Source organism: Euzebya rosea (assembly GCF_003073135.1).
Taxonomy (GTDB): domain Bacteria; phylum Actinomycetota; class Nitriliruptoria; order Euzebyales; family Euzebyaceae; genus Euzebya; species Euzebya rosea.
Genome location: NZ_PGDQ01000009.1, coordinates 1 through 115343, shown reverse-complemented (window position 1 = coordinate 115343; position 115343 = coordinate 1). Strand labels below are relative to the sequence as shown.

Here is a 115343-nt window from a genome sequence, read left to right as displayed (position 1 = left end):
AGGACGCGCCGCTGCTGTACACCGCGACCGACGCGCTGTCGCCCGAGACGGCGGCGGAGATCGAGCGGCTCGGCGCGACCAACGCCATCGTGATGGGCGGTGACGCGGCGGTGTCCGACGACGTGCTGGCCGAGCTGCGCACGATGGGCCTGACGACCGAACGCATCGCGGGTCCCAACCGCTTCGCCACCGCCCAGATGGCGGCCAACCGCGTCGGGTCGACGACCGGCACGGTGTACGTGGCCGAAGGCGAACACGCCGACGCGCTGCGTGGGTTCCCCGACCCGATCGCCGCAGCCGCGCAGGCCGGCCGACGCGGCGACGCGATCCTGCTGGTCAACAAGGATCGGCTGCCGTCGGAGACCGTCGCGGCCCTCACCACGCTGTCGCCCAGCGAGGTCGTGATCGTCGGCGGTACCGCCGCCGTCAGCAGCGCGACCGAGCAGGCCATCGTCGACGCCGGGTTCACCACCCGACGGCTGGCCGGGGACTCGCGCTTCGGGACCTCCCTGGAGGTCGTGGAGGAGTCGCTGTCGACCGGCGCGTCGACCCAGCGGCTGTGGCTGGCCTCCGGCAGCGACTGGCACGATGCGCTGGCCGCGGCGCCGATCGCGGCCATCCGCGGGGAGATCCTGGCGCTCGTCGACGGGCAGGACGGCCCGGACACCAGCGTCGAGGTCTACGACGCGGTCGCCGCCGGCCTGTCCCAGGCTCGCGTCGTCGGCGACGTCGACTCGGTCTCCCGTGAGGCGCTGGACGTCCTGCACGAGGAGTTCATCGCCGTGGTCGACCCCGACGCCATCGCCATGCAGCAGGAACGGCGGACCGACACCGCCGGCATGTTCGGCGGCCCCGACTGGGCCGTCGCCGCCGGCGTCCTGGCGCTGCTGGGTGCATCGCTCCAGCGTCGCCGCCGCACCGTCCGGGCGGACTGACCTGCACGCCAGTCCCTCCGGATCATCACGGCCTCCGAGTACGCTCGGAGGCCGTGATTCGTCCTGCCGGCTCGGTGCTCGGGGTCCTGCTGGCCATCGTCGCCGTGCTCGGCGCGATGGCCGTCCCTGCCGTGGCCGAGAAGCAGGAGGTCGTCTCGGTCACGCGCATCGTCGGTGACAACCGGTTCGACACCGCGGTGAACACGATGCAGTACGCGTTCGCGACGGCCGATGACGTCGTCCTCGTTCCAGGAAGCCATCCGGCGACGATGATCCTCGGAACCCACCTCGCCGCAGCCAGCGGTCGACCGGTCCTCCTGACCGACAGCGAGCGCCTGCCCGAGGAGGTACAGGCCGAGCTCACCCGACTCGAGGCCTCGACGGTGACCGTCGTGGGATCACCCGAGCAAGTCGGCCACGGGGTCGTGGCCGCCGTGGAGGACCTCGGGTTGGCCGTCGAACGGCTCGACGCCGGCACGGTCCACGCGACGTCCGCCGTCATCGCCGAGTCCACCGTTGCAGACGATGTCGAGACGGTCGTGCTGGTCGGGGCGATGCCGCGCACCCCCGACATGGACTGGCAAGCGGCGCTGCTTGGTGCGGGGCTGGCAGCGGCGCTCGACGCCCCGCTGCTGCTCTCCCCTCCCGACGCGCTGGATGACCGGGTCCGGCGTGTGCTGCGCAGGATCGCCCCCGCTCGGGTGCTGGTCGTCGGCAACGTCGCGGCAATCGACGGGGAGGTCACTCGGCAGGTGCAGCAGCTGGGCATCCCGCTGGAACGTGTCTCCGCCGAGTCCACGGTCGAGCTTGCGGTCGCGGTGGCCGAACGCTACCCCCGGGGGCGCGGGCAGCAGGTCCTCGTGGCGGGTGCCGGCCTGTACGCCGACGCGATTCCCACAGCCGCGGCTGCCGAGGCAGTGGAGGGGACCCTGGTCCTGGTCGACCGGATCGATCCGAACGCCAACGCGCCGGCGCGGTCCTACCTCGCCGGTCAGGACGTCGAACAGCTCCTGCTCGTCGGTGGGTTCGGCGGCATCTCGCGCCGGACTGCCCTCGAGCTGTCACGGGCGGTCCACGGCTCGTTGCTCGTGACGAAGGCGGCGCCACCCCCGCTGCGGACGTCAGGCGGGGACGTGGTGTTCCTCGTCCTCGGCCTGGTGCTGCTCGTCGGCCGGACCGGTCGTCGCGCAGTCGGTCGTGCGCGAGGCGACGACCAGGCGCCGGAGCGTCTCGACGCCGAGGAGTCCGAGGGCGACCGCAGTCCCCTGAACGAGGATGGGCGGCCACGGCTGCCACGCCAGGAGGGCGCGGCCCCCAGCGGCAAGTGAGGGCGCCTCCGGGGTCGTCCAGAAGTAGTCGACGGCCGTCAGCCACGAAGAGGCGTGGAGCCACACCCCCGCCACGAGCACCGGCAGCCACGTCCATCGGGCCAGCGACGACCATCGCTGGAGGATCCGATGGAGGCCAATGACCATCAGCAGCAGGAGCCCGGCCAGGCTGATGAAGAAGTAGCGGCCGTGGACCGCCCGGATGGTTCCGATGGTGTCCCACGACATCCACGACTGACCGATGGTCGTGGCGATCGCGAGGACGCCCGGCAGCAGCAGCATGGTCAGCAGGCTGCCCTCGCGACGGTGGATGGCGATCAGCACCAGCACGATCGCCACGATCGACAACGTGGTGGTCGTCGCCTCCCCGAACCCGGTCTCGGCCCATCCGAACCGGCCCCAGAACGTCTGGGTCTGGGTGATCCACGCCCGCCCGAGCCATCCCACGACCGACCCGTGCTCGTCTGCCGCGGGCGGAGCCGCGACCGAGGGTTGCACGCCACCGAAGCGAAGCAGGTTCTCCCCGTACCACCACAGCGACAGGGCGGCGATGGCCGCGCTGCGCACGAGGCCGACGAACGCCTCGCGTGGCGCAACGCCCGACACCCTCGTGGACCCGACGTGGGCGGCCACGACGGCAACAGGCATGAACAGCGCGAAGCCCTTGGTCAGCATCGCCGCGAGGAGGGTCACGCCGACCCACGTCGATGTGGACCGGCTGACGTCGCCTCGGTACACGCGGGCGAGCAGCAGCAGGAGGAACGCCGTCAGGGCGAACAGCAGCCCGTCGTTGCTCGTCACCGAGCCCAGGTGGGCCAGCTGCGGGACCAGCAGCGGGGACAGCGCGGCGGCGGTCTCCAGCGACGGTCGACCGTCCAGGACCTGTGCGAGCCCTGCCATCACCAACGGCAGCGGCGCGACCACCACCACCGACAGCAGCCGCATGATCCCGACGAGGACGTCGAGGGACATCCGTTCCCACCCGGGGATGACCCCGACCGCCCATGCAGCGGTGCGGTAGTACAGGGGGGGGTGCTGGTACATCTGGTTCAGACGGCTGCTCGGCAGGCGGTCGGCTGCGGACAGCTCCGCCACGCTCGGACGCTCGTCCCTCGGGTAGGCCTCCGCTGCGGTGCGTCCTCCGAGCCGCCGGTCGTCCAGGAACAGGTCGGGGTTCTGCGGATCGCGCGTCCGGTACCCGAAGCGATCCTGTGCCTCGAGGATGGCGTTGCTCATCCGGTCACCCGAGGGGGTGACCCAGACCAGCGGCGAACGCCCCACCGAGTCGACGATCGTGTCGATGTGCTGCGGTTCGTCCGGGGCGGAGAAGATCGGCGGCAGGACCGACCACAGGCACAGCAACAGCGTCCAGGCGGCGGTGATCAGCCAGATCACGGGCCTGGTGTCCGCCAGCAGCCCCCGCAGGCTGAACCCGGTCGAATCGGTCATGGCGACAAACGGTAACCCCTCGTGAACGGCGAACGCCCCACCGGGGTGGGGCGTTCGCTCGTGTTCGGTGGCGGTGGGGCTAGCCCAGCGCCTTCACGATCTCGGGGCGCAGGCCCTCGTGCTTGGCCATGAACTCGTCGCGCTCGGCCTTGACGCGGGCGACCAGCTCGGCGTACTCCTCGCTGCGACCCTGGGCCTCGTACAGCTTGCGGGGCTGCAGGATCTCGATGTCGTCGATGCCGGGGACCGACTTGGCGATCTCGTAGCCGAAGTCCGGGTCGACCTCCCACTCGATGGTGCCCTCGGCGATGCCCTTCACGATGGCGGAGGAGTGGGGGATCTTGATCTTCTTCGAACCCTCGACGTCGTCGCCGCCGCCGACGCGACCGGTCGACATCAGGTAGACGCCGAAGTCGTAGTCCATGGACTCGATCATGTCGACCAGGCGGTTGCCCTGCATGTAGTCGAACCGCATGAAGAACGGGTTGGTGCCCGGCACGCGGAGGAACTTGCCGGCCTCGGCAGCGCCACCGGCGGACGTGCCCTTGGTCTCGCCCAGCATGAAGTAGGCCGCGGCCTGCTCCGGCGAGGTCATGCGGGCGACACCCGGGATGATCGACTCGTTGCGGTTGAGGATCAGCAGGAAGTTGGCCTTGCCCAGCTTGCGCGGGTCGAAGTGCGGGATGTCCTTGAGCGGGAAGGTGCCGCGGCCGTTGGCGGTGTAGGAGTCGTCGAAGAAGTCGACCTTGCCGTCGGTGACCGCGACGTTCTCCAGCCAGGAGTCCTTCTTGGTCAGCGCGCCGTGGATGGTCGGCTCGTACGCCGGGTCCAGGCCGATGGTCTTGGCGAAGCAGCCGTCCTCGGTGGAGTACACGTCGCCACCCTCGACCAGGGCGACGATGTCGTCCTGGACGGGCAAGGAGTTGTTCTGCTGCTGGAAGGTGGTGGTCGTCTTGCCGGTGCCCGACAGGCCGACGATCAGGGCGACCTTGTCACCGTCGTCGGTGGGGATGACCTTGGCGCCGGAGTGCATCGCGAGGGCGCCCTGCTCGTACACCCAGTCCATCCACATCCGCAGGCCGCCCATCTTCGACTCACCGAAGTAGTCGATGGCGAACACGCGGGTGACCTCGTTGGGCAGGTCGATGGTGACCAGCTTGTCGCCCGGGAACCCCTCAGCGGGGCAGTTGGGCGTGTAGATGATCGTCAGGGCGTCGTCTTCGTTCCAGTCCGCGTCCTTGTCGAAGTACAGCTGCTGCTGCATCGCGGGGATGTTGGCGTTGGACGCCTCGATGTAGACGCGGGCAGCACGGCGCATCGGGGAGTTCTCCGGCCCGATGTAGCCCTCGACCAGGACCATGTCCTGCTCGGCGATGTAGGCGTCCTGACGGGCCGCCTCCTTGGCGTAGTCCGCCGTCGACATCGTCTGGACCTGGGTGGAGTCCGGGTCGTCGGTGACGAGGAACGTGGACCCGGCGGACCGCGACGTGACACGAACGGTCACGTTGTAGTTGCCGAACTCCGTCAGCTCGGCGTTGGGCATCTTCGCCACGAGCTCGCGAAGCTCCTCCTGGCTCGGATTTCGCAGAACGGACTTGGCCGGGGGCAGCTGGATGCTCAAGGGGTTCTCCTGACGGGCGACGGTGGCCGACGGGTTCGAGCTCGTGAACCCGCTCACGAGCTCTGGTGAAACGCAACGTTACGCCGCGGTTGTGGCAGGGAATCTACCCCTTCGGACTAGCCCCTTGACAATCGACGATTTGTGGTTTAGTCCAACGTTTCCACGTACAGGAAGACCCCGTCCTCGGGGGCCCACTCGTAGACATCCGAGGGCCATGCGACGATCGGGTCGGGAGATCCGTCGCAGGTGGCGGTGATGCGACCGTCGCGGATCTCCGCCCCGACGATGCCGTAGGTGTGGGATCCGTCCCAGCAACCCCCGGCTGCCCGGAGGGGCACGACCTCGCCGTCGACGAGGGACCACAGGGTGATGCTCTCGCCCTGTCCGCCGCTGGTCTGCCGGACCACGATCTCTGCGCTGTCGGGTGTGCTGTTGACGTCGGCCACCCGAACCGACTCGATCGCCTCCGCGGACCCACCCTCACCGGAGTCGGCGAGCACGTAGGTCGTGCCGTTCCAGCGGGCCACGTCGATCCGTGACCGCCCGCCCAGCAACCCCGCCACGACGACCTCGTTGCGGCCATCTGCGTCGAGGTCGGCCAGGACCACGTCGCTGGAGTCGACCTCCCCCGCGGTGAGGGACTCCACGAAGGCCGCGGCGTCGCCGTCGGTCGGCTCGCCGTCGGTGTCCACGGGGCCGGTGGTGTCACCGTCGTCGCCTGACGGCTCGGCGGTGGCCGGGGGTGGGGTGGCGCCGGCGGTCGTCGACTCCTCGCCGGGCTCGGGCGCGGTCGGGGCCGTCTCCGTCGCTTGGGCCTCGGTGGCGTCGGTGGCGGACGTGACCGGGGTGGCGGTCAACTGCCCGTCGATGGCGATCTCGTCGCCGTCGTTGCCGGCCGTGACCAGCCCGACCACCACGAGGACGAGCAGGACGACGACCACACCGGTGATCACCCCGACCACCCGTGGGTCGGTTCCCGGTCGTTCGGTGGCCATCAGCGCTGCCCTTCGTCGTCGTCGGGACCCTCACCGGTCGGGGCATCGGTGGCGAGCGTGGAGGGTTCGACCGGGCCGGCCACCTCCTGCATCAACGCGGGGTCGACCTGGCCTCGGTCGATGAGCATGGCCAGCACCGCGCGCACGCTGCGTTCGGCTGCCGGGTGCAGGATCTCCGGCACGTCGGTGTAGACGGCGCGGACGATCGCCTGCGGGCTGTCGGCGCCGTCGTCGATGGCCGCGCGGATCTGGGCCTCGCGGTCGACGCGGTGGGCCAGGTACTCCGCGATCTTCTCGGCGGGGCGGTCCACCATCGGTCCGTGCCCGGGGTAGATGCGGGCGCCCGGCGCACCGGCGAGCCGGCGCAGCGAGGCCATGTAGGCGGTCATGTCGCCGTCGGGCCAGTTCACGATGGTCGATCCGCGGCCGAGCACGTGGTCGCCGGTCAGCACCACGTCGGTCTGGTGGATCCGCAGGCACAGGTGGTCCGAGGCATGCCCGGGCGTGTGCAGCGCGGACAGGTCGATGCCGGCCACCGACAGCGTCTCGCCGTCGACCATGGTGCGCGCACCGGGGATCAGGCCCGGGTCGAAGGCTCGCAGCGGCGCGCCCCAGCGATCGGCCCACCCGGCCGCTTCGGCGTGGTCGTGGTGGTGGTGGGTGATGATCACGGCGGCGACGTCGGCCCCGTCGATGGCGGACTCGACCCGCTCCAGGTGCGCGGCGTCGTCCGGTCCCGGATCGACCACCAGCAGGCTGCCCGACGACCGGTCGCCCAGCAGGTAGGTGTTGGTGCCCTCCAGCGTCATGGGCGAGGCGTTGGGGGCCAGCACCACCCGGGTCAGGTCGTCGAGGGTGCGGACGGAGGACGTGGGCGTCTCCTCGCTCACGCGTAGAGCTCGTGGGGGTAGTCGTCGTCATCGGGCAGGAAGATGGCGGAGTAGCTGCCGTTGCCATCGACCTGGATGTGCGGCTGGATCGGCGCGACCTCGCCCTGACCGGCGGCTGCGTCCAGCAGCGCCTCGACGGTGCCGTGCTCGGCCATCCAGACCAGCGTCTTCCACGTCGGGAAGATGACCGGCAGCTCGTCCCCCGCGGCGATGTCGGACGGGGTCACCCAGCGGCACTCGGTCGTCTCGACCCGGTCGTGGGCCGGTTCGGCGCCAGCGGGAACGGGGGCGAGGAAGAAGCAGGTGTCGTAGCGCTTGGGCTCCTGGATGGGGGTCACCCAGCGCAGCCAGTACGTCATGGCGGACAGGTCGAGCACCAGCGAGTGCCGCTGCAGGAAGCCGTGCCAGTCGGCGTCGACCGTGCGGTCGTTCAGGGCGTCGCGCATCCCGGCCAGCTCGTCGGCCGGCACGTCAGCGGGGCGACCGTCGGCGTGCATGGCCAGCAGCACGCCAGCCTCCTCGAAGGTCTCCCGGACCGCTGCGGCGTGCATCGCCAGGGTCTCCGTCGGGCTGAGCCCGAACCGGTCGGCCAGGGCGTCGGGATCGATGCCCGTCCAGGTCCCCTCCGGCAGCGTCCCGTCACCCTCGTCGACGACGCCGCCGGGGAAGACCCAGGCGCTGGCGGCGAACCCCGAGCGTGCGTGCCGACGGAGCATGAGCACCTGCATGCCGTGCCGCGGATGCTGTCGGAGCAGCAGGACGGTGGCGGCAGGCCTGGTCGGTGGCGCCTCGGCCGGGGTCGTCACGGGAGCGGGTCGAGAGGTCATCGACGCGATCCTATGACGTGACCTTTCCCTGACGTGGTCTCCCGAGCGACCCGGAAGCCGATGTTGCCCGTGGCGTCGTCCGGACGCGAGTGGTCCCGCGCGGCGATCCGGTACCGGTTGCAGTAGGAGTCGTGGCACAGGTACGAACCGCCCTTGCGGACACGCTGTGTCGGGTCGTCGACGCCGTCCGCCGACCACGGGTCGTCGGTCCACTCCCAGACGTTGCCGATGACGTCGTGCAGGCCGAACCCGTTGGGCGGGTACAGCCCGACCGGCGTCGTGCCGCGACGGTCGACGACCTGCGTCGAGTGGTGGGGGAACCGTCCCTGCCAGATGTTGCAGACCCCACGGCCGCCCGGCGGAGTCCGCTCGCCCCACGGCCACACGGTCCCGTCGCGACCCCCCCGCGCGGCGTACTCCCACTCCGCCTCGGACAGCAGGCGCACACCAGCCCAGCGACAGTACGCGACCGCATCGTTCCACGAGACGTGGACCACGGGATGGTCGGCGCGATCCACGTGGGCAGGGTCGGTCCCGGGCCCCCCGGGGTGGTCCCACGACGCCCCGTCGACGGCGCACCACCACTCCGCACCCGCGACCCGGCCACGGACCGTCGCGTCGATGCCCACGAAGTCGGTGAACACGAAGGACCAGCCGAAGCGTTCGGCGTCCGTCACGTGCCCCGTGGCTGCGACGAACCGAGCGAACTCGGCGTTCGTGACCGGGCCCGTCCCGACGGCGAACGGCGCGACGGACACGAGCCGCTCCGGTCCCTCGCCCTCCCCCGGGTTGACCAGCGGTCCCTCGTAGCCCATCGTGACGGTGCCACCGTCGAGGTCGACCATGGGGACCTCGAGGGCGTCCGCACGAACGGATGCCGAAGCCGTACCGAGCGCCGCTGGGGCCGGTGCGTCGTCGGACCGACCCGGGGCGCAGCAGCTGCCGCCCATCGTGGCAGCCCCGTCAGGAGGCCGGCGGCCAGGGCTCGCGGGCGTACGGCTGTGGGGCGTGGCTGGCCCTGGCGGTCGCGACCATCCGGGCCACGACGTCGGGGTTGAGCAGGGCGAGGTTGGTCGTCTCGCCGCGATCGGCTGCCATGTCGAACAGCTCGACGTCCCACTGCTCGTCCGGGGCGTTGGGGTCGGTGTGGCCGACGGCGTACCGGAGCATCTTCCACTTGCCCTCGCGGACGACCTGCACGTAGGTGTTGCTGGCGTTCTGCTTGCCGTCGACGTTGAGGCCGGCGTACGGCGGACGCTCGAAGTACAGCGGCCGGACCTCGCCGTCGGACTCGCCGGTGATCCAGTCCTTGATGCTGACGCCGTCGACGTCGCCGGGCATCTCGGCGCCGGCGAAGTCGGCCAGGGTCGGCAGGACGTCGGCGAACTGCCACGGCACGGCCCCAACGGTCGTGCCGTCACGGCGCACCAGCCCGGGCCCCCAGACGATCATGGGGACGCGCAGGCCGCCGTCGTACATCGAGTGCTTCTTGGCCCGCAGCCCGCCGGTCATGTCCCAGGCGATGTCGGCCACCGCGGAGTCCACCGACGGGGTGGTGTGGCGCGGGTCGTCGCCACCACCGACCGCAGCCCGTTCCTCGGTGGGCCCGTTGTCGGAGGAGACGAACACGATGGTGTTGTCGTCCAGGCCGAGCTCGACGAGCTTGTCGCGGATCATGCCGGTGTAGGTGTCGATCAGGGTGATCTGGGCGGCGTAGCGCTTCATCTCCTCGGTCCACCCGATCCGGTCGCTGTAGGGCTCGGTGGAAGGGACGTGGTTGGGCCAGTGGGCGTTCTGCAGGCCCACGTAGGCCACGAAGGGGCTGTCGGCGTTGTCCTCGATGAAGTCCAGGCACCGCTCGACGTAGGCGGTCGGGGCGTAGACCTCCTGCGCCTCTCCACCCTCGTTCTCCTCGATGATCACGCGCTGGTTGCCGTCCCAGAGGTAGCTGGGCCAGTAGCCCTCGGTGGCGTGGTGGTGGCGCACGAGGCCGTAGAACTCGTCGAAGCCCTTCTGCAGGGGGTGGCTGTCGTGCCCGACGTTCTGGTCGAGGTCGCCGACGGGGCCACCTCCGCCCTCGGATGGGACCGCCACGCCGGGAGCGACCCCGGCACCGATCGGCACGTAGCAGTCGTCGGGACCGAAGCCCCACTTGCCGAACGCGCCCGTGGCGTAGCCAGCCCGCTTGAGGACCTGGGCGAAGGTGGTGTCCTCCGGCAGCAGGGTCGGCTCGTCGCCGGTGACGGTGAAGTTGTTGTCACGGACCCGGGCGTGGCCGGTGTGCATGCCGGTCAGCAGCGAGCAGCGCGAGGGCGCGCAGATCGGGGCGCCGGCATAGGCCTCGGTGAACGCGATGCCCTCGTGGGCCATCTCGTCGAGGTTCGGGGACACGACGTGTTGCTGTCCGTAGGCACCGAAGGCCCCCCAGCCGGTGTCGTCGGCGAGGACGACGACGATGTTGGGGCGGTCCCCGGCCGGGCGGCGAGTGGCGCCGGCGGGGGACGCGGTCGACATGCCGGGGATCGGGATGCCGCCCACCGCCGCCGCGCCGGCGACACCGGCTGCGGCGGAAAGGACACGTCGGCGGGTCACCCCGGTGCGGTGATCACGTGGGTCGGCGGGCGCGTCGATGCGCGGGTGCATGGGGGCTCCTGGTCTCGGCTCTGCCATGACACTTCGCCGTTGGTTCCCCCGGTTCCTGCACGAATGTTGTGCGAACCGACGAATTGGGTTCCTCAGGCGTCGCGGAAGCGTTCGGCGGGGAAGTCCAGGGCGAGGGAGAGGGTGACCCGCTGCTCGGGATGGTCGGCCCGCACCATCCAGCGACCGTCCTCGTAGGCGGCGCGGACCGACGCCTCGGGGTAGACGGTGATGCGCGAGTCGGTGGTCTCCCGGGGCGTCAGCCACAACGCCGCGCCGACGGTGGACAGCTCGTCGCCACGGACCTGCTGGCCGCGTGGCTGGTCGGCCAGCTCGGTCAGGACCAGCAGCCGGTTGTCGTCGGTGACCACGATCCGACGGACGTGCCGTCCGATGCACGGCACGACGACGCCGTCGCCGCTGGACAGGGCGGCCTCGAGCAGGCCCCGGACCTGCGGGTCGACGGTCGTGCGGTCCCATACCGCCTCGTGGCCCCGCTGGAGTCGCGCCAGCGCGTCGCTGCCCGGTGTGGTCGGCAGCTCGGGGTCGGTCCTGGGGCCGACCCCCGACACGACGAGCACGTCGCCGTCGTCGACATCGGCAGACAACGGCCGCTCGGCCTGGGCGACACCGTCGACGGCGTCCTCGAGGCTGCCCTCGACGACGGCGGCGACCGGCCCCTCCTCCCCCACGTGGTACCGAACCCGCGGCCGGCGCCCCGGCAGCGCCCGGAACACGAGGTCGGCCCTGCCGTCCTCGAGCCACCGTTCGGCGACCAGCACCCACGTCCGCTCCGTCACCCGGCCAGTGTCGCAGGCCCTCATCCCAGTCGACGCAGGCACACCGATTCCTGCACCGATTCCTGCGGGCGCCGAACGGGACGCCGGTCGTGTGCCGAACGCACCGAGGTGCCCACGCACCGCCGCAGGGCGCCGACGCTCCGTGAGCAAGACTCGCAGCCACGAGCTTGCGAGAGGCGAGAATCGGCGGAGCGGATCGTCGGTCACGAGCCCGAGGACCCGACGAGCGAAGCGAGGACCAACCAGCAGCGCGCCCGATCGTGCCGACGGGGGCAGGTGTGCGAGGCTGGCCGGCGCCATGGCACACGCGTCAGCCAACCCCTACGCCGACCTGCCACGGATGGACGACCTGCTGACCGCCGCGGCGGCGCTGATCGAGCGGCACGGCCGCACACCCGTGGTCGAGCGGCTGCGCGCCGAGATGGACCGCAGCCGCGCCGGGATCGCCGAGGGACGACCCGCCGATGACGCCGCCACGATCCTCGGCCGCGCAGCCGACGCCCTGGACACCGCACCCCGCCCCGGGCCGCGACGGGTCGTCAACGCCGCGGGGGTGGTCGTGCACACCAACCTCGGCCGTGCACCCCTGTCCCCCACCGCGGTCGCGGCGATGGTCGACGTCGCGGGGTACTGCGACCTGGAGTACGACCTGGACACGGGCCGGCGTGGCTCCCGGGGCGCGCACGTCGACGGCCTGCTGGCCGAGCTGACCGGGGCCGCCGACGCCATGGTCGTCAACAACTGCGCCGCCGCCCTCGTCCTGGTCCTCGCCGCCCTGGCGTCGGGCCGCGAGGTCGTCGTCAGCCGAGGCCACCTCGTGGAGATCGGCGGGTCGTTCCGCCTGCCCGACGTGATGGCGTCCTCGGGGGCACGGCTGCTCGAGGTCGGCACCACCAACCGGACGCGCGCCGAGGACTACCGTGAGGGCGACGACGTGGCGGCGTTGCTGACGGTGCATCCCTCCAACTTCACCCAGGACGGCTTCGTCACCCAGCCGCGGCTGGCGGAGGTCGCCGATGTCGCACGCGACCGCGGCATCCCGCTGGTGCACGACGCCGGGTCGGGCCTGCTGGCCCCCGTCGACCATCCGGCGATGGCGGACGAACCCTCCATGCGTGCGGCCATCGACGACGGGGCCGACCTCGTCCTGGCCAGCGGTGACAAGCTGCTCGGCGGACCGCAGGCGGGGCTGATCGTCGGCCGGGCCGACCTCGTCCAGCGGTGCCGCCGCCATCCGCTGGCGCGGGCGCTGCGCCTGGACAAGCTGCGGCTCGCCGCGCTGGTCGCGACCCTCGACGCCCACCGGCGGGGAGCGGGCGGCACCGTCGATGCCCTGCTCGCCGTGGACCATGCCGAGCTCGGCGCCCGCGTGGACGCCCTCCGCGACCGGGTGGGCGGGACCGTGGTCGAGGGCACAACGATGGTGGGAGGTGGCTCGGCCCCCGGCGTCGGGGTCACCAGCCCAGTGCTGCGCGTGGCGCTCGACCATCCGCTCCGCATCGCCGAGGCGATGCGCCACGCCGACCCGCCCGTGATCGTGCGGGTTGCCGACGGTGCCGTCGTGGTCGACCTGCGCACCGTGACGCCTGCCGATGATGCCCTCGTGACCGACGCGCTCCGCGCGGCACTGCAGGGCGCCCCGGTGCCGGGCCCCGACGCCGGGCATCGCGAGTGAGGGGCGTCAGCCCCCCGGCCGCGTCAGTGGACCGCGGGCTCGGGCATCAGGTGCAGGCCGGACGGCCCCTTGGTCCGCGCCGTCGCCAGGGCGGCGTCGGCCCGGAAGACCAGCTCGTCGACGGCCATCAGCCCCGACAGGGCGGCCAGGCCGACGGTGACCTCGAGAGAGCGGACGACCTCGCCGACCGTGCAGGGTCGGGCCTGCAGGGCGTCCTGGATCCGTCGTGCCGCGTGCATGGCCGACGTGGCGTCGGTGCCGGGCATGGCGACCAGCAGCTGGTCTCCCCCGAGCCGCCCCAGCAGGTCGCTGGTTCGCAGGCAGGCGACCAGCAGGCCGGTCACGTGAATCATCACGCCGTCACCCACCCCGTCACCATGGGCCCCACGCACCCCGTCCAGGCCGTGCACCTCCAGCAGTCCCACGGTCAGCGGCCGACCGAACCTGATCGCGTCGGCCAGCACCCTGTCGGCAGCCTGCAGCAGCGGTTCACCCACCGGAAGGCCCGTCAGGGGGTCCCGCGAGGAGGCCACCGCGGCCAGCTGCTCGGCCTGACGACGTGTGCGTGCCTGCTCCAGCGTCAGGCGGTGGCGTTCGATGGCCAGCTGGACGGTGAGCGCCAGGGTCCGGGCGTCGAGGGTCCACAGGTCCAGGGTGCTCTGGATGCCGACGTCCTGGGGGTCCAGGGGCACGTCGTCGGCGACGTCCTCGCGAAGCACCACGACCGCGGCGTCGCTGCCGGCTCGACGGATCCGGGCCAGGCACCTCGCGTCGGCGATGGCCGCCGGCAGCACCACGGCGTCGAAGGACGCGGTGTCGAGCCGCCGGCTGGCGACGTCGGTGTCGTCGACGACGACGATCTCCCACGTCGGGCCGCCGGCGTCCCCGGAGAGCTCGTGGAACCGCCGCTGCGCCTCGGCGTCGGCCGCGACGAGCAGCAGACGGGCGGTGGACTCCGTCATCACGATCGCCTCCAGTGGGTGCTCGACCGTGCCCGTTCGGGGCGATGGACCGCGTCGGTCGCGGCTCCCGGCCATGGGTCTCCACCGGGTACGTTGACAGGTCCACCACCCGGACCACATGACCACAACGGGTGGTATTCGCCCTACCTTCTGCAACTAGCCCGTCATTCCACCGGACCAGCCCTGGACACCACCTGATGCGTGCGGTCACGACCCTGCGCGAACGGAACCCGCTGACCAAGGCGGGTCGTACAGCCCTGCGCACGTCGGTGCTCGACCGCAGCCGCAACGACGGGGCCATGCTCGCGATCGCGGCGGCCGTCGGCATCGGTACCGGCCTGCTGGCCGTCCTGCTGGTCACCCTGATCGTCCTGGTCAAGGGCTTCGTCTGGGGCCCCAGCCCCGTCCGCTGGCAGGTCATCGCCGTGCCGGTGCTGGGCGGATTCGTCGTCGGCGGACTGCGTGTCCTCAGCGGGTCCCAGAGCCACGACTCCGGGGTCACCGCGACCATGCGAGCCATCGCGATCCACGCCGGCCACATCCCGGTGCTGCGCACGCTGGTCAAGGGGGTCGGCACCGTGGTGTCGATCGGAACCGGTGCGGCTGGTGGGCGCGAGGGCCCCATGGTGCTGCTCGGCTCGATGGTCGGATCGGCCTGCGGTCGGTGGCTGGCGCTGGACGAGGAACGCAGCCGGTCGCTGATCGCCGCCGGCGCCGCCAGCGGCATCGCTGCATCCTTCAACGCGCCGATCGGCGGGATGCTCTTCGCGATGGAGGTGATCATCGGCGGGTTCAAGGTCCGCTCGTTGCAGGTCGTGGTCATCGCCGCCGTCCTGTCCTCCGTCATCAGCCGGCAGCTGCTCGGCGGCGAGCTGATCTACGCCGTCGAACGCGACTACGTCCTGGAGGACCCACGCGAGCTGATGCTCTACGCCGCGCTCGGTGTCCTCGCCGTCCTGGTTGCCCGGACCTCGATGGCGACCGAGGAGGCGATGAAGCGCCGGTTCACGAGCAGCCCGCTGCCCGACTGGACCCAGCCGGCCATCGGCGGGCTGATGGTCGGCGTCCTTGCACTGGGCCTGCCCGAGGTGCTGGGGACCGGCCACGACAACCCCCCGTTGCCGCTGCTGTCACCCGCGGTGGGGACCGACCCCGTCCGCTCCTTCATCGAGGGCGGGCCGGGGACGGGACTCGCGGCCGCCGGGTTCCTGCTCGTGCTGATGGTCGGCAAGATCCTCGCCGCCAACAGCTCCATCGCCAGCGGCCATCCCGTCGGGGAGCTCGCACCCACGCTGTTCATCGGCGCCAGCCTGGGCGGGGCGCTCGGACACGTCGCCACCGTCGTGCTTCCCGGCACCGGCATCGAGCCGGGCGCCTACGCGCTGGTCGGCATGGCTGCGGCGTTCGGTGCCTCGGGCAAGGCCCCGTTGACGGGGATCCTCATCGTGTTCGAGCTGACCAGCGACTACGGGCTCGTCCTGCCCCTGATGCTGGCCACGGGCCTGTCGACCTTCCTCGCCGATCGCCTGTGGGAGGGGTCGGTCTACACCCGGCAGCTGCGCCGCGACGGTGTGGTCTACGCCGAACCCGACGACATCGACGTCATGCAGACCGTCTCGGTGGGCGAGGTCATGACCGTTGATCCCGAGACGGTGACCGCCGACCTGTCGGTGGTGGACCTGGCCGAACGCTTCGTCGCCACCGGCCACCACGGCTACCCGGTCGTGGATGCCGAGGGGCGGCTGGCGGGGATCGTGACCCGCGCCGACGTCGATGCCCGGCTTGGCGACGCCGATCCGGGGAACCTGACCGTCGGCGACATCGCCACCACGACGGTGTCCACCGTGACCCCCGACGACCCGGTCTTCCGCGCCGTGCGACGCATGGCCGCGCTCAACGTCGGCCGCGTTCCCGTGGTCGCCGCCGACGACAGGGGCAAGCTCGTCGGCCTCATTCGCCGCAGCGACCTCGTGCAGGCCTACCAACGGGCGATCACCCGCAGCATGGGCGTGCAGCAGCGCAAGGACCGCTCGCGGCTGCGCGAGCTCGCCGACACGCGGTTCGCCGAGGTCGTGGTCGCCCCGGCCTCGCTGGCCGACGGTCGCCAGATCCAGCACATCGAGTGGCCCGAGCGCACCCTGGTCACCGGGATCCGGCGGGGCGGCGAGGCGCTGACCCCGTCGGGCACGACCCGCCTGCACGCCGGCGACGAGGTGGTATTCCTCACGGCGTCGGAGTCCATCGAGGACGTCCGGGCCATCCTCGCCGACCCCGCGACGGTGCCCGAGGACAGCGCGTGAGGGTCGTCTGCACCGCCGGGCACGTCGACCACGGCAAGTCGACGCTCGTGACCGCCCTGACCGGCCGCGATCCCGACCGGCTGGCGGAGGAGAAGCGCCGCGGGCTGACCATCGACCTGGGGTTCGCCTGGACGACGCTGCCGGACGTCGGCGAGGTCGCCTTCGTCGACCTGCCCGGCCACGAGCGGTTCGTGCCCACGATGCTGGCGGGCGCCGGCCCGGTCCGCACCGCGCTGTTCGTCGTGGCCGCCGACGAGGGCTGGATGCCGCAGTCCGCGGAGCACCTGGCCATCCTCGAGCTGCTCGGGACCACCGACGCGGTGGTCGCGCTCACCCGCGTCGACCTGGTCGACGAGGAGACGGCCTGGATCGCCGCCGAGCTGCTGGCCGACCAGCTCCGGAGGACCGCGCTGGCGGCCGCCCCGATCGTGCCCGTGTCCAGCACGACCGGTCTCGGCCTGGACGAGCTCCGCGCTGCCCTGGCCGCCATGCTCGAGGGCGCCCCCGCCGTACCCGACGACGGGCGGCCGCGCATGTGGCTCGACCGGGCGTTCAGCATTCGCGGCGCCGGCACCGTGGTCACCGGCACCCTCCAGGGCGGCAGCGTCGCGGTCGGCGACCGGCTGCAGGTGCTGCCCCTGGACCGCGAGGTACGGGTGCGGGGGCTGCAGGCGCTGGAGCAGGACGTCGAGGAGGTCCGGCCCGGCTGGCGGGTGGCGATGAACCTCTCCGGCGTCGACGCCGACGAGGTGGGTCGCGGCGACGCCGTGGTGGGCGGTGGCTGGCGAACCACCGAGGTGGTCGAGGCCGTGCTGACCCCGGTCGAGGGGCAGGTCGTCGGGCGACGGGGCGCATGGACGGCCCACGTCGGCACGGCGGCGGTGGGCGTGCACGTGCACCCGGTTGCCGGTCAGGACCTCGTGGACGTCGGGGCGGTCCGGCTGGAGATGGACCGGGCGCTGCCGCTCGCCGTGGGCGACCGGGTGGTCCTGCGTGAGTCGGGCCGGGGGGTGACCGCCGGCGGCGGGACGATCCTCGATCCCGCACCCGGCCCGCGGGTCAGGGGGGCGACGACCCGTCGCTCCCGTGCCGAGCGGCTGGTGGGTGCAGGGTCGGTGGCCGCCCCTGCGGAGCGGGTTCGCCTGCTGGTCGAGGCCCGTCGGGCCGCGCCGACCGCAGCGGTCCTCGCCGACGCCAACGCCGGGCCGGGCGCCATCGCCGACAGCGACGCGGTCGTGGTCGGTGACCACCTGGTGCACGAGGAGGAGTTCGCCCTGTGGGGCGGCCTGGCGGTCAGCGCCGTGGTGTCGTTCCACCAGCGACGGCCGGCCCTGCCCGCGGTCGACCCGGAGATCCCTCGCCGACGCCTGCGCGAGGCCGGATGCCCGGCCGAGGTCATCCGACCGCTCGTCGCCCTTCTGGTCGAGCGGGACCGGCTGGTCAGCGTGCCCGGCGGGGTGGCCGCACCCGGGCACGAACCCCGGCTGACGGTGGCCCAGCAGGCCGCTCGGGTGGCGCTGCTGGAGCGGCTGGACGCCGAGGGGGTCAGCCCCGCTCCGCTTGCCGAGGTCGCCGAGGACGTGGGGGCCGACGACGACCTGCTGACGGTCCTGCGGTCGACTGGTCAGCTCGTGGACCTGCCGGGGCTCGACGCCGCGGTGACGGCCGGGGCACTGGAGCGGGCGATCGCGACCCTGTCGACCCTTCAGGGCGACCACGGACCGTTCACTGCGTCGCAGGCACGGGAGGCCCTCGGGACCACCCGTCGGTTCGCCCTGCCGCTGCTTGAGCTGCTGGACACCACCGGGGTCACGACCCGCGACGGCGACCTGCGGCAGATCGCCTGAGTTCGGCTATCGCCCGTTTCAGCTGAGTTCGGCTATCGCCCGTTTCAGCTGAGTTCGGCTATCGCCCGTTTCAGCTGAGTTCGGCGATCGCCCGTTTCAGCTGAGTTCGGCTATCGCCTCAACCTCCACCGGGACGTCCAGTGGCAGCACCGCCGTGCCCACCGCCGACCGGGCGTGCCGGCCGACCTCGTCGCCGAGGATGTCGCCGAGCAGCTCGGAGGCGCCGTTGGCGACCAGGTGCTGCTGGGCGAAGTCGGGCGCGCTGGCCACGAAGACGGTGATCTTGACGATCCGCTGGATCCGGTCCAGGTCGCCGTCGGCCGCGGCCCTCAGCTGGGCCAGGACGTTGATCGCGCACTGGCGAGCGGCCGCCTGCCCCTCCTCGAGCGAGACCTCGGCACCGACCTTGCCGGTGCTGACGGGGCTGCCGTCCTTCACCGGGATCTGGCCAGCGGTGAACACGAGGTTGCCGGTCCGCGTCCACGGCACGTAGGCCGCGGCGGGAGGTGGCGCCTCGGGCAGCTCGATCCCGGCAGCCGCCAGGCGGTCGTCGACCGCGCCCACCGGTCAGTCCGCCTTCGGTCGCTTGAAGTACGCGACCTGCTGCTGCGGGCTGAACGCCACGACGGTCACGAGCTCCCAGCCCTCGTCGCCGAAGTTGTTCAGGATCTCCTGCAACGCGTGGTCCAGGAGGGGTGCGGTGAAATACTCCCACTTCGTCATGGCGCGCACGCTACCTGCCGGGCGGCCCGCTGCCCAACCCGATCAGGCGCTGATCTTGACCTTGCCCTGGAGGATCTGCTTGCGCTCGCCCTCGGCGTACCCACCCCAGACCCCGTGCGGTTCCTTCGTGGACAGCGCCCACTCCAGGCACTCCCCACGGACGGGGCACTCGTTGCAGATCGCCTTGGCGCGCTTCTCGCGGGCCTCGCGTTCTGGCTTGTGCTCGAACTGGGCTGGGGGGAAGAAAACACCGGCGTCGACACTGCGGCACAGTCCGTGGGCTTGCCACGAGGTGCTGGGGGCCGAAGTCAGCAACGGCAGGGTGGCCATGTGGGCGGACTCCATGCTGTAGCGGGTGGTTGGTCAACTGGACAGTGTCGGGAGCCTATGCGCGCTGGCCGCACAGCGGAAGGCCCAATCTCGACCTATCACGAGTGACTAGCTCCGAATGACCCGAAGTGACCGGCCCATCCCTCTCCGCAGTCGTAGCTCACGCTGTGCAGCCTGCTCACGACCGACCGTCGGCGCCCACGGCGACTCGCGGGTGATCCGCCTACGGCGCGGACCCGCCGGGACACGGAGCGACGGTCAGCATGCCGCCGTCGGCCATCGCTTCGTTGCCGCGCGTGTCCGCCGCGGTCACGGTCACGGCGGCGGTCCCGGGGGTGTCGAAGGGGCCGACGACACCCACGAACTGCCCGGGACTGGTGGGGTCGGGCCGCAGCTCGACCTGGGACTGCCGGCCTGCGCCCGGGCCGTCGACGGTCAGCACGACCCGGTCGATGCCCGACTCGTCCCGTACGGTCACCGCGACCTCGGAGGAGTCCAGCCCGCAGCCCTGCTGGATCAGCAGCCGGGTGCCGAACTGGACCTCCTGCAGCTCCGGTGGCCGGTCCACGGCCGTGGTGAGGCTGACCTCGCGGACGGTGCCCACCGCCGTCTCGATGCGAAGGACACCCTCGTGGTCGCCCTCGGGCATGTCCGCGACCCTGGTGACGACGACCTGCACCGTCGAGCCGGGTCCGATGGTGCCGCGATCGGGCACGACCTCGGCCCACTCCGGCCGGCTGGTCAGCTGCCACTCCAGCGGTGCGGCACCGCCGTTGCCGAGCTGGGCGGTGCCCCCGCCCTCGGAGACGACGACGGGGTCTGCCGGGACCAGCAGCTCGCCACGGTCGGCGGCGACGGTGGTGTCCGCGGAGGGTTCGGCGTCAGCCGCCTCCGGCACGGTCGGCACCCCGTCGGACGCCGCAGCGACGGCACCCGACGTCCCGTCGGTGATCGAGGGGGTCGGCGTCCGCGCCGAGCCGGCGGAGGCGATCGCCGGCGGGTTGGACCGGTCGGGCAGCGCGGGCACCGACTCGGTGGTCAGGGCGACGGGTTCGTCGACCTCGTCCCCGAACAGGGCGCGGGCCAGGATGCCGGCCACGACGAGGGCGATGGCCGCGCCGAGCGCGACGCTCAGGACCAACGGCACCCGGCGGTGCGGCCGCGTGTCGCCCACGGGGGTGGCGACATCCGCTGCTGGCGCGATCGGGACGGGCCCGCGGTGATCGGTGGCCCGGCCGGTCGCCTCACCGACCGGGGCGGGGGCCGGGGGCAGGGGGATGGCGTGTTCGGGTGGGATCGTGGCGTCGTCGTCCGGTGACGTCCAGGCGATCGCCCGCTCCGGGGGAATGGTGGGATCGTCGTCGCGCGTGACCAGCGGGATCGCCGCCTCGGGCGGGATGGTGTCGTCCAGGTCGTCGGGATCGGCCACGGGGGCGGGCATCGCGAGGGCGTCGACCGCCTCGAGGCGCGTCCGGACGGCGTCGCGCAGCTGTGGCGGGGCGGGAACCAACGGCACGGCCTGCAGCAGCTGCAGCGGGTCGGGGGCCCCGGGCGGCATCGGGACGGCACCGGCGCTGGCCTGCGCGTGCTGCTGCGCGGTCACGATGCGGCGCACCCACGGCGAGTAGGTGCCGTCCCATTCCTCCTGGAGCTGCGCGAGCCCGGGCCACGAGGGGCCCACGCCGAGCAGGGAGAGCAGCGCGCCCACCTCCTCGTGTGCGCGTTCCAGCGCCCGGTCGAGCAGCCGGTCCGACGCCGCTTCCGACAACCCCATCGCGCCGGCCAGGTCGGCGCCGGTCAGGCCGTGGCGGAGGTGGAGGGTCATGAGCGCCTGGTCCCGCTCGCTGCAGGCCGCGAGCGCCTCCCACACCACGGCGCCCAGGTCGCCGGTCGTGTGGTCCTCGCGGATGTGCGGCAGCTCGACGACGCGGTCCTCCGGGCTCAGCCGGCCGCGTGCCGCCAACCAGTCGAAGGCCTCGCCGCGGATCGTGGCGTACAGCCACATCCGCAGCTCCTGCGGGTCCGACGGATGCCCGGGCGCACGGGCGGCGACGACGACGTCGCGGACCAGCTCGGCGGCCGCACCGGGGTCCCGGGTGACGGCCACCACGAAGTCGTACAGCCGGTCGGCATGCCGGTCGTAGACCTGCAGGGCGCCTGCCGTCGGGGATGGTGGCGGGACCGGCGGCGGTGTCGGGTCAGTCGCATCGGGCGGTCCGGGCACCACCGGTCCGCCCTCGTGGGTCGACGCCACGACCTGCCGTCACACCTTCGTGGTCGTGGTGCCGGCGGTGCTGGAGTCGTCGACGATCTCGACGTCGAGCGTGAGGCTGTCGTTCAGCCCGAGCACCCGCACCTTGGTCCCGGTCCGGACCTTGCCGGCACCCTGCGGCGCACGGGCGCGCCACAGCGCACCACCGACGAAGATGTGGCCCTCGGGGCCCAGCGCCGAGCGGACGATGCCGACCTTGCCCTCCACGGCCTTCGCCCCGAGCAGCGCCTGGTTGCCCTGCGCCCTGAGGACCGAGGTCATCATCATGATGAAGAAGACGGCTGCGGAGATGGTGCCGACGACGATCAGCCAGGTCGGCGGTGCCAGCTGCGGGATCGCCCACATCCTGATCGATCCGGCACCCAGCGCGAGGGTGCCGACGGCGCTCGGCCACGACAGCCCGGCGATCGCCAGGTCGTAGGCGAGCAGCAGGAGTCCGACGACGGCGACCACCGCCCACAACGGGTGGATGGGCAGGACGGCGACGGAGTAGACGCCCAGCGCGAGGACACCGATCGCGGAGAACCCGGACACGCCGAAGCCCGGCTGGAACACCTCGAAGAAGAGGGTCAGCGCACCGGCCAGCAGCAGCAGGTAGGCCAGCGTGGGGCTCGACGCGGTGTGGAGGATGCGCTGCACCAGGTCGAGGTTCACGAACCGCACGTTGGCGGTCACGGGGTCGACGTCGAGCACGACGTCACCGGCGGCGGTGGTGACCTCCAGCCCACCGAGCGCCGCCAGGACCTGCTGGATGGTCGGGGCGACGATGTCGGCGATGCCGGTCTCGACCAGCGCTGACTCGTCCAGCGTGCGCACGACCGCGGGGTCGGTGCCCTCGGGCAGTTCGGTCCCGTCGGCGATCGGGGCGCCGGTCTCGCCGTCGGGGACCGCGATCACGGCGGCACCGCTCTCGGCGGCGTCCACGAGGAACCCGGCGTCGCGACCGCGCGCGTCGGCGAGGACCTCGAGGTCCGCGGCGACCTCGCCGACCGTCAGCGCCCCGGGGTCCCCCAGGTCGGCCGGGTGGGCCGCGCCGTAGATGCTGGTCGGGGCGAGCGCCAGGACGTGGGCAGCTGCGGCGACGCGCACGCCCGCACCCGTGGCACGGGCACCCGCAGTACCGACGTAGACCACGACGGGCACGTCGGAGGACTCGATGGTGTCGACCAGCCGGTCGATGTCACCGCCGAGGGCCCCGTCGGTGTCCAGGCGGACGACGACGGCCTGTGCGGCGTCGAGGTTCGCTTGCTCGATCGTGCCGATCACGAAGTCGGTCAGCGGACCGTCGAGCACGCCCACCGCCTCGACGACGTCGACGGTGGAAGAGGGTTGGGCTTGGGCGCTCGCGGGGGCGGCCAGCGCGGCGAGAAGGCCGACAAGCAGCAGCACTCCGCCCGCGATTCGGTGAAGGGCCATCCCGGAGAGTGTAGGCGGTCGACCCACGACGGCCCCAACGGGGGCCGTTCGCGGCGTCGGCGGTCGTGGAGGGGGATGTGCAGCCTCGGGTGATCGGGGTAATAGTGACCCCGTGGACGCCTCACAGCTGTTGTCGCGCCGCCTGCTGCTGGTCACCGGCAAGGGGGGCGTCGGCAAGTCGACCCTCGCTGCGTCGCTGGCCCTCGCTGGCTCGCGCCTGGGACGCCGTACCTGCTTGGTCGAGGTGGAGGGGCGCCAGGCCTTCTCCTCCATCTTCTCCACCGCACCATGGGACTTCGAGGAACGCGAGTTCCGTCCCAACCTGTACGGGCTGTCGATCGACCCCGAGGCGTCGCTGACGGAGTACCTGTCGATGTTCTACGGGGCCCAGCGCATCACCAAGCTGGTCGCGAAGACCCCCGCCGTGGAGTTCGCGACCCAAGCCGCCCCCGGGATCAAGGACGTCCTGCTGATCGGCAAGGTCAAGGAGATCGAGCGCCGGCGTCGCCCCGATGGGCAGTTCGCCTACGACCTGATCATCCTCGACGCACCTCCGACCGGCCGGATCGTGAACTTCCTGGCGGCCCCCGACGCCACCACCGAGCTGGTCAACGTCGGCCCCGTGCGCCAGCAGGCCCAGACCGTGATCGACATGCTGACCGACACGTCCCGCACCGCGGTGTTGCTGACCACGCTGCTGGAGGAGATGCCCGTCACCGAGACGGCCGAGTCGATCCGCGACCTCACCCAGCTGGGCGTCCCCCTCGGCCCGGTCCTGATCAACCGCGCGGTCCAGCCCGCCATGGACGAGGCCGCGCTCAAGCAGCTGCCCACCATGGACGCAGGCACCGTGCAGCGCGTGCTGGGCGACCTGGGCGTCGACGATGTCGAGACCTCGACCGCCGAGGAGCTGCTCGACACCGGGCGTGCCCACATCGGCCGCCTCGACCTGGCCGACCGCATGCGCCAGCGCGTGGCCGACGAGATCGACCTGCCGTCGCTGGAGCTGCCGTTCGTGGCCGACGCCACGCGCCCCGAGGAGATCGTGACCGCCATCGCCGCCACCCTGGAGGATCGGCTGTGACGACCCTGGACCGTGCCCGCGAACGCGACCTCGCCGAGGTCGTCGCCGAACGCCACATCATCGTCTGCACCGGCTCCGGCGGGGTCGGCAAGACCACGACCGCTGCCACCCTTGCCGTCGCCGCCGCCCGGCAGGGGCGTCGCACGATCGTGGTCACCATCGACCCGGCGCGCCGCCTGGCCCAGTCGATGGGCCTCGATGCCCTCGACAACACCCCGCGCGCCGTCGACGCTGTCCCCAACCTCGACGCGATGATGCTGGACATGAAGCGGACCTTCGACGAGGTCATCGACCGGCACGCCGACGATCCCTCACGGGCCGCCCGCATCAAGTCCAACCGCTTCTACCAGCAGATCTCCGGCCAGCTCGCGGGTACGCAGGAGTACATGGCGATGGAGAAGCTGTTCGACCTGCACTCCACCGGCCGCTACGACTGCATCGTGGTCGACACGCCGCCGACCCGAAACGCCCTGGACTTCCTCGATGCCCCCAAGCGGTTGACGGACTTCCTCGACGGCAAGTTCCTGAAGATGTTCCTGTCCCCCGGGCTGACCGCCACCAAGACCATCGGGCGGATGGCGGCCTTCGGGACCGGGCTGTTCATGAAGGCGGCGGGACGGATCACTGGTGCCGGTGTGCTGGACGACCTCGCGGAGTTCTTCCAGTCCTTCGAGGGCATGTACGAGGGGTTCAAGAACCGTGCGCAGCTGGTCCACGAGCTGCTGTCGTCCGGTGACGCGGCGTTCGTGGTCGTCTCCTCCGGCGAACCGACCGCCCTGCGCGAGGCGCGGTACTTCGTCCAGCGCCTGGCCAAGGAGGGAATGCCGCTGGCGGGCCTGGTCCTCAACCGCGTGACCCCGGCCCTGCCCGAGGACCTCGCGGCCCTGGCCGCCCGAGTCGGCGAGGACGACCGGACGCGGTTGCTGGCCGGTGACGACGACCAGCGGGCCGTGGCCGGCATGCTGGGCCTGCTCGACCGGTCCGCGCAGGTGCACGCGCGCCAGCAGCGCAACATCGAGTCAGGCCTGCACGGCCTGGATCCGCGCACGCTGGTCGAGGTGCCGGAGATGCCGTCGGACGTGCACGACCTCGAGGGCCTCGACGCGATCGGTGCGCACCTGGTCCGGGGCTAGGCCGGCCACGGCCTTCCGGGGGACGCCTTCCGGGGGACATCGTCCCGCCGGGCGAGCCGGGGGCGCGACGGGCAGGTGAGCGGCGCTCGGGACCACCGTATCCTCGCGTACGGACGGACACGGTCGACCGGTCGACCCCGGTGCGCCCCTCACCCCGTGTCCCCAGTCGCCCCACTCCCATGGCCACCACCACTCCCGCCGCGGAACCCCGCGACCCCCACATCCTCCTCCGCCTGCTGCTGGCGATCGTCCTGGTCCCGCTGCTGATCATCGGCGCGGGGACCGCGATGGGCGCAGGCATCGCGCCGCTGGTCCAGCCCGTCGCGGACTTCACCCACCGCGTCGACTCCGAGGTGCTGGACTTCCCGCCCCTCGGCGACATCATCGACGGCTACGTCGCCGACGAACGATCGGTCGTGCTGGACGCCAACGGCAACGAGCTGGCGATCCTGCGGTCGGTGAACCGCGTCAACGTGAGCATCGAGGAGATCCCGGCCCACGTGCAGAACGCGGTCCTGGCCACGGAGGACCAGACCTTCCGCGAGCACACCGGCGTCAACTGGCGCGCGATCTCTCGTGCAGCGCTGGGCAACCTGCGGTCCGGCGACATCGAGTCCGGTGCGTCCACCATCACCCAGCAGCTGATCAAGAACCTGACCGGTGAGGCCGAGACGACCATCGAGCGCAAGCTGCGCGAGGCCGTCTACGCCATCGAGCTGGAGCAGAACGCCACCAAGGACGAGATCCTCGAGATCTACATGAACGAGGCCTACCTCGCCAACGGCGTGTACGGCTTCGGCACAGCGGCGGAGTACTACTTCTCCAAGGAGATCGGGCAGCTGGACGTCGGCGAGGCCGCCATGCTCGCCGGGATGCTGCGCGCCCCCAACGCCAACGACCCGCTGGCGAACCCGCGCAACGCCCTGGACCGCCGCAACATCGTCATCAACCAGATGGCCGAGGCCGGCTTCATCACCGAGCTGGAGGCCCTCGGGTTCGTCGTCGACGCACCCGACACCGCCACCGACGAGCAGCTGGTCCGCACACTCGGGCTCAACATCTCCGAGATCGAGGAAGCGTCCGAGCCGTTCTTCGTCAACTACATCCGCACGTTGCTGCGGGACATCCCGGAGCTGGGCGTCGACGCCGAGGCGCGCGAGCGGGCGGTGCTGAACAACGGCCTGACGATCCGCACCACGATCGACCCGCTGATGCAGGACATCGCCCAGAACGCGATCACCGACGTCCTGTCGGACCCCGACGGGCCGCAGGCAGCCCTGACGTCGGTGGACCCGGACACCGGGCGGATCATCGCCATCGGCTTCGGCCCCAAGGAGTTCGGGTCGGGGCCCGGCCAGACCGAGGTGCTGCCCGCCGTGCCGGGCGTCGGGTCCTCCTTCGGCCGCCAGCCGGGATCGTCGTTCAAGGCCTTCGAGATCGTCGCGGCGCTGGAAGCAGGCGTCACGCCGACCTACACCATCAACACCCCCTCGCCGTACGTGCCGAACAAGTACTGCGCCAACTCGGGCTGGCGGCCGGGCAACTACTCCGACGGCGGCGGCGGGTCGATGAACATGGCCCGGGCCACGGCCATCTCCTCCAACGTCTACTTCGCCCATCTCGTCGACGAGTTCACCGGGCCCGAGGGCCTGGCCGACACGGCGACCCGCATGGGCATCGTCAACACCGACCTCTTCGACCCGCCGGGTCCGGCCAACGCGCCGATCTGCGCGGCAGTGCTCGGGGCCAGCGAGGTCTACCCGCTCGACATGGCCAGCGCCTTCGGGACCATGGCCGCCGGCGGCCTGCACTGCGAGCCCTACGCGATCACCGAGATCCTCGACCGCGACGGCAACGTCATCTACGAGGGCGGCACCGACAACTGCACCCAGGCGATCGAGCCCGACATCGCCAACGCGGCCACGTCGCTGCTGCGCGGCCCCATCGAGAACGGCACCGCAAGCCGCCACGGCCAGATCGGCCGTCCCGCGGCCGGCAAGACCGGGACGACGCAGGACTGGAAGGACGCGTGGTTCGTCGGCTTCATCCCCCAGGCCTCGACCGCAGTGTGGGTGGGCAACGAGATCCCCTCGACCATGGTCGACAACCGCTGCGGCCGGGTGACCGGCGGCTGCCTGCCGACGATGATCTGGGGCAACTACATGCGCGAGCTGATCGCCGCCATGGACTGGCCGGTCGAGGACTTCCCGCCGCCGCCCCGGTTCCCCAGCTCCGTCGTCCCCTCGGTCATCGGGATGACCGAGTCCCAGGCCATCGCGGCCCTCGCCGCCGAGGAGTACGTCGGCCAGGCCACCACCGTCACCGACTGGCGTCCGGCGGGGACCGTGGTCGAGCAGAACCCGCCGGGCGGGTCCGAGGCCCCGAAGGGCACGACGATCGTGCTCGGCGTGTCCGACGGCACGGGTGAGCGACCGGAGGTGCCCAACGTCGTGGGCCTGTCCATGGCTGAGGCGATCGCCCTTCTGGAGGGCCTCGGCATCGACGTCGTGGTCAGCGAGGTACCGGTCGACGATCCGGAGCTGATCGGCTTCGTCGTCGGACAGCGTCCCGAGGGCGGGTCGCTGGTGCTCGCGGTCCCCGACAGCAATCCGGGCACCCCCGACATCGGGCAGGTCATCATCGAGGTCGGCCGCGAGCGGACCGAGGACGACCCGCCGCCGGCGTCGGAGACCCCCACACCCGACCCCTCGGCGACCCCGACGGGGGCGCCGTCCGACGGCGAGACCCCCGACCCCGGCGAGACCGACGAACCCGTCGGTCGTCCCGGCGAGGGCCCCGACGAACCGACCGAGCAGCCGACCGGCCAGCCCAACCCCGCCCCGACCGACGACGGCGGCGGCGGTGGCGGTGGCGGCGGTGATGGGGGCGGCGGCGGCAACGGCGGCGAGAACCCGCCCGAACCCGCGCCGGCGGGCCGACCGGGTGGCGACTCGAGCGACGACGGGTGATCGGCACCGTCGGCAAGGGGGTGGCGCTGGCGGGCGCCGCCGCGCTCGCCTGGGGCGCGGGGGTCGAACGGCGCTGGTACGCCACCCGCCACGAGACCCTCCCCCTCCTCCGGGGTGAGGGGCGGATGCGGATCCTGTTCTTCGCCGACCTGCACATCGCCCCCGGCCAGGGCCACCGGCTCGACCACGTCCGCCGGGTGGCCGAGCAGGTCCAGCCCGACCTGCTGGTCAGCGGCGGGGACAACCTCGAGCACCCCGACGCCATCCGCCCGGTGGTCGCCCTGCACGAGCAGCTCCGCGAGGTGACCGGCGCGCCCGGGCTGGCCGTGCTCGGTGCGCACGACCGGTACGGCCCGCGGCGGGGGAACCCGGCCGCCTACCTGTGGCAGCCGTCGGAGGGGCCGCGCGGCGAGGCGCTCGACACCCACGCGCTGGTCAAGGGGATGGAGGACAGCGGCTGGCAGGTCCTCTGCAACGACACCTCGACGGTGAAGACCCCCGCCGGGGTCGTCGAGGTGGCGGGCGTCGACGACCCGCACATCGAGCGCGACGACCTGTCGATCATCCGCCCGGCGGGGTCGGTGGAGGACCCGGTGCTGCGCCTCGGCCTGACCCACGCGCCATATCTGCGGGTGCTGCACGGCTACGACCGCGCGGGCTTCGACCTGGCGCTGGCCGGCCACACCCACGGCGGCCAGCTGTGCATCCCGTGGTGGGGCGCCCTGGTCAGCAACTCCGACCTGCCGCCGTCACAGGCCAAGGGGACGTCGCTGATCGGCACGGACCTCCACCTGCACGTCTCGGCGGGCCTGGGCCACTCCGTGTACTACCCCGTCCGCTTCGCCTGCCGCCCCGAGCTGACCGTCCTCGACCTCGTAGGCCGCTAGCCCCCTCCTCCCCCGGGGTGCATGGCGGTTCGTCGTCCTCCCGCTCGGCGCGATCGGGGCCTGCGTCGCGCATGGGCGACGAAGCCGCAGATCGTGGAGGACGGGGGACTCGCCGATCGTGCCCGACGTCGTGTGGGGACGACGGAGCCCCCGATCGTGCCGATCGAGGGGCGGTCTCGTCGACCCGTCGAGTGACCCGGCCGACGGGACGCCTCCCGTGTTGGCCGAGCGGCGGTGGGGCCGGTATGCTCTTCGTTCCCGCGACGGCCGTTTCCCGATGTGCCGCCGCAACGGGATGTAGCGCAGTTTGGCAGCGCGCCACGTTCGGGACGTGGAGGTCCAGGGTTCAAATCCCTGCATCCCGACTGGGACCACTCGCTTCGCTCGGGTGGTCCTTCGGCCTATCGGCCTCGGACGTCCCAGTCGGGCGAGCCCGACGTGTGACCCGCTCCGCTCGGGGCGTTCGGGCCACGCAGGCCAGGCCAGCACCACTCGCTTCGCTCGGGTGGTCCTTCGGCCTATCGGCCTCGGACGTCCCAGTCGGGCGAGCCCGACGTGTGACCCGCTCCGCTCGGGGCGTTCGGGCCACGCAGGCCAAGGACGGGCCCCGTCGATCTGCGCTGCGTCGATCAGGCCAAGCAGACCAATCCGCCGCCGCTGCCGGTGTTGGGTGGGCACGGGGAGGGTATGGCTGTGCGGCCGCCGTCAGCGGGCGGTGTCCGGACGTCCTGACCGAAACGAGCGCGATGCCGACCGAACCCGGCCCACACCGTGGCAGCCCGCCGTCCGGCCTCGCCGTGGTCATCCCTGCCAGGGACGAGTCGGCCCTGATCGAGTCGTGCCTGCGTTCGGTGGCCCGCAGCCTGACGCACACCGACATCCACGCGGGAGTGGTGGTCGTTGACGACCACTCCACCGACGACACCGCCCGCCGCGCCCTCGACCTGGCCGACGAGATCGGCCTGCACCTCGTCGTGGTCGAGCCCGACGCGCCGACCATCGGCGCCGTCCGCCACCGGGGCGCCCTGGCCGCCATCGCCGCCTTCGACCTGGACGGCGACGCCTGGCTGCTGAGCACCGACGCCGACACCCTGGTCCCCGAGTCGTGGGTCCGTGACTACGTCGCCCACGCCCGCGAGGGGTTCGACGCCGTCACGGGGGTGGTCGACCTTCGGACCGACGTCGACGTCCCGACGTTCCTCGACGACTGGCGCCGCGGCTACGCCGACACCCTGTCCGTCGACGACCACCCGCACGTGCACGCCGCCAACCTCGGCGTTCGGGTGCAGGCCTACCTGTCGTGCGGCGGTTTCCCTCCCGTCGCCAGGGCCGAGGACATCGCCCTGTGGAAGCGGCTCCGCGAGACCGGTGCGCGCGTGGGTGCCGACCCCCGGCTGGTCGTCGCCACGTCGGGTCGGCTCGACGCCCGGATCGCCCGGGGGTTCGGGGCGGCGATCCACCGGCTGCACGCCCTGCCGGCGCTCCCGACGTCATGACCGTGCATCCGCTCGGCTACTTCGAGGGCATGTACGCCGATGACCCCGACCCATGGGGCTTCGACGACCGTCCCTACGAGCGACGCAAGCAGGACCTGACCATCGCCGCGCTGCCCGCCGGGCGGCGGTTCGCCCGCGCGATCGAACCCGGCTGCGCCAACGGCACCCTCACCGCACGGTTGCTCGAGGTGTGCGACGAGGTGATCGCCTTCGACCCGATCGCGAGCTGTGTCCAGCGAGCAGGCGACCGCCTGAAGGGCACGAACGCCACCGTGCGGCAGGGCCTGCTGCCCGAGGAGTGGCCGGGCACGACCGCCGACCTCGTGGTGCTCAGCGAGGTCGCCTACTACCTCGACACCGACGCCCAGCGCGACCTCGACGAGCGGATGGCGCGGTCGATGAGCGACGACGCGATCCTGATCGCCGTCCACTGGACCGGCCCCACGAACTACCCGCGCACGGGTGAGGAGGTCCACGCGCACCTCGACGCCCTGCCGTGGCTGGACCGGCTGACGTCGCTGGTCGACCAGCGGTTCGTCCTCGACGTGTGGCAGGTCCGGCGATGACCGGCTGGGCGCTCCACCGAGACGCCGCACCCACGTGGGATCCGCCCGAGGGGCCGGTGGTCGTGGTCGCACCCCACCCCGACGACGAGACCCTCGGCGCCGGAGGGTTGCTCGCCCTGACGAGGGACCGCGCCACCGTGCTGGCCGTCACCGACGGTGGCAGCGCCTACCCGGGACACGTCGACCACGACGTGCTGGCCGCACGACGACGCGAGGAGCAGCGCAGCGCGCTCGCCACGCTCGGCGTGGACCCCGACCGTCTCCACCGCCTGGGCATCACCGACGGTGCCGTGCCCGCCCACGAGGACGAGGTCACCGAGGCCATCCTCGACCTCACCCCGGAGGGCGCCACCGTCGTCGCGCCGTGGATCCACGACCACCACAGCGACCACATCGCCTGCGGGCGTGCCGCCGTCCGCGCCGTGGCCCTGCGGCCCGACCTGGACCTGCGCGCCTGGCTGTTCTGGGCCTACCACCACACCGCGGTCGAGCGGCTGGCCCCGGACACCCTGGTCGCCCTGGACCTCGACGAGGACGTCCGACGCCGCAAGGAACGGGCCATCGACGCCCATGCCTCGCAGCTGACCGGCCCCCACGGCGTGGCCCCGATCCTGGACCGCGACCTCCTCGGCCCCGCCCTCACCTCCCGCGAGTGCTTCGTGACCCGATCCGACCGGTGACCCCATGACCACGACCGACCCGATGACGCACGAGACGATCACGGACCTCGTCCGGGCCGCCGTCCGCCATCCGCGGTTCGACGACATCCGCACCGGCGATCCCGTCGACCAGCTGGACCACCTCATCGCCCTGGCCCGCCATGGCTCGGTGTCGGTTGCACGGCTGGTGGAGGCCCACCTCGACGCCGTCCTGATCCTGGGGGAGGCGGGGCTGGACCCACGGCCGGGTGCGCTCTACGGCGTGTGGGCATCGCGTGGCGAGGTGGAGCGGCACGGTGGGAGGATCAGCGGCCCGAAGCCGTTCTGCTCGGGCCTCGGGGTGGTGGACCGAGCCCTCGTCAGCGGAACCGACGCGGCTGGCGGCCCACAGCTCCTCCTCGACGTCGCCGTGGACGACCAGCTGCCGGGGGTCGAGCACGTCCACGGCCCCTGGACGACAGAGGCGTTGGCGGACACCGCCACGGGGACCTGCCGGTTCACCGACCATCCCGTGGACGCCGAGGTCGGACCGCCCGGCTGGTACCTCTCCCGCCCCGGCTTCTGGGCCGGGGCGCTGCGGCCGGCAGCCTGCTGGGCCGGTGCCGCGCTGGGACTGGTCGACCGGGCCGTCGCGATGGGCACCGACGCCGGCGCCCACAGGCTGGCCCACGTCGGCGCCCTCCACGCCGCCGGAGAGGCGATGGTCGCGGTCCTGCACCGCGCCGCGTCACTGCCGGACGGGCCGGGGCAGCTCGACGCGCTGGCGGCCCGCCACACCGTCGAACGGCTCGCGACGGAGGTGCTGGATCGGGTCGGCCGAGCGTTCGGCCCCCGCCCCTTCGTCGGCGACGCCGCGTTCGCGCAGCGGGCGGCCGACCTGCACCTCTACCTGCGCCAGAGCCATGCGGAGGGAGACCTGGAGGCCGTGGGTCGGGAGGTGGTCCAGCGGGCCACCACGAAGCCGGCCGCACAGGACCCGGGCACGTGACCGCGGCCGCCCGGTGACCCCGACGGCCGCCGTGTGCGCACGTGTGGCTACAGGTCGTTGAGGTCGCAGTACAGGGCGGCCTGCGAGGGGATGTCGGTCACGGCACCGCGGCCGGCGTTCAGCCGGTTCAGCAGTGACATCGGCGCCGGTCGCCCGTTGCGGGCCGCGCCGATCACCGCCCGGGCGATCGCCAGCGACTCGGCGGTGGCCAGATCGGCCGCCAGGGCCTCCTCAACCGACGACGACCCATCTGGGCGGTCCCCCTGACCGGGTTCCACGACCTCCCACGTGTTCATCATCCCGTGGTCCTCGTGCTCCAGCATGTGGCAGTGCATCATGTACGGGCCGAGGTGGTCGGTGAACGTCGAGCCGACCAGGACGACCTCGCCGGGGTCGATCCGGAACGTCTCCTTCAGCCCCTGCTCGTGCACCGGTGCGGGATCGCCGTTGCGCTGCAGCACCACCCAGTCCACGTCGTGGATGTGGATGAAGTGGGTCTGCTGGGTGGTGTTGGCCAGCAACCACGTCTCGCGGGAGCCGAGCTCGGGCCGGGCATCGACGCGATCGTGGTCGAACGCACGGCCGTTGATCGTCCACGCCGCACGGCCGGCCTCGTCGGCACCCACACCGAAGACCCACACGCGGTCCGGCACCGTGGCCAGGCCGTCGGCCCAGCTCGGCAGCGCCCGCAACGCCTGGCCGTGGTCGATCACCGCGGACGTGTCGGGATCCTCGGGGTCGACCGGGCCGACCCGGAACTCCACGAACTCCGCCGGGGTGGGGCCGTTGTAGAAGGGCACGGCACCCTGGGCGGACGCCGACCCGGGGCCCGATGCGAGGACCAGCCGCTGCCCCTCCATGCCCGTGAAGTCGATGATGACCTCAGCACGTTCGGCCGGGCCGAGCAGGATGTCGTCGCGCTCGACCGCTGCCGGCAGCAGGCCGGCCTCGGCCGCGATCTGCACCATGGGGACGGTCCCGTTCGGGCCGGTGACGGAGAAGTTGTAGACCTGCCAGTTGGCGGCGTTCATCAGTCGCAGCCGGTACCGACGCGCCTGCACGTCGGCGTAGGGCTGCAGCACCCCGTTGACGAGGAACAGCGGCCCGAGGGACGCCTGCTCGTCACCCGACAGCGGGTACCGACCGGTCCCCCCGACGGGTGCGGCGTCCAGCGCGGTGGCGTCCTCGCGACCCGGGGCGGTGAAGCGGTCGAGCAGCTGGTTGTCCGCGTCGACGTCGCGGTTGGTGCACATCAGCACCAGGTCCCGGTCGCCGTCGGGCAGGCCGAGCGCGGCCTCGACGTCGTCGTCGATGATGAACATGCCCTGGAGGCCGAACCAGTTGTTGCGACCGGTCCGGAAGTGGGAGTGGTCGTGGTACCACTGCGTGGCTGCCCGCTCGCCCTCGCCGTCCTCCATCAGCTCGTAGACGTAGGTCCGGGTCGCGCCGGGCAGCACCGGGTCCTGCACGGGGCCGCCGTCGTGCTCGGCCGCCTGGTGGCCGCCGTGGTGGTGGACGGTGATGTCGCCGACCTCGGTCGGCAGGTCGTTGGTGACGGTGACGGTCGTCCGCTCGCCGGAGGGACGCCGGATCGTCGGGGCGGGCCACGTGCCGCCGAAGGTCCACATGGTCGTGGTGCGGCCGGGCAGCAGCTGCACCTGGGCCTCGCGGGCCACCAGCGACACGTCGGCGTCGGTGATGACCGGCGGCTGGCGGAGCGGGGTGGTGAACGGCGCCGGCAGCTCGGCGGCGTCGATCGCCCCGGCGACGCCCGAGGCGGCGACGCTGGACACCCCGAGGACGCCCGTCAGGACACCCGCACGGGCCAGCAGCCCGGTGCCGGCCAGCGCGCCAGCACCGGCGGTCGACGTCCTCAGCAGATCACGGCGGTTGAACCTGGGGATCACGGCAGTACCTCACAGTCGGCTCGGACCGCCGCGATGCACCACGACCGGTCCTTTCCTCCTGAATTCGCCGTTCACGCAACGAACTCCTGCTGGCATCCCCGAGAATCTCCGAAGGGAACGCCGCGACGCCGGTTGCGCCGTCGACCGGCCTACCCGAACAGGGACTCGGCGACCGCCCGGATCCGGGCCATGGGTGCGGGGTCGTGGGCGATCGGTGCCAGCTCCTCCCCCGACTGCGTCTTCCAGCGGGCCGCGATCGCGAGGGGGTCGGCCTGCTCCAGCGCCGCTGTGGCCTGGACCGCTGCGCCGAGCGCGACGAGCTCGTCGGCGGCCGGGACCAGCAGCCGACGTCCGGTCAGCTCGCCGATGACCCGCCGCCAGGCCGTGCCCTGTGCACCGCCCCCGATCAGCACCAGCGGGGCATCGGGGTCCAGTCCGCCGGACTGCTCGGCGATGGCGTCCATCGCGTCCACCAGCGAGGCGGCCGCACCCTGGTAGGCGGCGAGGAGGATCTCCCCCGGTTCGGTGTCGTGGCGCAGGCCGAGCATCGCCCCGCTGGCCTGGGGAAGGTTGGGGGTCCGCTCGCCGTCGAGGTAGGGCAACATCGTCACGGCGGTGCGGTCGGCCACGGCGTTGCGGTCGATCCCGAGCCACGTCGCGACACGGTCGACGGCCAGGGTGCAGTTGAGGGTGCAGGCCAGGGGGAGGAACCGGCCGGTCGCGTCGGCGAACCCGGACACGGTGCCCGAGGGATCACCCGGACGACGGTCGCTGACGGCGTACACGGTGCCGGAGGTGCCCAGGCTGAGCACGGGGACGCCCGGTTCGACGCCCAGCCCCATCGCCGCGGCCATGTTGTCGCCGGTCCCGGCACCCACGACGGCACCGACGGGCAGGCCCAGCGCCGAGGCGGCGGCGGACGTGATGGTGCCGACGACCTCGGTTGGGCCGGCCACGCGGGGCAGCAACGAGGGGTCGAGGTCGACGGCGGGCAGGCCCAGCACGGCCGGGTCGTAGGCCTCGGTCGCCGTGGAGTACCAGCCGCTCCCCGAGGCATCGCCCCGGTCGGTCACGGCCTCGCCCGACATCCGGGTGGTCAACCAGTCGTGGGGCAGCCGCACCGACGCGGCGGCAGCGGCCACGTCCGGTTCGTTTGCCCGCAGCCACGCCCACTTGGTCACCGTGTACGCGGCGACCGGCACCGACCCCGGCCCGGCAGCCCACGCTTCGGGACCGCCGAGGGCGGCGGTCAGCGCCTCGGCCTGCGGGGCGGAGCGGGTGTCGTTCCACAACATCGACGGACGCAGCGGGGCGTCGTCGGCGTCGCTGACGACCAGGCCGTGCTGCTGCCCACCGACGGCGATCGCTGCGACGTCACCGGCCCGGCCGGTCTGCTCCAGCGCCTGCGCCAGGGCGTCCCACCAGACCGTGGGGTGGGTTTCCCGGGCTCCGTCGGTCCCGGTCACGGTGTGCGTGGCGCGGCCCGACGCCACCGTCCTGCCGGTCTCGGTGTCGATGACGAGCGCCTTGGTCGCCTGGGTCGAGCAGTCCACTCCCACAACAAGTGCCATGTCTGCGCATCCTAGCCGAGAGCCCGCATTTGTGTTCATCGTGCAAGAATTCTGGGACCCGAAGGAGGATTTGTCGGTTCGACGTCGAAACCCTCGTCCACGCACGTGTGGAGACCATCCACGCTGGGCGATGACCAACGCGAGGAGCCGACATGACCACCACCCTCCGCCGACCATCCAGGACACGGACGCGTGCCGTTCCCCTGCTGGCCACCACCCTCCTGGTCCTGCTGGGGTTGCTGCTGACCGGCAGCGGGACCGCCTCCGCCCAGTTCGTCGTCCCGCCGTTCATCGGCGCCGACGACATCGAGCTGCAGGTGCTCACCGAGGACACCCAGGACCCGACCGCGATCGACGTCGCAGCCGACGGTCGCGTGGTGTTCGTCGAACGCAAGGGTGCCGTCAAGGTCATCCTGCCCTCGGGTGACGTCGTCACGGCCGGTCGCCTGCCCACGGCCGCCAACGAGTGCACCGACTGTCCCGACGACCTCAACGAGGGTGGCCTGCACGGCCTGCTGCTGTCCCCGGACTTCGCCGAGGACAACCGCATCTACCTGTACTACTCCGTCCCCGGATCCCAGGGCACCGCCCCCACCCCGCCCAAGCATCCCGATGCCGGCGGCACCCAGGCGCTGGAGGGCATCAACCGTCTGTCGTCGTTCGTGCTCGGGGACGACAACGTCCTGGACCTCGACTCCGAGGAGGTCGTCTTCGAGAACGCCGTGGAGTGGCTGGAGTGCTGCCACTACGGCGGCGACCTCGACCTGATGCCCGACGGCACCCTCGTCATCTCCAACGCCGACGACACCAACCCGTTCGAGTCCAGCGGCTACGCGCCCATCGACGAACGACGCAACCCCGGTGACGTCCTCGACCGCGCCACCCACCGCGAGGCGTTCGACGCCCAGCGGACCTCGGCGAACAAGGCCGACCGTCGCGGCAAGGTCCTGCGGATCAACCTCGACGGATCGATCCCCGACGGGTCGGTCCCCGGTGTCGTCGCCAACCCGTTCGTCGGCGACCCCGACGCCGACCCGGCGGTCTGGGCGATGGGCTTCCGGTCGGACTACCGGATCGCCGTGCACCAGCAGACCGGCACGGTCTACGTCGGCAACGTCGGACCCGACGCCAGCAGCGCCAACGCCCAGCGCGGCCCTGCCGGCCACGACGAGCTGGACGTGGTCCCCCCGGGTGGCGGCACCAACCACGGGTGGCCCTACTGCATCGCCGACAACCAGCCCTACATCGACTACGACTTCGCGACCGGCACGAGCGGCGAGCCGTTCGACTGCTCCGGCTACACCCCGCCGGCGCTGTACTACTCCCCCACCCTGTCCCTGGAGTGGCCGCAGCTGCGGGCGGGCGGCAGGACGTCCATGACCGGTGTCGTCTACGACTACGCCGGTGATGGCGCGCTGGCCCTGCCGGACCGGTTGCAGCAGAAGCTGCTGTGGTTCGAGTGGAGCCGCAACATGATCTTCTCCATCCCCGTGGAGGAGGACGGTTCGCTGGACACCTTCGTCACCTCGGTCCAGCACGAGTCCGCCCTGTCCCCACGCCATCCCCACGACGCCGCCATCGGCCCGGACGGCGCGGTGTACCTCGTGGAGTACGGCACCGGCTTCTGGAACAACGGCAACTCCCGGATCAGCCGGATCGCCTGCAGCGGCTGCCAGCCCGAGGCGCTGTCGGCGCCCACGCAGTACGTCGTCGGTTCGACCGCCGACGCCCCGGTTCCGGCCGCCGCCGACCGGACGCCGCTGGCCGCCTCCAGCGCCCTGGTCGTCGTGGCCGGGATCGCCCTCGGCCTTCGTCGCCGGCAGGTCCAGCGATGACGCCCCGACAGTCCGTCGAGACCCGGACGGGCAGTGGCACCCGGACGGGCAGCGGCAGCCGCTGGCTGCTGCTCGCCCTGGCCGTGTGCCTGGCCGTCCTCAGCAGCGCGGCGGGCCCGGTCGCCGCCGACTCCGAAACCCCGCACCTGTGGGTGTTCTCGCGCACCGACGGGTTCCGCCACGGGTCCATCGAGCACTCCCAGCAGGTCATCAGCGACCTGGCCGCGTCGACCGGCGCGTTCACCGTGGAGTTCTCCGAGGACACCGCGGACCTGACCGCTGACCTGCTGGAGCGAACCGACGCGATCCTGTTCGCCAACACCACCGGGGAACACCCCTTCTCCGAGGCGCAGAAGACGATGTTCGTGGACTGGCTGCTCGACGGCGGGGGCTTCATGGGCATCCACGCCGCGGCCGACACCAACTACCAGTGGCCCGAGTACCAGGAGCTCGTGGGCGCGGCCTTCGAGTCCCATCCCCACAACGGCAACCAGATGGGTGGCTTGCTGCTGGACCGGGCGACCGTCCAGGTCGAGGACACGACCCACCCGATCACCGCCGCATGGGAAGGGGCCGAGACCTTCCAGATGCGCGAGGAGTACTACCGGTGGCGGCAGAACCCCCGTGGGACCCAGGACGTGCACGTGCTGCTCAGCCTGGACGAGACCTCGACCTACACCGGCTTCGGGCGGCTGGGTGCGATCAGCCCGGCCTACGACGACGACCAGCCGCTGGAGTGGACCAAGTCGTTCCGCGGTGCCAACCGCGTCTGGTACACCAACCTCGGCCACTACGACGGGACCTTCGACGATGCCCGGTGGCAGACCCATTTCGTGGCCGCGCTGGAATGGGTGACCACCTCCGACGGGTGATCACCCCCGGGGGCGGCCGAGGAGCTTGCCCTCGGTGACCGACACAGACCCCGCCCGCCGCCACACCATCCGGTGGTGGCGTTGGGGCGGGGCCGACCTGGCCCTGCCGGACCTCGAGGGCATGCCCCACCGGCAGGGCCGGCGCGTGCCGCGCTCGGTCCTCGTCGCGGCGTCGCTGGTGGTCCTCGCCACCGCAGGAGTCGCGCCGGCCCCGTGGTCGGTGACCACGCCCGGACGGCTGGTCGACGTCGACGCCGCCGTCGACGTCCGCACCGACGGGGATGCGGCTGGCCTGCACGGACGCATCGTGGTTCCCCTCGTTGATCCACGGCCGACGCTGCTGGCGACCGCCGTGGCCGTCCTCAGGCCCGACCAGCGGGTCGCCCGCGCGCCCGTCGACCGTGTCCGCGGCCTCGATCCGGTCGCATCGGCGTTGCTCGTGGGCCGCGGGGTGGCGCCGGGGCGGGGTGATCCCGACGCGCTCGGCCTCGTCGCCCACATCGCCCCCGACGGCGTCGCCCCGACCCAGCTCGGGGTGCTGCTGGCGATCGTGGACATGGCCAACAGCGCCGACCTGACCGCCGGCCGCACGGTGCTGGCGATCGGGACGGTCGAAGCCGACGGGTCCGTCAGCTGTCCGCCCGGCGTCGAGGCAACGCTGGGAGCAGCCGACGCACCGGACGTCCCCATGGGGATGCCGCTCGACCCGGACCTGCTGATCGTCCCCGCGGAGTGCCCGGTCGGGGACGACGTCCATGGGCGCATGGCCGTCCTGGAGGTGTGGACGCTGGAGGAGGCGGTCGCCGGACTGCCGGGGGCATCGTGAGGCGAGCCCATGGACAGGGTCCGGCCACGCCGGTCCCGGCGCGGGGCCGCAGATCAGATGGTGCCGAAGAAGGGGGTGCACTTTTGTTCACAGTGCGCCTATATTGGGTGCCAGCCCGCCGCGAGAGGTGTTCCTCGGGGCGACCAGCCCGAGCACGAGGAGGTGGGGCATGGCGATCGAGGTGCAGGCCTACCGCACGCTGCTGACCCCGCCCGCACACGCCACGGAACGTGAGGCCGCCGTCACGGGCGCCACCATCCCGCGACGCGCGAACCTGATCTCCACGATGGCCCTCCTGCACCTGCGGGGGGCCCAGTCGCGGTCCGAGCTCGTCGCCGGCCTCAACCTCAGCCGATCCGGCATCGGCAGCCTCATCGGCGAGCTCGTCGATCGTGGCATCGCCGAGGACGCCGGCGTGGACCGCCAGCCCTCGCCCGGCCGACCGTCCCTCGTCGTGCGCCTCAACGCCCACCGTGCCGTCGCCCTCGCCGTCGAGATCGGGCCCGGTGAGGTCGCCGTCGCAAGCGTCGGGCTCGGCGGGGTCCTCTTCGACCTCGTCCGCCAGCCCATGCCCGAACGCGCCGCCGTGCCGGACGTGGTCGAGGCCGTCCGCGTCCTGGTCGACGACCAGCTGGACCGCCTTCCGACCGACGCCAACCCCGTCGGGGTCGGCGTGGCCGTCGCCGGCCTGGTCAACAACGACGGGCTCCTGCTGCACGCGCCGAACCTCGGCTGGGGCCACACCGACCTGCGGTCGGTCCTGCGCACCGCCCTTCCCTCGGGCCTGACCGTGACCGTGGGCAACGAGTCCACGCTCGCCACGATCGGGGAGTACCTGCGCGGCAGCCTCCGCGGCGTCGACAACGGCCTGCTGATCAGCGGCAACGCCGGTGTCGGTGGCGGGGCCGTGGTCAACGGCCGGCTGCTCTGGGGCGCCAACGGACTGGCGGCCGAGGTCGGCCACATGAAGGTGCAGCCCGGCGGGGCCGTCTGCGGCTGCGGTGGGCGGGGCTGCTGGGAGACCGTCATCGGCCTGCCCGCCATCCTGCGCGCCAGCGGCCTGACCGACCTCCCCGATGACACCGACCCCATCGAGGCGCTGGCCGCCGGTGCGGCGGCCGGCGACGCCGAGGTCCTGGCTGCGCTGGACGACGCCGGCCGCTGGGTCGCCACCGGACTCGGCAACCTCCTCAACGTCCTCAACCCGACGCGGATCGTCTTCGGCGGCCGCCTCGGCCGCCTCCTGCCGCACCTGCGGACGACCGTGGAGGAGGAGATGGCACGCCAGGCACTGCTCGGCCCGCTCGCGGAATGCGACATCGTCGAGCCGGACCTCGGCAAGGACGCCACGCTCATCGGCGCCAGCGAGCAGGTGCTGTGGCACGTCCTGACCCACCCCGAGGACCTGCTCCTCGACGACGCCGCGTCCGCCTGACCCGACACGACCAGCCACCCCCCAGACCGACCGCCAGACCGACCGCCAGACCGACCATCATCCGACCGCCAGGAGCCAGCCATGCAAGAGTTCTTCTCCACCGTTCCGTCCCGCATCCCCTTCGAGGGGCTCGACAGCGACAACCCCCTCGCGTTCAAGGTCTACGACGCCGATCGCGTCGTCGCGGGACGGACGATGGCCGAGCACCTGCGGGTCGCCGTCTGCTACTGGCACTCCTTCAACTGGCCCGGCAGCGACGTGTTCGGCGGCGGCACCTTCGACCGCCCGTGGCTGGCCGACCCCACCTCCATGGATGCCGCCCGGACCAAGATGGACGCCGCCTTCGAGTTCATGGGCAAGCTCGGGATGCCGTTCTGGTGCTTCCACGACCGCGACATCGCCCCGGAGGGCGACACCTTCGCCGAGAGCGTCGCCAACCTCGAGTCGATGGTGGAGTACGCCGAGAAGAAGATGGCCGACACCGGCGTGCAGCTGCTGTGGGGCACCGCCAACGCCTTCAGCCACCCGCGCTTCGCCGCCGGCGCGGCGACCAACCCCGACCCCCGCGTCGTCGCGCACGCCGCCGCCCAGGTCAAGCACGCCATGGACGCCACCGTGCGCCTCGGTGGCCAGAACTACGTGCTGTGGGGCGGCCGCGAGGGGTACGAGACGCTGCTGAACACCGACCTGGGGCGTGAGGCCGAGCAGATGGCCCGCTTCCTGCACATGGTCGTGGACTACAAGAAGTCCATCGGGTTCGAGGGGACGCTGCTGATCGAGCCCAAGCCGCAGGAGCCCACCAAGCACCAGTACGACTACGACAGCCAGTCCGTCGCCGGTTTCCTGGCGCGCTACGACCTCGAGGGCGAGTTCAAGGTCAACATCGAGGTCAACCACGCCACCCTCGCCGGCCACAGCTTCCACCACGAGGTGGCATACGCCGTCGCCAACGGCGTCTTCGGCTCCATCGACGCCAACCGTGGTGACGACCAGAACGGCTGGGACACCGACCAGTTCCCCAACTCCGTCGACGAGCTGTCGCTGGCCATGTACGAGATCCTCAAGGGTGGCGGCTTCACCACCGGCGGCTTCAACTTCGACACCAAGCTGCGTCGCCAGTCCGTCGCCCGCGACGACCTGTTCCACGGCCACATCGGCGGCATCGACACCCTCGCCCGCTCGCTGCTGGTCGCCGAGGCCCTGATGGACTCCGGACAGCTGGCCGCTGCGGTCGAGGAGCGCTACGCCGGCTGGGACGGGGAGCTCGGCCGCGAGATCATGTCCGGTGCCACGCTGGCATCGCTCGCGGAGAAGGTCGCGGCCGACAACATCGACGCCGCCCCCACGTCCGGTCGGCAGGAGGCCCTGGAGAACGTCGTGAACCGGGCGATCTGGACCACCTCCTGATACCCCGCGCTGGCGTCGGACGGTAGGGTTTGGCTCCTCCCGCACCAAACCCGGAAGGACCTCCTCCGTGTCCGACGCCAGCATCACCCCAGCGCGCTACGACGCGGTCCTGTTCGACCTCGACGGCGTGCTCACCGACACCGCTGCGCTCCATGCCAAGGCGTGGAAGACGATGTTCGACGAGTTCCTGCGTCGCTACTCCCTGGCTCACGACCTGCCCTACCAGGCGTTCGAGATCGCCACGGACTACCGCAGCTACGTCGACGGTCGGCCCCGGTACGAGGGCGTCAGCGCCTTCCTGGAGTCCCGCCGGATCGTGCTGCCGCAGGGCAACATCGACGACCCGGCCGACGCCGACACCACCTACGGGCTCGGCAACCGCAAGAACGACATGGTCCAGGACCTGATCGACGCGGGGGTGGAGCCCTACGAGTCGTCGGTCCAGCTGGTCGACCGGCTGCTCGCGGACGGGATCAAGTGCGCGGTGGTGTCCTCCAGCCGCAACGCCCGGCGCGTCCTCGACGCCGCCGGCATCGCCGACCGGTTCGAGCTGGTCGTCGACGGCGAGGTGGCGCGGGAGCGCGAGCTGGCCGGCAAGCCGGCCCCCGACACCTTCCTCGAGGCCGCCACGCTGCTCGGGGTCGACCCCGAACGGACAGTGGTCGTCGAGGACGCCGTCGCCGGCGTCGAGGCCGGCAAGGGCGGCGGGTTCGGGCTGGTCATCGGGGTCGATCGGCTGGATCAGGCCGACGAACTGCGTGCCCACGGCGCCGACGTGGTCGTCGCCGATCTCGACGAGCTGCTGGCCTAGACCGGTGCTGCAGCGCGACATCGTCGGCCTGCCGACGTCGATCTACCCGCCCGACCCCTGGGCCCTGGTCGAGCAGGAGTTCACCCCCCGGTACCTGGCCGAGACCGAGTCGATCTTCGCCATCGGCAACGGGTTCATCGGCATGCGGGCGGTCCCGGAGGAGGGACGTCCCTACGTCGAACGTGGCGCCCTCATCAACGGGCTGCACGAGCAGTGGCCGATCCACCACCCCGAGCACGCCTTCGGGTTCGCCGAGGTCGGGCAGACCATCATCGCTGCCCCCGACCCACGGCGGTTCCACCTCTACGTCGACGACGAACCGCTGGACCTGCGGCACGGCGACATCCGCACCTACGTCCGCCGGCTGGACTTCCGCACCGGCCAGCTGACCCGCACCATCGAGTGGCGGCTGCCCACCGGCGTGCGTGTCCGGGTGACCTCCGCCGCGCTGACCTCGCTGGTGCAGCGCCACCTCGTGGCCGCCAGGTACGAGGTCGAGGTGCTGGACGGCAACGCCCACGTCGTCGTGTCCTCCCAGCTCCGCAACGTGCAGGAGGACGCCCGCAGCGACGACGGCGACCCCCGCAAGGCCAAGGGGTTCGACCACGAGGTCCTCGTCGGCGAGGGCGCCCGCGCCGATGGCCGCCGGTCGGTGCTGTCCTACCGCGTCGCCCAGTCGGGGATGACGATGGCCTGCGGGATCGACCACCTGGTCGACGGTGACGCGGTCGTCGACGAGCAGTGCACGGCCGACGCCAGCCTCGGCCGGCTCGTCGTCACCGCGGCCATGTCGTCCGGCCAGCGGTTGGGCATCACCAAGTTCGCGGCCTTCCACACCTCGGCGGTCAACCACGAGGGCATGCCGACGCACCCCCAGCGCCTCGCCGACCGCTGCGACCGCACCCTGGACCGGGCGATCGGGCGCGGCTGGGAGGAGATCGCCGCCGAGCAGGAGGCGTACCTCGAGCGGTTCTGGGACACCGCCGACGTCGACGTCCAGGGCAACCCGACGGTCTGCCAGGCCATCCGCTGGAGCCTGTTCCAGGTCTGCCAGGCCACCGCGAGGGCGGACAGTCGCGGCATCCCCGCGAAGGGGCTGACCGGCAGCGCCTACGAGGGCCACTACTTCTGGGACGCCGAGATCTACGTCCTGCCGTTCCTGATCTACACCAACCCCCTGCTGGCCCGCAACGCCCTGCGGTTCCGCCACGGGATGCTCGACGCCGCTCGACGGCGAGCCCGCCAGGTCAACCAGAAGGGCGCCCTGTTCCCGTGGCGCACGATCACCGGTGAGGAGGCGTCGGCCTTCTTCGAGGCGGGCACGGCCCAGTACCACATCAACGCCGACATCAGCCATGCGGTGATGAAGTACACCCAGGTCACCGGCGACGAGGACTTCCTGGCCGAGTGCGGCGCCGAGATGCTGGTGGAGACGGCACGCCTGTACGCCGACCTGGGCTTCTTCCGGCAGGGCGACGACGGCGAGACCTTCCACATCCACGGGGTCACCGGGCCCGACGAGTACACGACGGTCGTCGACGACAACGCCTACACCAACCTGATGGCCGCGGCGAACCTGCGGGATGCCGCGAGCACCGTGGAGTGGCTGCGCACCGACCGCCCCGAGGACCACGCACGGCTGCTGCGCCGGACCGACCTGCGCGACGAGGAGGTCCTCCACTGGCGGCGGGCGGCCGAGGCGATGTACGTGCCCTACGACGAGGACCTCGGCATCACCCCGCAGGACGCCCACTTCCTGGACCTGCAGCGCTGGGACTTCGAGGGCGTGCCCCGCGAGAAGTACCCGCTGCTGCTGCACTTCCACCCGCTGGTGATCTACCGCTACCAGGTGATCAAGCAGGCCGACGTCGTCCTTGCGATGTTCCTGCACGACGACTGGTTCGACCCCGAGCACCAGGCCCGCAACTTCGACTACTACGATCCGCTGACGACGGGTGACTCGTCGCTGTCGACGGCCATCCAGTCGATCGTTGCGGCCCGGATCGGCAACGATGCCAAGGCCATCGAGTACTTCCGCTACGGCGTGTTCATGGACCTGGCCAACGTGGCCGGCAACACCGGCGACGGCGTGCACATCGCGGCGGCCGGCGGGGTGTGGCTGAGCATCGTGCACGGCTTCGGTGGCCTGACCGACACCGGCGACCAGCCGGACTTCTGGCCCCGGCTGCCCTCCTCGTGGGACGGGCTGGCGTTCAACCTGACCGTCCGCGGCCAGCTGCTGCGCGTCGAGGTGTCGCGTCACGAGACCGTCTACACGCTGCGCGGCGACGAACCGATGGAGATCTGCCACCAGGGCGTCCCCACCGTGCTCCAGCCGGAGATGCCGACGGTCATGGAGCTGCACCCGACGCTGACCGTGCATCCCCAGGAGGACTGACCAACGGGGCTGCTGGGTAGAGACGGGGCCATGAGCGACGACTCCAGCTTCCTCCGTACCAGCATCCCCACGATCGCCGGCATGGCCGGCGCCATGGGCGCCCGATCGGCCATCAGCAAGGCCTACGCGTCACGACGCGGGACCGAGCCGCCGGTCGATCCCGGCGCCAAGGACGCCTCGTGGAGCTCGGCGATCACCTGGACGGCGATCATGGCGGCCGGAGCGGCCGTGGGCAGGCTGGTCGCCCGGTACGTCGCCGGCGAGCAGGTCGACAAGCACTTCGCCGGCCAGCGCGAGCTCGAGAAGGCCTGACCGCCGCAGCAGGTACCGTCCCGGCGATGGACATCGCCACCTTCCAGCAGCAGATGGTCGACCTCTACGGTGACCGCGACGCCGAGCGGGGGCTCGCCCGCACCTTCGCGTGGTTCACCGAGGAGGTCGGCGAGCTGTCCCGGGCCCTCTTCCGCGGCGACCACGACGAGCGGATGCACGAGTTCGCCGACGTCCTTGCGTGGCTGGCCTCGTTGGCGGCGCAGTCCGGCGTGGACCTGGCCGAGGCCGCGCAGCGCTACGCCGAGGGCTGCCCGCGGTGCGCCGCCTCCCCCTGCGCCTGCCAGCGGGGCTGACACGACCTCCGCGGCGGCGGATACGTCGGGGCCAGAAGTGGGAAGACCGTTCCCATGAGCCCAGATCCCGTCATCCCCGATCCCGTCATCCCCGATCCCGGCGAGCCGACCCCGGTGCCCGACCCGGGTGAGCCCACGCCGATCCCCGACCCCGGCGAACCGACCCCGGTGCCCGACCCGGGCCGGCCCGAACCGTTGCCCGAGCCGGGCGACCCCGATCCGGGACCGGACCCGCAGCCCGACCCGGGGCAGCCGCTGCGCTGAACGGCTGCCCCGGTCGGCCGGCGACGGGCGGCTCGCGTCAGTCCAGCAACGGCCTGACCTCGGACTCGAAGAAGTCCAGGGCCTTCTCCACGTCGTCGCCGATGGGGATCAACGACAGGTTGGTGTACCCGGCGTCGACGAACTGGCGGATGGTCTCGGCGTACGGCTCCGGGTCGGGCCCGTGCGGGATGGCCTCGCCGACCTGCTCGGGTGAGAGGTGGGCGGTCGCCGCGTCGAAGTTGACGGGGTTGGGCAGCTCGGCCATGACCTTCCACCCGGGCACGGCGAAGCGCATCCGTTCGTGCGCCAGGCGCAGCCCCTCCTCCTCGGTGGGCGCCCAGGCCAGGGGGATCTCCGACCACGTCGCCGTGGGATCCCCACCCAGGTCGTCCCAGCGCGACACCAGCGACGCGTCGGGGTCGACGGCCATGATGGCGTCCGCCCCGACGGCCTTCGCCACGCCGAGCGACTGCTCGCCGGACACGCCCACGCCCAGCCTGATCGGCGTCTCGGGCAGGTCGTAGATGCGTGCGTCCTCGGCGGTGAAGTGGCGGCCCCGGTAGGTGTGGAAGCCCCCCTCCCACACCCTGCGCATCAGCTCGCCGGCCTCGGTCAGCATGTCGTGACGCACGTCGACAGCAGGGAAGTGGTCACCGGTCACGTGTTCGTTGAGCCGTTCGCCGGCGCCGATGGTCAGCGTGAACGGCTTGCTGGACATGCTGGCGACGGTGGCGGCGGCGTGGGCGATGACGAGGGGGTGGTAGCGCCCGATGGGGCAGGTCAGTCCCGTTGCCATCTCCATGTCGGTGGCGGCGGCCACGGCCCCGAGCACCGTCCAGGCGAACGGCGAGTGGTCGTGCTCGGGCAGCCACGGGTGGATGTGGTCGGAGATGCACACGAACTCCAGCCCGCGTTCCTCCGCGACCTGCGCGTGTCGGACGAGGGTCCGTGCGTCGCGCAGCTCGCTCATCAGCTTCAGGCCGAAGCGGGTCACAGGCGCACCCCGTTCGCGACGTCGTGTCCAGGGTGTCCGGGGTGTGTCGATGTCGGGGTCGATGTCGGGGGTGTCCGGGTGTCGGTGATCATGGCGGCGCGTCCTTCCGGATGGCGGGTAACGGTCGAGGGGATCGGCTCGCCGACTGCGGTACCCCCGTGCTCGTCATCCGACTCGTGGCAACTGCCATCGTCCTGCCACTCCGTCGTCAGGAGGTCACTCCGGTGACATGTTCACTGCCCCGGAAGGGGCGTAGCGTCGGCACGGTCGACGACGACACCCCCCACCACCCGAACGGAGACGCGTCATGCCAGAACGCAGCAGCTACGACCACGGGACGCCCAGCTGGATCGACCTGATGACCCCCGACCCCGACGGCGCCAAGGCCTTCTACTGCGACCTGTTCGGCTGGACGGCGCAGGACATGGACGGCCCCGACGGGGAGTACATCTACACCAACCTGTCCAAGGACGGGAAGCTCGTGTGCGGCATGGGCCCGCTGACCGAGGACATGGGCGACATGCCCCCGGCGTGGACGTCCTACATCAACGTCGACGACGCCGAGCAGGTCGCCAAGGCGGTCGAGGCTGCCGGCGGACAGGTCCTGATGCCCGTCATGCAGGTCATGGACGAGGGCACGATGGCCCTGTTCACCGACCCCGCCGGCGCGGCGTTCGGGGTCTGGCAGCCCGCCAACCACAAGGGCGCGGCCATCGTGAACGAGCCCGACACCTACTCGTGGAACGAGCTGATGTCGCGGGACATCGACGCCTCCAAGGCGTTCTACAGCCAGGTGTTCGGCTGGGAGTACGACGCAATGGACATGGAGACCATGACCTACCACGTGGTCAAGGGCGGTCCCGAGGGCGAGGGCCTCGCCGGCCTGATGGCGATGCCCGAGGAGATCCCCGAGCAGGTGCCGTCGTACTGGGGCGTGTACTTCACCGTCGCCGACGCGGACGCCACGGTCGACCGGGTCAAGGCGCTCGGCGGGTCGGTGATGTTCGGCCCCGACGACACCCCGGTCGGGCGCCTGGCCGCGGTCGTCGACCCGCAGGGCGGCAACTTCTCCATCATGCAGCCGGCCCCGCAGGACGCGCAGGGCTGAGCGACCGGCGCTCCGGCAGAGCGGCCAGCCGGCCCGGCCTGGCCCGGCCCGGCCCGAACCGGCCCGACCCGGCCGGAACCGAAATGTGCAGCTCGGCCGGAGGACCGGCCGAGCTGCACTCGTGGGCTCACACGTTGTGCAGCTTGGCCGGGCGGCCGGCCGAGCTGCACAACGGCGGGGTGATCAGGTGAGGCGTTCCAGCGCCTGGCGCAGCGTCGACGGCAGCGGGGTGGTCCCGCCGACGAACCAGATGCGGTCGGCGTCGCTGACCAGCAGGTCACGGGCTGCCGGGGCGTTGTCCAACGAGTCGGGCTGCAGCAGCACCAGCACGCCGCCGGTGCGGGCCGCGACGGCACCGGCCGACAGGGCGTCGGGGAACGCCTCGCCGGTCACCACGTAGGCGGTGGCAGCAGACGCGCCGGCCTCGACCGCCCGTGCGGTCAGGGCTGCCGCGGTCGCGTACCGGGTGGCCCCGTCCGCCCGCGCCACCGTCGCGCCGCCGTCGCTGACCTGCTGCGCAACCGCCGCGGAGACCGCGGTCGTCCCACCGGCGATGATCACGTCGGCGCCGTCGAGCGCATCGGCCACGTCCTCGGGCAGGCTGCCCGCGTCGGTCAGCAGGATGGCGCGGTCGTCGGCTGCCGCGAACGGTCCGGCTGCCAGCGCGTCGGCGAACGATCCGGCGTTGGCCAGGACGAACCGATCGGTCACCTCCAGCTCCTCGGCGATCGCGAGGGCCGTTTCGTAGCGGGTGTCCCCGGCGACGCGGCTGGCCGACACCCCGATCAGCTCCAGCCGCGAGACCACGGCGTCACCGATGGCGGCGGTGCCGCCCAGCACGATGGCGCTCGTGGCGCCGAGCCGCACGATCTCGCGTTCGGTCGCGGCGGACAGCTGGCCCGAGTCGGTCAGCAGCAGGGGGGCGTCGTTGGCTGCGGCCAGCGGGGTCCCGGCCACGGCGTCGGCGAAGGCCCCTGCAGCAGCGAGGACGATCGTGTCGGCCCCGCCGGGGAACGCGTGGCGGCTGGCGGCCGCGGAGGTGGTCAGCCGGTCCGCACCGGCGATCCGGCCGGTGATCGTCCCCGACTCAACGACCTGGTGGAACGTCGGACGGTTGACCCAGCGCATCGACGGGGCCGCCACGACGCCTGCCGCACCCTGGACGATGTTGTCGCAGTCGGCCGGATAGACCCACTCCGCCGGTGTGGTCGACCCGAAGTGGTAGGCGTCGGGGAAACCACAGGGCGGTTCCTCCTCACCCTCGTAGGTGGTGGACAGCACGTCGATGGCGTCGGCGAGGGATCGCCACAGCACCTCGGCGCAGTCGGCCCGCGTACCGGTGCCACAGTAGGTACGGCTGCGCTCCTGGCGCATCGGCATGTCGAGCACCTGCCAGAAGTCCTTCTGCAGGAAGCGCATGCGACCGGAGTTGTAGGCCGAACCGATGCCGCCTCGGGGGTGGTCCTCCACGCCCTCGGGCCAGGTCTCCAGCGGCACCTCGTCGCCGAGGACCGCCTCGATCATCGGACGCACCCAGGCGTCGCCGATGCTGATGGCCACGGCGTGGTCGTAGACGCCGTCACGGTCGAGGTCGCGGCGGTGGCCACCGACGTCGACCCAGTCCTGCAGGATCCCCCGCATCGAGGACGCGAGCGCGGCATCGCCTCCCAGGACTGCCGGCGGCTCGGTGCCCATGATCTCCAGCGCCAGGGCGTAGATCTCCTGCGGGTTGAAGTCCACGGTGCCGGCGTCCTCGGCGATGTTGACCATGTCGCCGCGGGTCAGGGGCGTACCGGCGGCCATCGCGGCCTCCATCCGCACGGCGAGGTGCTCACGACGGTCGGTGGAGTGGTGCTTCCACGTGTCGTCCTGGGAGCGGAAGTCCTGGGCCTGCTTGTTGTTCCAGTTGGCGTAGAACCCCTCCTCGGGGTTGACGCTCTGCGGCTGACCCGATGGCTGGAGGAACTCGCCGGTCCACTGGTGACCGCGGCCGCCCCACGTCAGCAGGTCCGGGTCGATGTCGCCCGGACGGATGGGGCACAGGCAGGTGTGCCGGTAGGCGATGTCCTCGCCGTCGATGTAGAACCAGTTGAAGGTGAAGTCGATCCCGTCGAAGGCGCGGTTGAACGACTCGACGCCGTCGGTCATGAAGTCGGGGTCGTTGATGCGCATGAAGCCGATCGCCGACCCGAGCTCGTCCTTGAACGTGGACCGCTGCTCGGCGATGGCGACCGGTGTGCCGTCGGTGGTCAGCGCGCGGCCGACGATGGCCGCATCGTTCAGCTCGGGGATGCGTCCGAGCTCGAGGGTGAACACGATGCTGTCGACGACCGGCGGATCGGGGATGCCCCCGGCGGTGGGCTTGGCGACCTGGGTGTGGGTCAGCACGGGGATCTCCGCGCAGGTGCCGTCCCAGACGTAGCCGGTGGACTCGATCGTGGCCTCGCCACCGTCGGGGTCGCACAGCTCGATCGCCCACTCGTCGACGAGGTCGCCGGACGCGGACGTGGCCGACCAGGCGTAGTCGCCGCCGCGTCCGAGCTGGACGTAGATGTTGGTCCCGGCGAACGCGGTTCCGCGGGCGTCGAGGCCCGGTGCGTGGATGTCGGTCTCGACCAGCAGCTGCGGCGTGTAGTAGCCCGTCTGGGGGCCGAAGACGGCGATCGGCACACCCGAGTCGGTCACGTCGGCGGTCGCGAGGATCGCGTTGGACATGCCCAGCGGAGTGCGCAGGTCGATGGGGCCGAACGGGCCGTCGACGACGCCGAGGTTGACGTTGTCGGAGGTCGGCCAGCCGGACCGGGACTGGACGGTGCCGGGCACGCCGACGCCGCCGATGCCGCCCTCGAAGGCGGGGACGAACGAGCCGGGCTCCAGCAGCGCGGTGGTGGTCTCGTCCAGCGCCGTGGGGTTGTTGTAGGGGAAGGAGTCCTGGATCGTCAGCGACGCGTCGGGGTCGTTGGCCGCCTTGAGGTCATCGAAGATCACGCGACCCTCGGCCGCTCCGTGCTGGTCGACCAGGTCGGCCATGAACATGGAGTTGGCGGCTTCGTTGCCGCCGCCCTTGCCGAAGATGCCGCCGACGAGGGAGGCGATGGCGAGGATGTCGCGCAGGACGAAGTCCTCGGGGAGGATCTGCAGCGCGGGGTACTCACCGGGCAGCAGCGCCGGGTTGGTCCGGACGGCGGCCACGTAGTGGTTGACGCCCTCGATGTAGGCCGTGCCGTCGGCGCAGATCTGCACGCGTTCGGGGTCGCTGGAGTCGCACAGCGCCGCTTCCTGGGCGATGTAGTCGTCCTCGTCGTAGCCGGCGACCAGCAGCTGCCCGCGGTCCATGGCCTTGTTGGCCTCGCTGGCGCCCAGGAACTCGCTCATCCGGGCGTAGCCGATGTGGCGCAGCAGGTCCATGAGGAACAAGCGGTCCTCGGCGGTGGCGTAGCCGTTGGCGCACTGGGCCTGGGCGCGGTCGCTGGAGTGGATGTGGGGGACGCCGAAGGCGGTGTCGCGGAAGGCGATGACGTCGTCACCGCAGGCCGAGACGTCGATCTCGACGACCTCGCCGGCGGCGCCGAACGACCCGTCCTTGAAGAAGCGTTCGAGGTCCCCGTCGGTCACGCCGAGCAGCGGCTCGCCGTGGTCACCGTCGACCGGCAGGCCGCCCTCGTAGACCAGCGTCTCGTACATCGCGGTCTGGTCGTTGTAGTGCTCGGGCAGCTGGCCGGCCTGAGCGGCCAGGATCTCCAGGGTGTTGAGCACCCCGTCCGCGCCCGGCGGCATGATGTTGAGGAAGCCACCGGCGTCGCCGTTCTCCTGGAACCGCCCGTCGAGGGGCGGGTCGTCCTGGGCGTCGGCGGTGGGCGCCAGCAGGCTGGCGAGCAACGCCAGCGCAAGGACGACGGGAAGCGCGAGCACCACCGATCGGGGCGCGACGAGGTGGACGGGACTGCGGCGGCTCATCAAGGGCCCTCTTTCGGCTCAGAAGGTGGAGGTGTCTTCTACTTCACTCCGAGCACGAACGCCACCCCGCGCGGCTTACGCCGGGATGCGTTCCAGGACGGCGGCGAGCCCCTGGCCACCGCCGATGCACATGGTCTCCAGGCCGTAGCGCACCTCTCGACGCTGCATCTCGCGGACGAGCGTGGCCAGGATCCGTGCGCCGGTGGCACCGATGGGGTGGCCGAGGGAGATACCCGAGCCGTTGACGTTGGTGCGATCCCAGTCGGCGTCGGTGAACCCCCACTCGCTGGTCACGGCGAGCACCTGCGCGGCGAACGCCTCGTTCAGCTCGACGAGGTCCATGTCGGCCAGGGTCAGGCCTGCCCGGTCCAGCGCCCTGTCGGTGGCGGGGACGGGACCGAGCCCCATGTGGGAGGGGCGAACGCCGGCGACGGCCCAGCTGACGAGGCGGGCCAGCGGGCGCAGGCCCAGGCGCTCGGCCGTCTCGCGGGTGGTCACCAGGCAGACGGCGGCCCCGTCGTTCTGACCGGAGGCGTTGCCGGCGGTGACGGTGGCGTCGGGGTCCTGACGGCCCCTGATCGCCCGCAGCCCTGCGAGCTTCTCGACGGTGGAGCCTGGGCGGGGATGCTCGTCGGTGTCGACGACCAGGTCGTCGGACTTCCGCTGCGGCACGGCGACCGGGACGATCTCGTCGTCGAACCGACCGGCCTTCTGCGCGGCGACGGCACGGTCGTGGGAGCGGACCGCCAGCTCGTCCTGCGCCTCGCGGCTGATGGAGAAGTCGCGACGCAGGTTCTCGGCGGTCTCGATCATCCCGCCCTCGACGGGGTGGTACTGCCCACCGGCGGTCACCCGCCCGCGGGCCAGCCGGTCCTCGAACCCGGCCGGACGGCCCTTGAGTCCCCACCGGGCCCCGAGGACGTAGTGCTCGGCCTGGCTCATCGACTCGGCCCCGCCGGCGACGACGAGGTCGGCGACGCCGGTCTGGACCCGCATGGCGGCGTCGAGGACGGCCTGCAGGCCCGAGCCGCAGCGGCGGTCCAGCTGCAGGCCGGGCACCTCCACGGGGAAGCCGGCGTCGAGCGCCGCGACCCGCCCGATCGCGGGTGCCTCGCCGTTGGGGTAGCCCTGGCCGAGGATGACCTCGTCGACCTCGGCCGGGTCGATGCCGGTCCGCTCGACCAGCGCCCGGATCACGGTGCTGGCCAGGTCGGTGACGGGCACGTCGCGGAACATCCCGCCGTACCCCCCGACCGCCGTCCGGAGTGGTTCACAGATCACCGCGTCACGAAGCTCGCCCATGGGCCGCAGCGTAGCGCCCCTCCCATGGTCACGGCGTCGACGAGGGGCCCCGCCGTGGTCGGCGGGGCCCCGGTGGTTCGGCTGTGCGCTACCGGCAGGCGAACGGCACGTCGAACGCCTCGGTGCCGTCGGTCTTGCTGGCCGGGTTGGCCTGGTCGGCGGAGAAGCCGAGTCCCCGACGGGCGAACGTCGACCAGATCAGGCACTCGTTCTCGCCGCCGGTCAGCGCCGCGTCGGCGGCGATGATGGCGTTGCGGGCGTCGACGAAGCCGGGCTGGCAGACGGCCATCTTCATCCCGTCGACCGTCAGCTGGATGGCGAGGTTGTTCCCGCCGGTCTCCCAGCCGTCGTAGACGTTCGGGTTGAAGCCGTGCTCGTCGACCAGGTTCCAGTAGAGGTCCCACAGCATGGTCGCCCAGACGTAGCCGACCCCATGGGGCTCGGCGGCGGTCTTCACCCGATCGTAGGTCGTGGGGTTGACGGTCATGTCGGTGGAGTACGGGGTGATCCGGATGCCGGCGCCCGAACGGTTCTCCTGGTGCAGCACGTAGGTCCCGACGCCGCGCGGGGTCGCCCCGTCGTCGCCGTCGCGCATGGTCAGCACGTAGGACCAGTAGTCGCTCCAGCCCTCGCCCTGCCGCTCGTCGTGGGAGCCCAGGCAGCTCACGTTGCTCGGGCCGCCGACCAGCCGGTTGGACACGCCGTGCCCGTACTCGTGGGCGATGATGCCGGCGTCCAGGTCACCGTCGCGGGTCTCGTCGGTGTCGGGCCAGATGTACATCTGCATCCGGCCTGCACCACCGTCCGCCGGGGTGGCGAAGTTGGCGTTGTTCACGCCGCTGCCGTCCTGGGCCTGGGCCTCCACGGCGTCGCCGCCGACGCCCTGGCCGCTGTAGTTGGTGGCCTGGAAGTTGCCGGCGACCTCGGTGAAGCCGTACACGCCGGTGACGTCGTGCATGACGTTGTTCCAGTAGAAGAGGTTGTCCACGGCTGCGTCGCGGTAGGCCAGCGGGGTCAGGTCGTAGCGCTCCAGCGGGTGGTCGAAGTCCAGGCCGCTGCCCCCGTCGGGCTGGCTGAGCGGGTCGGGGATGTTGTCGGGCACGGTGTCGGCGTAGGCGTTGACGTTGTTGCCGCGGGTGATGGTGTACTCCGCGCCGGGCTGGCCGTCGGTGTCGTGCCAGCCGTGGGGCGACATGCGGGCGTCAGCGGGGTTCTCCACGACCTGGCGGGGACCGTCGTTGGGGTTCTCCATCGGCATGGGGAACACGTTGTAGGACGAGCCGTCGTCGGCCTGCTGCCGGGGCAGGATCGGGTCGATGAGGGCCGCCGCGGCGCCCGTGTCGTCCTGTCGCACGGTCCGGGCGGTGATGCCGTCCACGGTGTCCTCGGCGACACGGTCGTAGCTGGCCAGGACCTCGCCGGTCTCGGCGTCGATCGACAGGTTCCACCAGCTGGTGGCCGTCTCGACGTCGAGGTTCCACGCCAGGCGTGCCGCGTCGCTGGCGACCGCCTGGTAGACGAGCTCCGCACCGCTGGCCTGCGCCGGGTCGGCGTCGACGGCGAGCGCACCGGCGACCAGCGCCTCGTCGGCGGTGAGGGACTGCTCGCCGGTGGCGTTGTCGGCCACGTCGAGCACGAAGTGGTGACCGCTCAGCAGGACCTCGCCGTCCAGCACGTTGACGGTGGCCTCGGCGCCGAGGACGGGCAGGCCGTCGACGACCTGCCGCAGGTACACGTGCGTGACACCGTTGTGCTCGTCGGTGTAGGCGTCGGTGACGATGCTGTCGGCGACGTCGGCAGCCGACAGCTCGTCGGTGTCGCCCAGGTGGGTGCGGGCCAGCTCGACCTGTGCGCTCAGGTCAGCGGCGGCGGTGTCCTGTGCTCCGGCGGGCGAGAGCATCGCGGCCATGGCCAGCACCAGGCCGGCCGCCAGGAGGATGCGGATCTTCGACAAGGGGTCCCCAGTTCGTTCGGGTTGACGGGTGTGCGCCTCCTTTTGACGCGCCCGTCAGGAACTCCTGCACGAACCGGGGAACTACTTTCGGCAACCCTCTGGGCGACCGAGCCCCACATGTGTCGGCCGCTCGCGACGCCCTACATGTGGCGGCCGCCCGCGACCTCGATCGTGATGCCGGTGCAGTAGCTCGACAGGTCGCTGGCCAGGAACAGCGCCACCTTGGCGATCTCGTCGGGCTGCCCGGCGCGTCCCAGCGGGATGGCCTTCTCGGCGGCCTCGTAGGCCTCCTTGGGCATGGCGGCGGTCATCTCGGTCGCGATCAAACCGGGCTGGATGGCGTTGACGCGGATGTTGGCACGTGCGGCCTCACGGGCCACCGACTTGGTCATACCGACGATGCCGGCCTTCGCGGCGGCGTAGTTGGACTGGCCGAAGTTGCCGACCTTGCCCGAGATCGACGACATGTTGATCATCGACCCGCCCTCCCCCTGGTCCTTCATGCGGGCGAGCCCCTCCTTCAGCCCAAGCCAGGTGCCCTTCAGGTGGACGTCGATGACCTGCTCGAACTGGTCGAGGGTCATGTTCTTGAGGCTGGCGTCGCGGGTGATCCCGGCGTTGTTGACCAGCACGTCGACCCGGCCGAAGGCTTCGATGGTGTGCTCGAACATGCCGGTGACGTCGTCGGGGTCGGTCACGTTGGCGCGGACCCCGCTCGCCTCGCCCGACAGCGTTCCGGCCGCCTCGACCGCCGCGTCCTCGCGCATGTCGGCGATGACCACCTGTGCGCCCTCGTCGCTGAAGCGTTGGGCGATGGCCAGGCCGATGCCCTGTGCGCCGCCGGTGATCAGCGCAACTCGACCCTCGAGCAATCCCATGTCAGTCCGTCCTTGTTCGTCGGTGCAGCGTTAGGCTCACGGTAGATGCCTCTACAAGGAACATACGAGCCGAGTCCGGTCGAGTGGGTACGCAACCAGGTTGCGGAGTACGAGTCGTCGAAAGGGCGACGGGGCACGACGATGCGCGGGATGCCGGTCATCCTGCTGACCACCGTCGGGCGCACGTCGGGCAACCTCCGGAAGGCCCCGCTGATGCGGGTCTTCCACGACGGCGACTACGTCGCGGTGGCCTCCGTCGGCGGAGCCCCGGAACACCCAGCCTGGTACCACAACCTCGTGGCGAACCCGGCGTGCATGGTGCAGGACGGGCCGATCATCAGCGACCGCGTGGCCCGCGAGCTGGAGGGCGAGGAGCGCGAGGAGTGGTGGGCCCGTTGCGTCGAGGCCTTCCCCGACTACGCCGACTACGCGACGCGGACCGACCGGGTGATCCCGGTGCTGCTGCTGGAGCGCGACGACTGATGGCCAAGCCGTTCGCCTCCGAAGCCGACACCGCCGCCAAGGCGGAGGTGCTGGAGGTCATCGGCGACGGGGTCTACGCGCTGACCGCGGGCGGTGACCCCACCGTCGGGGCGATCGAGGGCGACGACTTCCTCGTCTGCATCGAGGCGCGGGCCACCCCGCACATGGCCGACAAGTGGTTGGCGAAGCTGCGCGAGCACACCGACAAACCCGTCCGTTACCTCGTGCTGACCCACTACCACGCGGTCCGCACGCTGGGCGCGGCAGCCTTCGACGCCGACGTGATCGTCGCGCACGACCTGACCCGGGCGCTGATCGCCGAGCGCGGACAGCAGGACTGGGCGTCGGAGGCCGGCCGGATGCCGCGGTTGTTCGAGGGCGCCGAGACCATCCCCGGGCTGACCTGGCCGGACGTCACCTTCAGCGACACGATGACCATCCCGCTGGGCGAGGCACGCGGGTCGCTCGAGCTGCGGTACTGCGGGCGTGGCCACACCGAGGGCGACCTGGTGGCGTGGTTGCCGTCGCAGCGCATCCTCTTCGCCGGCGACCTGGTGGAGTCGAAGGCGGCCCTGTACACGGGAGACGCCTTCCATGCCGACTGGTCGACGACGACGCTGGACGCGGTGGCCGACCTGGGTGCCTCGACGTTGGTGGGCGGTCGCGGCGAGGTCGCCCACGGCGAGGACGCCGTGGCGGGAGCCATCGAGCAGACCCGCGGCTTCCTGATGGTCATGCGTCGCGAGGTCGGTGCGGTCCACCGTGCCGGCGGCACCCTCCTCCAGGCCTTCGAGGCGGCCCACGCCGCCTTGTTCGAGGCGTACGGCCACTGGCCGATCTTCGAGCACTGCATGCCCTTCGACGTCGCCCGCCTGTGGGACGAGCTGAACGGGGTGGAGCGGCCCCGCATCTGGACGGCCGAGCGCGACCGCGAGGTGTGGGCGGAGCTCCAGGGGTGAGCTGATGGCCGGGCCCGTGGTGATCGCCGGCGGAGGTCCCGTCGGCATGACCACGGCGTTGCTGCTGGCCCGTCACGGTGTGGGCTCGGTGGTGCTGGAGGCCGAGCAGGAACCCACCCGCGTCGGGTCGAAGGCCATCTGCTTCCAGCGCGACGTGCTGGACGTCCTGCATCGTGTCGGCGTCGCCCGTGACGCGGTCGCGGAGGGCGTGACGTGGCGGACCGGCCGGACCTTCTACCGGGAGCACGAGCTCAAGGTCGTCGAGCTGCCGAGCACGCCGCTCGATGCGCTGCCGCCCTTCGTCAACCTCAGCCAGTCCGCGCTGGAGGGATACCTGCTGGACCGCATCGCCGCCGAACCGCTGGTCGACCTGCGGATGGGGTGTCGGGTCGTCGGACTGGCATCGGGGGTGCGGCCGCCCGGGGACGGGGTGGTCGTGACCGTCGACGTCGGGGGGCGGCCGGTCGAGGTCGAGGGTGGGTGGCTGATCGGCGCGGACGGGTCGCGCTCGACGGTCCGGCGGCTCGTGGGGGCGTCCTTCGACGGCGAGACGTGGGAGGAGCAGTTCCTCATCGCCGACATCGAGGCCGACCTGCCGTTCCCGGCCGAACGGCGCTTCCACTTCGACCCGGAGTGGAACCCGGGCCGGCAGGTCCTGGTCCACCAGCAGCCCCGCTCGATCTGGCGGATCGACTGGCAGGTGCCCGCGGACTTCTCCCTGGAGGAGGCACGGTCCTCCGGCGAGCTCGACCGGCGGATCCGACAGATCGTCGGCGAGGCGTCGTACCGGATCGACTGGGTCAGCGTGTACCGGTTCCATCAGCGGATCGCCGACCCGTGGCGGCGCGGGCGGGTGTTCCTGGCGGGCGACGCCGCCCACCTGATGTCGCCGTTCGGGGCGCGGGGCCTGAACTCGGGGATCCAGGACGCCGAGAACCTGGCGTGGAAGCTGGCGTTCGTCGAGCGGGGGTGGGCCGGGCCGGACCTGCTGGACAGCTACGCCGCCGAGCGGGTGCCAGCGGCGAGGGAGAACCTGCGGGTCACGGGCGACACGATGCGGTTCATCGCCCCGCGGACGGAGGAGGAGCGGCGGCATCGGGTGGCGACCCTCGACCGGGCCGTCACCGACCCGACGGCTCGCGCGCTGATCGACTCCGGGGTGCTGGCCGAACCGTTCTGGTACCTCGACTCACCGCTGACCACGGCGGCAGAGGTGGGCGACTTCCCCGTCGAGGCCGGGGTCGTGCGGCCGCCGGTCCCGGGTGTGCTGTGCCCCGACGGGCCAGTGGAGGGCGGTCGACTGCGCGAGCGGTTCGGCGACGGCATCGTGCTGCTGGCCTTCGGTGAGGCGGCGGTTCGGGCGTGCGCTCGGTGCGAGGAGGAGATGGACGCCGTGGGCCTCCCGATCACGGTCCTGGGGCTGGAGGCCGGATCGGCGGTGGGGCGGGCGCTGGAGGTGGACGGCGGCTGCGTCGTCGTGATCAGGCCGGACGGCCACATCGCCGCGCGCCTCCCCCTCCCCTGCCAGGGCGTGATCGACGCCGTCCGCCGCTGCCTCGGCCACCCCTGAGGTGTGTCGCCGAACCGGCCACCCGTCGTGGTTGGCCGACACAGGCGTTCCCGCGCGGTCCAGCACCCCTCGGGTGTGTCGCCGAACCGGCCACCCGTCGTGGTTGGCCGACACAGGCGTGCCCGGACTGCGGCCCGGGCGTGGCGGACGGCCCGGGTTGGGCGCGGTCAGGCGGGGACGGCGGTGCGGGCCTCGGTGGCCTGGCGGACCTGGCGGCCGAAGCCGGGGAAGTCCGCGACCAGGCCGGCGAAGTAGGGGCGGGTGCTGGTCGCGAGGACCATGTCGGTCTCGGCGACGACGGTGGCGTTGCGACGACCGGGGCCGACGAGGGCCATCTCGCCGATGACGGCGCCGTCGCTGATGTGGGCGATGACCTGACCGTCCCGCTCGACGCGGGCCCGGCCCTCGACGACGAGGTAGAACTCGTGGCCGAACTCGCCCTGGGTCAGCAGCGTGCGGCCGGCCTCGACGGTGACGAGGTCGAGCACCTTGCTGGCGTCGGCGACGCGGCGGACGGGCTGGTCAGCGAACGCCGGCAGACGACGGATCACATCGGTCTTGGGGTCACGGCGACGGAACATGGGATCTCCTGACGGAGGATGGGGGAACAGGAGCAAGCGTATTGCTTGCTTCAGCTATCACATCGTATGGATGTGAACGATCGGTCAGGTGCCGGTTACGGGCGGGCGCACGCGGGTCTCTCCGAATCCCCTGCTAACGCACCCGGGGGCGGGGCGTCTACCCCGTGGAAGCCCCTCCCCGACCCCGAAGGGACCCTGCACACCGTGAACCGACATCTCCTGCCCTCCCTCCTCGCCTGCCTGCTCCTCCTCTCCCTCGCCGCCCCAGCCGCTGCCGAGGACACCGGCGCCCCGGACGACCGTGGCGAGGACCAGCCCGCCAGCCTCATCATCGGCGTCGAGGGCAACCTGCCCGCCGCGGTCGGCGCCCTGGAGGCCATCAACGGCCTCGAGGTCGTGCACGTCTCGCCGCAGGGCGCGTTCGTGGCCGTCGAGGTCGACGGGCTGCGGGCCCTGCAGCTGGCCAGCACGGCCGTCCCCGGCGTCGCCTACGTCGAGCGGGACGAGACCCGGTACAGCCAGGCGATCCCCAACGACGCCCGGTACGGCGAGCAGTACGGGCCCGAGATGATGGGCGCGGAGGAGGCGTGGGGTGCCGTCGGGTACGGCGACACCTCCATCAGCGTGGCGGTGCTCGACACCGGCACCCGGCACGGCCACCAGGACCTGACGCCCACCAGCCGCTTCTCCGCCACGCAGGTCTACACCGGCAACAGCAGCGACAACTGCGGTCACGGCACCCACGTGGCCGGCACCGTCGGCGCGACCACCAACAACGGCGTCGGCGTGGCCGGCATGTCCCAGGCGCAGATGTTGACCTACAAGGTCCTCGACGCCACCGGCGGCATCTTCAACATCCAGTGCTCCGGCTCGACGTCCTCCATCGCCCAGGCCGTCTACGACGCCACCGACGACGGCGCCGACATCATCTCCATGTCCCTCGGCGGCGGCGGGTACTCCCAGTCCTTCGAGAACGCCATCGACTACGCGTGGAACAACGGCGTGCTCGTCGTCGCCGCATCCGGCAACGACGGCGCCAGCAACGGGGTCTCCTACCCGGCGGCCTACGACAACGCGATCGCCGTCGGCGCGCTGGACTCCGACAAGGGCAAGGCCAGCTACTCCAACGCCGGTGACGAGCTCGACGTGGTGGCCCCCGGCTCCAGCGTGCTGTCGACCTACAACTCCTCCAGCTCCTCCTACAGCTCGCTGAGCGGCACCTCGATGGCCACCCCCCACGTCTCGGGCGCCCTTGCCCTGGCCTGGAGCTGCGCGCCGTCCGGCACCACCAACGCCGACGTCCGGGACGCCATGGAAGCCACCGCCGAGGACCTCGGCACCCCCGGCTGGGACCGCAGCTACGGCCACGGCCTGGTCCGGGTCGACCTGATGGTCGACGTGCTCTGCGACGGCGACACCGGCGGCGGCCCGACCAACACCGCCCCGACCGCGGCGTTCACCACGACCACCGACGAGCTGACCGTGGACGTGGACGGCACTGCCTCCAGCGACGCCGACGGTGATGCCCTGACCCACTCCTGGGACTTCGGGGACGGCACGACCGCCACCGGTGCGACCGCCAGCCACACCTACGCGGCTGACGGCACCTACACCGTCACCCTGACCGTCGACGACGGGACCGACACCGACACGACCTCGGCCACCGTCACCGTCGAGGCCGCTGACCCGGGCGGCGACCCCGACCCCTCGACCCCCAACCTGACGTCCGGCCAGACCGTTCAGGTCACGCTGTCGGGCAGCGGCGACGAGGCGTTCTACAAGATCGCCGTGCCGGCTGGCGCCAACAGCGTCACCGTGACGATCGACGGGCCGTCCTGTGGACTGTTCGGCTGTGCCTTCGACGCCGACCTGTACACCCGCGACGGCGCCCGCCCGACCGACTCCGCCTACGACTGCCGTCCGTACCAGGGTGGTTCCGACGAGACCTGTACCGACACCTCCCCGACCGCGGGGTACCTGTACGTGCGGGTCGACGCCTACTCCGGCTCCGGGACGGTCGACCTGACCGCGACCGTCAGCTGACCCATCCCGCCGGGCGTCCCTGCATCCCCACCCCCTGCAGGGACCGTCCGGCCCGTGACGCCCCGGCCGATGGCCGGGGCGTTTCGTGTGTGCTGGGTTGCGCTACTTCTTCTTGCCGTCGTACATGTCCTCGATGAGGTCGGCGTAGGCGTCGTGGACGACGTTGCGCTTGACCTTCAGCGACGCGGTCAGGAAGCCGTTGTCGACGCTGAGCGGCTCGGGGACGAGGCTCCAGTACTTGATCGTCTCGAAGCTCGCCAGGTCACCGTTGACCTTGGCGACGTGCGCGTCGATGGCCTTGGCGACCTCGGGAGCGTCCTGGCTGGGCGCGATGCCCTGCTGCTTCGCCCACTCCTCCAGCTCCTCGGGGTCGATGGAGATCAGGGCGGTGCAGTAGTTCTTGGTGTCGCCGATGACGACCGCTTCCTGGATGATCGGCAGCAGCTTCAGCGACCCCTCGATCTTGGCCGGCGCGACGTACTTGCCGCCGGAGGTCTTGATGAGCTCCTTCTTGCGGCCGGTGATCTTGAGGAAGCCGTCGGCGTCGATCGATCCCTCGTCACCGGTGTGGAACCAACCCTCGTCGTCGAAGGCGTCGCCGGTGGCGTCGGGACGGTTCAGGTAGCCCTGGGTGATGTTGGGGCCCTTGGCCAGGATCTCCCGGTCGTTGGCGATCCGCAGCTCGACCCCCGGCAGCGCCTTGCCGACCGTCCCGACCTTCATGTCGCCGGGCAGGTTGGAGGTCAGGCCGGGGCAGGTCTCGGTCAGGCCGTACGCCTCGATGAGGTCCAGGCCGAGCGCCAGGAAGAAGGTGTGCACCTCGGCGTCCAGCGGAGCGGACCCCGACAGCAGCGCCTTGCTGCGGTCCATGCCGAGCAGCGCACGCAGCTTGGACAGCACGACCTTGTCCGCGACCGCGTACTGCAGCTTCAGCAGCAGGGGCAGCTCCTTGCCCTGGGTCCGGAACGGCACGGTCTGCCTGCCGACGCCGAGGGCCCAGCCGAAGATCTTCTGACGGGCGGGCGGCGAGCCGGCCACGGTCGTCTCGATCTTGGACTTCATCTTCTCGTAGACACGCGGGGCGGCCGGGAAGAAGCCGGGGCGGGTCTCGCGGGCGTCGTCGGCCAGCGTCGCGACGGCGGAGATGATCAGCGGCAGGTTCATGTACGGCGCCGAGAACTGGATCAGGCGACCGAAGGAGTGGGCCAGCGGCAGGAAGAGGAATAGTCCGCCCGCGCGCATGTCGTCGTCCAGGAGGGCCGACTTCTCCGCCGCGCGGGCCATCGCGAGGTGGTTGTCGTGGGTCTGGATGACGGCCTTGGGCGGGCCGGTGGTCCCGGAGGTGTAGGTGTAGGTGGCGGTCTGGTCGGGAGTGGCCGCCTCGCGACGACGCGTCATCTCCTCCCGCTGCTCGTCCAGCTTCTCCTTGCCGCGGGCCTCGAGGTCGGCGAGGGACTCCCAGTCGTCCGCCGGGTCGATGCCGGTGGGGTCGATGACGACGACGTGCTGCAGGACCAGCTGGTCGGCGGAGTAGTCGGTCTCGAAGAAGGTGAAGCCCTTCCGCATGGTGCGGATCTTCTCCAGCTGGGCGGCGTCGTCGACGATGACCAGCTTGATGCCGGTGTCGACGTGGGCGTAGCCGACCTCCTCCGGGTGCAGCGAGGCGTAGATCGGCACCGTCTGCAGGCCGATGGACAGCGCCGCGAAGTCGCAGGTCACCCACGCCTCGCTGGTCTGTCCGAGGAGGCCGACGACGTCGTTGTCCTCCAGGTCCATGGCGGTCAGCAGGCCGGCGGCGATCCGGTCGGCGCGGTCACGGACCTGCACCCAGGTGCGGTCCTGCCAGCTGCCGTTGACCTTGGTCCGGATGGCGACACCGCTTGGTGAAGCATCGGCCCGGGCATGAAGCAGCTGGGCGAGGGTGGAGATCTGGAGGCTCATGGACTGGCGCCTTTCACGGACGTTCTCGGTGACGATGCGGCGGGGACGGAGGTCCCAGCGCCGGGGCACGGTGCTGGAGTCTATTCAGCGCGCAGCCCGGAACCACAGCCGAGCGCGTCGGGTGACGCCACAGTGACGGAACGGACGGCCACCGCGGCGCCGACGTAGGCTCGGCTGGACCCCACGAGAGGCCCCTCAAGTGCCGCAGCCGTTGCCCGACGTCCCCGACGCCGACCCCGACGCCACCGTCGATCCCGCGTGGTCGGACCTGCGCACCACCGCGGCCCTGCCCAGCTGGTACCAGCCCGCGGCGATGCCGACGCAGGTGGTGGGCTGGCGACGAGCCGCCGCCTGGACCGTCGTGGTCATGCTGGTCAGCTCGGCGAGCGCCGGGCTCTGCCTGACCTACGGGCCGGATGAGCTGTGGCGGTTCCTGGGCATCGGCTGAGCTGACGCGGCCGTCACGGGAGGACGGCGGGACGAGGGTCAGTCGTCGCCGTTGCCGTTGTCGTCGCGGGAGTGGTCCTCGACCTCGTGCAGCGGCTCGTCGGGCAGCGGCTGGACCTTCGGCTGGCTGCGTCGACGGCGACGAGCGGGGACCAGGTCGCGCATCTCGTCGAGCCGGCCGAAGCACAGCAGCCGGTCCTCGGCCTCGAGCACGCGGTTGCCGCGCGGGTTGGGGATGACCTTGGTGCCACGGTTCATCGTCAGCACCGAGATGTCCCGTTCGCGCAGGTCGGTCTCGGTGATGGACTTGCCGACCATGGGGGACCCCTCGCGCACGACCAGCTCGGCCACCCCGTAGCCGGTGGACACCGTCAGCCGCTGGCGGACGTCGAGCTCGGGGAAGTCGACCTGGCTGGCGATGTAGTCCACGATCGCCCCGGCGATGTCGAGGCCCGTCGCCCCCTCGATGCCCTCCAGCCCGGGTGAGGAGTTGACCTCCATCACGAGCGGGCCGTGGTCGGACTCCAGCATGTCCACGCCGGCGACCCGCAGGCCCATGATCTGCGCGGCCTGGACGGCCACTCGCTCGTACTCCTCGTCGAGGTCGACCAGCTCGGTGCGGCCGCCGCGGTGCACGTTGGAGCGGAACTCGTCGCCCTGCGCCACGCGGCGCATGGCGGCCACGACCCGGTCGCCCACGACCAGCGCGCGGACGTCCTTGCCGCGGGACTCGGAGATGAACTGCTGGATCAGCACGTTCTGCTTGGTGGACTGCAGCGTCTCCACGACCGCTTCGGCCACCTTGTTGTCGGGCGCGAGGATGACGCCGATGCCCTGGGTGCCCTCGAGCAGCTTGATGACGACGGGCGCGCCACCGACGGCCTTGATGGCCGACGGGACGTCCTTGCGGTCACGGACGAACATCGTCCGCGGGATGCCGATGGAGTGTCGCGACAGGATCTGGATCGAGCGCAGCTTGTCGCGCGAGTTGGCGATACCCGCCGCGGTGTTGGGCGTGTAGACGTCCATCTGCTCGAACTGCCGCACCACCGCGAGGCCGAAGAACGTGATGGACGCGCCGATCCTCGGGAGGATGGCGTCGTAGTCCGACAGGTGCCGGCCGCGGAACTGCAGGTCCGGTTCACCCCCGGTCAGGTCGATGCCGAAGCGGACGGTGTTGAGGACCTTCGCCTCGTGACCGCGCTCGAGCGCAGCGATCTTCAGCCGCTGCGTGGAGTAGGCGTTGGGGGACCTGGAGAGGATGCCGAGCTTCATTGCCCCGCACGATACGGGGTGTACCGGGGTCCGTGCCGGGCTGCGGGTGGTCCGACGGTGTCAGCCGGACGCCCTAGCGGTCACGGATGTAGCGGATACGACGGAACTCCGAGCGGAATCGCGCGACCTTCGGCGCCAGTCGACTGGGGTCGTCGTCGCGCCAGGCCTGGCCGATGAAGGCCGCGAGCTGGGGGATCGCGGCACCGCTGATCCCCCACCGCACGATCTCCGGGGTCCCCATCCGCAGGCCGTTGGCGTCCCCCTCGATCGTGGGGATCGGCAGGCCGATCGCGCTGGTCAGCAGGTTCGCGCGTCGCAGGTGGTGGGCCGCGGCCGTCCCACCGCCGAGCTCGCGGGCATCGAGCGCCAGCTGGTGGCTGACCTGCGTCGGCTGCCCCGCCGGACGATGGACTGGAAGGTCCTGCGCCTCCAGGCCCCGGGCCAGGTCGGCGGCGGCGGTGACCATGTCGGCGGCGTACTGCCGGCCGTGCACGAGCCAGTCCAGCATCGTGACGGCAAGCGCTGCGGTCTTGCCCGCGTCGAAGTTGGCGGTCAGGCCGGGGTGGGCGATCGCCTCGATCCGCTCGGCCAGCGTCGCGTCGTCGGTGACGACCACCCCACCCGGCGGACCGGCGAGGCTCTTGTAGGTGCTCATCGTCATCAGGTGCGCGCCGTGGAGGAGCGGGTTCGGCCAGGCCCGCCCGGCGATCAGGCCGCACAGGTGGGCCGCGTCGAACAGCACCCTGGCGTCCACCTCGTCGGCAACGCGCCGGATCCCCTCCACGGGATGGTGGGCGAGGTTGAGGCTGCCGCCGATGGTGATCAGCGCCGGTCGGACGCGGTGGGCGAGCGTCCGCAGCCCGTCGACGTCGATGCTGTTGGTGTCCGGGTCGACCGGCGCGTGGTGGACCTCCAGCCCGTAGAGCCCGGCCGCACCCGCCTCGTGGTGGGTGACGTGACCACCGACGCTGGGCGGCGGGACGATCACCGCATCGCCCGGCGACGCCGTGGCCATGAAGGCGTAGAGGTTGGCGATCGCGCCGGAGGGCACCCGCACCTCGGCGAAGGTGGCGCCGAAGACCTCGCGCACGAGGTTGGTCGCGAGGACCTCGATCTCCTCGATGGCCTCCAGCCCGGTCTCGTACTTCGCCCCGGGGTAGCCGAGGGACGGACGGCTGCCGAGCCCCCGGGCCATCATCGCCTCGGCCACCGGGTTCATGGTGTTGGCGGCCGGGTCGAGGTTGACGGCCTCGCGGTCGTGGATGTCCCGGTCGCGCTGGACCAGGGCGTCCAGTCGACGAGCGATGCCGTCGACGTCCAACCGGTGGGCCTCGGCGGAGATGGTGGCCACCCGGTCGGCGGCCGACGGCGGCAGCCAGGATCGCGGGTCCACGGCGTGTTCGTAGCGCCACATGGGCGGATCAGTGACCTTTCGGATCCACTGGCGGGCCCGGTCGAGCTCCAGCCAGGCCGCGCGGATTGCGGCGTCGTCGGTGTTGCCCTGCTGGCGGAGGTCGTCCCGCACCTTCCACGCGCGCGTCAGCTCGACGAACGCGGCGTCGAAGGGCGTCACAGCCTCCATTCCGCCGGATCCTAGCGAAGCCGACGGTCGTGGGACGGGTCAGATCCCGGCCTCGTCGGCGTACCCCGCGGCCATGTCGAACAGGTCGGTCACCTTCTCCTCGAACAGGCGCCAGCCGTCGTCGGCGTCGCCGTAGGCACCCGCCCGGTTGCGCTGGTAGACGCCCTCGAGGATCGCAGCCAGGCGCCAGGTGGCGAACGCCATGTAGTAGGGCAGGACCCCGTCGGGGACGTCCAGCCCGCCGGCGTCGACGTAGGCCCGGACGAAGTCCTCACCGGTGCCGTACCCGGGGTGGCCGGTGGGACGGCCGATCAACGCGTCGGGCACGCTGTCGTCGCCCCAGTAGACGAGCGTGATGGCGAGGTCGGCGAGGGGGTCACCGGCGGTCCACAGCTCCCAGTCGAGCACGGCGGCGACGGTGCCGTCGGGGTGGATGATGACGTTGTCCAGCCGGTAGTCGCCGTGGACGATCGCGGTGGCCCGCTGCTCGGGGATCGCCGCGGTCAACCGGTCGTGAACCGCGTCGGCCACCGGCAGCTCACGGCCCTTCTGGGCGTCCATCTGCCGCTTCCACACGTGCAGCTGGCGGGCCAGGTAGCTGTCGCCCTTCCCCGGCTTGACCAGCCCCAGCTCGTAGGGGTCGATCCGGTGCAGCGCGGCCATGGTGCCGGCCAGGGAGCGGGTCGCCGTCGCACGGGCCGCCTCGTCGATGGACGCCCCGTCCTCGGTGGTCCGCAGGATCAGCCCGTCGACGTGGCGCATGACGTAGAACGTGCCGCCGATGATCGACTCGTCGCCCTCGAATCCGATGACCTCGGGGACGGGGACGTCGCTGTCGGCCAGCGCGCTCATGACCCGGGCCTCACGTGACATGTCGTGGGCGCCTGGCAGGAGGTCTCCCAGCGGCGGCCGGCGGACCACGAACGTGCGGCCCCCGGCGTCCGCCACGCGGTAGGTCAGGTTCGAGCGGCCACCGGAGATCTGCGTCGCGGTCAGCGGAGGGGTCACCTCCGCCCGGCCGGCCAGCCAGCCCTCGAGGGCGTCGACATCCAGCGGGACTCCGTGTGCATCGCTCATGACCGCATACCCAACCACACCCGTGGGGGCCGCACCCAGCCGACCGTTTGGCAGGACATGACCGCGGTCACCTACCCTCGCCACATGCCGCTGACCCAAGCCGTACTCGATCACGTTGCCATCGCCGTGGAGGACGTGGATGCCGCCGTGTCCCACTGGCTCGACCGCGGGGCCGTGCCCGTCGGCGGGGGTGTGGCCCCCGCGTTCCGCAGCGAGCAGGTCCGCCTGGGCAACGGCGCCAAGCTGGAGCTGATCGGCCGGACCTCGGGCGAGCCGTCCTTCATCGACGGCTACCTGGAACGGTTCGGCCCCGGTCGCGTCCACCACGTCACCATCAAGGTGGGCACGTCGTTGGCCCAGGCGATCGACGAGCTCGAGGCGGAGGGCATCCAGACCGTGGACCGCAACGAGTCCTACCCCCACTGGCACGAGGCGTTCGTCCGCCCGTCCGTCGTCGGCGGGATGATCGTGCAGATCGCCTGGGCCTCCGGCACCGACGCCGACTTCGCCGAGCGCAGCGGCAGGCCCGCACCGCAGCCACCCGATCCCGCCGCCCCGCACCTGCTGGCGCTGCGGATGACCCACACCGACCCCGCCGCCGTCCGGCCGCTGTGGGCTGCCCTCGGGGCCACGGTGGACGACCGGGAGGACGGTGGGTTCGAGGTCCGCTGGCCGAGCTCGCCGATGGTCGTCCGGGTTGCCCCGGGCGAGCGGTCTGGGCCGGTCGGGCTCGTCGTGCCGGACCTGGCCCCCGGCGAGCGGACCGACGTCGCCCCCGTCCTGCTCGGGGTCTGACACCGTCGTGTGGCCGGCGGCGGAGTTCGGCGACGCGTGGGCCGACGTCTACGACGCCGTCTTCGCCGATCTCGACACCGACGCCGAGCACGCCGTCGCGGCACTGAGCACGGACCTCGCAGACGGGGCCGGGGTGCTGGAGCTGGGGGTGGGCACCGGCCGCCTCGCCATCCCGCTGGCCGCGACGGGACTGCATGTCACGGGTGTGGACAGCTCGGCGCGCATGCTCGCCGGACTGGCGGCCAAGGCGGGCGGCGACGCGGTCAGGGGGGTGCTGGGCGACATGGTCGACCCGCCCGTCGAGGGGCCGTTCGACCTCGTCCTCATCGCATTCAACACGTTGTTCGCGTTGCCCGACCAGGACCGGCAGGTGGCGTGTGTCGGCGCCGCCGCGCGGGGGCTCGCCGACGGTGGGCGCCTGGTCGTGGAGGCCGCGGTCCCTCAGCCATGGCGATTCGCGGACGGCGACCACGACCCGGTGACGCAGACGGTCCGGTCGGTGCGGGTTGTCCCCGACGACACCGGTGTCCGTACGCTGCCCCTCAACATGCGCTACGCCTGGCCCAGCGAGGTCGACCTGATGGCGCGGCTGGCTGGCCTGTCCCGTGTCAGGCGGTCGGGCGGCTGGGCCGGCGAACCCTTCGATGACCTGTCCACGCGACACGTCACCACCTACCGAAAGGACCCCACGACATGAAGCTCGAGGTTGTCGACGGCATCCACCTGCTGACGCTGGACGAGGCGTCGCAGGTCATCAACGACACGACCGTCGCCGCGTGGAACGACGCGCTGGCCACCGTCGCGGCGTCCGAGGGCCCGACTGCGCTGGTCGTCACGGGCGAGGGCAAGACGTTCAACCAGGGACTCGACCTGCCGTTCATCGGCGGCCTCGGCGAGGCGTTCCCCGACTTCATCCGGGACGTGCACCAGCTGTTCGGGCGGTTGCTGCGGGTCGACGTCCCCACGATCGCGGCGATGAACGGCCACACCATCGCCGGCGGCGCGATGCTGGCCCTCTGCATGGACCTGCGCATCATGCGGTCCGACCGTGGCTGGTTCCGGCTGCCGGAGGTGGAGCTGCAGATGCCGTTCACCACGGTCATGGACAGCCTGGTGTCGTCGCGGATCCCCCAGCCGGCGCAGCACCGGATGATGGTGCTCGGCGAGCGGGTCGGGGGCGAGGGTGCGCTGGCTGCCGGCGCCGTCGACGCCGTGGCCGAGGGCGAGGACGGCCCCCGAGAGGCCGCCATGGCGAGGGCCGCCGAGCTGGCGCAGTACCGCGGCCCGGCGCTGACGCAGATCCGCACCACCCGATACGGCGACCTGCTGGCCTCCATCGACCGCGACGGCGACCGCGAACACCTCTTCGCCCCCTGATCAAGCGGTCCGACGGGACCGGCGCGGCGAGCGGAAACCGACCCGGACGGCGGCCGGCCCGGCGGCCGGGCGTGTGCCTTCCCCTCCCCCACCAGGTGGCCATGCCACCCACCCTCGGGCCACGTGTGCGGCCCCCACCCCCGCGGGGCGTGCATTCCACACGAACCCGCACCCCGTGTGGTTTCCCCCGACCCCCGGGGCGGGCAAGGCACACGCCGGGGCTCGGCCCGACAACACGAACGGCCGGTCCCGTCGGCGGGCCGGCCGTGTCGTGGGACGCGCTACACGCGCTCCGCGCTGCACGCGCTCCGCGCTGGACGGACTACGTCCTGGACGCGCTCCGCGCTACACACGCTCCGCGCTACACACGCTCCGCGCTACACGTGCCCGCGGGCGACGAGCTCCTCGCCGATCTGGACGGTGTTGAGGGCGGCGCCCTTCAGGAGGTTGTCGCCGACACACCAGAAGTTGAGGGAGTGGCTGTCGTGCAGGTCCGCACGGACGCGGCCGACGGCGACCTCGTCCCGACCGGCGTACTCCAGCGGCGTGGGCATGTCGGCGACGACCAGGCCCGGGAATCCGTCGAGGGCCTTCAGCGCGGCCTCGCGGGTGACGGACTGGCCGAACGTCGCACGGATCTGCAGGGAGTGGCCCGCCACGACCGGCACCCGCACGCAGGTCGGCGCGACCTCCAGGTCGGGAAGGCCGAGGATCTTCCTCGACTCGTTGAGCAGCTTGAGCTCCTCGTCGGTGTAGCCGTTGTCCTGCACCGTGCCCAGCACCGGGACGACGTTGAAGGCAAGCGGGGCGGCGAACACGTTCGGCTCGACCAGCTTCGCCGCGGCAGCGCCGTCGGTGCGCAGCAGGTCGAAGTGCTCGGCCAGCACCGGCACCTGGGCCTGCAGCTCGTCGATGCCGCTCTGTCCGGCCCCACCGGCCGCCTGGTAGCTCGTGGCCACCATCGACACCAGGCCGAACGCATCGTGCAGGGCCTTCAGCGGCAGCATCGCCGCCATGGTCGTGCAGTTGGGGTTGGCGACGATGCCCTTGGTCGGCCGCACCGACAGCTCGTCCCCGTTGACCTCGGTGACGACCAGCGGCACGTCGGGGTCCATGCGGAACGCCGAGGAGTTGTCCACGACGATGGCGCCGGCCTCGACCGCGCGGGGCGCGTGCTCCAGCGACCGCCCTCCACCGGCGGAGAACAGCGCGAGGTCGACGCCGTCGAAGGCATCGGCGTCGGCAAGGTTCTTGACCGTGATCTCGCGGTCCCGCCAGCGGATGACCGTGCCGGCGGACCGCTCGGAGGCCAGCAGGACGAGGTCCTCCAGCGGGAAGTCCCGGCGGTCCAGGAGGCGACGGAGGTCCTGACCGACCGCTCCCGTAGCTCCAGCGATGGCGACTCTGCGACCCATGACCTAGCTCCCTTCGACGCTGACGACTTCGGCGCCGTCCAGCCCGAACTCGGAGTGAATGGCGTTCACGGCGGTCTCGACGTCGGACTCGTCGACCACCACGGAGATGCGGATGGTGGAGGTGGAGATCATGTCGATGTTCACGCCGGCTTCCGACAGCGCGGTGAACATGCGCGCGGCGACGCCGGGGTTGGTCTTCATGCCCGCCCCGACCAGGGACACCTTGCCGATCTTCTCGTCGACCTCCAGGCCCTGGGCGCCGACCTCGGTCAGCAGCGGCTCCAGCGCCTCACGCGCCACCCTGGAGTCCGTCAGGGGGATGGTGAACGTCATGTCGGTCGTCCCGGTCGCCGAGACGTTCTGCACGATCATGTCGACGTTCACGTTGGCGTCGGCGAGCGACTGGAACACCCGGGCGGCCACGCCGGGCTTGTCCGGCACGCCGCGCACGGTCAGCTTGCCCTCCGACCGGTCGTGGGCGACGCCGGAGATGATGGCCTCTTCCATGGGGTTTCCTTCCGCGTGGGCGTGCACCCACGTTCCCTGGTGGTGGCTGAAGCTCGAGCGGACGTGGATGTCCACGCCGTGGTTGCGGCCGAACTCCACCGACCGCGTGTGCAGGACGCCGGCGCCGTGGGCGGCGAGCTCCAGCATCTCCTCCGCGGAGATGTGCTCGACCTTGCGCGCCGTCGGCACGATCCGGGGGTCGGCGGTGTAGACGCCGTCGACGTCGGTGTAGATCTCGCAGACCTTCGCGCCGAGCGCGGCCGCCAGCGCCACCGCGGTGGTGTCGGTGCCGCCACGACCGAGCGTGGTCACGTCCTTGGTCGTCCGGGACACGCCCTGGAAGCCGGCCACGATGACGACGTGGCCCTCGGCCAGCGCGTCGGTGATCCGGCCCGGCGTGATGTCGAGGATCTTGGCCTTGCCGTGCACGTCGTCGGTGATGATGCCGGCCTGCGATCCGGTGAAGGACCGGGCGCTCAGCCCCTCCTCCTGGATCGCCATCGCCAGCAGCGCCATGGAGATGCGCTCACCGGCGGTCAGCAGCATGTCCATCTCGCGTCCGGGTGGGTGCGGGGAGATCTCCTCCGCCTGCCGGATCAGCTGGTCGGTCGTCTTGCCCATGGCGGACACGGCGACGACGACGTTGTTGCCGGCGCGCTTCGTTCGTGCGATCCGATCGGCCACACGGGTGATGCGGTCGGTGTCGGCCACCGAGGTTCCGCCGTATTTCTGCACGATGATGGGCGCGCCGGTCATGGGCGACAGGCTAGCCGCGTTCCGCCGGAACTCCGATTCGTCCCACCGGACCGGGTCCGCGTCACTCGTGCGGGTGGAGCGGTTCGGGCAGCTTGACCGCCCCCGTCCCCCGGTCCGCGAGCTGGTCGTCGGGGTTGAAGATCGTGCAGGACCTCAGCGACAGGCAGCCACAGCCGATGCAGCCGGTGAGGCCGTCCCGCAGTCGTTCGAGGGCGGCGATCTCGTCGTCCAGGCGGCTGCGCCAGCTCCTCGAGATGCGAGCCCAGTCGGCCTTGGTCGGCGTGCGTTCCGACGGCAGGAGCGCGAGGGCCTCCCGGATCTCGTGCAGGCTCAGGCCGACGTGCTGCGCCGCCGCGACGAAGGCCAGGCGCCTGAGCACGTCGCGGTCGTAGCGGCGCTGTCCCCCGTCGGTCCGGTGCGCGGAGATCAGCCCCTCGCGTTCGTAGTACCGCAGGGCCGACGCGGCGTACCCGCTGCGCTCGGCGACCTCGCTGACCGTCAGCTTCGCGACCCTGCCCAAGGAAACCTCCAGAAAGCCCTTGCCTTGAAGTTGACTTCAACTTCTACCGTTCGTGTCGACATCCTGCAACCCACTCGACACGAAGGAACACACCCGATGCGCATCGCCCTCGTCACCGGCGCGTCCAGGGGGCTCGGTCTGGCCCTGGCCGACCGGCTCGCCGACCAGCCCGATCCCTGGCACCTCGTCCTCACCGCCCGCGGGCACACGGCGCTGGCCGTCGCAGGGGCCCGGCTCCGCGACCGGACCGCCGTGACGACCGTGCCCGGCGACGTCACCGACCCCGTCCATCGCGACCGGCTGGCCGACGTCGTCGGCGAGACCGGACGCCTGGACCTGCTGGTCAACAACGCAAGTGACCTCGGCCCCTCTCCCCTGCCGTCGGTGCTCGACATCGCCCCCGAACGGCTCGAGCAGCTGTACCGGACCAACGTCGTGGCCCCGATCGCCCTCGTCGCGACGCTGCTGCCGGCGCTGCGACGGGCACGGGGCACCGTGATCAACATCAGCTCCGACGCCGCGGTCGACCACTGGCCGGGATGGGGCCCCTACGGCAGCTCCAAGGCTGCGCTCGACCACTTGTCGGCGGTCCTCGCAGAGGAGGAACCGACCCTGCGTGTCCACGCGTTCGACCCCGGCGACATGCGCACCGACATGCACCAGGCGGCGTTCCCCGGCGAGGACATCAGCGATCGCCCCGACCCATCGACGGTGCCCCCGGCCATCCTGCGGCTGCTGGACGACATGCCGCCGAGCGGGCGCCACCGCGCGGAGGAGCTGCTGGCGACCGCGGAGGTGGGCGCGTGAGCACGCTGGAACCGCGGCTGGCCTTCGACGTCCCCGCCGAACGAATCCCGACCGCCCCACCCGAACGCCGGGGGGTGGCGCGGGACGGCGTCCGGCTGCTGGTCGCCGACGGTGGGACGATCACGCACGCGAGGTTCCACGAGCTCGGCCGGTTCCTCGAGCCCGGTGACCTGCTGGTCGTCAACACGTCCACGACCCGTCCGTCGGCGCTGGCGGGACGGTTGTCGGGCAACGCCGACGGTCGGCCCATCACCCGACACGCGGTGGTGCACTTCTCGACCCGCACCGACCACGGCGGCTGGGTGGTGGAGCTGCGGCGGCCCGACGGCAGCGGACCCATCCTCGACGCCGCGTCGGGCGACGTCGTCCAGCTGGCCGGCAACGGCACCCTGACCCTCGGCACGCCCGTGGCTGCGGGTCCCGAGGGGGCGGGCGTGCGGCTGTGGTCGGCGGACGTCGACGTCCCCGGCGGTCGGGTCACGGCCCACCTGGCCCAGCACGGGCGCCCCATCACCTACGGCGACGCGCCGGCCTGGCCGCTGGAGGACTACCAGACCGTGTTCGCCCGCCACCCCGGCAGCGCCGAGATGCCGTCGGCCGCCCGGCCGTTCTCGTTGTCGCTCGTGGCCGACCTGGTCAGCCGGGGCATCGTGCTGGCCCCCCTCCAGCTGCACGCCGGCGTCAGCTCACAGGAGGCCGGGGAGGCGCCGGGGGCCGAGCAGGTGCGGGTTGGCGAACGAACCGCGGCCCTGGTCAACCACACGAGGGCCAGCGGCGGCCGCGTCATCGCGGTCGGCACGACCGTCACCCGGGCGCTGGAGACGGCGGCGGACGCCGGTGGGACCGTCCGGGCCGTCCGTGGCTGGACCGACCTCGTGATCACCCCGTCGCGTGGGGTCCGTGTCGTGGACGGGATCATCAGCGGCTGGCACGAGGCGGACGCCTCGCACCTTCAGCTGCTCGAGGCGGTTGCCGGCCCGCGGGTGCTGGACGCGGCCTACCGGCAGGCGCTGGATGTCGGCTACGACTGGCACGAGTTCGGCGACGCCGCCCTCCTGCTGCCCGATCGCTGACCGCCGCCCGGTGCACGTGTCCCCGGGCGAGCGGTGCGGGTCAGGTCCGGTCGGTCGACAGCTGCAGCGACAGGTCGACCTCCTCCAGCTCGTCTCCGCGGTCGGTGGCGACGACGAGCAGCGAGACGTCGTCCATGTCCCACATGCTGCGCAGGGCCTCGCCGACCTCCTGGCGGTCACGTTCGACCCAACCGCGCGCCGGGAGCTCCTCGGCGTAGAAGGACATGATCGTCTCGGGCGACGCGGAGGTGACGACGAAGTTCTGGGTCTGCACGCCGTCCACGTCCTGCGGGCCACCGACCGGTTCGGCGCTCGGGGGCACGGGGACGTCGGCGAAGCTGCCGGCGACGAATCCCTCACCGTTGGCGACCGCCGGCTGCTGCTCACCGGACTGCTCGTCGGGCTGGTTCTCCGACTCGTCCACGTCGTCGCCGAAGGACTCGATGGGGTCGTTCTCCAGGACGGCTTGTTCCTCCGCCTCGGTCAACGTGTCGTCGTCGTTGCAGGCGACCAAGGACAGGCCGAGCACGAGGACGAGGAGGAGGCTGAGGGGGCCGGAGAAGAAGCGGGGGAACGGCAGCGGGGATGGCGTGCGCAAAGGGGTCACCTCGGGCTGGGAGGGGCGGGCTGGGAGGGGCGGAGGGGGTGAACGTGGTTCTCCCCGTGACGTACCCGACCCCCCGTCGCCCGCAAACGCCTAGGCCTTGCGCAGCCACCAGGCCTGCTCGCTGGGCCATCGGTTGGCCCAGGTCGGCGTGACCGCGAACCGCACCTCCTCGCCCGTCACCGAGCAGCGCGGCTCGCGGTAGTCCTCCACGACGAAGCCGACCTCGTGGAACAGCGCCATCCATCCCGAGGTCGGAAGGCAGAACTCGATGCCGCCGGGGTCGTCGACCGCGTCGGTCCAGTCGAGGCGGTACAGGTCGAACCAGCCACGGTGCAGCGTGGTGTCGATCGGGACCGCCCCGTCCAGCGGCGCGGTGACGTGGGCGAGGGGATGTGTGCCGAGGAACACCAGGCGTCCGCCGGGACGGAGCAGCCGCCACGCCTCGGGGACCCAGCGGTAGGGGTCGCACCAGATGGAGGCGCCGTACTCCGACAGCGCGAAGTCGACGCTCCCGTCGGGCAGGGGGACGGCCTGGGCGTCACCGTGGATCAGCTCGAGGTCGACGCCGTGCTGGTCGGCCAGGCGTGTGGCGGTGGTCAGCTGCTCGGCCGAGGCATCGACCCCGACGACACGCCGCGCCCCACGTCGGGCCATCCACGCGCTGCCGTAGGCGGTCCCGCAGCCCAGCTCGATGGCGTCCAGGCCCGACAGTTCCTCGGGCAGCAACGGCAGCTCGGCGTTGCCGATGCCCCAGATACCCCACTCCGGCGTGTCCAGGGCCCAGTTGTGCGCACCGGACGCCACCCATTCGTGGGCGTTGGTGTCCCAGTGATCGCGGTTGACCACCACGTGGTCCGGATGCGCATCGCTCATCGCGCGAGACGTTACATCGCCGTGCGGCCGGCGAACGCCCGTCCCAGTGTCACCTGGTCGGCGTACTCCAGGTCGCCGCCGACGGGCAGGCCGCTGGCGATCCGCGTGATGGAGACCTCCAGCGCCCTGAGCTGCTTGGTGAGGTAGCTCGCCGTGGTCTCGCCGTCGACGGTCGGGTTCAGCGCCAGGACGACCTCGGCGATGTCCTCGGTCCCCATGCGACGCAGCAGCTCGGCGATGTGGAGCTTGTCCGGGGTGATCCCGTCGATCGGCACGATCATGCCGCCGAGGACGTGATAGCGCCCGCGGAACTCACCCGTCTTCTCGATCGCCTGGACGTCCTTCGGCTCGGCGACGACGCACAGGACCGACTGGTCACGCTTGGGGTCGCGACAGATCCGGCACTCCTCGGCCTCGGCCACGTTGAAGCAGCGCTGGCAGAAGTGCACGTCGCGTGCCGCGGACGTGATGGCCTGCGCGAGGCGTTCGGCGTCCGCCCGGTCGGTGCCGAGCAGGTGGAACGCCAGCCGCTGGGCGCTCTTGGGCCCGATTCCGGGCAGCCGACCGAGCTCGTCGATCAGGGTCTGGACGGGACCTTCGTACACCTAGATCAGGCCGGGCGGCAGCCCGAGGCCACCAGCGATCCCGCCCATCATCTCGCCCTCCAGCTCCTTGGAGGCGCGCACGGCGTCGTTGCAGGCCGCGACGATGATGTCCTGCAGCATCTCCACGTCCGCCGGGTCGACGGCTTCGGGGTCGATGGTGATCGACAGGAACTCGCCGGCCCCGTTGACCTTCGCCTCGACCATCCCGCCGCCGGCGGATCCGGTGACGGTCTCGGCCGCCAGCGCTTCCTGCGCCTTCTGCATCTTCTTCATCATGGCCTGCGCCTGGCGCATCATGGCCTGCTGGTTGCCCATCGTGTTCTCCTGGGTCTCGCGTTCGTGGGTGAGCCTACTGGCCTACCCCTGGGTGTCGCTCGTGACCTCGGCCCCGAGGACCGCGGTCAGGGTTCGGATGGCCGCGTCGTGTGCGGCTGCCTCGTCGGTGACCTCGCCGGCAGCTTCCGCTGCCTCGTGGTTGATGACTGCCGACGCCTCGTCATCAACCTTCACGTGAGGGGACGGTGGATCCTCCTCCACGGCCCCGACGGTCGCGCGTATCCGGTACCGCGTGCCCACGACTCGTTCGACGATGTCGGCAACGGTCCGGGCGCTGTCGCCGTCCCCGGCCTGCTGGGCGTGGAAGTCGAACGCGAACCGCAGGATCAGCGCACCCTCGGCGATGGCGATCGGGGTGCCCTCGCCGAAGATCGCGGCCAGCCGGCGGCTGGTGCCCCCGAGCATGTCCATGATCGCCGGCCAGGCGTTGACGATGGCCTGCAGGTCCTCGGCGCCGCCGGCCCGCGCCCGGTCGGCCGCGGCGGCCTGCGGCTGCGGGTCCGCCGCGGCGGCTGCGTCGGTGGTGGGCTCCGCTGCGCGTTCGGGCGGGCGTGTGGGCGCGGCCGGTTCGGGTTGGGCGGGCGAGGGCTCGGCCGGCTCGGCGGTGTGTTCTGCTCGTGCCGGCGCGGTGGGGGCGTCCGGCTCGGCTGGAACCGGAGCAGGCTGGGCCACGGGCGTCGCTGGCGCGGCTGCCGGGGCCGAGGCCGCCGGCGGGACGGCCATGGCCGGGGTCGCCGCCGGCCCGGCGCCGTTGGCCACCGAGGCCTCGAGTCGCTCCAGCCGGGCAGCAAGGGACTGCACGTCGCTGCCCGCTTCGGGCAACGCGGCCTTCGCGAGGGCGATCTCCAGCGGGAGGCGGGTGTTGCCCCGACGCATCCTGGGCTGGGCGTCGTTGAGCAGCTCGACGGCACGCAGCAGGTCGGCCACCCCCGTGCGGTCGGCCTGGGCCTTCAGCTCCGCCACCCGGTCGGGCGTCGCCTCGATCAGCCCGGCGTCGGGGGCGGCGCGCAGCAGGACGAGCGACCGCAGGTGCTCGACGGCGTCGGTGGCGAACTGCCGCAGGTCGGTGCCGCCGTCGGCCACACGGTCCACGACGCGCAGGACCCCGGCGACGTCGCTGTCGGCGAGGTGGCCGGCGAGCGCGTCCAGGAGCGTGGCCGGAACCGAGCCGAGCACATCGGCGACGCCCTCGGCGGTGATGTCCTTGCCGGTGAAGGCCACGACCTGGTCGAGCACCGAGAGCGTGTCACGGACGCTGCCGTCGCCGGCCCGGACGATCGCGGCCAGGGCGTCGTCGGCGAACGTGAAGCCCTCGAGGTCCCCAAGGCGGCGGCAGTGGTCGGCCAGCACCTTCGCGGGCACGCGCCGGAAGTCGAACCGCTGGGTGCGCGACAGCACCGTCGGCAGCACCTTGTGGGGTTCGGTCGTGGCGAACACGAAGACGACGTGCCCGGGCGGTTCCTCGATGGTCTTGAGGAACGCGTTCCATGCCTGCGTGGTGAGCATGTGGCACTCGTCGACGATGTAGACCTTCTGCCGCGCGATGGCGGGGGTGAAGGCCACCCGGTCGACGAGGTCACGGACGTCCTCGACCTTGTTGTTGCTGGCCGCGTCGATCTCGATGACGTCCGGGGCGGTGCCGTTGCGGATCGAGCGGACGATCGGGTCGTCCTGATCGGGGCTGGAGGTCGGACCCTCGGTGGCGTTCAGGGCCATCGCGAAGATGCGTGCGCTGGAGGTCTTGCCGGTCCCCCGCGGGCCGGTGAACAGGTAGGCGTGGTGCCACGAACCCGAGTCGACGGCACGGGCCAGCGTGGTCGTGACGTGGTCCTGGCCGACCACCTCGGCGAAGGTGGCCGGTCGGTACTTGCGGTAGAGCGAGACGTGCGCCACGGGGTGGCCTTCCTCCGGATCGAGGACGGGTGGGCTGATGGACTCCAGAGTCTGACTCGTGGGTGTGACACCGCGCACCCCGGCCGACCCGGTCGGCTGTGGACGGGCGATCCGACGCCGAACGCAGCACCGCCGTGAGTGTCACGGACGAGTCCGCGGCTTGGCCATGGCACCCGCCACAGACCGCTTATGGCTGCTGCCTTCCGGCCCTGACCAGGTTCACGGTGCGACGTCGCATGGGACCTCGGACCCGTCCGTGCCATCCACGGCGGGGTCGACCACTATAGCGACCACCGGGCAGGCTCACCGAGCCGACAGCACCGCAACGGCCTCCGCCACCGTGTCCACCCCCACCACCTCCATGGCGACACCCACCGGAACCGCGTCCCGTGCGGCCTCGACCTGCCCCGAGGGGACCAGGAACATCGCGGCACCAGCCGCCGCGGCCCCGCGGACCTTGTCGGCGACCGATCCGACTCCCACGACCGTGCCATCGGGGCGGATCTCCCCCGTCGCCGCGATCGACCGGCCAGCGGCGAGGTCATCGGCGTCGAGCACGTCGTAGGCGGCCAGGGCTGCCGTCAACCCGGCCGAGGGGCCGCCCACTCGATCGCCGGCCACCGCGACGACGACGGGATCGCCACCGGCCAGCTCGCCGGCGACGTCACCTGCGGTGGCCATCGACGCCGCGAACCGTGCTTGTTGCTCGGCGACGAAGGCGTCCTCGTCCACGCCGGTCTCCACGAAGGCCGTGCGCGGGACGACCCGCAGGTCCGGGTCCGCCCAGGAGCGCACGAGGTCCGCGACGTCGGCGTCCCCGAGGGCGATCGTCGTGACCAGGAAGTCCCCGTTCAGCACGTCGGTCGCTGCCGTGCCGTCCACCGTCATGGACGTGGACAACGCGATGGACTCGCCCGGCACGACCGTGTACGCCGGCAGCGGCGCCATCGACAGGGCCACCGCGACGAGGGCGATGAGCAGCACCCCGACGAGTCCCAGGACCCGGGTCGGCCGGCCGGCCACGCGCCCCGATGCGTCACTTCGCTCCACAGCCGCTATACTGCCTCGTCCGCGGGCTCTGCCCGCCAATGGAGTCGTCGCCTAGTCCGGCCTATGGCGCTGTCTTGGAATGGCAGTTGGGTAGCAATGCCCTCGGGGGTTCGAATCCCCCCGACTCCGCTCACCACCATCGACCCTCCCCGCCGAGCGGTCGTCGATGCATCTGCTCCGGTTCCACCTCATCTCGGGGCCGACGGGGCCGATCCACCGGGTATGACTACCCTGACCAGGACGGCGGGCCCCCGGATCGAATCGGCCGCGGTCAGCCTGCTCATCGTCGAGGACGACCTGCCGACGGCGGAGCTGACCGCAGCGCTCCTGCAGGAGGGCACCGCCGTCGAGATCCACAGGGCCACGAGCATCGCCGACGCGCTCGAGGTCATCTCCGGCACCGTGGTCGACTGCGTCCTGCTGGACGTCCACCTCCCGGACGGGACGGGCCCGACGGCTGTGCACGCCATCCGCGCTGCGGCACCCGGCATGCCGATCCTGCTGCTCAGCGGGATGGAGTCCGGGGCGCTCCAGCGAATCGCGATCCAGTCCGGGGCACAGGTCAGCCTGCCCAAGGACCACCTCGACGCCTCGCTGCTGTGGCACGGGGTGACCACGGCCATGGACCGCGAGCTGTCGGAGGCATCCAACCGCCACAACGCCCGCTTGGCACGGCTGCTGGAGCTGGCCGGCCGTCCGTCGGCCGTGGACAGCCGGATCACCACCACCCTCGCCGAGATGACGGTCGAGCTCGGCATGGACGTCGGGCTCGTGTGCCACATCGACGCCGAGGCCGGGACGAACACCATCCGGTACGCCAACGCACCCTCTCCCGATCTCGCTGCTGGCACGAGCTTCCCGCTGGAGTCGACCTACTGCTCCATCGCCTGGGAGACGGAGTCGCCCATGGCCGTGGAGCACATGGGCGCGTCCCCCCATGCCGATCATCTCTGCTATCGGACCCATGGACTGGAGGCCTACATCGGCGTCCCGCTCCGGGTCGACGGCGAACGTTTCGGGACGGTCAACTTCGTCTCGGGTGAGGTCGCTCCACGCCGGTTCTCGCGCCACGACGTCGACTACCTCGAACGCGCGGCAGGCCTGATCGCCGGTTGGCTCGCGGAGAAGGTCCGAGCCGAGGAGCTCGAGGAGACCCGCGAACGCTTCCGCCTGGCCTTCGACAACGCGCCGATCGGGATGGTCGTGGCGTCCCTGGACGGCCGTGTCCTGCAGGCCAACCAGTCGTTCTCCGACTGCATGGGCCTCACCCCCGACCTGCTGGCAGGCGTCGACATGCTCGACCTGACCCATCCCGACGACGTCGCCACGACCCGCGCCTTCATGGCAACCACGCTGACGGAGTCGACCAACGGCTCGATGGAGAAGCGGTACATCCGCCGAGACGGGTCGACGTGGTGGGGCCAGGTCCACAGCTCGGTGCTCCGTGGCCCCGACGGTCAGCCGCAGTACTTCGTCAACCAGATCGAGGACGTGACGGAGCGCCGCGCCGCACAACGCCGCTTGTCGGACATGGCCCTCCACGACACGCTGACGGGCCTGCCCAACCGTGCACTCCTCCAGGACCGGTTGACCCAGGAGCTGGCCACGGCCGCCCGTGAAGGCACCACCACCGCGGTGCTGTTCCTCGACCTCGACCGGTTCAAGCACGTCAACGATTCCTTCGGGCACGCCGCAGGTGACACGCTCCTGCAGACGATCGCCGATCGCCTGCAGCAGGTGGTCCGGCCCAACGACACCGTTGCCCGCCAGGGGGGCGACGAGTTCGTGATCCTCTGCACGGGCCTGAACGACAGGGCCGACCTCACCAGGATCCTGTCGCGCATCAACGACGCGGTCGAGCGGCCGGTCCGGATCGAGGACCACGTCGTGTCCGTCGGCGTGAGCATCGGGGTGGCCTTCGCCGACGCCACGAGGACCACATCGCCCGATGCGCTCCTGCGGGATGCCGACACGGCCATGTACAGGGCGAAGGGTCGCGGACGAGCCCTGGCCGAGGTCCACACCGACGCGCTGCGAGAGGACGCCCTTCGCCATCTCACCCTCAGCACGGACCTTCGTGACGCCATCCTGGCGGCACCGATGAACGGCGAGTCAGCCGAGCACGGCCTGCGCGTCGTCTACCAGCCCGTCCTGGCCACCGACACGGGACGTGCATGCGGTGTCGAGACCCTGGTCCGGTGGCAGCATCCGACGCGCGGGCTGCTCACCCCCGATGACTTCCTCTCCATCGCGGAGGAGACCGGGCTGATCGTCCCGATGGGACGGTGGGTGCTCGCACAGGCGTTGCACGACTGGTCGGCCAGCCATCTGACCGTCTCCGTCAACCATTCGGTCTCCGAGATCGCCGCACCGGACTTCGTCTGGTTCGTCGAGGAGCAGCTGGCCGCCAGCGGTGTCGCGCCGGAGCGGCTGTGCATCGAGGTCACGGAATCCTCTGTCCTCCTCGAGCACGGGTCGGCCATGGCAGCCCTCCGCCGACTCCGGGAGATGGGCGTCCGCCTGGCCATCGACGACTTCGGCGCCGGGTACACCTCGCTGGCCCACCTCACCGACTCGCCCTTCACCGAGCTGAAGATCGACCGGTCCTTCATCGCCAACGCCGACGAGGCCCAGTGGTCCATCGTCGACGCGATCGTCAGGGTCTGCGACACCCTGGGACTGCACAGCGTCATCGAGGGGGTCGAGGACCTCGAGAGCCTGGACCGGGCCCGTCGCATCGGCTGCGATGCGAGCCAGGGGTACGTGCACAGCCGGCCCGTCCCGCTGGAGCAGGCCCGGACGATCGTCCTCGCCTGACGCGGATCAACGAGCGGCGCTCCACTCCTCGACCAGCCGCAGGGCGGTCTCCCGGGTTCGGGCGGCCAGCCATCCGGCGTTGAAGTCGAGCACCTCGACGCTCCTGGTGGTCCGTTCGCTGTTGCTGCCCGGCAGCCGCAGGTCGTCGGTCAGGACGATCTGCTGGGCCAGCCGGTCGTGGCTGACCAGGAGCGTCGAGGTCGGAGCGGCCATGGCCACCCGGAGGCGCAGCAGCGCCCCCGGTGACTCCGTCAGCTCCATCTGGGCGGAGTACCCCCGGCTGGTCATCGTGTTGACGACCGGTTCCCAGGCGTCGATGACTGCACCGCGGATGCGCTGGGCGAGGGCCGCGGACGACTGATCCGCGGCGCTGCGAACATCCGCCACGGCGGCGTCGTGCGCCCTGATGCTCCGGTGGAGCTCGTCGATGCGGCCGGCCAGCTCCAGGTCGAGTTCGTCGCTCATGAGTCCGGGAGCCTACGCCAGCGCCCCGGTTGCAGGGGACGAGTCGTGCGCACGACTGCCCAGGACGACACGACTGCCGAAAACGAGTCGAGGCCGACCCGGAGGTCGACCTCGATGTGCGTTGCTGCCCGAGACGGGCGGCGACACGGGTGTGGGGCTAGACCGGCTTGACCTGCTGCGCCTCGTCACCCTTGCGGCCCTGGCCGATCTCGAACTCGACCTTCTGACCCTCGTCGAGGGTCTTGAAGCCGGAAACCTGGATGTTGGAGAAGTGCACGAAGAGGTCTTCGCCGCCTCCGTCCGGGGCGATGAAGCCGAAACCCTTTTCGGCGTTGAAGAACTTGACGGTACCAGTTGTCACATTAATCGCTTCTGTCAGTGGTTGGCACTTCCGGCCAACCGATTGTGTAACGAGCCGGACGGCATCGCGTCCGACTCCCGGAGGAGACTACGCGCATTCGCACTCGTCCGCCGTTGTCCGTGTGGACCGATGCCCAGGACTGCACCCCACGTGACCGACCGTGGGCCTTTCGGGGCCGGGGGTCTGCTCACGAACCCCCCGGGAGTGCCGATGACTGGACCAGGTGCAACGAATCACGACGACAGCAGCATCGAGGCTCCCGCTGGGCGTCCTCGTCCTGCTGTCCGCGGCCGTCCTCCATGGCCGGCTTCCCGCGTCGTGGCACCTTCCGTGGATCCTCGTGGTTGCCGTCGTCGGCCCACTCGGGGTGTGGAGCGGTGTGCAGCGCAACAGCCCGGCACGATCCGCCGGATGGCACCACCTCGCGGCCGGCTTCACCATCTACTGCCTCGGCGAGGTGGTCGTCGCCCTCGACCTCCTCCTCGTCGGGCCCGGCCACTGGGGCAAACCGGCGGGTACGGCCGTCGGCATGCTCGGCTGGCCCCTGATGATCCGGGGGGCACGGCGCGTGGTTGCGTCGGGCAGGACCTACCTGGACCGCGAGGCCATGATCGACGCCTCCATCATCACCGTGGGCGTCGCCTACGTGGGCTGGTACACCGTGATCGTCCCCCAGATCGAGCGCAACGGGTTCCTCACCTTCAGCGCCCTCGCCTCCACGGCCTTCTGGACCCTGGCGGTCCTCGTGTTCGGCCTGCTCGTCGCCAAGGCCTTGGCCCCTGACGTGACGTCCGCCAGCCTGTGGCTGTTCGCGGTTGCGGCGATCGCCGGTGGGTCGAGCGCCGCCATCTACCGCGGCGTGGAGTTCGACCACGCCTGGCAGTCCGCGCCGATCACTCGGATCACCATGGGCATCGCGTTCGCGGCGATCGTCGGCGCGGCGTGGCATCCCTCGATGCGCGCCGTCACGTCGCGAGAACGGGACGTTCGGATATGGCCACCGGTCGTCGCGGTCGGCGTCGGCGTGTCGGTGCTGTCCACCGGCTTGTTCCTGGCGGCGCTTGGCGTGCTGCCCGCCCCCGAGGTGGACGTCCCGGGCATGGCAGCCAGCGCGTTGGTCGTGGTGCTCCTCGTCGCCCGCATCGGCCTGACGCTCCAGGCACGGGAGGCGGCCAAGAGCGAGATCACCCGGAAGGAAGCCCGATACCGCTCGCTGGTCGAGCATGCCTTCGACGGCACGCTGCTGGCCGACCGCGACGGCGTGGTGCGCTGGGGCAGCAGCAACACCGGCATGGTGACCGGTCGCGGCATCGACCTGATGCAGGACCGTAGCCTGTTCGAGGAGCTCGACCAGCGCGACCTCGGTCGTTTCGTCGAGGAGTTCCAGCGGTGCGTGGCCGACGGCGACGCCCGCATCAGGGGCACGGCCCGACTGGCGCCGCCGGGCGGTGCCGTCCGCTGGGTGGAGTACTCCCTGGTCAACCAGCTGGACAACGACGCAGTGGCGGCCGTGGTCGTGAACTACCGCGACGTCACCGACCAGCAGCACGTCAGGGACGCGCTGGTGCACCAGGCCACCCACGACCAGCTGACCGGCCTGCCCAACCGGCAGCAGCTCATCGAGCGACTCGAGGTCGTCACGACCCAGCAGCCCCCGGGGCACGCCGCAGTGCTCTTCATGGACCTCGACCACTTCAAGGTCATCAACGACAGCCTCGGCCACCACGCCGGCGACACGCTGCTGGTCGCGGTGGCCGAACGCCTGCGCCGCACGGTCGGCGACCGGGGAACCGTTGCCCGGCTCGGCGGCGACGAGTTCGTGATCCTCTGCGAGGAGATCAGCGGCAGCACCGAGGCGGTGTCGCTGGCCGGCGAGATCTGCGATGCGCTCGACGCCACCGTCACGCTCGGCGCCCACGAGGTGTCGGCGCACGCCAGCATCGGTGTGGCCCTGCACACCACCGCCGAGGACACGCCGGTCTCACTGCTCCGCGAGGCCGACACCGCGATGTACCGGGCCAAGGAGCAGGGCCGCAACGGCTTCGTGGTCTACGACGGGTCGTGGGCGGCGTCCACGGCGATCCGGTTGTCGTTGGAGAGCGCCCTTCGGCGAGCGCTGGAAGACGACCTCCTGGAGCTGCACTACCAGCCGATCGTCGACCTCGTGGACGGCAGGACCCTGGGGTTCGAGGCGCTCCTCCGATGGTCGGGAGACGCGCTGGGTGGCCCCACCCACCAGACCCTGACGCGGCGTCCGACACCGCTGGAGGTCATCACGCTCGCCGAGGAGTCGGGACTCATCTACCCCCTCGGCGAGTGGGTCGTGCATCGTGCATGCGCCGACCTGGCCCACCTGCTCCAGCAGGCCCACGACCACAACCTGTTCGTCTCGATCAACGTCTCGGGCCTCCAGCTTCGTCGCCACGGCTTCGGCGCGGTGGTGCACGAGGCCTTGACCACCTCTGGCGTCCCGGCCGATCGCCTGATGATCGAGCTGACCGAGAGCGTTCTCGTCGAGCAGTCCTCCGCGGCGCAGGAGACCATGAACCAGCTCCGCCGCCAGGGCGTGCGGCTTGCGATGGACGACTTCGGGACGGGCTACTCGGCCCTCACCAACCTCAAGCGCTTCCCGTTCACCACCGTCAAGATCGACCGCGGGTTCGTGGAGGATCTCGACGGTCCCGACGCCGACTCCGGGGTCGTCCGGGCAGTCCTCGGCATGGCGGCTGCGCTGGACCTCCAGGTCGTCGCAGAGGGGGTCTCGACCGAGGCGCAGCGACAGGTCCTCGAGCAGGTCGGCTGCACCCGGGCCCAGGGGTACCTCTTCGGTCGGGCGGTCCCGCTCGACGACGCGCTCGCCATGCTCGAGACGACGATCGTCCGGACGGCCTGACGGCCCCGTATCGTCTTCAACGAGGGTCGCGAGGAGGTCAGACGACCGCGTCGGACGCAGCGTCGGAGGACAACCTCAGATGACGAGTCGTCCGTCGAGGTCCACCACCGGGGCGGACAGCCGACGCATCAGGAACTCCGCCACGGCCGAGACCACCTCGCGCTCCTGGGACCAGCAGACCTCCAGCAGCCGATGGCCGCTCTCGTCCACCTCGTCGGCGTCGAAGGCCACCACGACCGCTGCCTGGTGGGGTGCGATGCTCAGCAGCACCCATTCGTTGTTCATCTCCTCGCCGTGTGGCAGCGCGCTGGTCCGCCAGCCTCGTTCGGTCGAGGAGGACAGCTCCAGCCCGACGGCGCCGCAGAAGCAGGCCTGGGCACGCAGCCGTGACAACCGCTCCTCCGGCGTGCCCCACGGCCCCTGGCCCGGGGGGAAGCTGGCCAGCACGACCGGCGCCTCCCTGGAGAACATCGCTGCCTGCTCGACCTGGGCGAAGCGCCGACGCACGGCTGCTTCCGGGAGGGTCTGTTCGTCCGCGACGGCCGAGACGATGCTCCACGGGGACTCCACGGTCGTGGTCGGCGGCGGGGTCAGCAGCGGCACGACTCGGCGGGGGCGGGGCATCTTCGCGGGCAGGTCGCCCGGCCGTCCGAACAGCCATCCCTGGCCCAGCTGCGCGCCGAGCTCCCGGGTGGCCCGCTCGGCGTCCTCGGGTTCCTCGATGCCTTCGGAAAGGACGAGCGCCCCGGTCCGCTGGGCGTACTCGTGGACGGCCTCGAGCACGCGTTTGTCCTCGTCGTCGTGCACGTTGCGGACGAGGTGTGCGTTCAGCTTGACGACGTCGGGCCGCACGAACGGCAGCAACGCAAGGCTCTCGGCGGTCGCGCCGACGTCGTCGAGGGCCACGCCCCACCAGCGCTCGCGCGCGTAGCTCAGCCAGTGCAGCAGCTCGGCGGGACGCTCGAGCAGGGCACGTTCGGTGACCTCCAGGACGATCCGCAGGTCCTGCTGGGCACGCTTGAAGGTGAAGTAGAGGTCCTCGGGAGCCCTCGTGGCGGCCACGTCGGGCTCGACGTTGATGAACAACGTGAGCGCCGTGCCGAAGCCCGCATCCATGGCGGTCTCCATGGCCGTGGCGCGGCAGATCCAGTCGAGCTCCTGGACCAGGCCGAGGTCCCGGGCCGTCCCGAAGAGCAGGTCGGGGCGCTCCATCGGCGTGCCGGCCGGACCGCGTGCGAGGGCTTCGAACGCGATGGTCTCGCCTGTCGAGAGGTCGACGATCGGCTGGTAGATCGATCGGACCTGCCGCTGCTCGAGGATGCGGTCGAAGTGCCGTGCCCGGTTGTAGGGCTGGCCGGCGAGCTGTGCCGCCCGCTGGGCGCGCGAGGGCGAGGGCCGGGGGCCGGACATCGAGGGGAGGGTCACTGCCGCCAACCTCCTTCGTCGTCTCTGCGGACCGGAGAACCCGTCACCCTCGCAATCGGCAGGCCCCGGACGAACTGAACCCCTCGACGCGTTTCGTCGAGGGGTTCAGGGGGCTGGTGGCGCCGGTCGAGGCGACCCGGCGGCCGGGGGTCGACCTAGTGGTAGGTCGTGACCTGCTCACCGATGTAGAGGAAGTCCCAGAGGAAGTCCATGTCGCCGTCGTAGACGCGGGCGCAGCCGTGGCTGGCGGGGTACGTCGGCACCGAGGGATACCCGTGGAAGGCGTAGCCGCGGTGGAAGAAGACCGGCCGGTACATGTGGTTGTGGGTCTGGCGGTAGTTGCGCATCTCGTAGACGCGCCAGGTCCCGATCACCGTGGGCGTGGAGGACTTGCCGGTGGAGGTGTGGACGACGTGCTGGACGCGGCCGTCACGGACGACGAGGACCAGCTGGCGGCCGATGTCGATCTCCATGTGGTCGGGCTCGAGGTCGGGGCGACGGGGTTCCAGCCACGTGCGGGTCAGCATCGCCCGGAACTCGGCCTCACCGAAGTTGCCGGTGTTGGCCATCCCGTTGACGCTCTGCATCGCGTAGGTGGTCCAGACCGTCTGGCTGTCGACCTGACCGTCGATCGGGCCGGTGTGGTACCCCTGCCGGTTGAGCTCCTCCTCCACGCACAGGAACGCGCGGGTGTTGCCCTGGCCGAGCTGGCACTGCACGACGGTGGACACCGCGGCCTCGCCACCCATGACGCGGACCCACTCGGTCCCGTCAGCGGCCATCCACTGGGCGACCTCGTCGGGGATCGTCATCGGGTCGGTCAGCAGCAGCGGGGCACGGTTGGAGATGCCGGCGAGCACACCACCGGTCAGCCCGTCGGCGAACGTGGTCCCGCTGGCGACGACCGGAGGGCCGTCCATGCCGGAGGCCCGCAGGTGGTTGGCGACCGCGAGGGCCGTGCCGTACCGGTTGGAGCCGGCCAGGCGGGTGACGTTGTCGACCTGGGACACGACGGCGTCGGGCACGACCGCCTGGCCGCCGACGACGATCACGTCGTCGGCGTCGAGTGCGTCGCGCTGGTCACGCACCCAGCCGTCGAAGCCCTCGGTCCCCACCAGGACCAGCGGCATCCTCAGCCCCGTCGCCAGGGCGCTGGCCGACAGGGAGTCGGCGAAGGACAGGGCCGAGGCGACGATCAGCGTGTCGACGGCGCCGGCCTCGTCAGCCGCACGGGCGAGCGCAGCGGAGGTCGCATGCACGTCCTGCGCGACGATGGTGGTCACCTCGTCGGCGACGCCTTCGGCGGCGACGGCGACGCTGTCGGGCAGCGTGCCCACGACGGTGATGGTTTCCGGCGCGAGGCGTTCGAGCTCGGCGATGGTGGCGGCGTCCAGGCCACCCGGGCCGGCGAGCAGCATCGGGGCACGCAGGACACCGGCGAGGGACGCGGCGGGCAGCGCCTCGTTCCAGGTCTCACCGGGCGCGACGATGACGTGGCGTGCACCCTCGGGCCACCCACGCTGGCTGGCCTCGACGGCGGTGCCGTACCGCGTGGTGCCCGACACCCGGTCGACCGGGACGGCACCGAAGGTGATACCGGACAGGCTCACCGACGGGCCGGGATAGGCCGCGAAGCTGGACGCCGGCCGGTCGGGTTCGGTTGGGTCGTGCGCGTCCTGCGCCGACGCCGGGGCGGCGAGCAGGCTGCACACCATCGCGATCACCGTGATGGCAGGCGCCCATGGCGCACGCCGACTTCCCGTTTCCCCCAGCATTGGCCTCATCCCTTCGTGGATACCGCGTGACATCGCGCACATGGTAGTCCGCCGCGTGGATCCGCAGGACGACAGCGGAGGTGGGGAGGCCGAACGGCGCACGACAGAAGGCCGGCGTGGCGTGTCGTGGAGGGATGGGAGTGGTGGAGGAGGGATTCGAACCCTCGAGGAGCGTGAACCCCTACGCGCTTTCGAGGCGCGCGCACTCGGCCGGACTATGCGACTCCACCAGGTTGTCCCCCGGCCGCGAGGCACGGGGATCGGAGATGATACCCGCTGCCCCCGAGACCGCGCACACCGCCGCGGTCAGCCGGTGCGGGGCCGGCGGCGTTCGGCGAAGAAGTCCTTGAGCAACCGTCCGCACTGCTCGGCCCTGACATCGGTGACGACCTCGGCCCGATGGTTCAGCCTCGGGTCGTCGGCGATCTCCATCAGCGATCTGACGGCCCCGGCCTTGGGGTCGGTGGCGCCGTAGACGACGCGATCGATGCGGGCCAGCACGATCGCGCCGGCGCACATGGCGCACGGCTCGAGGGTCACGACGAGCTCGCACCCGTCGAGGCGCCACAGCCCGACGGCCCGGGAGGCGTCGCGGAGCGCCAGGATCTCCGCGTGGGCGGTCGGGTCGCCGTCGAGCTCGCGCTGGTTGCGGCCGACACCGATGACCTCGCCGTCGCGCGCGACCACCGCCCCGACGGGGACGTCGTCGTGGGTCCGGGCGATCTCGGCCTGCTCGATCGCGAGGGCCATCAGGGCGTCGTGGTCCATGTCGATCACCGTAACCGGCCCCGACAGCCGACAGCCCCTCCCGGTGGGAGGGGCTGTACGACAACGGGTCCGATCAGGCGGTCGCGGTGATCGGGATGCGGTGCGGCTGCTTCTCGCGCGGCTTGGGCACCCGCAGCTCGAGCACGCCCGCGTCGAGGTTGGCAGTGATCTGCTCGTGCTCGACGCCCTCCGGCAGGGAGAAGCTCCGCTCGAACCGACCCACCGACCGCTCGCGGCGGATCCACTGGTCGTCCTGGACCTTCTCGTCGGCGTGCCGCTCGAGCGAGACGGTCAGCTGGCCGTCCTCCACGGCGATCTGCAGGTCGGGCTCACGCATGCCGGGCACGTCCATGCGGATCACGAACGCGTCGTCGGTGCGGAAGATGTCGGCAGGCGGCAGCCAGCTGGAGCTGCCGGCGGTCCCGGCGAGGGTCCGGCTGACGTCGCGCTGCATGGCGGCCAGCTCACCCCACGGGTCCCAACGAACGATGGACATGGTGCATACCTCCTCGAGAGAGCGGGACTCTTGCTGGTAGGAAACTTGAGTCCTATGGACGCAGATAAATGTACTCGCACCGATCGGATGTGCAACCCCATTTCTGGGTGGTTGTCGGGCTACGGTGGCGCCCCGTGGACCGAGACGTGATCGCCGAGCAGCTCCAGCAGGACATCCCTGCGGGGTGGTTCGACGCGGTCGAGGTGACCTGTGATCGGGAGGAGATCCTGGTCATCGGCACGCTGCGCCCGGTCGCCGACGAACCCGACGAGCAGTGCATCGCCCGCTTCCGCGAGGAGACGCGGGAACGCCGCATGCAGATCGCCCGCCGGGCCGAGGGGCGGTTCGAGCGAACGGTGTCGTGGGGCGCCCGCTGCGGACCGACGACGGCGCTGTTCACGACCGTGTCCACCCCTGCCATGACGCGGCTCCGCCTGCCCGAACGCCGGGTGCTGGACACCCTCATCGACGCGGGGATCGCCAGGTCTCGCTCCGACGCACTGGCCTGGTGCGTCCGGCTGGTCGGCGCCAACGAGAAGGAATGGCTCGCGGAGCTGCGCGAGGCGTTCGCCGCCGTCGAACGCGCCCGCGCCAAGGGCCCGAAGGGCAACCTCCCGACCTGAGCAGTCGCACCGGGCCGTCGCCGATCAGGCGTCAGCCCGGGGCGGGGTCCGACCCCGCTCGAGGAATGGCGTCCAGCGACGATCGTAGGAACGGGGGCACCGGTGCACCCCTCGCCACAATCGTCGTCTCGTGCCAATCGCCCGTGAATGGCGACCGGCCACGATCGTAGGAACGGGGGCACCGGTGCACCCCTCGCCACAATCGTCGGCGACTGCCAATCGGGGCGAGCGACCCGACGGGACGGATCGGGCCGGGCTCCGGACGAGCCCGGTCCCATGGGGCAGCTCAGGCGCCGACGGCCTCGCGGTCGACGGCGACCAGGCCCTCGGAGATGTCGTCCAGCACGACCTCGCGGCGACCGGCCAACGACACGAGCACCGTGACGACCGCGGAGCAGATGAGGGCCCCGGCGAACGGGGGGAGGGTCGGCGAGGCACCGGGGATGGTGGCCAGCTCGAACCCCTCGGCCAGCGACCCCGTGGTCAGCGTGCCGCCGAGGACGGCACCGACGAGGCCGGCGACCGCACCGCTGATGGCTCCTGCGGAGGTGGCGCGGGACCACAGGCCGGCCAGCAGCGGGACGACGACCCCCGCGCACAGCAGGTCGGCGATGAGGAACAGCCGCAGCACGCTGAAGCCCTGGAACGCCACGACGACCGCGGGGACCATCACGGCGACCGTGACCAGGCGTGCGCCGCGCAGCGTCATGCCCGGCACCTCGGCACCCACGAGCGAGAACAGTCCCGTCTCGAGGGTGTCCACCGACGACGCGACGAGCGCCACCCCGAGCACCACGACCAGCCCGCCGATGACGGCCGGCAGACCGGTGGTCATCGCGAAGAACGGCACCGGCGACACGTCGAGGCCCTGCCCCGAGCCTGCGGCGACGATGCCGAACAGCCCGACCAGCACGATGACGGGCACGGTCAGCCCAGCACCGAGCCACGCGCCACGACGCAGCGCCGCTTCGTCCCTCGCCGCCCACACCCGCTGCCAGTAGCCCTGGTGGAACATGTTGGCTGCGGTGACCGCGATGGTCAGGGTCAGGGCGACCTCGATGCCGATCCGGTCGACGCCGAGCAGTCCGCTGCCGGTGATGGCCTCCCCGGGCGAGGACAGCGTCGACAGGGCCGCGACGAACCCGACCCCGAGCAGCGCCACGATCAGGCCTGCCTGCCAGCGGTCGGTGACCAGGGACGCCCGCAACCCACCCACGGAGGTGTAGGCCAGCGTGGCCAGGGCAACCGCCACGACGGTGAACCGGGCGTCGACGCCGGCGACGATGCCGGTGACCCCCGCGACCGCCGTCAGCTCAGCGGTGACGAAGAGGAACATGTAGGCCACCGACACGACGAAGACCCACACGGCGAAGGGGCGGCCGTACCGCAAACGGGCGAACTGCCCCAGCGACTGCCCCAGCGGCACGGCCGCCCGGATGCGACGCCCGAGCGCCGCGAACAGGATCACCGGCAGCGCCCCGCCCACGGCGTAGCCGATCAGGCCGACCAGGCCCACCCCCGCACCCACCTCGGGCGGGGCGAAGAGGATCCAGGCCCCCATGCCTGCGGCCAGGAACGACAACCCCAGCGTCGGGCCGGTCTGGCTGTTGCGTGCGGTCGTCCACTCGTCGAGGTCGGTGTCTCGACCGGCCCGCAGCCCGAGGACGACGAAGGCGATCAGGGTCACGACGACGATCCCGACGCCGAATGCAGTTGCCACCATTGGTTCGCGCTCCCTTCGCCGGTGCTAACCGGATCAGGTTCGTGGGGTCTGCTTCGCGTCCCGGTCGGACGGTGCACTCTCAGCCGTTGGCTCCCCCGGCGTGCCGCCGAGTGTAGTGCCGGCCGACGCGATCGATCGACTCGGCGCCGTCGTGCGGACCACCCGGCATCCCGGCCGGTCCGGCTCTAGTGTGGCGACGCTCGACCCCCCTCCAAGGAGAAGCCTGCACATGACCGCCGTGCCCCAACCGGTCCTCGTCAGCGACGAGGTCCAGCAGGCGCTGGCCGACGGCGTCGGCGTGGTGGCCCTGGAGTCCACGCTCATCGCCCACGGCCTGCCGCGAGGGCAGAACCTGTCCGTTGCGAGGGAGCTCGAGGCGATCGTGCGGAAGGCCGGCGCGGTCCCGGCCACCATCGCCGTGGTCGACGGCCAGCCGCGGATCGGCCTGGATCCGGCGGCGCTGGAGCGCATCGCCACCGACGACGAGGTCGCGAAGCTCTCCATCCGAGACCTCGGCGTCGCCTCGGCGCTCGGCAGGACGGGCGCGACGACGGTCGCCTCGACGGCCCACCTGGCGGCCTTGGCCGGCATCAGCGTCTTCGCCACGGGTGGCCTCGGTGGGGTGCACCGCGAGGCCCGCGACTCGTGGGACGAGTCCGCAGACCTCTCCGCGCTGGCCGGCACCCCGATGGCGGTCGTCTGCGCGGGAGTCAAGTCCGTCCTCGACGTCGCTGCGACCCTCGAACGGCTCGAGTCCCTCGGGGTGCCCGTGCTCGGCTTCGGCACCGACGCCTTCCCCGGGTTCTACCTGCACTCCTCCAGGGAACCGCTGGACTGGCGGGTCGACACCGCCGAGGACGTGGTGGCGGTCATGGACCGCATGGCGGGCTTGGGCCTGGACGACCGCGCCGTCGTCGTGGCCAACCCCATACCCAAGGACGAACAGCTCGATCCGACGATGCACGACCGGGTGCTGCACTCGGGCCTGGCCCTGCTGCAGTCCCGTCGGATCCGCGGCAAGCAGGTCACCCCGTTCCTGCTGGACCACTTCCACACCGCGACGGGCGGAGAGAGCCTGCGGGTCAACATCCGCGTGGTCGAACGCAACGCCGCCCTCGCCGCCGACATCGCCGTGGCCCGCGCGACGAGTCGCCCGGCATGACCCGACCGGCCACCGTCGTCGTGGTCGGCGACGCGCTGGTCGACGTGGTCGTCCGTCCCCTGGAGGACGTCCAGCCCGGCAGCGACACGGCGTCGACGATCCGCTGGCGCAGCGGTGGGGCGGCCGCCAACGTCGCCCGTGCGATCGCCGACATCGGTGGTCGTGCACGGCTGGTCGCCCGGGTCGGCGACGACGTGGCCGCGACCTTCCTCATCGACGCCCTCGACCGCCACGGCGTCGAGGCCCACGTCGTTCGCGATCCCGACCACCCCACCGGCACGGTCGTCGCGCTGGTCGGTGCGGATGACCGCGACATGTTGACCGACCGCGGGGCCAGCGCCCACCTCGGCCCGGGCGACCTGCAGCCGGGCTGGCTCGACGACGCCGCCCACGTGCACGTCAGCGGCTACGCCCTGCTGTCACCCCGGACCCGCCCGGCCGGCCTGCACGCCATGCACCGGGCCCGGGAGGTGGGGGTCCCCGTCAGCGTCGATCCGGCGTCGGCTGCCCCGCTGCGCGAGCTGGGTGCCGAGGCGTTCCTGACCATGCTGCCGCCGCGCATCCTGCTGACCCCCAACGCCGAGGAGGCCCGCATCCTGGCCGGGTGCGACGACGTCGAGCAGGCGGCGACGCGCCTGGGGGCACGCACGGGTGAGGTGCTGGTCAGCCGGGGAGCGGCCGGCGTGGTGTGGTCCGACGGGCACACGGTGCGCCGACGCAGCGCCGTGGCGGTGACCGGCGCCATCGACCCCGTGGGTGCCGGCGACGCGTTGGTGGCTGGCCTCCTGACCGCCAGGGTGGCTGGTCATCCCCTGGAGGCCCAGCTCGACGAGGCCATCGTGGCGGCCGGACGTGCGGTCGGTCGTCCCGGCCCGGGGCGTGGCTGACGCCGGCCCTCGCCAGTGCACTCAGTCGTGGAACGCCGACAGGCGCGCGCAGTCCGCGACGATCTCGGCCCAGGCGCAGTCGATGTCCAGCACGGCGATCGCCGCCGGCTGGAAGGCGTGGACGAACGGCTCGCCCATCAGCCCTTCCACCAGGTGGCCGACGGCCGGCAGGTGCCCGACGACCAGGACCGTGCGGGCGTCGGGAGGGACGGTGGCGAGCCGGTTGATGAGCGTCTGCGCGCTGGCTTCGTAGATGCCGTCCTCGACGGCGACCCGCACCCCGTCGGCAAGCTGGAGGGCCTGCAGGGTCTGGACCGTGCGCAGCGCGGAGGAGCACAGCACGTCGGTCGGTGCCAGCTCGGCCACGAGCCCGGCCCGTGCCTCGGCCGTCGAGGCGCCGAACGGGCTGAGCGACCGTTCGTGGTCGGCTCGTCCGAGGTGTCCCGGTTCGGCATGCGCATGACGCATGACCAGCAGCCGACGACGATCGCTCATGGCCGAGCAGCCTAACCCCCGCAGGCCCTCGATCGGCGAACGGACGTCAGGTGCGGTACCGTCCGCTGACGCCATGAACCCTGCCGAACTCGTAACCGCCCTGTCGGACGCATACAAGGCCAACGCCGACGACAAGCAGGCGTCGGAGATGTCGGCCTACATGCGCGACCAGTTCCCCTTCTTCGGGATCAAGGCCGTCCAGCGCCGTGCGCTGGACCGCGATGTCGCCGGCCGGGGGCCCGGACGTCCCGAGCACCACTACCTGATCAAGGTGGTCAAGGACTGCTGGGGCCGCAACGAGCGCGAGTTCCAGTACTTCGCCGTCGACTACATGCGCAAGCACTACCGTCGGCTCGACGCGTCCTTCCTGGACCTGGGTCGCGAGCTGGTGGTCACCAAGGCCTGGTGGGACACCGTCGACGGGTTGGCCGCCGGGGTCATCGGCCCGTTCGTCCGTGCCCAGGGCACCGTCGAGACCATGGACACCTGGGTGAAGGCCGACAACGTGTGGGTCGTCCGCACGGCCCTGCTGCACCAGCTGGCAGCCAAGGAGGACACCGACGTCGAGCGGTTGTTCACCTACGCCCTCCAGCGGTCCGCCGACACCGACTTCTTCATCCGCAAGGCGATCGGGTGGTCCCTGCGGCAGTACGGCCGCACCGACCCCACCGCGGTCAAGCGGTTCGTCGCCGCCAACGAGCAGGCCTTCGCCCCGCTGGTGATCCGCGAGGCCATGAAGCACCTGCAGCCCAGCAGCTGACCCGCGCGGGCCACCGGCCGCGCACGACCCAGGTCTGCCACCGGGGACTCAGGGGAAGACGTCGTCCCACACCCGGACGGTGTCGTCGACGATCCCCCACAGCCGGTTCCCCTCGAACGCCAACCCCCGTGCGATCCCGCCGGGCGAGAACGTCCCGACGTACCGCAGGTCGGCGTCGTAGAGCTGCACCCCGGTGAGGGTCGACACCGCCAGCCGTGACTCGCGATCCACGGCCATTCCGAGGGCGAGGTCCCAGGTGCCGGCGCCGAGCCCCTCACCGGAGAGGAACGCCCGGCGGGTGCCGTCCGCCTCGAACACCCACAGGCCGCTGCGCACGCCGTCGCCGACGCTGGTGCCCACCGCGAGGACGACACCTGCGGCGTCGGTGGCCATCCGGTCCACGCGGTCGGTCGGCCGCAGGCCGGAGTCCACACGCGACACCTCGTTGCCGTCGCCGTCGACCCACACCAGGTCGGTGGTCGTGCCCACCCGTTCGAGCAGCACCGCCCCACCGTCGTTGCGCGTCGCCACGGCCTGCAGGATCTGCACCGGTCCGCCCCCGGCCAGCTCCACCGGACCCCGAAGGGCGCCGGTCGGGCCGTCGTAGGCGAAGACGTCGATGCCGCGCTGCGCGTGGACCGTGCCGTCCGGGGCCACCACCATCGCCGTCAGCGGGGCTGCGCTGTCCTCCACGACCCACTGGCCCAGGTACTGCCCCGCTGTGTCGAGGCGCACGATCCGACCGCTGGCGAACTCCCCCACGTAGACGTGCCCGAGCTCGTCGACGCCGATCTCGCGGATGTCCACGAAGGGGGCCAGCTCGGTGTCCGGGTCCTCCAGCACGATCCCCGGCGGTGCGGGTTGCACCAGCACGGGTCGTCCGGCGTCGCCACCACCCTGGAGCTCGCCACGGGCCTGCTCGCCCTCGCCGAACGGGCCGCTGCTGCCCTCCAGCACGGTCACCGGCGCCACCACGACGAGGGCAGCGACGACCGCGCCGACGAGCAGGAGCACGGCCACGACCACCACGGCGAGGCTGACCCCGCGACCGGACGAGGACGCTGCCCGCGTCCCCGTCGAGGATGCTGCGGGAGCCCAGTCCTCCGGCGAGGGAGGACGGCGATCGGGCGGGACCATCGACGCCGGGGACGACATCGGATGGTCGGAGTCCCCCTGGAGGCGCACGTGGTTGCCGCAGAAGTCGCAGGTGACCCGCTCCCCCGGCGCACCTGCCGGCAGCCGACCGTTGCAGGTCGGACAGGCCACCTTCCGCGCCATCTCGTGCTCCTCGTCCTCGCGGGAACCGTTGGTCCGCAGCGTATGTGCGGGGTGGGCCTGCAGTGGTCACGGACTAGTGAATCCGTGAAGTACGCGCAAGCGCGTACCGCACGAGCAACCCTTGGGTGGATCCTCGGAGCATCGAGGATCGAGGGGTCAGGAACAGTCATGGGCCAGCGAATCAGGGCGAGCGTCGAGGGCGCAACGACGGTACGGATCAGCGGCAGGACGGTGCCGCTGTCGACGGCCGAACGGCAGGTACTGGCGGCGTTGCTGCTCGATCCCGCGGCGGGGGTGTCGGTCCGGACGCTGGAGGCGTTGCGCTGGGGGGACGATCCACCGCGGACCGCTCGCCAGTCCCTCCAGAACACCGTGTCCAGGCTGCGGTCGAAGCTGTCGGCCGACATCGACCTGGCGTTCGACCGGTACCGCCTGGTCACCGTCGTGGAGACCGACGAGGACCGGTTGGTCCGCCTCGCCACGGCGCTCGAGGGCGGCCTGCCCGCCGATGTCGTCGACCTGCCCGGCGTCCCCGAGTGGTTCGCCGACCTGCCACCCCTGCACGAGACCCGGCGTGCAGCCGAACGCCTGAACACCCTCCTCCGACGGTGCACCGTGGCACGCATCGTGGCGCTGGAGGCCGGCGGAGCCGTCACCGAGGCGCTGGCGCTGGCCCACGACCTGCGGGTCGCCGACCCGTCCGACGAGTCGGCCTGGGTCCGGGAGATCGACCTCCACCTGCGCGCCGGCCGTCGGCTGGAGGCCAGCGCCACCTATCGCCGTGCCCGCCGTGAGCTGCGCCATCACTGGGGGATCGAACCCGGCCCGGACCTGCGCCGGGTCGAGCAGCGCATCTTCCAGGCGACGACGACCCCGACGATCGACGCCACCGTGCCGCTGGTCGGGCGCCTCGACGAGCAGCAGCGCATCCAGCGGCACCTGACCTCCGGCCGCACCGTGCTGCTGCACGGGGTCGGCTGGTCGGGGAAGACTCGGCTGGCCGCGGCGGTCGCCGACCGCTGGCCGCTGGCCGCGACCGTCGTGGACTGCGGCCGAAGCCGTCGGACCCCGCTGGCCGCCGTCGAGGACGTGACCGGCGAGCCCGTACGGCTGACCGATCGGATCGAGGCGCACGAGCTGCTGTCCCGGCTGGTGGACCGGGTGCGCAGCACGCTGGAGGACACCGGGCTGCTGGTCCTCGACGACGTGGACCGGCTGGGTCCCCTCAGCCGCGAGGTGTTCGCCCGGGCGCTGCGGGACTCCGACACGAGGGTCCTGGCGACCAGCCGCCGACGGGGCGGTGCCGTGCCCGGCCGCGACGACGTGGTCGAGGTCGGGCTCTCGGGCCTCGGGACGGACGACATCGGCAGGCTCCTGGCGGTCGATCGGGACGCGGCGAGGGTCCTCGACCAGCTGACCGGCGGCAGCCCCGGTCTGCTGCTGCTGCTGGCGGAGGCCGCCCGTCGGACCGGCGTGGACCTGCGGATGCTCGACCGCCTCGTCACCGCCGAACGTGTGCCCCCGCCGATCGCCGACGCCCTGCTCAGCCGTGTCGCCGGCGTCCCCCGGCACGTGCTCGCCATGCTGGAGTCCCTGGCCACCGCGGGTGCGACGGGGGTCCCCTTCATCGACCGCCTGGCGCTGGACGAGGTGGCACCGGGGATCGTGCGCATGGACGGCACCGCCCGACCGGTGTTCTGCCATCCGCTGTTCCGTCGCGTGATCGTCGACCGCCTGCCGGAGGGGCTGCGCATGGAGGTCGACCTGCTGCGCGTGGCGGAACCCGCCGTGCCCGCCGCCGCGAGCGCCTAGTTCGGTACGCTCCGTGGCGTTGAGTGGAAGCCATGGCGCGGGTGCACCGGTCCTCCCCGACGGGCACGTCGCACGGGGGCGGCTGGTCAGGCGGCTGGCCGAGCACCGCATCGTGGTGGTCCATGCCAACGGTGGCTGGGGCAAGTCCACGCTGGCCGCCGAGGCTGCGGCACGCCACACCGGCGAGGTCACCTGGATCGACCTGCGCGACGTGGACCTCGACCACCGGGGGGTGCTGCAGCGGCTCCTCGATCCGCTGGGCATGGACGGGCTGGCGGGGGAGGATCGGGACGACGACACGGTGGCCGCGGGCATCGAGCGGGTGATGGCCCGCCGACGGCCGGCCGCGCTCGTCGTGGTCGACGAGGTCGGCCCGCAGCACTGGTCGGCGGTCCGCCTGCTGGGCCGGGCCCTGCCCGACCCGCATCGGTTGGTCGTGCTCGGGCGGCGGGTACCGGAAGGGGATGGAGGGCAGACCACGGACGGCCGGTGGCCTCGGCTGACCACGACCGACCTGGCGTTCACCACCGAGGAGCTGCACCTGCTGCTGGTCGAACGGCTGCCCGGCGGCCTGCCCGACGTCATGGTCGAGCAGCTGCGCCTCGCCACCGGTGGCTGGTCGACGGCGCTGCGTGCCGTCGTCAACGCCCTGGGGCGCAGCGCGGCGCCGCACGAGCTGGGGCGCCGGCTGCTGGGCGACAACGTGGTGCTGGACGTGCTGGTCCACGACCTGCTGGCCCCGCTGGACGACGATGCCCGACGTCGGCTGGGTGCGGCGGCGTGCCTGCCGCTGCTCGACGCCCGCCTGGCCCGGGACCTGGGGCTGGCCGACACGATCAGGGCTGCCGCCGAGGCCGGTGTGCCGTGGGAGACGCCGGCAGTCGGTCCCTGGACCCTGCCGGACCCCGTCGCGGACCTCCTTCGCCCGGACGATCCCCTGCCCCTACCGGAGCTCCGGCCGCTGGCGGTCGGCCTTGCCCGTCACGGTCGGGTGCTGGAGGGTGCTCGCCTGGCGGTCGAGCACCACCATCCCGACCTGGCCGCCCGGATCGTCGCCGACGCCTCGATCGACGACCTCCGTGAGTCGTTCAAGCCGTCCCTGCTGGCGTTCCTGCGTGCCCTGCCCGACGACGTGGTCGCCCGCCACCCGCGCGTCGACGTCCAGGTGGCCCGGCTGCTGACCCTGATGGCGGCCTACGGTGACCGCAACGCCCACGTCCTGGCGCGCGCCCCGCGGTGGGAGGCGTCGCACCCGGACGTCGCGGCAGCCATGCACGCCGAGCGGTACCGGGACCTCGCCTACTTCTCCCCCACCCCCGACCCCGCCGACATCACCGCCATCGAGGATCTGCTCGCGTCGACCGTGGACCTGGAGACCCGCTGCCGCCTCGAGCAGGGGCTGGCCCTGCTGCTGGCCCGCCGAGACGGCGTCGACGCCGCCGAGGCGGGGCTGCGCCGGGCAGCCGAGACGGCCGAGCGGGCCGGCGACCGCCATCAGGCCGCGCTGATCCTGCGCGACCTGGCCTGGGTGGTGCTGCTGGAGCAGGGGCGCCTGCGCCAGGTCGTCGCCACGTTCGACCGGGTCGAGGCGATGCTGGGACCCGGGACGACGACGACGGCATGGCGCATCAACCGGGCGGACACGCTGGTGATGCTGGGCGAGCTGGAGGCCGCCGACCGAGACCTCGACATCGCTGCCCGGCAGGCCGAGCTGCAGCACGACGACCAGCACGTGGCGTACGCCGCGTGGGCCCGGGCGGGGCTGGAGTCGATGCGGGGCGAGCGGTTGCGCACCCTCGCGGCGGTGCAGCGGGCCGAGCAGCTGGCCGGTGACTGGATGCAGACGGTGACCGGTGTGCTGTTCCTGGCGCAGGTCGCAGACGCGCTGGCACGGGTGGAGCTGGAGGACGAGGCTCGCGAGCGGCTGGACGCCGCGCGGGCCCGCCGGGAGGAGGACGAGCGGGCGGTGCTGGTCGCCGAGGCCGCGGTCGAGGCCCGGCTGGGCGATCCCGCCGTGGCGCTGGCGGTGCTCGAGCGGCTGGGCACCGACCAGCTCGAGCCGTTCGAGGTCCCTCGGATGGTGTTGCTCGGTGCCCTTGCGCGGCATCGCGCGGGCATGGACGCCACCGATGCGGCTGGCCGGGCGTTCGCCGCCTACCAGGCGCAGGGCCTGCTGGAGGTGGCACCGCTGGCCGAACCCCAGGCATGCGCCGTCCTCGTGCCGGTGGCGCGGGGCGTCGGTGCCCCGGTCCCCGAGGGCCCCGTCGGTGGCGCGGTCGGTGGCGCCGAGGGCCCGATCGACCCGGCAACCGTGGACGGGGACGGCGAACTGGCCGCTGTGCTGTCGGAGCTGCACGGCCTGCGACCCCGCGAGGTCGAGGTCCTGATGGCCCTGCGCACGGGTGGCACGAACGCCGACATCGCCGAGGCGCTGGGCATCAGCCCGGCGACGGTCCGCAAGCACCTGCAGCGGGCCTACGCCGGCCTCGACGTCCGTTCACGTGCCGAAGCGCTGGTCCTGCTGTCACGCATGCAGCACGGCTGACCGTCGCCGGTGCCCTCTCGGAACGACAAACGCCTCCCGGCGAACCGGGAGGCGTTGCGCTGGCGGGCTCAGAGGGATTCGAACCCCCGGCCTTCTGTTCCGTAGACAGATGCTCTATCCAGCTGAGCTATGAGCCCATGCAGGGCGTGGACCCTGCGGGACGAGTAAGAGTAGCGGCTTGTCGTGGATCGGGCCACTCCGGGCGTGGCCGACCGGCCACCCGACCGTGGCGGTAGCGTGCGCGCCACCATGTCGACGTCGCCCGTGTCACCCAACGCCCGCGTGCTGACGTCCTCCAGCGGCGTGGTCGTGATCGAGGACGGCCCCCTGGTCGTGGTGGCGGACCGGAGGCTCGTCGGCCCCGCGGTCGCTGCGTTCGTCGTCGGCCTGGTCTGGGTGATCGCCGTGGGCGGCATGACAGCGGCTGCCGTGACCGGTGACCTGCCTGTCCCGTGGCCTGTCGCGCTCCTCGCGCCGTCCGTGGTGCCGCTGCCGATCCTCGTCCTCCTCCTGCGTGCCCTGCAGGCGGCCCGTCGACGGCCGCTCGACCACTTGGCCGTCTCGGCGGTCTTCGACCGGGCGGCCGGTGCGCTGCGGGATCCGCAGGGTCGACCCATCGCACCGCTGACCCATGTCCGCGTCGGCCGACGCGTGCAGGTCGGGTCCAGCTCTCCCGCGCTGGTCGTCCGCATGCCCGACCGCACGCTCGTGCTGGCCCGCCCCTCCCCCTTCGCGGGCGGCATGGGCAACCTCGACAGCGTCCTCGCCGCGGCGATCGGCCAACCGCCCCGTTAGCGCGAGCGTCGCAAGGGGTGGGCCTTCAGCACCGCCTTGGCCGCCGCCCGGCCCGGCGTGCCGGCAACGCCCCCGATCGGGGCCGTCCCGGCGCCCGAGACGAACAGCCCGCGGACCGGGGTCGAGTGGCCGCCGAGCGCCACGGTCGGGCGGGCGCTGACCAGCTGGTCGAGCGACAGGTCGAGCACCATGGGGTGCGCCCCGGGCCAGCGCAGCTCGGCCTCCATCAGCTCGGGTGTTCGGATGGCGATCCCCTGGATCGAGTCGCGGAACCCGGGTGCCCGTCGCTCGACCGTGTCGATCATGCGCTCGGTGAACTGCTCGGCCACGCCGTCCCAGCCACCACGGACCTCCGCCGGGGCGGCCGGACAGGCCAGGTAGACGGTGTGATGACCCTCCGGGGCCAGCGTGTCGTCCATCGCGCTCGGGGTGAACGCATAGGTCGGCACGGGGTCCTCGGGCAACCGTCGGTCCTGCGCCGCGCTGAACGCCCGCTCGAGGGAGGGGAAGTCGTCGACGTAGGACTGCAGCCCCATCCAGTCCGCCGGCTGGGCGTCGGGATACGCCGGCAGCCGGTCGGTCGCGACGTGCACGACCATCTGCACGGCGTTGCCGGCATGGGCGACCCGCAGGTCGTCGGCGACCCTGCCGGTCAAGGGTGGGTCGAGCAGGTCGAGCAGCGCCATCCGAGGGTCCATGGCCGTCACGACGACATGGGCGGCCAGCCGCTCCCCCGACGCCAGCTCCACCCCCTGCACCGCCCCGTCGCGCTGCACGATCCTCGCGACGTCCGCGCCGGTGCGGATCGTTCCGCCCCACGCCTCGAGCCGGCGTGCGAGCGCGTCGGACAACGCCTGTGCCCCACCGACGGCATGCCACTGGCCGTGCCGGTGGTAGACGGCTTGCCAGATGGCGGAGAAGGCGGTGCCGAAGTCGTTGGGGCTGGCGTTGCCGTGGGCGGCGAAGGCGCCGATCGGCGCCATGACCGCGTCGGTGGTCAGGTAGCGGCGAAGCAGGGCGCCGTAGGGCATCAGCAGCGTCGAGGCGAGCGCGAACGGCCCGCCGTGTCGCCGCAGCGCCTGGAACACGGGGAGGATGCGGTCACCGGCCATCGCCAGCTCGCGCCGTGCCGAGGCCCCGGCGTTCACCCCGGCGACGGCCAGCTTCACGATCGGCATGGCGTCGTCGACGAAGCGCCGGTAACCGTCGACGTCAGCGGGGGCGACCTCGGCGATGGAGTCCAGCGTCGCGTCGACGTCGCGCCAGAAGCGGATGGTCGTCCCGTCGGCGCCGACGGAGACGGCGAAGGGGTCCATCTCGCGGTACTCCAACCCCATCTCGGCCAACCCCAGCTCCTCCGGGATGTCGGTCATGTTGATGATGTTGTGGGCCGCGGAGTGGGTGTCGAAGCGGTAGCCGGGGACGGTCTCGTCGGTCCTCGAGCCACCCCCGACCTTGTCGGACTGCTCGAGCACGGTCACGTCGACACCGGCGCGGGCCAGGTAGCAGGCAGCGACCAGGCCGTTGTGGCCGCCGCCGACGACGAGGGCGGTGGGGGGTGGGGAGGGCACGACGTCGACATGTACCCGATGTCGGCCCGTCCCACCGGCGCCTCGCGCCACTGCGACGTCCGAATCCCGCCGGACCACAACGGGTGGGGGTGCCAGACTGCGACCCATGACCACGACCGGGCCGACCGCCACCGACTTCGACAGCTGTTACGCGGCCGTCGCCTCGCGGGACCGGCGCTTCGACGGTCGGTTCATCACCGGGGTGCTGACCACCGGCATCTTCTGCCGTCCCTCCTGCCCGGCCCGAACACCCAAGCGCGAGAACGTGCGCTTCTTCCCCTCTGCCGCCGCAGCCCAGGACGCCGGACTGCGCGCCTGCCGTCGGTGCCGCCCCGAGCTGGCCCCCGACCGACCCGAGGTCGACCCGCAGGCGGACGTGGCTGCGCGGGCGCTGCGGATGATCGAGGACGGGGCCGGCGAGGGTGGCGTCCCCGCCCTTGCGGCGCGGTTGCACGTCAGCCCCCGGCACCTCCAGCGGATCACGACGGCCACCTTCGGGGCGGGGCCGGCGGCGTTGATCACCATGCGGCGGGTCCGGCTGGCGCGGATGCTGGTCGACCAGACCGACCTCCCGCTGACCCGGGTGGCGTTCGCCGCCGGGTTCGGCAGCGTCCGGCAGTTCAACGACGCGTTCCGACGGACCTTCCACGCCTCCCCCACCGACGTGCGTCGGGGACGCCCCGCGGCCCCCGCGGCGGTCAGGGTGACGCTGGCGGTCCGCCAGCCGTTCGCGCCGGACCCCACGCTCGAGTGGGTGGCGCTGCACGACATCCCCGGCCGGACCGGCCTCGTCGACGGGGCCATCCGGCACGTCACCGACGAACAGGTTGTCACCCTGCGCCCGACGGCCGTGGACGTGGTGGTGGAGGTGGTGGCTGCGGACGGCCACGACCCCGACCTGGGACGCGCCGTGGCGCTGGCCCGCCAGGTGTTCGACCTCGACGCCGACGTCGACGCCATCGACCGGGCCCTCGGCGACGACGCGCTCCTGGGACCGCTCGTCGCCCGTCGGCCCGGCCTTCGCATCCCCGGGGCCGCCGATCCGTGGGAGGGGCCGGTCCGCACGGTGCTCGGCCAGCAGGTCTCCGCCGCCGCCGCGACGACGATGATGGGGCGTCTGGCCGCCCTGTCGGAGCGGCCCGGCATCCCCTCCCCCGGAGTGGTCCGCGACCTGCCGCTGGAGGCCGCCATCGGCCTGACCCGGCAGCGTGCGGGTGCGGTACGGGCCCTGGCCGCGGCGGTCGACAACGGGTTGGACCTGGCCCCGGGTGCCGACCCGGACACCGTCCGGGCCGCCCTGCTGGCCCTCCCGGGGATCGGCCGGTGGACGGCGTCGAGCATCGGCCTGCTGACCCTCCGCAACCCCGACGCGTGGCCGGAGGGCGACCTCGCGCTGCGCCGGGCCGTGGAGGGCCTGACCGCCACCACCGTCACGGCCCGCGAGCTGGACCGGATGGCCGAGCGCTGGCGGCCGTGGCGTGGCTACGCCGCGATGCACCTGTGGACCCACTACCTGTCCGACACCGTCACCGAGGAGATCCAGTGAGCACGACCCTGCACCACCTCAGCATCCCCACACCGACCACTCCGCTGACGGTCCTGCTCGACGGTGACACCGTCGTCGCGTCGGGCTTCGGCATGCCCGAGCAGCTGCTGGCGCGGATGGACGACCATGCGACGCGTGCCCCTGCGCCGACCGATCATCCGGTCGGCACGGCCCTGCGTGCGTGGCTGGCCGGGGACGGGGCCGCGCTGGACGCCGTCGACGTCCGCCAGCCCGGCACCAGCTTCCAGCAGGAGGTGTGGGCGGCGCTGCGTGCGATCCCGGCAGGACGGACGCGGACCTACGGCGAGGTTGCCGCTGCCGTGGGACGACCCGGCGCCTCCCGAGCCGTGGGATCGGCGTGCGCCCGCAACCGCCTCGCCCCGTTCGTCCCCTGCCACCGCGTGCTCCCGGCAACGGGCGCCACAGGCGCCTACGCCTGGGGTGCCGACGTCAAGCGCTGGCTGCTGGACACCGAAGCAGCCCTGTCGACCTGACCGGAGACGACACGGCCGCACCGTCCTTGGATGGACGGTGCGGCCGGCGGCGGGGTGGTGGTCGTGCGGCCGGTCAGCGGGATGGCTGCTGCCCGGGACGTCGCGTCAGCGGACGAGGTGGCCCGTGATGGCGTGCAGGTTCGGATCCAGCACCTCGTGGGCGCGAGCGACGGCGGTATCGGTCGCGCGAGGCAGCGCCCACATGGCGAGGCGCTCGACCAGGGGAGCGGGTTCGCCAGCACGGGGACGCAGCCGGGACGCACGGGCGGGGTCGGCGTCGGCGGTGAGGATGGCGACGGCCTCCAGCGTGGCGTCGTCAGCGTGTGCCTGGCCGACCAAGCGGGCGGCGACACGGCTGGCGAGGCGGAAGCGGGCGGCGTCGAGGACGGGGCGGGCGGGACGTGATTCCACGATGACTCCTTGCCTTGGCCCGCGGCGGGATGCGGTCCAAAGTAAGATCCATTTGTGCTGATTGCACATTACCGACACTACACCTCCCCCGTAAGGCCCGCCATTGGATTTTGCCTCTTACTCCGAGATCGCCCTCGACCTCGCGAACGTCGAGCCCTACGACGACCCCGAGGACGACGCCCTCCTCGACGTCCTCCGGACACACTTCCCGAAGATGGCGACGCGGCTCAACGACGCCGACCTCCCGCCGCTTCGCGAGCTGCACGGCCGGCTTCGCAGGATCATGGAGACCGACGACGTCCCGCTGGCCGTGGAGCAGCTCAACATCCTGCTGCTGGCCAACCCGATCAACCCCGAGATCTCCGGGCACAGCCACGACGACGGGCGGGAGGACCAGTGGCACCTCCACCTGTCCCGCGACAACGCGTCGGTGTCGGCGCACGCCGCGGCGGTCGCCGCCATGGGGCTCACGGTGGCCCTCCTCGACCACGGCTTCGACAGACGGGGCACCTGCTCGCACACCACGTGCCGCGACGTCTACATCGACGGCTCACCCGGTGGGACCCGCCGCTACTGCTCCGACGCGTGCCAGAACCGGGCCAACGTCGCCGCCTGGCGGGCCCGCAAGCGTGCCGAGGCCGCGGAGGCCCAGCAGCCCGCGACATGAATGAGAGTGCCCGTCTCGGGCAGGCTTGTGGCATGAGCGCCTCACCCCCCACCGTCCTGCGCCAGCGTGCCGCCCTGTGCGACATGCTCGACGCGTTGTCCGATGAGCAGTGGCACGCCGAAACGTTGTGCGAGGGGTGGGACGCCGGCGACATCGTCGCCCACCTGCTGGTACGCGAGCGCGAACCCATCCCCGCGATCGGCATCCTCTTCCCTCCGCTGAGCGGGCTGCTCGACCGTCGCATGGCCGCGCGCAAGGCGCAGGGCCGCGAGCGGATGATGGCGGCCCTGCGTGGCGGTCCGCCGCCGTGGATGCGCCTGCCGGTGGTCCGTGACGTGCAGGTCGGCGAGGACTGGATCCATGCCGCCGACGTGGCCCGTGGTGGGGCGGCGACGGCCGACGGACCGGCGATCGCGCCGTTCGACGGCACCGAGGACGCCGACGTCGCCCGGCAGCTGTGGCAGGCCGTCGGCCGCTTCGCCCCGATGACCCTCCGCGGGGTCGAGGTCTCCGGCGTGGTCGACCTGACCGACGGCACCACGCACCGGACCTACCGGGTGGGCGGTCCGGTGGCCCGTTCGGCGAGCGGCGCCGAGCCCGACCTGACGGTCCGCGGACCGGTCGGCGAGCTGGTCCTGTTCGCCACCGGCCGGCCGCGCTGCGAGGTCACCGTCGAGGGTGACGAGGCCCTGCGCGAGTCGATCGAGGGCGCCAGCCGCAGCGTCTAGGTCAGCTGGTCAGCCGACGTCGGTGACGCCGTCCGCTCCCACGGGGCGGGCGGCCCAGGCGGTGTCGACGAAGCGGATGATCTCGTCGGTCAGCCGTCGCGGGCGCATCCGGAGCTCCAGCGGACTGCGCGCTTTGAGCAGCGTGCCGTTGGGCAGCTGACGGGCCAGGCGGGCGGCGTCGGTGTGGGGGTGGAGCGGGTCGGACTGGTGCCCGATGATCAGCGCCGGGGTGCGCATGGCCTGCCGCTCGTTCTCGTCGGGCCCCATCGGGCCCATGAGCAGGCCGTGCAGCACCGCCTTGATCTCGTCGGGATGCTTGGAGACCGCACCGAGGAAGCTGTCGACGGTTTCGTTGCCGGTCCGCGGCAGGCGGGCCATCGCCGCGGTGGCCAGGCGTGCGACCGGCCCTCCCCAGTGCATCGCGAGCAGGAGCGGGACGAAGGTGATCGCGGCGAACGGCGTGGCGTTCTCCAGCACCGGCATCTCCAGCACCATGGCCCGGACCCGCTCGGGGTAGCGGTAGCCGGTCATCAGCCCGACCCCTGCGCCGAGCGAGACGCCGCCGACGACGGCCTCGTCGACCTCGAGGTGGTCCAGCACCGTGATGACGGCGTCGGCGTAGTGGTCCATGCGATGCGCGCTGGCCCGGCGCGGCTTGTCGCTGCGCCCGTGGCCCAGCATGTCGACGAGGATCACGCGGTGGCCGGCCCTGGCCAGCGCCCTGGCGAGCGCGCGGTTGACCCCGGCGTCGAGCAGCAACCCGTGGACCAGCACGGTCACCCGCGGACCGGCCCCGTGCTCCTCGTAGGACAACGTCCAGCCCTGATGGGTCACCGTGCGCAGCTTCATGTGTTCAGGGTGCCACGGCCCACACCTCGCGTGTCGGGTTCGGGGCGGCCGGCCGCGATCACCCGACAGGGGTCATGGGGGACGGGTGTGGCAGGCTGCGGGCCATGGAGCTGCTGACCACGCCCGCCGACCGCTTCGACGACCTCCCCGACTGGCCGTACGCCAGCCAGCGGGTCGACGTGGGCCACGGCGCCCACATGGCCTTCGTCGACGAGGGGCCACGTGACGCCGCCCCGATCCTGCTGCTGCACGGCGAGCCGACGTGGTCCTACCTGTACCGCCACATGATCCCGGGGCTGCTGGAGGCCGGCCATCGGGTCGTCGCGCCCGACCTCATCGGCTTCGGTCGTTCCGACAAGCCGGCGGACCGCGCCGACCACTCCTTCGCCGGACACGTCGAGTGGATGAGCACGTTCGTCGCCGAGGTGCTGGACCTGACCGGCATCACGCTGTTCTGCCAGGACTGGGGAGGGTTGATCGGCCTGCGCGTCGTGGCCGAGCACCCCGAGCGCTTCGCACGCCTGGTGATCGGCAACTCGGGACTGCCGACCGGGGACCAGGAGATGCCCGAGGCGTTCATGCGGTGGCAGCACTTCAGCCAGACCGTGGAGTCCTTCCCCGTCTCCCCGATGATCCAGGGGGCGACCAACCGCGAGCTGACCCCCGCCGAGCTGGCCGCCTACGACGCGCCGTTCCCCTCCGAGGCGTACAAGGAGGGGCCGCGGATCATGCCGTCGCTGGTGCCGACCTCCCCCGACAACCCGGCGAGCGCCGCCAACCGCAGGGCGTGGGAGGTCCTGATGGCCTTCGAGCGTCCGGTCCTGACGACCTTCAGCGACAACGACCCCATCACCGGGGGTGGCGACCGGGTCTTCCAGAAGCTGGTCCCGGGCACGAAGGGGCAGGACCACACGACGGTGTCGGGCGGCCATTTCCTGCAGGAGGACGCCGGTCCGGAGCTGGCGGCGATCATCACCCGGTTCGTGGCCGCGACCAGCTGAGGGCACATGCTGACGTCACCTGCTGACGTCGTCCGCAGCCTTCGCCGGGTCAGTACCGCTGCGCCACGACGCGGCTGGCCGTGGCGACACGGGTGACCGCCACCTGGGCGTCCTCGGCCGGCAGCGCGAAGCCGACGACCTCGGCCTCGGCCTCGGCGAGGACCGCGGCGACGACCTCGTCGGGCAGGCCCTCTGCCTCGAGCACGGCACGTGCGTCCTCGCCCACCCGCATCGCGAAGTCCTCGTCGGACTCGATGCGCTCGGCGATCGCCGCAAGGGTTGAGGGGATGTCCGTCATCGTGGGTCTGCTTTCGGGACGAGCTGCGGGGGACTCCACGACGCTAGCGCCCCGGACACCGACACCCGGAGGTTTGTAAGAACTTCGGTTCCGCGTCAGCGATACCCGTCGAGCCGTTGCAGCTGCTCGGTGGCCCATCCATGGGCCCGGGCGGCGATCAACCGGGCATCGTCGCCGAACGGGGTCACCTCCGAGGTGTCCCGCAGCAGCAGGTCGAGCAGGTCGTCCGGCAACCCCGCATCGCGCAGCACCTTCGCCGGATCGCGCTCGACGCCCCGACGGAACCGTGCGTCGAAGTCGATGCGTGCGGCCACGTCGAGCACGTGCAGCGCCCTCCGTCGCTGGAGGTCGGCTGGGTCGGGTGGGCGCGGCTCGGCCCCTGGGCGTGTCGTGATGTGTTGATCATCGGACCTGTGCCGACGACGGTTGCTCACGTTCCCGTGACACGTCGATTCCACCGTTCGCTGGAGAAAACTTGAGTGCATCGGGATTAGATCGAGGCATGCTGTGGTTCAAGGTCCAACCATCGACGTAAGGAAGTAATCATGGTTGATCAGCTGGAGAGCACCGAGCGTGCACAGCTCACCGTTCCACTGCTGCCCCTGCCGGGTGGAGTGGTGGTCCCGGGCATGGTCGTGACGATCGCGGTGGAGTCCGACGAGGCCAAGGCCGCCATCGCCGCCGCCGCCGACGCAGACGACCGCCTGGTCCTGGTCCCCAAGGTCGGCGACCGCTACGCCACCGTCGGCACCCTCGCCCACATCGACAGCCACGACCGCCTCCGTGGCGGCCGCAAGGGCATCCTCGTCCGCGGCCTCTCGCGTGCCGTCATCGGCACCGGGGCGACCGGTCCGGGCGAGGCCACCTGGGTCACCGTCGACCCGGTCCTCGACGACGTCGACCCCGATGACGTCGCCGACCTGACGCGCGACTACCGCGCGATCATCACCGGCATCCTCGAGCACCGCGGCGCCGGACGCACGCTGTCGACCGCCATCGAGGAGATCACCGACCCGGGGCAGCTGGCCGACACGGCCGTGTACTCCCCCGACGTCGACCTCGCCCAGAAGGTGGAGGTGCTGGAGACCCTCGACGTGACCGAACGGCTGGAGAAGGTCACCGCCTGGGCCCGTGAGGTCCTGGCAGAGCTCGACGTGCGCTCCAAGATCCGCGCCGACGTCGGCGAGTCCATGGAGAAGCGCCAGCGGGAGTACATCCTCCGCGAGCAGCTCAAGGCCATCCGGACCGAGCTGCGCGAGATGGGTGCCGGCCCAGCCGAGGACGACGACGGGCAGGACTACCGCACCCGGGTCGCCGACGCCGCGCTGCCCGATGACGTGCGCACGTTCGTCACCAAGGAGATCGACCGGCTCGAGCGGACCAGCGAGCAGTCCCCTGAGCAGTCGTGGATCCGCACGTGGCTGGACCGCATCCTCGAGCTGCCGTGGGGCGAGCGGTCCGACGACAACCTCGACCTCGACCGGGCCCGCGACATCCTCGACGCCGATCACACGGGCCTGGACGAGGTGAAGGACCGCCTCGTCGAGCAGCTGGCCGTCCGCAAGCTGCGCATCGAGCGCGGACTCGACGGCCCACAGGACGCGGTGACCCCGGCGTCCCCGCTGGCCGACTGGCCCGCGGACGCGGCCCCCCACGCCGACCCACGCACCGACGCCGTGGAGGACACCACCACCGTCGAGGACTCCGCTGGGGGCACGACCGAGGACCCGGCCGCGACGCCCGCTGACGATCCTGCGCAGGACGCACCGCCCCGCGGGCGACGTGGCAGCGGTGCGATCCTGGCGCTGGTCGGTCCTCCCGGCGTGGGCAAGACCTCGCTCGGCGAGTCCGTCGCCCGAGCGCTCGGCCGCCGGTTCGTCCGTGTCGCCCTCGGCGGGGTGCGGGACGAAGCGGAGATCCGCGGGCACCGTCGGACCTACGTCGGTGCCCAGCCCGGACGGATCGCCAGGGCGATGACCGAAGCGGGGACGATGAACCCCGTCGTCCTGCTCGACGAGATCGACAAGGTCGGCGGTGACTACCGGGGCGACCCCTCGGCGGCGCTGCTGGAGGTCCTGGACCCCGCCCAGAACCACACCTTCCGCGACCACTACCTGGAGGTCGACCTCGACCTGTCCGACGTCCTGTTCATCGCCACCGCCAACGTGCTGGAGACCATCCCGGGGCCCCTGCTCGACCGGCTCGAGGTCGTCACCCTGGACGGCTACACCGACGCGGAGAAGGTGGCCATCGCACGGGACCACCTGCTGACCCGCCAGCTGACCAACGCCGGACTGTCGGTCGACGAGGTGGAGATCAGCGACGCGGTCCTGCGCCATGTGGTGGAGGGCTGGACGCGCGAGGCCGGCGTCCGCCAGCTGGAACGACAGCTGGCCAAGCTGACCCGGAAGGCCGCCGTCCGCATCGCGGCGGGTGACACCGCACCCATCGTGGTGGACGATCCGTCCGCGCTGCTCGGCCGGCAGAAGGTGTTCCGCGAGGACGCCACCGACCGCGTTGACGTCCCGGGTGTCGCCACCGGCCTGGCCGTGACGGGCGTCGGCGGTGACGTGCTGTTCGTCGAGACGGCCCGGCTGGACGACGACGGCGGCAAGGGCAGCCTGCACCTGACCGGCCAGCTCGGCGACGTCATGCAGGAGTCGGCGTCCATCGCCCTGTCCTTCCTCCGGTCCCACGCAGAGGAGCTCCAGCTGGACGCCACCGCACTCGGCGGTCGGTTCCACGTGCACTTCCCGGCGGGCGCCATCCCCAAGGACGGCCCCTCCGCAGGCGTGACGATGACCACGGCGCTCGCGTCGCTGGTCACCGGCCGCAAGGTGCGCGCGGGCGTCGGCATGACCGGCGAGGTGACACTCCAGGGCAAGGTCCTGCCGATCGGCGGGGTCAAGCAGAAGGTGCTGGCCGCACACCGTTCGGGGCTGGACACCGTCCTGCTGCCCAAGCGGAACGAGGCCGACATCGACGACGTCCCCGAGTCGGTGCGCGACGCCATGACGATCCACTTCGTCGAGGACGTCCGCGACGTCCTGGCCCTCGCCCTCGAGTCGGCGGGGTAACCGGGTCTACGCCGCTGCGGGGGGTCGGCGTCGCCTGATGCGTGCAGCGGGGGCATCTTGCCAGTCCACGCCGCAGTGCAGCAGTAGGCGGATGCGGTAGTTGTCGAAGTTG

General features: G+C 71.8%; 97 protein-coding genes, 4 tRNA genes, 1 other RNA gene and 1 pseudogene (1 of these 103 running past the window's edge). 51 read left to right on the top strand and 52 right to left on the bottom strand.

Annotated features, from left to right (window positions below; genetic code table 11):
- Window positions 1–935, top strand: the final stretch of a protein-coding gene (locus CUC05_RS13715; protein WP_157965547.1) for a cell wall-binding repeat-containing protein. 2038 nt of this gene lie to the left of the window's left edge; only the last 935 of its 2973 coding nucleotides appear in the window; its start codon lies beyond the left edge, outside the window; the stop codon is at window positions 933–935.
- A gap of 116 nt (window positions 936–1051) precedes the next feature.
- Window positions 1052–1339 (top strand): annotated as a pseudogene (locus CUC05_RS26040) (cell wall-binding repeat-containing protein); the annotation flags it as partial.
- Window positions 1340–2056: 717 nt separating this feature from the next.
- Here CUC05_RS26040 and CUC05_RS26035 read toward each other — a convergent pair.
- The 8 genes from CUC05_RS26035 to CUC05_RS24735 form a co-directional block, all read right to left on the bottom strand.
- Window positions 2057–3712, bottom strand: coding sequence for a DUF2142 domain-containing protein (locus CUC05_RS26035; protein ID WP_338066380.1), 1656 nt, complete (start codon window positions 3710–3712; stop codon window positions 2057–2059).
- 79 nt (window positions 3713–3791) lie between these two features.
- Entirely contained in the window at window positions 3792–5333 is a 1542-nt protein-coding gene (locus CUC05_RS13705; RefSeq protein WP_157965545.1) for a phosphoenolpyruvate carboxykinase (ATP), read from the bottom strand.
- Between the two features lie 146 nt (window positions 5334–5479).
- Window positions 5480–6328: an FG-GAP repeat domain-containing protein gene (locus CUC05_RS13700; RefSeq protein WP_108666679.1), complete on the bottom strand. Its 849-nt coding sequence runs from the start codon at window positions 6326–6328 to the stop codon at window positions 5480–5482.
- Window positions 6328–7218 (bottom strand): MBL fold metallo-hydrolase, encoded by an 891-nt coding sequence (locus CUC05_RS13695; RefSeq protein WP_205712328.1) that lies wholly within the window; start codon window positions 7216–7218, stop codon window positions 6328–6330. Before CUC05_RS13695 ends, CUC05_RS13700 begins: the two co-directional genes overlap by 1 nt.
- Complete coding sequence (locus tag CUC05_RS13690; RefSeq protein ID WP_157965544.1) at window positions 7215–8045, bottom strand: NUDIX hydrolase; 831 nt, start codon at window positions 8043–8045, stop codon at window positions 7215–7217. The genes CUC05_RS13695 and CUC05_RS13690 overlap by 4 nt, the downstream gene beginning before the upstream one ends.
- Entirely contained in the window at window positions 8042–8995 is a 954-nt protein-coding gene (locus CUC05_RS13685; protein WP_108666677.1) for a formylglycine-generating enzyme family protein, read from the bottom strand. Before CUC05_RS13685 ends, CUC05_RS13690 begins: the two co-directional genes overlap by 4 nt.
- 13 nt (window positions 8996–9008) lie before the next feature.
- Window positions 9009–10688 carry a sulfatase-like hydrolase/transferase gene (locus CUC05_RS13680; protein ID WP_157965543.1) on the bottom strand — a complete coding sequence of 560 codons (1680 nt, stop codon included), beginning with the start codon at window positions 10686–10688 and terminating at the stop codon, window positions 9009–9011.
- Between the two features lie 92 nt (window positions 10689–10780).
- Window positions 10781–11485 (bottom strand): hypothetical protein, encoded by a 705-nt coding sequence (locus CUC05_RS24735; protein WP_157965542.1) that lies wholly within the window; start codon window positions 11483–11485, stop codon window positions 10781–10783.
- Between the two features lie 298 nt (window positions 11486–11783).
- Between CUC05_RS24735 and selA the strand changes: the two genes are divergently transcribed.
- On the top strand, window positions 11784–13160 hold the full coding sequence (selA, locus tag CUC05_RS13675) for an L-seryl-tRNA(Sec) selenium transferase (RefSeq protein WP_108666675.1): 1377 nt from the start codon (window positions 11784–11786) through the stop codon (window positions 13158–13160).
- Window positions 13161–13183: 23 nt separating this feature from the next.
- Here the strand turns inward: selA and CUC05_RS13670 are convergent, their stop codons facing one another.
- Window positions 13184–14122, bottom strand: coding sequence for a GGDEF domain-containing protein (locus CUC05_RS13670; RefSeq protein WP_157965541.1), 939 nt, complete (start codon window positions 14120–14122; stop codon window positions 13184–13186).
- A 197-nt stretch (window positions 14123–14319) separates the two neighbouring features.
- Between CUC05_RS13670 and CUC05_RS13665 the strand changes: the two genes are divergently transcribed.
- Together CUC05_RS13665 and selB are read left to right on the top strand one after the other, a co-directional pair.
- Entirely contained in the window at window positions 14320–16422 is a 2103-nt protein-coding gene (locus CUC05_RS13665) for a chloride channel protein (protein ID WP_108666673.1), read from the top strand.
- A complete protein-coding gene (gene selB / locus CUC05_RS13660) occupies window positions 16419–18269 on the top strand; it encodes a selenocysteine-specific translation elongation factor (RefSeq protein ID WP_157965540.1) in 1851 nt (616 codons plus the stop codon). The genes CUC05_RS13665 and selB overlap by 4 nt, the downstream gene beginning before the upstream one ends.
- 96 nt (window positions 18270–18365) lie before the next feature.
- Here selB and CUC05_RS13655 read toward each other — a convergent pair whose 3' ends face one another.
- The 5 genes from CUC05_RS13655 to CUC05_RS13640 all read right to left on the bottom strand — a co-directional run bounded on the left by CUC05_RS13655 (window position 18366) and on the right by CUC05_RS13640 (window position 23010).
- Entirely contained in the window at window positions 18366–18833 is a 468-nt protein-coding gene (locus tag CUC05_RS13655; RefSeq protein ID WP_108666671.1) for a RidA family protein, read from the bottom strand.
- 3 nt (window positions 18834–18836) lie between these two features.
- Window positions 18837–18992, bottom strand: coding sequence for a Sp36 family protein (locus CUC05_RS24275; RefSeq protein ID WP_114476318.1), 156 nt, complete (start codon window positions 18990–18992; stop codon window positions 18837–18839).
- 42 nt (window positions 18993–19034) lie between these two features.
- Window positions 19035–19337, bottom strand: coding sequence for a WhiB family transcriptional regulator (locus CUC05_RS13650; RefSeq protein WP_240606260.1), 303 nt, complete (start codon window positions 19335–19337; stop codon window positions 19035–19037).
- Window positions 19338–19545: 208 nt separating this feature from the next.
- Window positions 19546–21576 carry a sigma-70 family RNA polymerase sigma factor gene (locus CUC05_RS13645; RefSeq protein ID WP_108666670.1) on the bottom strand — a complete coding sequence of 677 codons (2031 nt, stop codon included), beginning with the start codon at window positions 21574–21576 and terminating at the stop codon, window positions 19546–19548.
- A 9-nt stretch (window positions 21577–21585) separates the two neighbouring features.
- The gene (locus CUC05_RS13640) at window positions 21586–23010 is read right to left on the bottom strand and encodes an NfeD family protein (protein WP_108666669.1); all 1425 of its coding nucleotides are present in this window, start codon (window positions 23008–23010) and stop codon (window positions 21586–21588) included.
- A gap of 112 nt (window positions 23011–23122) precedes the next feature.
- Between CUC05_RS13640 and CUC05_RS13635 the strand changes: the two genes are divergently transcribed.
- The 9 genes from CUC05_RS13635 (at window position 23123) to CUC05_RS13595 (ending at window position 32792) form a co-directional block, all read left to right on the top strand.
- On the top strand, window positions 23123–24094 hold the full coding sequence (locus CUC05_RS13635) for an ArsA family ATPase (protein ID WP_108666668.1): 972 nt from the start codon (window positions 23123–23125) through the stop codon (window positions 24092–24094).
- Window positions 24091–25227, top strand: coding sequence for an ArsA family ATPase (locus tag CUC05_RS13630; RefSeq protein ID WP_108666667.1), 1137 nt, complete (start codon window positions 24091–24093; stop codon window positions 25225–25227). The genes CUC05_RS13635 and CUC05_RS13630 overlap by 4 nt, the downstream gene beginning before the upstream one ends.
- A gap of 179 nt (window positions 25228–25406) precedes the next feature.
- Window positions 25407–28196 carry a transglycosylase domain-containing protein gene (locus tag CUC05_RS13625; RefSeq protein WP_108666666.1) on the top strand — a complete coding sequence of 930 codons (2790 nt, stop codon included), beginning with the start codon at window positions 25407–25409 and terminating at the stop codon, window positions 28194–28196.
- On the top strand, window positions 28193–29083 hold the full coding sequence (locus CUC05_RS13620; protein ID WP_108666665.1) for a metallophosphoesterase: 891 nt from the start codon (window positions 28193–28195) through the stop codon (window positions 29081–29083). Before CUC05_RS13625 ends, CUC05_RS13620 begins: the two co-directional genes overlap by 4 nt.
- Window positions 29084–29374: 291 nt before the next feature.
- A tRNA-Pro gene (locus CUC05_RS13615) sits at window positions 29375–29448 on the top strand.
- 381 nt (window positions 29449–29829) lie between these two features.
- Window positions 29830–30579, top strand: a complete 750-nt coding sequence (locus tag CUC05_RS13610; protein ID WP_108666664.1) for a glycosyltransferase family 2 protein — start codon at window positions 29830–29832, stop codon at window positions 30577–30579.
- Window positions 30576–31145, top strand: coding sequence for an SAM-dependent methyltransferase (locus tag CUC05_RS13605; protein WP_108666663.1), 570 nt, complete (start codon window positions 30576–30578; stop codon window positions 31143–31145). Before CUC05_RS13610 ends, CUC05_RS13605 begins: the two co-directional genes overlap by 4 nt.
- A complete protein-coding gene (locus tag CUC05_RS13600; RefSeq protein WP_157965539.1) occupies window positions 31142–31825 on the top strand; it encodes a PIG-L deacetylase family protein in 684 nt (227 codons plus the stop codon). The genes CUC05_RS13605 and CUC05_RS13600 overlap by 4 nt, the downstream gene beginning before the upstream one ends.
- A 4-nt stretch (window positions 31826–31829) precedes the next feature.
- Entirely contained in the window at window positions 31830–32792 is a 963-nt protein-coding gene (locus tag CUC05_RS13595; protein ID WP_108666661.1) for an acyl-CoA dehydrogenase family protein, read from the top strand.
- Window positions 32793–32839: 47 nt separating this feature from the next.
- Here the strand turns inward: CUC05_RS13595 and CUC05_RS13590 are convergent, their stop codons facing one another.
- Window positions 32840–34699, bottom strand: coding sequence for a multicopper oxidase family protein (locus CUC05_RS13590; protein WP_108666660.1), 1860 nt, complete (start codon window positions 34697–34699; stop codon window positions 32840–32842).
- A gap of 149 nt (window positions 34700–34848) precedes the next feature.
- Entirely contained in the window at window positions 34849–36270 is a 1422-nt protein-coding gene (gene xylB, locus CUC05_RS13585; protein ID WP_205712326.1) for a xylulokinase, read from the bottom strand.
- Window positions 36271–36422: 152 nt separating this feature from the next.
- On the opposite strand from xylB, the gene CUC05_RS13580 reads away from it, so the two are divergent.
- The 10 genes from CUC05_RS13580 to CUC05_RS13535 all read left to right on the top strand — a co-directional run bounded on the left by CUC05_RS13580 (window position 36423) and on the right by CUC05_RS13535 (window position 46744).
- Window positions 36423–38105, top strand: a complete 1683-nt coding sequence (locus tag CUC05_RS13580; protein ID WP_108666658.1) for a PQQ-dependent sugar dehydrogenase — start codon at window positions 36423–36425, stop codon at window positions 38103–38105.
- Entirely contained in the window at window positions 38102–38977 is an 876-nt protein-coding gene (locus CUC05_RS13575; RefSeq protein ID WP_108666657.1) for a ThuA domain-containing protein, read from the top strand. The genes CUC05_RS13580 and CUC05_RS13575 overlap by 4 nt, the downstream gene beginning before the upstream one ends.
- Before the next feature lie 34 nt (window positions 38978–39011).
- The gene (locus CUC05_RS13570; RefSeq protein WP_108666656.1) at window positions 39012–39803 is read left to right on the top strand and encodes a hypothetical protein; all 792 of its coding nucleotides are present in this window, start codon (window positions 39012–39014) and stop codon (window positions 39801–39803) included.
- A gap of 169 nt (window positions 39804–39972) precedes the next feature.
- Entirely contained in the window at window positions 39973–41238 is a 1266-nt protein-coding gene (locus CUC05_RS13565; RefSeq protein WP_157965538.1) for an ROK family protein, read from the top strand.
- 81 nt (window positions 41239–41319) lie between these two features.
- Window positions 41320–42645, top strand: coding sequence for a xylose isomerase (gene xylA / locus CUC05_RS13560; protein WP_108666654.1), 1326 nt, complete (start codon window positions 41320–41322; stop codon window positions 42643–42645).
- Between the two features lie 67 nt (window positions 42646–42712).
- Window positions 42713–43456, top strand: coding sequence for an HAD family hydrolase (locus tag CUC05_RS13555; RefSeq protein ID WP_205712325.1), 744 nt, complete (start codon window positions 42713–42715; stop codon window positions 43454–43456).
- Between the two features lie 4 nt (window positions 43457–43460).
- Complete coding sequence (locus CUC05_RS13550; protein ID WP_157965537.1) at window positions 43461–45854, top strand: glycoside hydrolase family 65 protein; 2394 nt, start codon at window positions 43461–43463, stop codon at window positions 45852–45854.
- 30 nt (window positions 45855–45884) lie between these two features.
- The gene (locus tag CUC05_RS13545; RefSeq protein WP_108666652.1) at window positions 45885–46166 is read left to right on the top strand and encodes a DUF4235 domain-containing protein; all 282 of its coding nucleotides are present in this window, start codon (window positions 45885–45887) and stop codon (window positions 46164–46166) included.
- Window positions 46167–46192: 26 nt separating this feature from the next.
- A complete protein-coding gene (locus CUC05_RS13540) occupies window positions 46193–46480 on the top strand; it encodes a MazG nucleotide pyrophosphohydrolase domain-containing protein (RefSeq protein WP_108666651.1) in 288 nt (95 codons plus the stop codon).
- A gap of 54 nt (window positions 46481–46534) precedes the next feature.
- On the top strand, window positions 46535–46744 hold the full coding sequence (locus tag CUC05_RS13535; RefSeq protein WP_108666650.1) for a hypothetical protein: 210 nt from the start codon (window positions 46535–46537) through the stop codon (window positions 46742–46744).
- A gap of 37 nt (window positions 46745–46781) precedes the next feature.
- Here the strand turns inward: CUC05_RS13535 and CUC05_RS13530 are convergent, their stop codons facing one another.
- The gene (locus CUC05_RS13530; RefSeq protein ID WP_108666649.1) at window positions 46782–47738 is read right to left on the bottom strand and encodes a TIGR03557 family F420-dependent LLM class oxidoreductase; all 957 of its coding nucleotides are present in this window, start codon (window positions 47736–47738) and stop codon (window positions 46782–46784) included.
- Between the two features lie 307 nt (window positions 47739–48045).
- Between CUC05_RS13530 and CUC05_RS13525 the strand changes: the two genes are divergently transcribed.
- Window positions 48046–48846 carry a VOC family protein gene (locus CUC05_RS13525; RefSeq protein ID WP_108666648.1) on the top strand — a complete coding sequence of 267 codons (801 nt, stop codon included), beginning with the start codon at window positions 48046–48048 and terminating at the stop codon, window positions 48844–48846.
- A 183-nt stretch (window positions 48847–49029) separates the two neighbouring features.
- On the opposite strand, the gene CUC05_RS13520 is transcribed toward CUC05_RS13525, so the two are convergent.
- From CUC05_RS13520 to fabG, 4 genes are all read right to left on the bottom strand, one after another.
- Window positions 49030–52803, bottom strand: coding sequence for a penicillin acylase family protein (locus CUC05_RS13520; protein WP_157965536.1), 3774 nt, complete (start codon window positions 52801–52803; stop codon window positions 49030–49032).
- Between the two features lie 75 nt (window positions 52804–52878).
- A complete protein-coding gene (locus CUC05_RS13515) occupies window positions 52879–54105 on the bottom strand; it encodes an acetyl-CoA C-acetyltransferase (RefSeq protein ID WP_108666646.1) in 1227 nt (408 codons plus the stop codon).
- A gap of 88 nt (window positions 54106–54193) precedes the next feature.
- Complete coding sequence (locus CUC05_RS13510; RefSeq protein WP_108666645.1) at window positions 54194–56059, bottom strand: M36 family metallopeptidase; 1866 nt, start codon at window positions 56057–56059, stop codon at window positions 54194–54196.
- Between the two features lie 140 nt (window positions 56060–56199).
- Window positions 56200–56937 carry a 3-oxoacyl-ACP reductase FabG gene (gene fabG / locus CUC05_RS13505; RefSeq protein ID WP_108666644.1) on the bottom strand — a complete coding sequence of 246 codons (738 nt, stop codon included), beginning with the start codon at window positions 56935–56937 and terminating at the stop codon, window positions 56200–56202.
- Between the two features lie 45 nt (window positions 56938–56982).
- Between fabG and CUC05_RS13500 the strand changes: the two genes are divergently transcribed.
- Genes CUC05_RS13500 through CUC05_RS13490 form a run of 3 tightly spaced genes read left to right on the top strand, consistent with a single transcriptional unit; the run spans window position 56983 to window position 59949 of the window.
- On the top strand, window positions 56983–57420 hold the full coding sequence (locus tag CUC05_RS13500) for a nitroreductase family deazaflavin-dependent oxidoreductase (RefSeq protein ID WP_108666643.1): 438 nt from the start codon (window positions 56983–56985) through the stop codon (window positions 57418–57420).
- The gene (locus CUC05_RS13495) at window positions 57417–58379 is read left to right on the top strand and encodes an MBL fold metallo-hydrolase (protein WP_108666771.1); all 963 of its coding nucleotides are present in this window, start codon (window positions 57417–57419) and stop codon (window positions 58377–58379) included. Before CUC05_RS13500 ends, CUC05_RS13495 begins: the two co-directional genes overlap by 4 nt.
- 4 nt (window positions 58380–58383) lie before the next feature.
- Window positions 58384–59949 (top strand): FAD-dependent monooxygenase, encoded by a 1566-nt coding sequence (locus tag CUC05_RS13490; protein WP_108666642.1) that lies wholly within the window; start codon window positions 58384–58386, stop codon window positions 59947–59949.
- Window positions 59950–60116: 167 nt separating this feature from the next.
- Here CUC05_RS13490 and CUC05_RS13485 read toward each other — a convergent pair whose 3' ends face one another.
- A complete protein-coding gene (locus tag CUC05_RS13485) occupies window positions 60117–60530 on the bottom strand; it encodes a cyclic nucleotide-binding domain-containing protein (protein WP_108666641.1) in 414 nt (137 codons plus the stop codon).
- A 204-nt stretch (window positions 60531–60734) separates the two neighbouring features.
- Between CUC05_RS13485 and CUC05_RS13480 the strand changes: the two genes are divergently transcribed.
- Window positions 60735–62573, top strand: a complete 1839-nt coding sequence (locus CUC05_RS13480) for a S8 family serine peptidase (protein WP_108666640.1) — start codon at window positions 60735–60737, stop codon at window positions 62571–62573.
- Between the two features lie 102 nt (window positions 62574–62675).
- Here the strand turns inward: CUC05_RS13480 and CUC05_RS13475 are convergent, their stop codons facing one another.
- Window positions 62676–64514: an AMP-dependent synthetase/ligase gene (locus tag CUC05_RS13475; RefSeq protein ID WP_108666639.1), complete on the bottom strand. Its 1839-nt coding sequence runs from the start codon at window positions 64512–64514 to the stop codon at window positions 62676–62678.
- Between the two features lie 199 nt (window positions 64515–64713).
- Here CUC05_RS13475 and CUC05_RS13470 point away from each other — a divergent pair, with 199 nt between their 5' ends.
- Window positions 64714–64962 carry a hypothetical protein gene (locus CUC05_RS13470; protein WP_108666638.1) on the top strand — a complete coding sequence of 83 codons (249 nt, stop codon included), beginning with the start codon at window positions 64714–64716 and terminating at the stop codon, window positions 64960–64962.
- A gap of 38 nt (window positions 64963–65000) precedes the next feature.
- Here CUC05_RS13470 and CUC05_RS13465 read toward each other — a convergent pair whose 3' ends face one another.
- The 3 genes from CUC05_RS13465 to CUC05_RS13455 form a co-directional block, all read right to left on the bottom strand.
- Window positions 65001–66236, bottom strand: coding sequence for a RimK family alpha-L-glutamate ligase (locus tag CUC05_RS13465; protein ID WP_108666637.1), 1236 nt, complete (start codon window positions 66234–66236; stop codon window positions 65001–65003).
- Between the two features lie 73 nt (window positions 66237–66309).
- Window positions 66310–67818, bottom strand: coding sequence for a serine hydroxymethyltransferase (locus CUC05_RS13460; protein WP_205712323.1), 1509 nt, complete (start codon window positions 67816–67818; stop codon window positions 66310–66312).
- A 39-nt stretch (window positions 67819–67857) separates the two neighbouring features.
- A complete protein-coding gene (locus CUC05_RS13455; RefSeq protein ID WP_108666636.1) occupies window positions 67858–68895 on the bottom strand; it encodes a phosphotransferase family protein in 1038 nt (345 codons plus the stop codon).
- Window positions 68896–68979: 84 nt separating this feature from the next.
- On the opposite strand from CUC05_RS13455, the gene CUC05_RS13450 reads away from it, so the two are divergent.
- The 3 genes from CUC05_RS13450 to CUC05_RS13440 are packed head-to-tail and all read left to right on the top strand — an operon-like array spanning window position 68980 to window position 71067.
- The gene (locus tag CUC05_RS13450) at window positions 68980–69690 is read left to right on the top strand and encodes a VOC family protein (RefSeq protein WP_157965535.1); all 711 of its coding nucleotides are present in this window, start codon (window positions 68980–68982) and stop codon (window positions 69688–69690) included.
- Between the two features lie 7 nt (window positions 69691–69697).
- Window positions 69698–70387, top strand: a complete 690-nt coding sequence (locus tag CUC05_RS13445; protein WP_108666634.1) for a class I SAM-dependent DNA methyltransferase — start codon at window positions 69698–69700, stop codon at window positions 70385–70387.
- Window positions 70384–71067, top strand: a complete 684-nt coding sequence (locus CUC05_RS13440) for an enoyl-CoA hydratase/isomerase family protein (RefSeq protein ID WP_108666633.1) — start codon at window positions 70384–70386, stop codon at window positions 71065–71067. The genes CUC05_RS13445 and CUC05_RS13440 overlap by 4 nt, the downstream gene beginning before the upstream one ends.
- A gap of 377 nt (window positions 71068–71444) precedes the next feature.
- Here the strand turns inward: CUC05_RS13440 and CUC05_RS13435 are convergent, their stop codons facing one another.
- The 3 genes from CUC05_RS13435 to soxR form a co-directional block, all read right to left on the bottom strand.
- Entirely contained in the window at window positions 71445–72482 is a 1038-nt protein-coding gene (locus CUC05_RS13435; protein ID WP_108666632.1) for an aspartate-semialdehyde dehydrogenase, read from the bottom strand.
- 3 nt (window positions 72483–72485) lie between these two features.
- On the bottom strand, window positions 72486–73745 hold the full coding sequence (locus CUC05_RS13430) for an aspartate kinase (protein ID WP_108666631.1): 1260 nt from the start codon (window positions 73743–73745) through the stop codon (window positions 72486–72488).
- A gap of 61 nt (window positions 73746–73806) precedes the next feature.
- On the bottom strand, window positions 73807–74265 hold the full coding sequence (gene soxR, locus CUC05_RS13425) for a redox-sensitive transcriptional activator SoxR (RefSeq protein ID WP_108666630.1): 459 nt from the start codon (window positions 74263–74265) through the stop codon (window positions 73807–73809).
- Between the two features lie 96 nt (window positions 74266–74361).
- On the opposite strand from soxR, the gene CUC05_RS13420 reads away from it, so the two are divergent.
- Together CUC05_RS13420 and CUC05_RS13415 are read left to right on the top strand one after the other, a co-directional pair.
- Window positions 74362–75072 (top strand): SDR family NAD(P)-dependent oxidoreductase, encoded by a 711-nt coding sequence (locus CUC05_RS13420; RefSeq protein ID WP_108666629.1) that lies wholly within the window; start codon window positions 74362–74364, stop codon window positions 75070–75072.
- A complete protein-coding gene (locus CUC05_RS13415) occupies window positions 75069–76145 on the top strand; it encodes an S-adenosylmethionine:tRNA ribosyltransferase-isomerase (protein ID WP_108666628.1) in 1077 nt (358 codons plus the stop codon). Before CUC05_RS13420 ends, CUC05_RS13415 begins: the two co-directional genes overlap by 4 nt.
- A gap of 40 nt (window positions 76146–76185) precedes the next feature.
- Here CUC05_RS13415 and CUC05_RS13410 read toward each other — a convergent pair whose 3' ends face one another.
- The 7 genes from CUC05_RS13410 to CUC05_RS13380 all read right to left on the bottom strand — a co-directional run bounded on the left by CUC05_RS13410 (window position 76186) and on the right by CUC05_RS13380 (window position 81482).
- On the bottom strand, window positions 76186–76743 hold the full coding sequence (locus CUC05_RS13410; RefSeq protein ID WP_108666627.1) for a hypothetical protein: 558 nt from the start codon (window positions 76741–76743) through the stop codon (window positions 76186–76188).
- 99 nt (window positions 76744–76842) lie between these two features.
- Entirely contained in the window at window positions 76843–77625 is a 783-nt protein-coding gene (locus CUC05_RS13405) for a class I SAM-dependent methyltransferase (protein ID WP_108666626.1), read from the bottom strand.
- A gap of 11 nt (window positions 77626–77636) precedes the next feature.
- Window positions 77637–78230, bottom strand: a complete 594-nt coding sequence (recR, locus tag CUC05_RS13400; RefSeq protein WP_108666625.1) for a recombination mediator RecR — start codon at window positions 78228–78230, stop codon at window positions 77637–77639.
- Window positions 78231–78545, bottom strand: a complete 315-nt coding sequence (locus CUC05_RS13395; protein ID WP_108666624.1) for a YbaB/EbfC family nucleoid-associated protein — start codon at window positions 78543–78545, stop codon at window positions 78231–78233.
- 42 nt (window positions 78546–78587) lie between these two features.
- A complete protein-coding gene (dnaX, locus tag CUC05_RS13390; RefSeq protein ID WP_157965534.1) occupies window positions 78588–80459 on the bottom strand; it encodes a DNA polymerase III subunit gamma/tau in 1872 nt (623 codons plus the stop codon).
- Between the two features lie 149 nt (window positions 80460–80608).
- Window positions 80609–80708, bottom strand: an RNA gene (ffs, locus tag CUC05_RS13385) — signal recognition particle sRNA small type.
- 54 nt (window positions 80709–80762) lie between these two features.
- Window positions 80763–81482 carry a S16 family serine protease gene (locus CUC05_RS13380; RefSeq protein ID WP_108666622.1) on the bottom strand — a complete coding sequence of 240 codons (720 nt, stop codon included), beginning with the start codon at window positions 81480–81482 and terminating at the stop codon, window positions 80763–80765.
- Window positions 81483–81549: 67 nt separating this feature from the next.
- On the opposite strand from CUC05_RS13380, the gene CUC05_RS13375 reads away from it, so the two are divergent.
- Both CUC05_RS13375 and CUC05_RS13370 read left to right on the top strand, forming a co-directional pair.
- Window positions 81550–81638 (top strand) — tRNA-Ser (locus tag CUC05_RS13375).
- Window positions 81639–81731: 93 nt separating this feature from the next.
- The gene (locus CUC05_RS13370; protein WP_170128010.1) at window positions 81732–84326 is read left to right on the top strand and encodes a two-component system response regulator; all 2595 of its coding nucleotides are present in this window, start codon (window positions 81732–81734) and stop codon (window positions 84324–84326) included.
- A 6-nt stretch (window positions 84327–84332) separates the two neighbouring features.
- Here CUC05_RS13370 and CUC05_RS13365 read toward each other — a convergent pair whose 3' ends face one another.
- Both CUC05_RS13365 and CUC05_RS13360 read right to left on the bottom strand, forming a co-directional pair.
- The gene (locus CUC05_RS13365; RefSeq protein WP_108666620.1) at window positions 84333–84791 is read right to left on the bottom strand and encodes a hypothetical protein; all 459 of its coding nucleotides are present in this window, start codon (window positions 84789–84791) and stop codon (window positions 84333–84335) included.
- Window positions 84792–84948: 157 nt separating this feature from the next.
- Window positions 84949–85152: a cold-shock protein gene (locus tag CUC05_RS13360; protein WP_108666619.1), complete on the bottom strand. Its 204-nt coding sequence runs from the start codon at window positions 85150–85152 to the stop codon at window positions 84949–84951.
- A gap of 223 nt (window positions 85153–85375) precedes the next feature.
- Between CUC05_RS13360 and CUC05_RS13355 the strand changes: the two genes are divergently transcribed.
- Entirely contained in the window at window positions 85376–88045 is a 2670-nt protein-coding gene (locus CUC05_RS13355; RefSeq protein WP_108666618.1) for a putative bifunctional diguanylate cyclase/phosphodiesterase, read from the top strand.
- Between the two features lie 75 nt (window positions 88046–88120).
- Here the strand turns inward: CUC05_RS13355 and CUC05_RS13350 are convergent, their stop codons facing one another.
- The 5 genes from CUC05_RS13350 to CUC05_RS13330 all read right to left on the bottom strand — a co-directional run bounded on the left by CUC05_RS13350 (window position 88121) and on the right by CUC05_RS13330 (window position 92509).
- Complete coding sequence (locus CUC05_RS13350) at window positions 88121–89455, bottom strand: EAL domain-containing protein (RefSeq protein WP_157965533.1); 1335 nt, start codon at window positions 89453–89455, stop codon at window positions 88121–88123.
- Between the two features lie 170 nt (window positions 89456–89625).
- Window positions 89626–91185, bottom strand: a complete 1560-nt coding sequence (locus CUC05_RS13345; protein ID WP_240606261.1) for a cell wall-binding repeat-containing protein — start codon at window positions 91183–91185, stop codon at window positions 89626–89628.
- Window positions 91186–91386: 201 nt separating this feature from the next.
- Window positions 91387–91475 (bottom strand) — tRNA-Ser (locus tag CUC05_RS13340).
- Between the two features lie 76 nt (window positions 91476–91551).
- Entirely contained in the window at window positions 91552–92013 is a 462-nt protein-coding gene (tadA, locus tag CUC05_RS13335) for a tRNA adenosine(34) deaminase TadA (protein WP_108666615.1), read from the bottom strand.
- Window positions 92014–92086: 73 nt separating this feature from the next.
- Window positions 92087–92509, bottom strand: coding sequence for an Hsp20/alpha crystallin family protein (locus CUC05_RS13330; protein WP_108666614.1), 423 nt, complete (start codon window positions 92507–92509; stop codon window positions 92087–92089).
- Window positions 92510–92643: 134 nt separating this feature from the next.
- On the opposite strand from CUC05_RS13330, the gene CUC05_RS13325 reads away from it, so the two are divergent.
- Window positions 92644–93132, top strand: coding sequence for a hypothetical protein (locus CUC05_RS13325; protein WP_157965532.1), 489 nt, complete (start codon window positions 92644–92646; stop codon window positions 93130–93132).
- 286 nt (window positions 93133–93418) lie between these two features.
- On the opposite strand, the gene CUC05_RS13320 is transcribed toward CUC05_RS13325, so the two are convergent.
- Window positions 93419–94852 (bottom strand): SLC5/6 family protein, encoded by a 1434-nt coding sequence (locus CUC05_RS13320; protein WP_205712322.1) that lies wholly within the window; start codon window positions 94850–94852, stop codon window positions 93419–93421.
- 232 nt (window positions 94853–95084) lie between these two features.
- Here CUC05_RS13320 and CUC05_RS13315 point away from each other — a divergent pair, with 232 nt between their 5' ends.
- Complete coding sequence (locus CUC05_RS13315) at window positions 95085–96017, top strand: pseudouridine-5'-phosphate glycosidase (protein WP_108666611.1); 933 nt, start codon at window positions 95085–95087, stop codon at window positions 96015–96017.
- Window positions 96014–96904, top strand: coding sequence for a carbohydrate kinase family protein (locus tag CUC05_RS13310; RefSeq protein WP_108666610.1), 891 nt, complete (start codon window positions 96014–96016; stop codon window positions 96902–96904). The genes CUC05_RS13315 and CUC05_RS13310 overlap by 4 nt, the downstream gene beginning before the upstream one ends.
- Before the next feature lie 21 nt (window positions 96905–96925).
- Here the strand turns inward: CUC05_RS13310 and CUC05_RS24730 are convergent, their stop codons facing one another.
- Window positions 96926–97399 carry a SixA phosphatase family protein gene (locus CUC05_RS24730; protein WP_170128008.1) on the bottom strand — a complete coding sequence of 158 codons (474 nt, stop codon included), beginning with the start codon at window positions 97397–97399 and terminating at the stop codon, window positions 96926–96928.
- Between the two features lie 73 nt (window positions 97400–97472).
- Between CUC05_RS24730 and CUC05_RS13300 the strand changes: the two genes are divergently transcribed.
- The gene (locus tag CUC05_RS13300; protein WP_205712321.1) at window positions 97473–98159 is read left to right on the top strand and encodes a DNA alkylation repair protein; all 687 of its coding nucleotides are present in this window, start codon (window positions 97473–97475) and stop codon (window positions 98157–98159) included.
- Window positions 98160–98207: 48 nt separating this feature from the next.
- On the opposite strand, the gene CUC05_RS13295 is transcribed toward CUC05_RS13300, so the two are convergent.
- Window positions 98208–99437, bottom strand: coding sequence for an NHL repeat-containing protein (locus CUC05_RS13295; protein WP_170128007.1), 1230 nt, complete (start codon window positions 99435–99437; stop codon window positions 98208–98210).
- A gap of 168 nt (window positions 99438–99605) precedes the next feature.
- On the opposite strand from CUC05_RS13295, the gene CUC05_RS13290 reads away from it, so the two are divergent.
- Window positions 99606–101249 carry an AfsR/SARP family transcriptional regulator gene (locus CUC05_RS13290; protein WP_170128006.1) on the top strand — a complete coding sequence of 548 codons (1644 nt, stop codon included), beginning with the start codon at window positions 99606–99608 and terminating at the stop codon, window positions 101247–101249.
- Between the two features lie 19 nt (window positions 101250–101268).
- Window positions 101269–103794 carry a LuxR C-terminal-related transcriptional regulator gene (locus CUC05_RS13285; RefSeq protein ID WP_157965529.1) on the top strand — a complete coding sequence of 842 codons (2526 nt, stop codon included), beginning with the start codon at window positions 101269–101271 and terminating at the stop codon, window positions 103792–103794.
- 60 nt (window positions 103795–103854) lie between these two features.
- On the opposite strand, the gene CUC05_RS13280 is transcribed toward CUC05_RS13285, so the two are convergent.
- Window positions 103855–103931, bottom strand: a tRNA-Arg gene (locus CUC05_RS13280).
- Between the two features lie 112 nt (window positions 103932–104043).
- Between CUC05_RS13280 and CUC05_RS13275 the strand changes: the two genes are divergently transcribed.
- Window positions 104044–104589, top strand: a complete 546-nt coding sequence (locus CUC05_RS13275; protein ID WP_157965528.1) for a hypothetical protein — start codon at window positions 104044–104046, stop codon at window positions 104587–104589.
- On the opposite strand, the gene CUC05_RS13270 is transcribed toward CUC05_RS13275, so the two are convergent.
- Entirely contained in the window at window positions 104586–106160 is a 1575-nt protein-coding gene (locus CUC05_RS13270) for a phytoene desaturase family protein (RefSeq protein ID WP_157965527.1), read from the bottom strand. The genes CUC05_RS13275 and CUC05_RS13270 overlap by 4 nt on opposite strands.
- A gap of 106 nt (window positions 106161–106266) precedes the next feature.
- On the opposite strand from CUC05_RS13270, the gene CUC05_RS13265 reads away from it, so the two are divergent.
- Both CUC05_RS13265 and CUC05_RS13260 read left to right on the top strand, forming a co-directional pair.
- The gene (locus CUC05_RS13265; protein ID WP_108666603.1) at window positions 106267–107706 is read left to right on the top strand and encodes an Ada metal-binding domain-containing protein; all 1440 of its coding nucleotides are present in this window, start codon (window positions 106267–106269) and stop codon (window positions 107704–107706) included.
- A complete protein-coding gene (locus CUC05_RS13260; protein ID WP_240606258.1) occupies window positions 107703–108200 on the top strand; it encodes a methylated-DNA--[protein]-cysteine S-methyltransferase in 498 nt (165 codons plus the stop codon). The genes CUC05_RS13265 and CUC05_RS13260 overlap by 4 nt, the downstream gene beginning before the upstream one ends.
- Window positions 108201–108305: 105 nt before the next feature.
- Here the strand turns inward: CUC05_RS13260 and CUC05_RS13255 are convergent, their stop codons facing one another.
- A complete protein-coding gene (locus CUC05_RS13255) occupies window positions 108306–108611 on the bottom strand; it encodes a hypothetical protein (protein WP_108666602.1) in 306 nt (101 codons plus the stop codon).
- Between the two features lie 103 nt (window positions 108612–108714).
- Here CUC05_RS13255 and CUC05_RS13250 point away from each other — a divergent pair, with 103 nt between their 5' ends.
- Both CUC05_RS13250 and CUC05_RS13245 read left to right on the top strand, forming a co-directional pair.
- On the top strand, window positions 108715–109278 hold the full coding sequence (locus CUC05_RS13250; protein WP_108666601.1) for a CGNR zinc finger domain-containing protein: 564 nt from the start codon (window positions 108715–108717) through the stop codon (window positions 109276–109278).
- A gap of 32 nt (window positions 109279–109310) precedes the next feature.
- Complete coding sequence (locus tag CUC05_RS13245; protein WP_157965526.1) at window positions 109311–110006, top strand: maleylpyruvate isomerase family mycothiol-dependent enzyme; 696 nt, start codon at window positions 109311–109313, stop codon at window positions 110004–110006.
- Between the two features lie 9 nt (window positions 110007–110015).
- Here the strand turns inward: CUC05_RS13245 and CUC05_RS13240 are convergent, their stop codons facing one another.
- Window positions 110016–110855, bottom strand: coding sequence for an alpha/beta fold hydrolase (locus CUC05_RS13240; RefSeq protein ID WP_108666599.1), 840 nt, complete (start codon window positions 110853–110855; stop codon window positions 110016–110018).
- Between the two features lie 104 nt (window positions 110856–110959).
- On the opposite strand from CUC05_RS13240, the gene CUC05_RS13235 reads away from it, so the two are divergent.
- Complete coding sequence (locus CUC05_RS13235; RefSeq protein ID WP_108666768.1) at window positions 110960–111856, top strand: haloalkane dehalogenase; 897 nt, start codon at window positions 110960–110962, stop codon at window positions 111854–111856.
- 49 nt (window positions 111857–111905) lie between these two features.
- On the opposite strand, the gene CUC05_RS24725 is transcribed toward CUC05_RS13235, so the two are convergent.
- Together CUC05_RS24725 and CUC05_RS13225 are read right to left on the bottom strand one after the other, a co-directional pair.
- The gene (locus tag CUC05_RS24725; protein ID WP_108666598.1) at window positions 111906–112154 is read right to left on the bottom strand and encodes a hypothetical protein; all 249 of its coding nucleotides are present in this window, start codon (window positions 112152–112154) and stop codon (window positions 111906–111908) included.
- A 95-nt stretch (window positions 112155–112249) separates the two neighbouring features.
- Window positions 112250–112468, bottom strand: coding sequence for a hypothetical protein (locus CUC05_RS13225; RefSeq protein WP_157965525.1), 219 nt, complete (start codon window positions 112466–112468; stop codon window positions 112250–112252).
- Between the two features lie 231 nt (window positions 112469–112699).
- Here CUC05_RS13225 and lon point away from each other — a divergent pair, with 231 nt between their 5' ends.
- On the top strand, window positions 112700–115231 hold the full coding sequence (gene lon, locus CUC05_RS13220; RefSeq protein ID WP_108666596.1) for an endopeptidase La: 2532 nt from the start codon (window positions 112700–112702) through the stop codon (window positions 115229–115231).
- The last annotated feature ends 112 nt before the right edge of the window (window positions 115232–115343 follow it).

What these genes read in the sequence shown, in the direction of transcription:
- CUC05_RS13500 (WP_108666643.1), top strand. Translation starts at nt 56,983, where the DNA reads ATGCCTCTACAAGGAACATACGAGCCGAGTCCGGTCGAGTGGGTACGC.
- CUC05_RS13330 (WP_108666614.1), bottom strand. Translation starts at nt 92,509, where the DNA reads ATGTCCATCGTTCGTTGGGACCCGTGGGGTGAGCTGGCCGCCATGCAG.
- CUC05_RS13485 (WP_108666641.1), bottom strand. Translation starts at nt 60,530, where the DNA reads ATGTTCCGTCGCCGTGACCCCAAGACCGATGTGATCCGTCGTCTGCCG.
- CUC05_RS13685 (WP_108666677.1), bottom strand. Translation starts at nt 8,995, where the DNA reads ATGGGCGGCAGCTGCTGCGCCCCGGGTCGGTCCGACGACGCACCGGCC.
- CUC05_RS13565 (WP_157965538.1), top strand. Translation starts at nt 39,973, where the DNA reads ATGGCGATCGAGGTGCAGGCCTACCGCACGCTGCTGACCCCGCCCGCA.
- CUC05_RS13245 (WP_157965526.1), top strand. Translation starts at nt 109,311, where the DNA reads ATGAGCGCCTCACCCCCCACCGTCCTGCGCCAGCGTGCCGCCCTGTGC.
- lon (WP_108666596.1), top strand. Translation starts at nt 112,700, where the DNA reads ATGGTTGATCAGCTGGAGAGCACCGAGCGTGCACAGCTCACCGTTCCA.
- CUC05_RS13455 (WP_108666636.1), bottom strand. Translation starts at nt 68,895, where the DNA reads ATGAGCGATGCACACGGAGTCCCGCTGGATGTCGACGCCCTCGAGGGC.
- CUC05_RS13665 (WP_108666673.1), top strand. Translation starts at nt 14,320, where the DNA reads ATGCGTGCGGTCACGACCCTGCGCGAACGGAACCCGCTGACCAAGGCG.
- CUC05_RS13605 (WP_108666663.1), top strand. Translation starts at nt 30,576, where the DNA reads ATGACCGTGCATCCGCTCGGCTACTTCGAGGGCATGTACGCCGATGAC.
- CUC05_RS13625 (WP_108666666.1), top strand. Translation starts at nt 25,407, where the DNA reads ATGGCCACCACCACTCCCGCCGCGGAACCCCGCGACCCCCACATCCTC.
- CUC05_RS13350 (WP_157965533.1), bottom strand. Translation starts at nt 89,455, where the DNA reads ATGTCCGGCCCCCGGCCCTCGCCCTCGCGCGCCCAGCGGGCGGCACAG.
- CUC05_RS24725 (WP_108666598.1), bottom strand. Translation starts at nt 112,154, where the DNA reads ATGACGGACATCCCCTCAACCCTTGCGGCGATCGCCGAGCGCATCGAG.
- CUC05_RS13275 (WP_157965528.1), top strand. Translation starts at nt 104,044, where the DNA reads ATGTCGACGTCGCCCGTGTCACCCAACGCCCGCGTGCTGACGTCCTCC.
- CUC05_RS13295 (WP_170128007.1), bottom strand. Translation starts at nt 99,437, where the DNA reads ATGGCGCGGAAGGTGGCCTGTCCGACCTGCAACGGTCGGCTGCCGGCA.
- CUC05_RS13680 (WP_157965543.1), bottom strand. Translation starts at nt 10,688, where the DNA reads ATGCACCCGCGCATCGACGCGCCCGCCGACCCACGTGATCACCGCACC.
- CUC05_RS13435 (WP_108666632.1), bottom strand. Translation starts at nt 72,482, where the DNA reads ATGGGTCGCAGAGTCGCCATCGCTGGAGCTACGGGAGCGGTCGGTCAG.
- CUC05_RS13475 (WP_108666639.1), bottom strand. Translation starts at nt 64,514, where the DNA reads ATGAGCCTCCAGATCTCCACCCTCGCCCAGCTGCTTCATGCCCGGGCC.
- CUC05_RS26035 (WP_338066380.1), bottom strand. Translation starts at nt 3,712, where the DNA reads ATGACCGATTCGACCGGGTTCAGCCTGCGGGGGCTGCTGGCGGACACC.
- fabG (WP_108666644.1), bottom strand. Translation starts at nt 56,937, where the DNA reads ATGGGATTGCTCGAGGGTCGAGTTGCGCTGATCACCGGCGGCGCACAG.
- CUC05_RS13345 (WP_240606261.1), bottom strand. Translation starts at nt 91,185, where the DNA reads ATGGTGTGCAGCCTGCTCGCCGCCCCGGCGTCGGCGCAGGACGCGCAC.
- CUC05_RS13395 (WP_108666624.1), bottom strand. Translation starts at nt 78,545, where the DNA reads ATGGGCAACCAGCAGGCCATGATGCGCCAGGCGCAGGCCATGATGAAG.
- CUC05_RS13310 (WP_108666610.1), top strand. Translation starts at nt 96,014, where the DNA reads ATGACCCGACCGGCCACCGTCGTCGTGGTCGGCGACGCGCTGGTCGAC.
- CUC05_RS13650 (WP_240606260.1), bottom strand. Translation starts at nt 19,337, where the DNA reads ATGGAGTCCGCCCACATGGCCACCCTGCCGTTGCTGACTTCGGCCCCC.
- CUC05_RS13465 (WP_108666637.1), bottom strand. Translation starts at nt 66,236, where the DNA reads ATGAAGCTCGGCATCCTCTCCAGGTCCCCCAACGCCTACTCCACGCAG.
- CUC05_RS13440 (WP_108666633.1), top strand. Translation starts at nt 70,384, where the DNA reads ATGAAGCTCGAGGTTGTCGACGGCATCCACCTGCTGACGCTGGACGAG.
- CUC05_RS13670 (WP_157965541.1), bottom strand. Translation starts at nt 14,122, where the DNA reads ATGACGGAGTCCACCGCCCGTCTGCTGCTCGTCGCGGCCGACGCCGAG.
- CUC05_RS13535 (WP_108666650.1), top strand. Translation starts at nt 46,535, where the DNA reads ATGAGCCCAGATCCCGTCATCCCCGATCCCGTCATCCCCGATCCCGGC.
- CUC05_RS13290 (WP_170128006.1), top strand. Translation starts at nt 99,606, where the DNA reads ATGGGCCAGCGAATCAGGGCGAGCGTCGAGGGCGCAACGACGGTACGG.
- CUC05_RS13520 (WP_157965536.1), bottom strand. Translation starts at nt 52,803, where the DNA reads ATGAGCCGCCGCAGTCCCGTCCACCTCGTCGCGCCCCGATCGGTGGTG.
- CUC05_RS13700 (WP_108666679.1), bottom strand. Translation starts at nt 6,328, where the DNA reads ATGGCCACCGAACGACCGGGAACCGACCCACGGGTGGTCGGGGTGATC.
- CUC05_RS13575 (WP_108666657.1), top strand. Translation starts at nt 38,102, where the DNA reads ATGACGCCCCGACAGTCCGTCGAGACCCGGACGGGCAGTGGCACCCGG.
- CUC05_RS13240 (WP_108666599.1), bottom strand. Translation starts at nt 110,855, where the DNA reads ATGAAGCTGCGCACGGTGACCCATCAGGGCTGGACGTTGTCCTACGAG.
- xylA (WP_108666654.1), top strand. Translation starts at nt 41,320, where the DNA reads ATGCAAGAGTTCTTCTCCACCGTTCCGTCCCGCATCCCCTTCGAGGGG.
- selA (WP_108666675.1), top strand. Translation starts at nt 11,784, where the DNA reads ATGGCACACGCGTCAGCCAACCCCTACGCCGACCTGCCACGGATGGAC.
- CUC05_RS13540 (WP_108666651.1), top strand. Translation starts at nt 46,193, where the DNA reads ATGGACATCGCCACCTTCCAGCAGCAGATGGTCGACCTCTACGGTGAC.
- CUC05_RS13430 (WP_108666631.1), bottom strand. Translation starts at nt 73,745, where the DNA reads ATGACCGGCGCGCCCATCATCGTGCAGAAATACGGCGGAACCTCGGTG.
- CUC05_RS13265 (WP_108666603.1), top strand. Translation starts at nt 106,267, where the DNA reads ATGACCACGACCGGGCCGACCGCCACCGACTTCGACAGCTGTTACGCG.
- CUC05_RS13580 (WP_108666658.1), top strand. Translation starts at nt 36,423, where the DNA reads ATGACCACCACCCTCCGCCGACCATCCAGGACACGGACGCGTGCCGTT.
- CUC05_RS13690 (WP_157965544.1), bottom strand. Translation starts at nt 8,045, where the DNA reads ATGACCTCTCGACCCGCTCCCGTGACGACCCCGGCCGAGGCGCCACCG.
- CUC05_RS13450 (WP_157965535.1), top strand. Translation starts at nt 68,980, where the DNA reads ATGCCGCTGACCCAAGCCGTACTCGATCACGTTGCCATCGCCGTGGAG.
- CUC05_RS13545 (WP_108666652.1), top strand. Translation starts at nt 45,885, where the DNA reads ATGAGCGACGACTCCAGCTTCCTCCGTACCAGCATCCCCACGATCGCC.
- CUC05_RS13315 (WP_108666611.1), top strand. Translation starts at nt 95,085, where the DNA reads ATGACCGCCGTGCCCCAACCGGTCCTCGTCAGCGACGAGGTCCAGCAG.
- CUC05_RS13490 (WP_108666642.1), top strand. Translation starts at nt 58,384, where the DNA reads ATGGCCGGGCCCGTGGTGATCGCCGGCGGAGGTCCCGTCGGCATGACC.
- CUC05_RS13235 (WP_108666768.1), top strand. Translation starts at nt 110,960, where the DNA reads ATGGAGCTGCTGACCACGCCCGCCGACCGCTTCGACGACCTCCCCGAC.
- CUC05_RS13300 (WP_205712321.1), top strand. Translation starts at nt 97,473, where the DNA reads ATGAACCCTGCCGAACTCGTAACCGCCCTGTCGGACGCATACAAGGCC.
- CUC05_RS13405 (WP_108666626.1), bottom strand. Translation starts at nt 77,625, where the DNA reads ATGAGCGATGCGCATCCGGACCACGTGGTGGTCAACCGCGATCACTGG.
- CUC05_RS24275 (WP_114476318.1), bottom strand. Translation starts at nt 18,992, where the DNA reads ATGACGAAGTGGGAGTATTTCACCGCACCCCTCCTGGACCACGCGTTG.
- CUC05_RS13370 (WP_170128010.1), top strand. Translation starts at nt 81,732, where the DNA reads ATGACTACCCTGACCAGGACGGCGGGCCCCCGGATCGAATCGGCCGCG.
- CUC05_RS13595 (WP_108666661.1), top strand. Translation starts at nt 31,830, where the DNA reads ATGACCACGACCGACCCGATGACGCACGAGACGATCACGGACCTCGTC.
- CUC05_RS24730 (WP_170128008.1), bottom strand. Translation starts at nt 97,399, where the DNA reads ATGAGCGATCGTCGTCGGCTGCTGGTCATGCGTCATGCGCATGCCGAA.
- CUC05_RS13515 (WP_108666646.1), bottom strand. Translation starts at nt 54,105, where the DNA reads ATGGGCGAGCTTCGTGACGCGGTGATCTGTGAACCACTCCGGACGGCG.
- CUC05_RS13420 (WP_108666629.1), top strand. Translation starts at nt 74,362, where the DNA reads ATGCGCATCGCCCTCGTCACCGGCGCGTCCAGGGGGCTCGGTCTGGCC.
- CUC05_RS13610 (WP_108666664.1), top strand. Translation starts at nt 29,830, where the DNA reads ATGCCGACCGAACCCGGCCCACACCGTGGCAGCCCGCCGTCCGGCCTC.
- CUC05_RS13640 (WP_108666669.1), bottom strand. Translation starts at nt 23,010, where the DNA reads ATGGCCCTTCACCGAATCGCGGGCGGAGTGCTGCTGCTTGTCGGCCTT.
- CUC05_RS13365 (WP_108666620.1), bottom strand. Translation starts at nt 84,791, where the DNA reads ATGAGCGACGAACTCGACCTGGAGCTGGCCGGCCGCATCGACGAGCTC.
- CUC05_RS13600 (WP_157965539.1), top strand. Translation starts at nt 31,142, where the DNA reads ATGACCGGCTGGGCGCTCCACCGAGACGCCGCACCCACGTGGGATCCG.
- xylB (WP_205712326.1), bottom strand. Translation starts at nt 36,270, where the DNA reads ATGGCACTTGTTGTGGGAGTGGACTGCTCGACCCAGGCGACCAAGGCG.
- CUC05_RS13525 (WP_108666648.1), top strand. Translation starts at nt 48,046, where the DNA reads ATGCCAGAACGCAGCAGCTACGACCACGGGACGCCCAGCTGGATCGAC.
- tadA (WP_108666615.1), bottom strand. Translation starts at nt 92,013, where the DNA reads ATGGACCACGACGCCCTGATGGCCCTCGCGATCGAGCAGGCCGAGATC.
- CUC05_RS13460 (WP_205712323.1), bottom strand. Translation starts at nt 67,818, where the DNA reads ATGGAGGCTGTGACGCCCTTCGACGCCGCGTTCGTCGAGCTGACGCGC.